96 protein-coding genes and 2 tRNA genes (2 of these 98 cut by a window edge) are annotated in these 114,504 nt (G+C 63.7%); 50 read left to right on the top strand and 48 right to left on the bottom strand.

Annotated elements, in window-relative coordinates:
- Positions 1-410, bottom strand: partial view of an enoyl-CoA hydratase gene (locus IGS61_RS21155; RefSeq protein ID WP_230541433.1) — the 5' portion only. Its footprint begins 367 nt before the window's first position; the window shows 410 of its 777 coding nt (coding positions 1-410); its start codon is at positions 408-410; its stop codon lies beyond the left edge, outside the window.
- 76 nt (positions 411-486) lie between these two features.
- Here IGS61_RS21155 and IGS61_RS21150 point away from each other — a divergent pair, with 76 nt between their 5' ends.
- Complete coding sequence (locus IGS61_RS21150; RefSeq protein ID WP_230541432.1) at positions 487-1,788, top strand: MFS transporter; 1,302 nt, start codon at positions 487-489, stop codon at positions 1,786-1,788.
- A gap of 137 nt (positions 1,789-1,925) precedes the next feature.
- Positions 1,926-2,363, top strand: coding sequence for a universal stress protein (locus IGS61_RS21145; RefSeq protein ID WP_230541431.1), 438 nt, complete (start codon positions 1,926-1,928; stop codon positions 2,361-2,363).
- A gap of 37 nt (positions 2,364-2,400) precedes the next feature.
- On the opposite strand, the gene mltA is transcribed toward IGS61_RS21145, so the two are convergent.
- Complete coding sequence (mltA, locus tag IGS61_RS21140; RefSeq protein WP_230541430.1) at positions 2,401-3,627, bottom strand: murein transglycosylase A; 1,227 nt, start codon at positions 3,625-3,627, stop codon at positions 2,401-2,403.
- A 49-nt stretch (positions 3,628-3,676) separates the two neighbouring features.
- On the opposite strand from mltA, the gene IGS61_RS21135 reads away from it, so the two are divergent.
- Positions 3,677-3,823 carry a hypothetical protein gene (locus IGS61_RS21135; protein WP_230541429.1) on the top strand — a complete coding sequence of 49 codons (147 nt, stop codon included), beginning with the start codon at positions 3,677-3,679 and terminating at the stop codon, positions 3,821-3,823.
- 25 nt (positions 3,824-3,848) lie between these two features.
- On the opposite strand, the gene apaG is transcribed toward IGS61_RS21135, so the two are convergent.
- Positions 3,849-4,223, bottom strand: a complete 375-nt coding sequence (gene apaG / locus IGS61_RS21130) for a Co2+/Mg2+ efflux protein ApaG (RefSeq protein WP_230541428.1) — start codon at positions 4,221-4,223, stop codon at positions 3,849-3,851.
- A 145-nt stretch (positions 4,224-4,368) separates the two neighbouring features.
- Here apaG and rpe point away from each other — a divergent pair, with 145 nt between their 5' ends.
- The 7 genes from rpe to IGS61_RS21095 all read left to right on the top strand — a co-directional run bounded on the left by rpe (position 4,369) and on the right by IGS61_RS21095 (position 10,507).
- Entirely contained in the window at positions 4,369-5,043 is a 675-nt protein-coding gene (gene rpe / locus IGS61_RS21125) for a ribulose-phosphate 3-epimerase (protein WP_034753544.1), read from the top strand.
- The gene (locus tag IGS61_RS21120) at positions 5,043-5,747 is read left to right on the top strand and encodes a phosphoglycolate phosphatase (RefSeq protein ID WP_230541427.1); all 705 of its coding nucleotides are present in this window, start codon (positions 5,043-5,045) and stop codon (positions 5,745-5,747) included. The genes rpe and IGS61_RS21120 overlap by 1 nt, the downstream gene beginning before the upstream one ends.
- A gap of 269 nt (positions 5,748-6,016) precedes the next feature.
- Positions 6,017-7,513, top strand: coding sequence for an anthranilate synthase component I (gene trpE / locus IGS61_RS21115; protein WP_230541426.1), 1,497 nt, complete (start codon positions 6,017-6,019; stop codon positions 7,511-7,513).
- 1 nt (position 7,514) lies between these two features.
- On the top strand, positions 7,515-8,078 hold the full coding sequence (locus IGS61_RS21110; RefSeq protein WP_086145601.1) for an aminodeoxychorismate/anthranilate synthase component II: 564 nt from the start codon (positions 7,515-7,517) through the stop codon (positions 8,076-8,078).
- Positions 8,079-8,143: 65 nt separating this feature from the next.
- On the top strand, positions 8,144-9,187 hold the full coding sequence (trpD, locus tag IGS61_RS21105) for an anthranilate phosphoribosyltransferase (RefSeq protein WP_230541425.1): 1,044 nt from the start codon (positions 8,144-8,146) through the stop codon (positions 9,185-9,187).
- Positions 9,188-9,221: 34 nt separating this feature from the next.
- Positions 9,222-10,022: an indole-3-glycerol phosphate synthase TrpC gene (gene trpC / locus IGS61_RS21100; protein WP_230541424.1), complete on the top strand. Its 801-nt coding sequence runs from the start codon at positions 9,222-9,224 to the stop codon at positions 10,020-10,022.
- Positions 10,023-10,042: 20 nt separating this feature from the next.
- A complete protein-coding gene (locus IGS61_RS21095) occupies positions 10,043-10,507 on the top strand; it encodes a hypothetical protein (protein ID WP_230541423.1) in 465 nt (154 codons plus the stop codon).
- Here IGS61_RS21095 and IGS61_RS21090 read toward each other — a convergent pair.
- The 10 genes from IGS61_RS21090 to dkgB form a co-directional block, all read right to left on the bottom strand.
- Positions 10,458-11,627: a GGDEF domain-containing protein gene (locus IGS61_RS21090; protein ID WP_230541422.1), complete on the bottom strand. Its 1,170-nt coding sequence runs from the start codon at positions 11,625-11,627 to the stop codon at positions 10,458-10,460. The genes IGS61_RS21095 and IGS61_RS21090 overlap by 50 nt on opposite strands.
- A gap of 220 nt (positions 11,628-11,847) precedes the next feature.
- Positions 11,848-13,677, bottom strand: coding sequence for a M61 family metallopeptidase (locus IGS61_RS21085; RefSeq protein ID WP_230541421.1), 1,830 nt, complete (start codon positions 13,675-13,677; stop codon positions 11,848-11,850).
- A 48-nt stretch (positions 13,678-13,725) separates the two neighbouring features.
- Positions 13,726-14,304, bottom strand: coding sequence for a nucleotidyltransferase family protein (locus IGS61_RS21080; protein WP_230541420.1), 579 nt, complete (start codon positions 14,302-14,304; stop codon positions 13,726-13,728).
- 13 nt (positions 14,305-14,317) lie between these two features.
- Entirely contained in the window at positions 14,318-16,591 is a 2,274-nt protein-coding gene (locus tag IGS61_RS21075) for a xanthine dehydrogenase family protein molybdopterin-binding subunit (RefSeq protein ID WP_230541419.1), read from the bottom strand.
- A 10-nt stretch (positions 16,592-16,601) separates the two neighbouring features.
- Positions 16,602-17,060 (bottom strand): (2Fe-2S)-binding protein, encoded by a 459-nt coding sequence (locus tag IGS61_RS21070; protein WP_230541418.1) that lies wholly within the window; start codon positions 17,058-17,060, stop codon positions 16,602-16,604.
- 132 nt (positions 17,061-17,192) lie between these two features.
- Positions 17,193-17,909 (bottom strand): DsbC family protein, encoded by a 717-nt coding sequence (locus IGS61_RS21065; protein WP_230541417.1) that lies wholly within the window; start codon positions 17,907-17,909, stop codon positions 17,193-17,195.
- Positions 17,910-18,070: 161 nt separating this feature from the next.
- Positions 18,071-19,303: an FAD-dependent monooxygenase gene (locus IGS61_RS21060; RefSeq protein ID WP_230541416.1), complete on the bottom strand. Its 1,233-nt coding sequence runs from the start codon at positions 19,301-19,303 to the stop codon at positions 18,071-18,073.
- A 78-nt stretch (positions 19,304-19,381) separates the two neighbouring features.
- Positions 19,382-21,586: a S41 family peptidase gene (locus IGS61_RS21055; RefSeq protein WP_230541444.1), complete on the bottom strand. Its 2,205-nt coding sequence runs from the start codon at positions 21,584-21,586 to the stop codon at positions 19,382-19,384.
- A gap of 116 nt (positions 21,587-21,702) precedes the next feature.
- Complete coding sequence (locus IGS61_RS21050; RefSeq protein WP_230541415.1) at positions 21,703-22,647, bottom strand: LLM class oxidoreductase; 945 nt, start codon at positions 22,645-22,647, stop codon at positions 21,703-21,705.
- A gap of 1 nt (position 22,648) precedes the next feature.
- Positions 22,649-23,473: a 2,5-didehydrogluconate reductase DkgB gene (gene dkgB / locus IGS61_RS21045; RefSeq protein WP_230541414.1), complete on the bottom strand. Its 825-nt coding sequence runs from the start codon at positions 23,471-23,473 to the stop codon at positions 22,649-22,651.
- 186 nt (positions 23,474-23,659) lie between these two features.
- Here dkgB and IGS61_RS21040 point away from each other — a divergent pair.
- A tRNA-Phe gene (locus IGS61_RS21040) sits at positions 23,660-23,735 on the top strand.
- A 129-nt stretch (positions 23,736-23,864) separates the two neighbouring features.
- On the opposite strand, the gene IGS61_RS21035 is transcribed toward IGS61_RS21040, so the two are convergent.
- Positions 23,865-24,404: a DUF2058 domain-containing protein gene (locus IGS61_RS21035; RefSeq protein ID WP_070223805.1), complete on the bottom strand. Its 540-nt coding sequence runs from the start codon at positions 24,402-24,404 to the stop codon at positions 23,865-23,867.
- Positions 24,405-24,671: 267 nt separating this feature from the next.
- Between IGS61_RS21035 and IGS61_RS21030 the strand changes: the two genes are divergently transcribed.
- The 3 genes from IGS61_RS21030 (at position 24,672) to IGS61_RS21020 (ending at position 29,915) form a co-directional block, all read left to right on the top strand.
- Positions 24,672-24,977 (top strand): PsiF family protein, encoded by a 306-nt coding sequence (locus IGS61_RS21030; protein ID WP_071079602.1) that lies wholly within the window; start codon positions 24,672-24,674, stop codon positions 24,975-24,977.
- A gap of 193 nt (positions 24,978-25,170) precedes the next feature.
- Complete coding sequence (locus tag IGS61_RS21025) at positions 25,171-27,435, top strand: putative bifunctional diguanylate cyclase/phosphodiesterase (RefSeq protein WP_230541413.1); 2,265 nt, start codon at positions 25,171-25,173, stop codon at positions 27,433-27,435.
- Between the two features lie 92 nt (positions 27,436-27,527).
- Complete coding sequence (locus IGS61_RS21020) at positions 27,528-29,915, top strand: S9 family peptidase (protein WP_230541412.1); 2,388 nt, start codon at positions 27,528-27,530, stop codon at positions 29,913-29,915.
- Between the two features lie 42 nt (positions 29,916-29,957).
- Here IGS61_RS21020 and IGS61_RS21015 read toward each other — a convergent pair whose 3' ends face one another.
- A complete protein-coding gene (locus IGS61_RS21015; protein ID WP_230541411.1) occupies positions 29,958-30,953 on the bottom strand; it encodes a cytochrome-c peroxidase in 996 nt (331 codons plus the stop codon).
- Between the two features lie 207 nt (positions 30,954-31,160).
- On the opposite strand from IGS61_RS21015, the gene IGS61_RS21010 reads away from it, so the two are divergent.
- Entirely contained in the window at positions 31,161-31,598 is a 438-nt protein-coding gene (locus tag IGS61_RS21010; protein WP_230541410.1) for a hypothetical protein, read from the top strand.
- Between the two features lie 42 nt (positions 31,599-31,640).
- Here the strand turns inward: IGS61_RS21010 and IGS61_RS21005 are convergent, their stop codons facing one another.
- Positions 31,641-32,411, bottom strand: a complete 771-nt coding sequence (locus IGS61_RS21005) for a hypothetical protein (RefSeq protein WP_230541409.1) — start codon at positions 32,409-32,411, stop codon at positions 31,641-31,643.
- 119 nt (positions 32,412-32,530) lie between these two features.
- On the opposite strand from IGS61_RS21005, the gene IGS61_RS21000 reads away from it, so the two are divergent.
- Positions 32,531-32,606, top strand: a tRNA-Phe gene (locus IGS61_RS21000).
- A gap of 188 nt (positions 32,607-32,794) precedes the next feature.
- On the opposite strand, the gene IGS61_RS20995 is transcribed toward IGS61_RS21000, so the two are convergent.
- Positions 32,795-34,312, bottom strand: coding sequence for an SEL1-like repeat protein (locus tag IGS61_RS20995; protein WP_230541408.1), 1,518 nt, complete (start codon positions 34,310-34,312; stop codon positions 32,795-32,797).
- 211 nt (positions 34,313-34,523) lie between these two features.
- On the opposite strand from IGS61_RS20995, the gene IGS61_RS27905 reads away from it, so the two are divergent.
- The 6 genes from IGS61_RS27905 to gdhA all read left to right on the top strand — a co-directional run bounded on the left by IGS61_RS27905 (position 34,524) and on the right by gdhA (position 42,313).
- A complete protein-coding gene (locus tag IGS61_RS27905; protein WP_099411717.1) occupies positions 34,524-34,856 on the top strand; it encodes a hypothetical protein in 333 nt (110 codons plus the stop codon).
- A 124-nt stretch (positions 34,857-34,980) separates the two neighbouring features.
- The gene (locus tag IGS61_RS20985) at positions 34,981-37,335 is read left to right on the top strand and encodes an acyl-CoA dehydrogenase (RefSeq protein WP_230541407.1); all 2,355 of its coding nucleotides are present in this window, start codon (positions 34,981-34,983) and stop codon (positions 37,333-37,335) included.
- A gap of 66 nt (positions 37,336-37,401) precedes the next feature.
- Positions 37,402-37,653: a DUF1059 domain-containing protein gene (locus tag IGS61_RS20980; RefSeq protein WP_230541406.1), complete on the top strand. Its 252-nt coding sequence runs from the start codon at positions 37,402-37,404 to the stop codon at positions 37,651-37,653.
- Between the two features lie 310 nt (positions 37,654-37,963).
- The gene (gene trhP, locus IGS61_RS20975) at positions 37,964-39,325 is read left to right on the top strand and encodes a prephenate-dependent tRNA uridine(34) hydroxylase TrhP (RefSeq protein ID WP_230541405.1); all 1,362 of its coding nucleotides are present in this window, start codon (positions 37,964-37,966) and stop codon (positions 39,323-39,325) included.
- Between the two features lie 183 nt (positions 39,326-39,508).
- Positions 39,509-40,756 carry a DUF819 family protein gene (locus IGS61_RS20970; RefSeq protein ID WP_230541404.1) on the top strand — a complete coding sequence of 416 codons (1,248 nt, stop codon included), beginning with the start codon at positions 39,509-39,511 and terminating at the stop codon, positions 40,754-40,756.
- A 213-nt stretch (positions 40,757-40,969) separates the two neighbouring features.
- Positions 40,970-42,313 (top strand): NADP-specific glutamate dehydrogenase, encoded by a 1,344-nt coding sequence (gene gdhA / locus IGS61_RS20965; RefSeq protein ID WP_230541403.1) that lies wholly within the window; start codon positions 40,970-40,972, stop codon positions 42,311-42,313.
- Between the two features lie 126 nt (positions 42,314-42,439).
- Here the strand turns inward: gdhA and IGS61_RS20960 are convergent, their stop codons facing one another.
- Positions 42,440-42,997: a flavin reductase family protein gene (locus IGS61_RS20960; RefSeq protein WP_230541402.1), complete on the bottom strand. Its 558-nt coding sequence runs from the start codon at positions 42,995-42,997 to the stop codon at positions 42,440-42,442.
- Between the two features lie 175 nt (positions 42,998-43,172).
- Between IGS61_RS20960 and IGS61_RS20955 the strand changes: the two genes are divergently transcribed.
- Both IGS61_RS20955 and IGS61_RS20950 read left to right on the top strand, forming a co-directional pair.
- A complete protein-coding gene (locus IGS61_RS20955) occupies positions 43,173-43,802 on the top strand; it encodes a head GIN domain-containing protein (RefSeq protein WP_100875445.1) in 630 nt (209 codons plus the stop codon).
- Between the two features lie 41 nt (positions 43,803-43,843).
- A complete protein-coding gene (locus IGS61_RS20950; protein ID WP_230541401.1) occupies positions 43,844-44,644 on the top strand; it encodes an enoyl-CoA hydratase in 801 nt (266 codons plus the stop codon).
- A 1-nt stretch (position 44,645) separates the two neighbouring features.
- Here the strand turns inward: IGS61_RS20950 and IGS61_RS20945 are convergent, their stop codons facing one another.
- The 5 genes from IGS61_RS20945 to IGS61_RS20915 form a co-directional block, all read right to left on the bottom strand.
- On the bottom strand, positions 44,646-45,383 hold the full coding sequence (locus IGS61_RS20945; RefSeq protein ID WP_230541400.1) for an AIM24 family protein: 738 nt from the start codon (positions 45,381-45,383) through the stop codon (positions 44,646-44,648).
- 3 nt (positions 45,384-45,386) lie between these two features.
- The gene (locus IGS61_RS20940) at positions 45,387-46,028 is read right to left on the bottom strand and encodes an AIM24 family protein (protein ID WP_230541399.1); all 642 of its coding nucleotides are present in this window, start codon (positions 46,026-46,028) and stop codon (positions 45,387-45,389) included.
- 17 nt (positions 46,029-46,045) lie between these two features.
- On the bottom strand, positions 46,046-46,663 hold the full coding sequence (locus tag IGS61_RS20935) for an AIM24 family protein (RefSeq protein WP_230541398.1): 618 nt from the start codon (positions 46,661-46,663) through the stop codon (positions 46,046-46,048).
- Positions 46,664-46,822: 159 nt separating this feature from the next.
- The gene (locus IGS61_RS27990) at positions 46,823-49,987 is read right to left on the bottom strand and encodes a S8 family serine peptidase (RefSeq protein WP_329958079.1); all 3,165 of its coding nucleotides are present in this window, start codon (positions 49,985-49,987) and stop codon (positions 46,823-46,825) included.
- Position 49,988: 1 nt separating this feature from the next.
- Positions 49,989-50,804 (bottom strand): NF038120 family PEP-CTERM protein, encoded by an 816-nt coding sequence (locus IGS61_RS20915; protein ID WP_230541397.1) that lies wholly within the window; start codon positions 50,802-50,804, stop codon positions 49,989-49,991.
- A gap of 440 nt (positions 50,805-51,244) precedes the next feature.
- Between IGS61_RS20915 and IGS61_RS20910 the strand changes: the two genes are divergently transcribed.
- Both IGS61_RS20910 and IGS61_RS20905 read left to right on the top strand, forming a co-directional pair.
- Positions 51,245-52,165, top strand: coding sequence for a histidine kinase (locus IGS61_RS20910; RefSeq protein ID WP_230541396.1), 921 nt, complete (start codon positions 51,245-51,247; stop codon positions 52,163-52,165).
- Entirely contained in the window at positions 52,162-52,821 is a 660-nt protein-coding gene (locus IGS61_RS20905; RefSeq protein WP_230541395.1) for a response regulator, read from the top strand. The genes IGS61_RS20910 and IGS61_RS20905 overlap by 4 nt, the downstream gene beginning before the upstream one ends.
- Here IGS61_RS20905 and IGS61_RS20900 read toward each other — a convergent pair.
- The gene (locus IGS61_RS20900; protein ID WP_230541394.1) at positions 52,818-55,295 is read right to left on the bottom strand and encodes a TonB-dependent receptor; all 2,478 of its coding nucleotides are present in this window, start codon (positions 55,293-55,295) and stop codon (positions 52,818-52,820) included. The genes IGS61_RS20905 and IGS61_RS20900 overlap by 4 nt on opposite strands.
- 92 nt (positions 55,296-55,387) lie before the next feature.
- Positions 55,388-55,849: an Lrp/AsnC family transcriptional regulator gene (locus tag IGS61_RS20895; protein WP_070217690.1), complete on the bottom strand. Its 462-nt coding sequence runs from the start codon at positions 55,847-55,849 to the stop codon at positions 55,388-55,390.
- 99 nt (positions 55,850-55,948) lie between these two features.
- Between IGS61_RS20895 and ilvB the strand changes: the two genes are divergently transcribed.
- Entirely contained in the window at positions 55,949-57,703 is a 1,755-nt protein-coding gene (gene ilvB / locus IGS61_RS20890; protein ID WP_230541393.1) for a biosynthetic-type acetolactate synthase large subunit, read from the top strand.
- A 141-nt stretch (positions 57,704-57,844) separates the two neighbouring features.
- Here ilvB and IGS61_RS20885 read toward each other — a convergent pair whose 3' ends face one another.
- Positions 57,845-58,702, bottom strand: a complete 858-nt coding sequence (locus IGS61_RS20885) for a helix-turn-helix domain-containing protein (RefSeq protein ID WP_230541392.1) — start codon at positions 58,700-58,702, stop codon at positions 57,845-57,847.
- A gap of 113 nt (positions 58,703-58,815) precedes the next feature.
- Between IGS61_RS20885 and IGS61_RS20880 the strand changes: the two genes are divergently transcribed.
- Genes IGS61_RS20880 through bamE form a run of 5 tightly spaced genes read left to right on the top strand, consistent with a single transcriptional unit; the run spans position 58,816 to position 62,249 of the window.
- Positions 58,816-60,252: a cytochrome P450 gene (locus IGS61_RS20880; protein ID WP_230541391.1), complete on the top strand. Its 1,437-nt coding sequence runs from the start codon at positions 58,816-58,818 to the stop codon at positions 60,250-60,252.
- Between the two features lie 36 nt (positions 60,253-60,288).
- Complete coding sequence (locus IGS61_RS20875) at positions 60,289-60,750, top strand: GNAT family N-acetyltransferase (protein ID WP_230541390.1); 462 nt, start codon at positions 60,289-60,291, stop codon at positions 60,748-60,750.
- A complete protein-coding gene (locus tag IGS61_RS20870; RefSeq protein WP_230541389.1) occupies positions 60,747-61,106 on the top strand; it encodes a nucleotide pyrophosphohydrolase in 360 nt (119 codons plus the stop codon). The genes IGS61_RS20875 and IGS61_RS20870 overlap by 4 nt, the downstream gene beginning before the upstream one ends.
- A 49-nt stretch (positions 61,107-61,155) precedes the next feature.
- Complete coding sequence (locus IGS61_RS20865; RefSeq protein WP_230541388.1) at positions 61,156-61,944, top strand: hypothetical protein; 789 nt, start codon at positions 61,156-61,158, stop codon at positions 61,942-61,944.
- Positions 61,941-62,249 carry an outer membrane protein assembly factor BamE domain-containing protein gene (bamE, locus tag IGS61_RS20860; RefSeq protein ID WP_230541387.1) on the top strand — a complete coding sequence of 103 codons (309 nt, stop codon included), beginning with the start codon at positions 61,941-61,943 and terminating at the stop codon, positions 62,247-62,249. Before IGS61_RS20865 ends, bamE begins: the two co-directional genes overlap by 4 nt.
- A gap of 34 nt (positions 62,250-62,283) precedes the next feature.
- Here bamE and IGS61_RS20855 read toward each other — a convergent pair whose 3' ends face one another.
- The 3 genes from IGS61_RS20855 to IGS61_RS20845 all read right to left on the bottom strand — a co-directional run bounded on the left by IGS61_RS20855 (position 62,284) and on the right by IGS61_RS20845 (position 67,600).
- Positions 62,284-63,939 carry a methyl-accepting chemotaxis protein gene (locus tag IGS61_RS20855; RefSeq protein WP_230541386.1) on the bottom strand — a complete coding sequence of 552 codons (1,656 nt, stop codon included), beginning with the start codon at positions 63,937-63,939 and terminating at the stop codon, positions 62,284-62,286.
- A gap of 443 nt (positions 63,940-64,382) precedes the next feature.
- Entirely contained in the window at positions 64,383-66,518 is a 2,136-nt protein-coding gene (locus IGS61_RS20850) for a DEAD/DEAH box helicase (protein WP_230541385.1), read from the bottom strand.
- A gap of 200 nt (positions 66,519-66,718) precedes the next feature.
- The gene (locus IGS61_RS20845; protein ID WP_230541384.1) at positions 66,719-67,600 is read right to left on the bottom strand and encodes an alpha/beta fold hydrolase; all 882 of its coding nucleotides are present in this window, start codon (positions 67,598-67,600) and stop codon (positions 66,719-66,721) included.
- Between the two features lie 134 nt (positions 67,601-67,734).
- Between IGS61_RS20845 and IGS61_RS20840 the strand changes: the two genes are divergently transcribed.
- A complete protein-coding gene (locus tag IGS61_RS20840) occupies positions 67,735-69,351 on the top strand; it encodes a M28 family peptidase (protein WP_230541383.1) in 1,617 nt (538 codons plus the stop codon).
- A gap of 90 nt (positions 69,352-69,441) precedes the next feature.
- Here IGS61_RS20840 and IGS61_RS20835 read toward each other — a convergent pair whose 3' ends face one another.
- From IGS61_RS20835 to IGS61_RS20825, 3 genes are all read right to left on the bottom strand, one after another.
- The gene (locus tag IGS61_RS20835; protein WP_230541382.1) at positions 69,442-69,858 is read right to left on the bottom strand and encodes an SRPBCC family protein; all 417 of its coding nucleotides are present in this window, start codon (positions 69,856-69,858) and stop codon (positions 69,442-69,444) included.
- Positions 69,859-69,998: 140 nt separating this feature from the next.
- Positions 69,999-70,697 carry a dienelactone hydrolase family protein gene (locus IGS61_RS20830; protein ID WP_230541381.1) on the bottom strand — a complete coding sequence of 233 codons (699 nt, stop codon included), beginning with the start codon at positions 70,695-70,697 and terminating at the stop codon, positions 69,999-70,001.
- An 88-nt stretch (positions 70,698-70,785) separates the two neighbouring features.
- Entirely contained in the window at positions 70,786-73,695 is a 2,910-nt protein-coding gene (locus tag IGS61_RS20825) for a polymer-forming cytoskeletal protein (protein WP_230541380.1), read from the bottom strand.
- A gap of 151 nt (positions 73,696-73,846) precedes the next feature.
- On the opposite strand from IGS61_RS20825, the gene IGS61_RS20820 reads away from it, so the two are divergent.
- Positions 73,847-74,851 carry a GlxA family transcriptional regulator gene (locus tag IGS61_RS20820; RefSeq protein ID WP_230541379.1) on the top strand — a complete coding sequence of 335 codons (1,005 nt, stop codon included), beginning with the start codon at positions 73,847-73,849 and terminating at the stop codon, positions 74,849-74,851.
- 12 nt (positions 74,852-74,863) lie between these two features.
- On the opposite strand, the gene IGS61_RS20815 is transcribed toward IGS61_RS20820, so the two are convergent.
- Positions 74,864-75,097 (bottom strand): hypothetical protein, encoded by a 234-nt coding sequence (locus IGS61_RS20815; protein WP_230541378.1) that lies wholly within the window; start codon positions 75,095-75,097, stop codon positions 74,864-74,866.
- A gap of 116 nt (positions 75,098-75,213) precedes the next feature.
- Positions 75,214-76,320: an S-(hydroxymethyl)glutathione dehydrogenase/class III alcohol dehydrogenase gene (locus IGS61_RS20810; RefSeq protein ID WP_230541377.1), complete on the bottom strand. Its 1,107-nt coding sequence runs from the start codon at positions 76,318-76,320 to the stop codon at positions 75,214-75,216.
- Between the two features lie 216 nt (positions 76,321-76,536).
- Between IGS61_RS20810 and IGS61_RS20805 the strand changes: the two genes are divergently transcribed.
- The 3 genes from IGS61_RS20805 (at position 76,537) to IGS61_RS20795 (ending at position 79,400) form a co-directional block, all read left to right on the top strand.
- Positions 76,537-77,985: a PQQ-dependent sugar dehydrogenase gene (locus IGS61_RS20805; RefSeq protein ID WP_230541376.1), complete on the top strand. Its 1,449-nt coding sequence runs from the start codon at positions 76,537-76,539 to the stop codon at positions 77,983-77,985.
- A 115-nt stretch (positions 77,986-78,100) separates the two neighbouring features.
- Positions 78,101-78,544: a thioesterase family protein gene (locus tag IGS61_RS20800; RefSeq protein WP_034784316.1), complete on the top strand. Its 444-nt coding sequence runs from the start codon at positions 78,101-78,103 to the stop codon at positions 78,542-78,544.
- A gap of 70 nt (positions 78,545-78,614) precedes the next feature.
- A complete protein-coding gene (locus IGS61_RS20795) occupies positions 78,615-79,400 on the top strand; it encodes a substrate-binding periplasmic protein (RefSeq protein WP_230541375.1) in 786 nt (261 codons plus the stop codon).
- Positions 79,401-79,504: 104 nt separating this feature from the next.
- On the opposite strand, the gene IGS61_RS20790 is transcribed toward IGS61_RS20795, so the two are convergent.
- Positions 79,505-80,008: a DUF3016 domain-containing protein gene (locus IGS61_RS20790; protein ID WP_230541374.1), complete on the bottom strand. Its 504-nt coding sequence runs from the start codon at positions 80,006-80,008 to the stop codon at positions 79,505-79,507.
- Positions 80,009-80,445: 437 nt separating this feature from the next.
- On the opposite strand from IGS61_RS20790, the gene IGS61_RS20785 reads away from it, so the two are divergent.
- The gene (locus tag IGS61_RS20785; RefSeq protein WP_230541373.1) at positions 80,446-81,957 is read left to right on the top strand and encodes a DUF3369 domain-containing protein; all 1,512 of its coding nucleotides are present in this window, start codon (positions 80,446-80,448) and stop codon (positions 81,955-81,957) included.
- Positions 81,958-82,212: 255 nt separating this feature from the next.
- Here IGS61_RS20785 and IGS61_RS20780 read toward each other — a convergent pair whose 3' ends face one another.
- Positions 82,213-84,156, bottom strand: coding sequence for a GAF domain-containing sensor histidine kinase (locus tag IGS61_RS20780; RefSeq protein ID WP_230541372.1), 1,944 nt, complete (start codon positions 84,154-84,156; stop codon positions 82,213-82,215).
- Between the two features lie 185 nt (positions 84,157-84,341).
- Between IGS61_RS20780 and IGS61_RS20775 the strand changes: the two genes are divergently transcribed.
- The 5 genes from IGS61_RS20775 to IGS61_RS20755 all read left to right on the top strand — a co-directional run bounded on the left by IGS61_RS20775 (position 84,342) and on the right by IGS61_RS20755 (position 92,031).
- The gene (locus IGS61_RS20775; protein WP_230541371.1) at positions 84,342-85,889 is read left to right on the top strand and encodes a C13 family peptidase; all 1,548 of its coding nucleotides are present in this window, start codon (positions 84,342-84,344) and stop codon (positions 85,887-85,889) included.
- Positions 85,890-85,918: 29 nt separating this feature from the next.
- A complete protein-coding gene (gene czcI / locus IGS61_RS20770; RefSeq protein WP_230541370.1) occupies positions 85,919-86,281 on the top strand; it encodes a cation efflux protein, CzcI family in 363 nt (120 codons plus the stop codon).
- A gap of 105 nt (positions 86,282-86,386) precedes the next feature.
- On the top strand, positions 86,387-87,619 hold the full coding sequence (locus IGS61_RS20765; RefSeq protein WP_230541369.1) for a TolC family protein: 1,233 nt from the start codon (positions 86,387-86,389) through the stop codon (positions 87,617-87,619).
- 10 nt (positions 87,620-87,629) lie between these two features.
- The gene (locus tag IGS61_RS20760) at positions 87,630-88,835 is read left to right on the top strand and encodes an efflux RND transporter periplasmic adaptor subunit (protein ID WP_230541442.1); all 1,206 of its coding nucleotides are present in this window, start codon (positions 87,630-87,632) and stop codon (positions 88,833-88,835) included.
- Between the two features lie 25 nt (positions 88,836-88,860).
- Positions 88,861-92,031: an efflux RND transporter permease subunit gene (locus tag IGS61_RS20755; RefSeq protein ID WP_230541368.1), complete on the top strand. Its 3,171-nt coding sequence runs from the start codon at positions 88,861-88,863 to the stop codon at positions 92,029-92,031.
- Positions 92,032-92,164: 133 nt separating this feature from the next.
- On the opposite strand, the gene IGS61_RS20750 is transcribed toward IGS61_RS20755, so the two are convergent.
- The gene (locus tag IGS61_RS20750; RefSeq protein WP_230541367.1) at positions 92,165-92,677 is read right to left on the bottom strand and encodes a hypothetical protein; all 513 of its coding nucleotides are present in this window, start codon (positions 92,675-92,677) and stop codon (positions 92,165-92,167) included.
- Positions 92,678-93,042: 365 nt separating this feature from the next.
- On the opposite strand from IGS61_RS20750, the gene IGS61_RS20745 reads away from it, so the two are divergent.
- Positions 93,043-93,678, top strand: a complete 636-nt coding sequence (locus IGS61_RS20745) for an Npun_F0296 family exosortase-dependent surface protein (RefSeq protein ID WP_230541366.1) — start codon at positions 93,043-93,045, stop codon at positions 93,676-93,678.
- 90 nt (positions 93,679-93,768) lie between these two features.
- On the opposite strand, the gene IGS61_RS20740 is transcribed toward IGS61_RS20745, so the two are convergent.
- Entirely contained in the window at positions 93,769-94,005 is a 237-nt protein-coding gene (locus tag IGS61_RS20740) for a hypothetical protein (protein WP_230541365.1), read from the bottom strand.
- 211 nt (positions 94,006-94,216) lie between these two features.
- On the opposite strand from IGS61_RS20740, the gene IGS61_RS20735 reads away from it, so the two are divergent.
- Positions 94,217-94,591 (top strand): hypothetical protein, encoded by a 375-nt coding sequence (locus tag IGS61_RS20735; protein ID WP_230541364.1) that lies wholly within the window; start codon positions 94,217-94,219, stop codon positions 94,589-94,591.
- Here the strand turns inward: IGS61_RS20735 and IGS61_RS20730 are convergent, their stop codons facing one another.
- Positions 94,592-97,636, bottom strand: coding sequence for a sensor domain-containing diguanylate cyclase (locus tag IGS61_RS20730; RefSeq protein WP_230541363.1), 3,045 nt, complete (start codon positions 97,634-97,636; stop codon positions 94,592-94,594).
- A 172-nt stretch (positions 97,637-97,808) separates the two neighbouring features.
- On the opposite strand from IGS61_RS20730, the gene IGS61_RS20725 reads away from it, so the two are divergent.
- Positions 97,809-98,543, top strand: coding sequence for a helix-turn-helix domain-containing protein (locus IGS61_RS20725; protein ID WP_230541362.1), 735 nt, complete (start codon positions 97,809-97,811; stop codon positions 98,541-98,543).
- Positions 98,544-98,547: 4 nt separating this feature from the next.
- On the opposite strand, the gene IGS61_RS20720 is transcribed toward IGS61_RS20725, so the two are convergent.
- Both IGS61_RS20720 and queC read right to left on the bottom strand, forming a co-directional pair.
- Positions 98,548-99,444: a sterol desaturase family protein gene (locus IGS61_RS20720; protein ID WP_230541361.1), complete on the bottom strand. Its 897-nt coding sequence runs from the start codon at positions 99,442-99,444 to the stop codon at positions 98,548-98,550.
- A 79-nt stretch (positions 99,445-99,523) separates the two neighbouring features.
- Positions 99,524-100,237, bottom strand: coding sequence for a 7-cyano-7-deazaguanine synthase QueC (queC, locus tag IGS61_RS20715; RefSeq protein WP_230541360.1), 714 nt, complete (start codon positions 100,235-100,237; stop codon positions 99,524-99,526).
- Between the two features lie 223 nt (positions 100,238-100,460).
- On the opposite strand from queC, the gene IGS61_RS20710 reads away from it, so the two are divergent.
- From IGS61_RS20710 to IGS61_RS20700, 3 genes are all read left to right on the top strand, one after another.
- The gene (locus IGS61_RS20710) at positions 100,461-102,377 is read left to right on the top strand and encodes an autotransporter assembly complex protein TamA (RefSeq protein WP_230541359.1); all 1,917 of its coding nucleotides are present in this window, start codon (positions 100,461-100,463) and stop codon (positions 102,375-102,377) included.
- Complete coding sequence (locus tag IGS61_RS20705; protein WP_230541358.1) at positions 102,377-106,804, top strand: translocation/assembly module TamB domain-containing protein; 4,428 nt, start codon at positions 102,377-102,379, stop codon at positions 106,802-106,804. The genes IGS61_RS20710 and IGS61_RS20705 overlap by 1 nt, the downstream gene beginning before the upstream one ends.
- Before the next feature lie 241 nt (positions 106,805-107,045).
- A complete protein-coding gene (locus IGS61_RS20700) occupies positions 107,046-107,312 on the top strand; it encodes a DUF6289 family protein (protein WP_230541357.1) in 267 nt (88 codons plus the stop codon).
- A gap of 269 nt (positions 107,313-107,581) precedes the next feature.
- Here the strand turns inward: IGS61_RS20700 and IGS61_RS20695 are convergent, their stop codons facing one another.
- The gene (locus IGS61_RS20695; RefSeq protein ID WP_034753464.1) at positions 107,582-107,821 is read right to left on the bottom strand and encodes a hypothetical protein; all 240 of its coding nucleotides are present in this window, start codon (positions 107,819-107,821) and stop codon (positions 107,582-107,584) included.
- A gap of 24 nt (positions 107,822-107,845) precedes the next feature.
- The gene (locus IGS61_RS20690; protein WP_168208500.1) at positions 107,846-107,998 is read right to left on the bottom strand and encodes a hypothetical protein; all 153 of its coding nucleotides are present in this window, start codon (positions 107,996-107,998) and stop codon (positions 107,846-107,848) included.
- A 222-nt stretch (positions 107,999-108,220) separates the two neighbouring features.
- Here IGS61_RS20690 and IGS61_RS20685 point away from each other — a divergent pair, with 222 nt between their 5' ends.
- Entirely contained in the window at positions 108,221-108,739 is a 519-nt protein-coding gene (locus tag IGS61_RS20685) for a hypothetical protein (RefSeq protein ID WP_230541356.1), read from the top strand.
- A 1-nt stretch (position 108,740) separates the two neighbouring features.
- Here IGS61_RS20685 and IGS61_RS20680 read toward each other — a convergent pair whose 3' ends face one another.
- The 5 genes from IGS61_RS20680 to IGS61_RS20660 form a co-directional block, all read right to left on the bottom strand.
- A complete protein-coding gene (locus IGS61_RS20680) occupies positions 108,741-109,550 on the bottom strand; it encodes a hypothetical protein (protein ID WP_230541355.1) in 810 nt (269 codons plus the stop codon).
- Positions 109,551-109,622: 72 nt separating this feature from the next.
- Complete coding sequence (locus tag IGS61_RS20675) at positions 109,623-110,216, bottom strand: nucleotidyltransferase family protein (protein ID WP_230541354.1); 594 nt, start codon at positions 110,214-110,216, stop codon at positions 109,623-109,625.
- Between the two features lie 2 nt (positions 110,217-110,218).
- Positions 110,219-111,226, bottom strand: a complete 1,008-nt coding sequence (locus IGS61_RS20670; protein ID WP_230541353.1) for a DUF4424 family protein — start codon at positions 111,224-111,226, stop codon at positions 110,219-110,221.
- Complete coding sequence (locus tag IGS61_RS20665) at positions 111,223-114,054, bottom strand: ATP-binding protein (RefSeq protein WP_230541352.1); 2,832 nt, start codon at positions 114,052-114,054, stop codon at positions 111,223-111,225. Before IGS61_RS20665 ends, IGS61_RS20670 begins: the two co-directional genes overlap by 4 nt.
- An 8-nt stretch (positions 114,055-114,062) precedes the next feature.
- Positions 114,063-114,504: the 3' portion of a hypothetical protein gene (locus IGS61_RS20660; RefSeq protein WP_230541351.1), read on the bottom strand. 293 nt of this gene lie beyond the right edge of the window; 442 of the gene's 735 nt are visible here — the last part of the coding sequence; its start codon lies off the right edge, out of view; its stop codon occupies positions 114,063-114,065.

Here is a 114,504-nt window from a genome sequence, read left to right as displayed (position 1 = left end):
ACGCCGACCTTGATTTCCGGCTGGCCAAATTTGGCGCTGTCGGCGGCGATCAGGAAATCGCACATCATGGCCAATTCGCAGCCGCCACCGAGCGCATAACCGGCCACGGCGCCCACCACGGGTTTGCGCACGCGCAAGATATGCTCCCAGTTGCGGCTGATGTAGCCCTGGGTAAAGGTATCGGGATACGTGTAGTCGGCCATGGCCGCGATATCGGCGCCGGCGGCAAACGCTTTTTCGCTGCCCGTGAGCACGATACAGCCGATATTCTCGTCCGCATCGAATTTGAGCAAGGCGTCGCCCAGCTCATTCATCATATTGTCGTTCAAGGCGTTCAAGGCCTTGGGGCGGTTCAGGCGTATCAGTGCTACTTTGTCCTGGATGTCGATGATCAGGTCTTCATATTGCATAGTGTCTCCTCTCAATGAACGGTGTGACGATTGTAGCGGCTAACGGCAGCGGCGCGGCAGGTGCGCTGCTATTATTGTGAGCCCGGCCACCTTTATCGAGCAGCGTATTTTCTCCTCCCTCTTCCAGTACTGCGCAAACCACCTGCGCGGCGACGGCAGCGCAGCCAGCGTCAATTTCCGCCGCCTGTGGTTCAGCAACGGCCTCAATTGCTTCGGCGCCCAGATCACCTCGCTGGCCCTGCCCCTGTGCGCGGTATTGTTATTGCATGCGACGCCGGAACAGATGGGCGTGCTGGTCGCCCTGCAGGCGCTGCCGTTTGCCCTCTTCGGCTTGCCCGTCGGCGTGCTGCTGGACCGGCGCAGCAAGCACCCGATCATGCTGTTCAGCGAAAGCATGTCCGGCCTGGCCCTGGCCAGCGTGGCCGTCGCTTACTGGTGCGGCGTACTGTCGATGCCATGGTTATATATAGTGGGATTCGTCATCGGCACGGGCTTCGTCGTCGGCGGCGGCGCCGAACAGGTCTTTTTGACCTTTTTGGTGGGGCGTGACGGCTTGATCGATGCGCAATCAAAATTTGCCGCCACCGAATCGGCTTCGCGCCTGATCGGTCCCGGCCTGGCCGGCGTGCTGGTGCAAGTGCTGTCCGCACCCGTCGCCATCCTGTGTACGGCTTGCGGCTATCTGATTTCCGTCTTCAATCTGCGCGCCATGAGCGTGCGCGACCCACGCCCGGCGCCGTCAAGCAAGCACGCCTTGCGCGACATCGCCGACGGCTTGCTGTTTGTCTGGCGCGAACCGCTGCTGCGCGCGCTGGCCTGGGGCGCCGGTATCTGGCACTTCCTGTTTTACGCCAGCATGGCCTTGACGGTGCTGTTCGCCACGCGCGACCTGGGCATGAGCCCTGGCGTACTGGGCATGACGCAGATGCTGGGCGGTGCCGGCGTCTTGCTCAGCGCCTTCATCGTCAAGCCATTGACGAAGCGCTACGGCGCCGGCCGCACCATCCTGATCGGCCTGGCATCCACCTCCGTGTGCTTTGCCCTGACGCCAACGATTCCCGCCGCACTGTTCGGCAGCGCGGCCGCCAGCGCCGTCGCTTATGCCATATTGATGTTCTTTTTCGATTGCGGCGTGATGCTGTTCTTTATTCCCTACCTGGGCTTGCGCCAGAAGGTCACGCCCGATCCCATGCTGGGCAGGATGACGTCGACCATGCGCTTCCTGACGGTGGCGACGGCGCCGCTGGGTGCGCTGGCCGCCGGCTGGGTGGCGGAACACTTTGGCGTGCGCAATGGTCTGGCCTGCATCGCGGCAGGCAGTATCCTGTTGACGGTCGCCATGGTGTGGGGCACGCCGCTGCGTAGCGTGCGCACCTGAAGCGATGAATGGGCATACACTGACAAAAGATTGCTTTGGCGACACTATTTCTGCCAAAGCCTGCGAGGTTTGATTTACATCAAGGTTTTAATTGATGTAAATCCATAAGCTGTCTGACATCACTTGAGGAGTACGCCATGTTTAACGCCATCTTATTTCCCACCGACGGCTCGCCGCTGTCCGACAAAGCCGCCGAGACCGCCCTCGCCTTCGCCCAATTGAACAAGGCCAAGCTGGTCGCCATCAGCGTGGTGCAGCCTTTCCCGTTCTCGCCGATGGCCGACGGCGGCATCGTGCTCGACGCCAGCCTGTATGAACAACAAATGCAGGAAGCCTCGCAACGCGCCATCGACAAGATCGGCGAAGCGGCACGCGCCGTCGGCGTGCCCTTCGAAGGCGTGGTAGCAGTCTCGCCGAGCCCCCACGAAGAAATCGTCAACGCGGCGCAAACCTATCATTGCGACATCATCCTGATGGCCTCGCATGGCCGCAAGGGCTTGAACAAGCTATTCGTGGGCAGCGAAACGCAAAAAGTGCTGGCGCATACACACTTGCCCGTCATGGTTCTGCGTTAAGCCAGACCATAGCTACCCCGGCGTCGCGCGTAGCAACTCAGCGCGCCGGCGCCTGCTTCGGCAACAACACCCACACGGCGCCGCTCTGCTTCATGCGGCCCGCATTCTCGGCCGCTTCCGCGCCAAAACCAAAGAAGTAATCGACACGGATAGGCCCGTGAATGGCGCCGCCCGTATCTTGCGCCATCACCAGGCGCTGCATGGGAATCTCGCTATTGGCTTGCGTGGTGGACAGGAACACGGGCGCGCCCAACGGCAGGAAGCGCGAATCGATGGCCACCGAACGCTGCGGTGTCAACGGCACGCCCAGCGCGCCCTTCGGACCTACTTTCGGGTCGGGCAGGCGCTCCTCCTTGAAGAAGACATAACTGGGATTGGCATTGAACAATTCATCCTTGCGCGTCGGGTGGCCGGCGATCCACGCCTTGATGCCCTGCGCGGACGCCTGGCTCAGGGTCAGTTCGCCCTTGTCGACCAGGTAGCGGCCGATCGATTTATACGGATGGCCGTTTTGATCCGCATACGCCACGCGCACGGTTTCCTGCGTATCGGTCAGCTGCACGCGGCCGGAACCCTGCACTTGCAGGAAGAACGCCTCGACTTCGTCATCCACCCACAGCAATTCCTTGCCCGTCACGGACGTGGCGCGCTCGATGTCGGCGCGCGTGGCGTACGGTATCACCTTCTTGCCGACCAGCTTGCCCCGCAAGCGCATGTTTTTCAGTTCCGGATACACGCCGGACAAGTCCACCGAGACCAAGTCGTCAGGCACCTTGTACAGCGGTGTCTGGTATGGGCCACCGCGCTTGCGCGCGCCGTGCAGCAGCGGCTCATAGTAGCCGGTCACCAATCCAGTATTGGCGCCATCAGCCGTGACGACTTGATTTGGCACAAAGAAGGTCTCGAAAAACAGGCGGATGGCCTTGTCGCTGTCGGCATTCACCTGACGCGCAATCGTGCACGATTCCTTCCAGTCCGGACGTTTCACCAGCACGCCGCACGAAGCCATGAAGGCGGGCCAGGCGGCGCGCATGTCGTCGCGCGCCCAGCCGGGCAAGGCGGCAAACTTGGCGGGCACGAAGGTGGGCGCCGCCACATCCGTGGCATCCTTGGCATCGGCGGGCTTGGCCGGCACCGGCTTGACGACGGTCGGCGCGATGGGCGGCGCCTTGCCGCTGGCAGCGGGCGGCGCAGGCGGCGTGGTACAGGCGGAAAGTGCAAGCGCGACGGCGCCGATTGAAACGGGTAGACTACCGCGTGTCAACAGACGGCGGGTAAATACTAAGCTGCGGGTAAATAACATAGGGGTGCGTATGTGGATCTTGATGATAGAGGCGCTGGTGGCGTTCTTCTTGCTGGCATTTATAGTCTGGTGGACCATGTATTCGGGCAAAAAGCCCGCACCGCCGGCGCACGAGCAGCTCAGTGAAGAACAGGACAGCACCGAAAAACTGAAATAAGGGGCGCATGCCCCCTGGCGACGCGTCAATGCAGGGTGCGCGGCACCGACAGCACGAACTCGGGAATCGGCGCGTCGAACTGATGGCCATCTTCGGCCACGCAAAAGTACTCGCCGTGCATCGAGCCTTGCGGCGTGGCCAGCATGGTTCCGCTCGTGTATTCGAACTGTTCCCCCGGCTGCAGCAGCGGCTGGTGGCCAACGGCGCCCAGGCCGCGTACCTCTTCCACCTTGTTGTCCGCATCGGTGATGACCCAGTGGCGCGAAATCAGTTGCGCGCCAACAGTGCCACTGTTGACCACGCGAATCGTGTAGCTGAACACGTACCGCCCCTGGTCGGGTGCCGATTGCTCGGGCAGGTACTGCGTCTTGACCGTTACCGTAAATTCATAAGTCGACATCGTCATCCCTTCAGTAGTCATGAATGTCGCGCGTGGCTCAGCGGCCACTGCGCGGCGCATATTCTGTATTTCAATAAAGCATGGTAACGGCGTCAAGCGTAAAATAGCGCATCTTCGCATTTTCTACTCTGAGCCTTTAGCCACCATGACAACATTCCGTATCGCTCCCAGCATCCTGTCAGCCGACTTTGCCCGCCTGGGCGAGGAAGTGCGCAACGTCGTTACCGCCGGCGCCGACATCATTCACTTCGACGTGATGGATAACCATTATGTGCCGAACCTGACCATCGGACCGCTGGTGTGCGAAGCGATCCGCCCGCACGTGCAAGTACCCATCGATGTGCATCTGATGGTCAAGCCTGTCGATCGCATTATCCCGGATTTCGCCAAGGCTGGCGCGAACATCATCACCTTCCACCCGGAAGCGTCGGATCACGTCGACCGTTCCTTGCAGCTGATCCGCGACAACGGCTGCAAATCGGGCCTGGTATTCAACCCGGGCACGCCGCTGCACTACCTGGAACACGTGATGGACAAGATCGACATCATCCTGATCATGTCGGTCAACCCGGGCTTCGGCGGCCAGTCCTTCATTCCGCAAGCGCTGAAGAAAATCGCCGAAGCGCGCCGCATGATCGACGAATCGGGCCGTGACATCATGCTGGAAGTCGATGGCGGCATCAAGATCGACAACATCGCCGCCGCCGCCGCTGCCGGCGCCGACACCTTTGTCGCCGGCTCGGCCATCTTCGGCAAGCCAGACTACAAGGCCGTCATCGACGCCATGCGCGCCGAGCTGGCAGCGGTAAAGGGCGCCTGATGCAAGCGGGCACGGTGAAAGACCACGTACTGGCCGGCGTGCGCGCCGCCATCATCGACCTCGATGGCACGATGCTCGACACCGTGCCCGATTTCCATGTCGCCATCAATGGCATGCGCGCCGAACTGGACTTGCCCCCCATCAGCGCCGACGCCATCAAGCTGATGGTGGGCAAAGGCTCGGAAAACCTGATCCGCACCGTGCTGGCGCTCGACTTCGATGCGGCCGGCGTGGAACAGCGTTTCGAACAGGCGATGGAGGGCTATCAGCGCCACTACCTGGCCATCAATGGCCAGTACAGCACCCTGTACCCGGACGTGGAAGCGGGGCTGGCGGCCATGAAGGCGGCGGGCTTGCGCCTGGCCTGCGTCACCAACAAGCCGATCGCCTTCGCCCTGCCCCTGCTGCAGCAGAAAAAACTCGATGGCTATTTCGAGATCGTCTACGGCGGCGATTCGCTGCCGCAGAAAAAACCACACCCCATGCCGCTGCTGCAAGTGTGTGCGGACTTCGGCCTGCCCCCCGCCAAAGTGGTGGCCATCGGCGACTCGTCGAATGACGCGCAAGCGGCCAGGGCTGCGGCTTGCCCCGTACTGACGGTACCGTATGGCTACAATCACGGACACTCTATACACGATACCGATTCCGATGGTATAGTAAAGACACTGCTCGAAGCAGCCCGTTTTATTGGCATGCAAAACTAAGCGGCATACTGACCAAACCCAACACCATATCGTGAACACGTTTCTCATCAAAAAACACAATGTCACCCAAACCGGCTCGATTGAGGCCTGGCTTTGGCGACGCTGGCAATCCTGGCAGGCCTAAGGGCCGAGCCGTTACGATTGCTGCCGGTAGCACACGCGTCCTTTGCGCATCTTGCGCATGTTCCATGTACCGGCAAGTTTTTTGATAACCCACCGCAGGGTTTGTGCACTATGCACACTCATACCCTGACGGCATGGAGAGAAACATGACCGAACTCGAATTCAAATCGCTGGCCCAGCAAGGCTACAACCGCATCCCCCTGATCGCGGAAGCGTTCGCCGACCTGGAAACCCCGCTCACCCTGTACCTGAAACTGGCGCAGGCCCAACAAGGTGGCAAGAACACCTTCCTGCTCGAATCCGTCGTCGGCGGCGAACGCTTCGGCCGCTATTCCTTCATTGGCTTGCCCGCCACGACCGTGTTGCGCAGCTATGGCAAACGCACTGAAATCGTCAAGAACGGCAGCGTGATCGAAGAACACGAAGGCAATCCGCTCGACTTCATCGAACAGTTCCAGTCGCGCTTCAAGGTCGCCCTGCGCCCCGGCATGCCGCGCTTCTGCGGCGGCCTGGCCGGCTACTTCGGCTACGACACCGTGCGCCACATCGAGAAAAAGCTGGCCGGCGGCGCGCCGAAGGATGACTTGAACCTGCCCGACATCCAGCTGATGGTGACGGAAGAACTGGCCGTCATCGACAACCTGTCCGGCAAGCTCTACCTGATCGTCTACGCCGACACCACGCAGCCCGAATCGTTTTCGAAAGCACAGCAGCGGCTGAAGGACTTGCGCATGATGCTGCGCCGCGGCGTCGATGCCCCCGTCACCAGCGCTTCCGTGCGCACGGAAACCATCCGCGACTTTTCCAAGGAAGACTACCTGAAGGCGGTCGCCAAGGCGCATGAATACGTGATGGCGGGCGACCTGATGCAGGTGCAGATCGGCCAGCGCATCCGCAAGCCGTATGTCGATTCACCGCTGACCCTGTACCGCGCCTTGCGTTCGCTCAATCCGTCGCCGTATATGTACTTCTATAATTTCGGTGACATGCAGATCATCGGCGCCTCGCCAGAAATCCTGGTGCGCAACGAGAAGACGGCGGACGGCGGCAAGAAAGTCACCTTGCGTCCGATTGCCGGCACGCGTCCGCGCGGCGCCACGCCCGAGCGCGACGCCGAACTGTCGGCCGAGCTGCTGGCCGATCCGAAAGAGATCGCCGAGCACGTGATGCTGATCGACCTGGCGCGCAACGACATCGGACGCATTGCGGAAACGGGCAGCGTGCAAGTCACCGACCGCATGGTCATCGAAAAGTATTCGCATGTGCAGCACATCGTCTCGAACGTGGAAGGCACCCTCAAGGAGGGCCTGTCGAACCTGGACGTGCTGCGCGCGACCTTCCCCGCCGGCACCCTGACGGGCGCGCCGAAAGTGCGCGCCATGGAAGTGATCGACGAACTGGAAATCACCAAGCGCGGCATCTATGGCGGCGCCTGCGGCTACCTGTCGTTTGGCGGCGAAATGGATGTGGCGATCGCCATCCGCACGGGCGTGGTCAAGGACGGCATGCTGTACGTCCAGGCCGCGGCCGGCATCGTGGCCGACTCCATCCCCGAAATGGAATGGCAGGAAACGGAAAACAAGGCGCGCGCCGTGCTGCGCGCCGCCGAACAAGTGCAAGATGGCCTGGATGGAGGGTTTTAAGATGCTGCTGATGATCGACAACTACGACTCCTTCACCTACAACATCGTGCAGTATTTCGGTGAACTGGGCGAAGACGTGCGGGTCTACCGCAACGATGAAATCACGATCGAACAGATCGAGGCGCTGAACCCGGACCGCATCTGCATCTCGCCTGGCCCGAAAGCACCGGCACAGGCGGGCATTTCGGTGGAAGTACTGAAACACTTCGCCGGCAAGAAGCCTATCCTCGGCGTATGCCTGGGCCACCAGGCCATCGGCGATGCGTTTGGCGGCAAGGTCATCCGCGCCAAGCAGGTCATGCATGGCAAAACTTCCCTCATCGCGCATACGGGCGTGGGCGTCTTCAAGGACATCCCCAGCCCCTTCACAGTGATCCGCTACCACTCTTTGGCGATCGAACGCGCCTCGCTGCCTTCCTGCCTGGAAGTGACGGCGTGGACGGACGACGGCGAAATCATGGGCGTGCGCCACCGGGAATACGATATCGAGGGGGTGCAGTTCCACCCCGAATCGATCCTCTCGGAACACGGCCACGCCCTGCTGAAGAATTTCCTCGAGCGCTGATCCCATGCGCACGCCCCGGCGTGCCATCAGTGTCCTCCTGCGCCATCATTGAAGAAGGAAGCATCATGCCGATCACCCCACAAGAAGCCCTGCTGCGCTGCATCGAACACCGCGAGATCTTTCACGACGAAATGCTGTACCTGTTCCGCCAGATCATGTCCGGCGAAATGTCCCCCACCATGATCGCGGCCCTCACCATGGGCTTGCGCGTGAAGAAGGAAACCATCGGCGAAATCGCCGCCGCCGCGCAAGTGATGCGCGAGTTTTCCACCAAGGTGCCCATGGCCGACACCACCAACCTGCTCGACATCGTCGGCACGGGCGGCGACGGCGCGCACACTTTCAATATTTCCACCGCCTCGATGTTCGTGGCGGCGGCAGCGGGCGCGCGCGTGGCCAAGCACGGCGGGCGCAGCGTCTCGTCCTCGTCCGGCAGCGCCGACGTGCTGGACTCCCTGGGCGTCAACATCAACCTGCAGCCCGAGCAGATCGCCCAGTCGATCGCGCAAACGGGCATCGGCTTCATGTACGCGCCCAACCACCATGCGGCCATGAAGCATGCGGCGCCCGTGCGCAAGGAGCTGGGCGTGCGCACGATCTTCAATATCCTCGGTCCGCTGACCAATCCCGCCGGCGCGCCGAACATTCTGATGGGCGTATTCCACGCCGACCTGGTCGGCATTCAGGTGCGCGTGCTGCAGCGCCTGGGCGCGCAGCATGCCATCGTCGTGTATGGCCGCGACAACATGGATGAAGTATCGCTGGGCGCGGCCACCATGGTCGGTGAATTGATCAACGGCGAGATCCGCGAATATGAAATCCATCCCGAAGATTTCGGCATGTCGATGATCGCCAGCCGCAACCTGAAGGTGGCCGATTCCGTCGAATCGAAGGCCAAGATGATGGAAGCGCTGCGCGGCGAACCCGGTGCGGCCGCCGACATCGTGGCCCTGAACGCGGGCACGGCGCTGTACGCGGCCGGCGTGGCCAGCTCGATCGAAGATGGCCTGGCGCGCGCGCGCACCGCCGTCAGCTCGGGCGCCGCGCTGGCGAAACTCGCTCAATTCGTGCAGGTCACGCAGCAGCTGGGCACCCCGGCGCAAGCGTAAACGCCCTGCCCTCCTTTATAGAATAGCGACCATCATGTCCGACATACTCGATAAAATCCTGGCCGTGAAAGCCGATGAAGTGGCCAAGGCCAAAGCCCGCCGCAGCCTGGCCAGCCTGCGCGGCGACGTGGAAAGCGACAGCGCCCTGCGCGCCGGCCTGCGCGGCTTTGAAGCGAGCCTGCGCCAGCACATCGCCGCCTGCAAGCCCGGCATCATCGCCGAAGTGAAAAAGGCCTCGCCGTCGAAAGGCGTGATCCGCGCCGACTTCCGCCCGGCTGATATCGCCGCCAGCTATGCGGCGCATGGCGCGGCCTGCCTGTCCGTGCTGACGGATGAGCAGTTCTTCCGGGGATCCGTGGAGTACCTGCAGCAGGCGCGCGCCGCCTGCGCCATCCCCGTGCTGCGCAAGGATTTCATGGTCGACATGTACCAGATCTACGAAGCGCGCGCCATGGGCGCCGACTGCATCCTGCTGATCGTCGCGGCGCTCGACCATGGCCTGATGGCGGAGATGGAAGCGTGCGCCCACGAACTGGGCATGGGCGTGCTGATCGAAAGCCACGACGGCGACGAACTGACGGCGGCCCTGAAACTCAAGAGCGCGTTGATCGGCATCAACAACCGCAACCTGCGCACCTTCGAAACGTCGCTCGACACGACCATCAAGCTGTTACCGCGCATCCCGCAAGACAAACTGATCATCACGGAATCGGGCATCCACGGCACGGCCGACGTGCAACGCATGCGCGATGCGCACATCCACAGCTTCCTCGTGGGCGAAGCGTTCATGCGCGCACCCGACCCAGGCGTGGAGCTGGAGCGCCTGTTCAGTTAAACCATGGTAGGCTGGCAGCCATGAGACACGCGATCACCGTTCTTGCCGCCGCCGTCCTGCTGTCGGCTTGCCAGACTGCGTCCCCGCCGGCGGCGCCCACGAGCACGCCCGCGGCCCCTCGCACGCCGGCCTCGCTACAGCTCGCGGCCAACATCGACGCCTACAAGGCGCTGGTGGCGCAGCAGATCATGGCGGCCAATGGCACATATACGTTCAGCGGGCGCCTGCCGCCCATGCTGCCGGCCATCGTCGTGCTCGACCTGAGCGTGGGCCCGGACGGCGAGCTGAAAAGCGTGCATGTCCACCGTTCGCGCGACAGCGATGCATCGGCCGCGGCGCTGGCCGCCGTGCGGCGCGTGCAAGTGCTCTTTCCGCCGGCGGGACACCTGATGCGCCGCCACGCCAAAACTTTCGATTTCTCCGAAACCTTCCTCTTCAACGAGCAGTACCGGTTCCAGCTGCGGACCTTGTCCGGTCCGCAGTAATCGCGGCAGCATCGAGCTCAATGCGGTCGCGTCCCCGCTCCTTGGCCAGGTACAGGGCCGCATCGGCGCGCGACAGCAATTCTTCCAGCCCCTCCACCACCGATGCCTGGCAAGCGACGCCGATGCTGACCGTACACGCTGGCAGTCCCGCATGACTGGACTCGCGCAGCAAGGCGCGGATGCGTTCGGCCACGCCCAAGGCATTATGCACAGGCATATCCGGCATCAGCACGACGAACTCCTCGCCGCCGAAACGCGCCACGCAATCCGATTCACGCAAGGCGCCTTTGATAACAGTGGCCACATGCGCCAGCACCTGGTCTCCCACCGCGTGACCGTAGCGGTCATTGATCGATTTGAAGTAATCGAGGTCGATGCTGAGCAGTGTCAGCGGCCGGCGGCGGCGCCGCAGATTGCCGATTTCGCGCGCATAGGCATCGCCAAAGCCGCGCCGGTTCAGCACCTGCGTCAGCGGATCATGGGTCGAGCGGCGCTCCAGTATCTGCTGCAGGCGGCGCGTCGCCACCGTCATGAAGCCCACCGTCAGCAGCAGCGCCATGAAATTGGCGACCGCCAGATAGATGCCGGCCGGGGTGGCGGCCACCGCCAGGTTCACGCTGGCGCCACCATGCAGCAACGCCGACACGCCGCGCGCCAGCACCACGCCAGCTTGCAGCAGCATCAGCGCGCCAAAGAAGAAACTCGAGAAATGGCGCTCGCCATGGCGCCACACCAGTTGCACCTGGCGCGCATAAAACAGGAAGACCAGCAGGGAGAAGAGCGCCACGCGCGCGGAGAAATCGGGGCGCACCAGCAGACACCAGCTATTGCCGGCGATGGCCAGGACAAGTATCAACAGATAGGCGCGGCGACTGGGCGCCAGGCCAAAGAATTTCTCCGTGCCCAGCATCGACAGGCCGATGCCGGCCACCAGGGCCGCATTGGCCGCAATCATGGACAATGCCGACGGCAGCACCTCGCGGGTGCCGAAAAGCAGAGACGCGCACACCAGCAGCAGCAAGCCGGCAGCCCAATGCCCCAGGCCATGCACCTCGCGCCGGAAACTGCGATACACCGAGAACATGACGATGCTCATCGCCCCGCACATCAGGGTCGTCATCAGCATAATCGTTCGAGGATCGAGGGTTTGCACGTTGGGCACGATCTAAAAGAAGCAATTCGGCAATTTTAGTTTAGTTAAAGAAAAATTAGTTCATTTGCAGTAAATATGACGCTAATGCACCAATATCAGCGGTTTAGTTGCATTTGAGAAACTGCACCTTGAAATGAAAAACCGGCCAGTGAGGCCGGTTTTCTGTCTTACTGCATGACAAACAGCATCATGCCGCGCTAGGACGCTTCGGCCCCGTGGCCTTCTTTGGCGCCGGCAGCAGGGTCAAGCTGACACCGGGCACACGGTCGCCCTGCAGCACGGCCGCAAACGTCATCAGCTCGTCGCGGCGGAAGGCGTGGATGTCTACCGTGGCGCCGACCGCGTAGCGGCCCAGCAAGGTGTCCAGATTGGTGCCCGTTACGCGCAAGCCATCGATGGCCACCAGCACGTCGCCCGCCGACAAGCCAGCTACGTGGGCGGCGCCGCCCTGGTGCACCTGCGCCAATTTGGCGTCGTTGCCGTCGCGGCCCAGGTTGACGTCCAGGCTGGATTTTTCCGCCTTGCGCGCATCGCTGTATTTCACGCCGAACGGCGCCAGCAGGCGCGCCAGCGGCACGTCGTCCGTGCCGCGGATGTAGCGCTCGAAGAACGGTTTCATGCGCGTGCCGGAGACCTCGTCGAACAGGGCTTCGACTTCGGCCGGCGTCACGCCGCGCGCCTTACCCTTGTAGAAGTCGCGGCCATAGCGCTGCCACAGCGCCTGCATCACGTCGTCCAGCGATTTCTCTCCATTCGTCTTGCTGCGCAGCGTCAGGTCGAAAGCCAGCGCGATCAGCGAACCCTTGGTGTAGTAGCTGACGATGGCGTTCGGCGCGTTTTCATCCTGGCGGTAGTACTTGCCCCAGGCGTCGAAGCTGGAATCGGCCACGCTTTGCCTGGTGCGGCCGCTGCCGCGCAAGACGCTGTTGACGGTTTTCCCGAGCAGCTTGAAATAGGCCGCCTCGTCGATCAGGCCGGCGCGCACCAGCATCAGATCGTCGTAATAGCTGGTGAAGCCCTCGAACAGCCACAGCAGCGGCGAATAGCTTTCCGCCTGCAGGTTGTACGGCGCAAAGGCGGCAGGCTTGATGCGCTTGACGTTCCAGGTATGGAAGTACTCGTGGCTGCACAGGCCGAGGAATTTCAGGTAGCCGTCGCCGATCTCGGTGCTGGTCGACGCCGTCGTCGGCAGGTCGGCGCGGGCGCAGATCAGCGCCGTCGAGGCGCGGTGTTCGAGGCCGCCGTAACCGTCGCCGACGGCCATGGCCATGAACACATAGCGGTCCATCGGCGCTTTCTTTGTCTTCGGCTCGAAGAAGGCGATCTGCGTTTCGCAGATGGCTTTCAGGTCGCGGCACAAACGCGGCAAGTCCAGGTTCGGCACCTTGCCCGTGACGACGATATCGTGCGGCACGCCGTGCGCCTTGAAGGTGGCCAGCGCGAAGTCGCCCATTTCCACCGGGTGGTCGATCAGTTCATCGTAGTTGGCCGCCTGGTAGCTGCCGAAGCCGTAGCGCTTGGCTTTCAGTTCAGGCAGGGTGGTGGCCACTTTCCAGCTCTTGCAGGCCGCATCCTTCGGCTGCACGATGTGCACTTCATGGGCATCGGATTCCTGGCCCAGCACGCGCAGGAACACGCTGGTGCCGTTGAAGAAGCCATGGTTCTGGTCGAGGTGGGCGGCGCGCACGGACAGGTCCCAGGCGTAGACGTCGTATTCGACGGTCAACGGGCCCTTGCACGGGGCGGCTTGCCACGAGTGCTTGTCCAATTTGGTCAGTGCCACGGCCTTGCCCTCGGACTCGGCGCGGATGCTGACGATATTGCGCGAAAATTCGCGGATCATGTAGCTGCCCGGAATCCAGGCCGGCAGGGCAAACACCTGGCCGATGGCGGCAGGCGACTTGACCGTCAACGTCACCTTGAACATGTGGCCGGCCAGATCAAAGGCGGCGATGCTGTAGATGATGCCGGCGGCGGGCGCCTTGGCGATGCTTTTTTTAATTGGAGCTTTTTTCATGTTTTCCTCGTGTCTGGCTTATCTTCCCGGGAGCGCCACTGCCCCGCCTTACAAATCGTCAGGTGTATCAATATCGCGCAAGATGCCGCCGTCGTCCACTGTCACTTCGCACACGGCATGGCTGTTGACGATGCTGCGCGCGCCCTGGTCGCCATCGAGCGCCAGCAGCAGCGGCAAGTGATAGGCACTGAACGCGACAGGATTGCCGCGCCGGCCCTGGAACACGGGCACGGCGATGCGCGCGCCATCGCCGATGGCTTGCGACAAGGCGGCGATTGTAGCCGCTTCCACGTAAGGCATGTCGCCCAAAGCGATCAGCCAGCCCGGCGCACCGCGCACATGGTCGATGGCGCAGGTGAGCGAGGCGGCCATGCCCGTGTCGGCATCATGGCAGACGCGCACCTCGCAGCCCAGCGCACCGAGTGCGCGCGCCACCTGCGTGTCGTCGGCGCGCACCACGGCCAGCACGCGCGGCAAGGCGGCCAGCATGTTCCTGGCCGCTGCCACTACCACGGGCAAGCCCGCATGCGGGCCTTCGGCCAGCGGTTGCAATAATTTGTTCTGTACGCCGGAAGGGTCGAACCTGCGTCCCCTTCCGGCTGCCAGCAAAATGCCGACCGTACTCAAAAAGCCGCTGCCGTCATGCGGCCGCCAGGTCGAACGGCAGCTTGCGCAGGCGCTTGCCCGTCAGGGCGAACAGCGCATTGGCGAATGCGGGCGCCAGCGGCGGCACGCCCGGCTCGCCCATGCCCGTCGGCGCGTCGCCCGACGGCACCAGGTGCACCTCGATCACCGGCATGTCGGGCATGCGCGGCACCGGGTAGTCGCCGAAGTTCTGCTGCTCCACCACGCCATCCTTGAGCGTGATGGCCGCGCCGGGTATCGTCATGCCCAGCGCCATCAGCGCGGCGCCCTGCACTTGCGCTTCGATCGTCAGGGGATTGACGGCCAGGTTGCAATGCACGCCCGCCCACACCTGGTGCAGCTTCGGTGCGCCTTCGACCACCGATGCCGTCACCACGTAGGCGACCACGGAATTGAACGACTCGTGCATGGCCACGCCCCAGGCTTGCCCTTTCGGCAGCTTCTTCCTGCCGTAGCCGGACTTCGCCACGGCCAGGTCCAGCGCGGCGAGGTGGCGCGTGTGCTTCGCGTCGATCATCTGCTTGCGGTAGGCGACGGGGTCCATCTTCGCCACGTGCGCCGCTTCGTCGATCAGGGTTTCCATGACAAAGGCCGTATGCGTCGAGCCGACGGAGCGCCACCACAGCACGGGCACGTTCGCCTTGGCCGTGTGCACGGACAGCTTCATCGGCAGGGTGTACGGCTCGCCCATGCCTTCGACCATGGTGCCGTCGACGCCATTTTTCACCATGAAGGCTTCGAACGGCGTGCCGGCCATGATGGACTGGCCCACGATGGTGTGGTCCCAGGCGAGGATCTTGCCCTTGGCGTCGAGGCCGATCTGCGCGCGGTGCACATGCGATGGCCGGTAGTAGCCGCCCTTGATGTCATCCTCGCGGCTCCACATCAGCTTTAACGGACCGCTCTTGCCCGCCGCCCGGTACGCCTTGGCGACGTTGACGGCTTCGACCACGTAGTCGGACGAGGGCACGGCGCGCCGGCCAAAGCCGCCGCCCGCCATCATCGTGTGCAGGGTCACCTGCTCCGGTTTCAGGCCGGAAGTAGCCGCGATGGCCGCCTGGTCGCCCGTCTGGAATTGCGAGCCGACCCACATCGTGCATTTGTCGGCCTGCAGGTCGACCACGCAATTGAGCGGCTCCATCGGCGCGTGCGCCAGGTAGGGGAATTCGTAGACGGCTTCGATTTTTTTCGGCGCCTTGGCCAGCTTGCCCATGTCGGCTGGCTTGGCAACGGTGCCCGGCGTCCTGGCAAGCGCCTTGAAGGCCGCTAGCTGCTTGTCGCTGCTGACCTTTTCCACGGCGCTGCTGTCCCACTCGATCACCAGCGCGTCGCGCCCCTGTTTGGCCGGCCAGTAACCGTCGGCGATGACGGCCACGCCGCTGCCGCCACGGTCGGTTTTGACTTCCAGTACCTCCAGCACGCCCTTGATGGCTTTCGCCTTGCTGGCGTCGAATTTCGCTACCTTCGCGCCAAACACGGGCGGGCGCGCCACCATGGCCACTTTCGCGCCAGGCGGCTTGAAGTCGATGCCGAACTGCTGTTTTCCCGTGGACTTGGCGGCCGCGTCCAGGCGTTTCACGGGCTTGCCGATGATGGCAAAGTCGCGCGGGTCCTTCAGCTTGACGGTGGCGGGCACGCTCTGGCGCATGGCCGCATCGGCAAACTCGCCATACGTCGCCTTTTGCCCGCCGGGGCCATACAGCACGCCTTTCGCGGCGCGCACCTGGTCGGGATTGACTTTCCACTGCGCGGCGGCGGCGGCCACCAGCATGGCGCGCGCCTTGGCGCCGATTTCGCGGTATTGCGTGAACGAATGGGCGATGCTGCCCGAGCCGCCCGTCATCTGCATGCCGTAGGCGGCATCCTTGTACTGCTCGCCGGCTGGCGCCAGCGCGCCGTGCACCAGGCTCCAGTCGGCGTCGAGTTCCTCGGCAATCAGCATGGGCAAGCTCGTTTGCACGCCCTGGCCGAATTCCAGCCGGTTCACCTGCACCGTCACCGTGTTATCGGGCGCGATATGCAGGAAGGCGTTCGGCGCATACACGGGCTTGGCGGGAGCGGCATCGGCCGCCTGCGCCAGCTTGCCTGCACCCGGCAGGAAAAAGCCCAGCATCAGGCCCCCGCCGGCCACCGCGCCGGCCTTCATGAAACCGCGCCGCGAGACGCCATCGGCCGCGCCAACCACAGCCACCGGCGCCGATGCCAGCGCCGCGCCCAGAGTCAAGCCACCGTGCTGCAATGCTTCCTGATTCAACCATTCGATACGCATGTCGCTCTCCTCAGGCCAGGGTCTTGGCCGCGTCCTTGATGGCCGCGCGGATCCGTTGATAGGTGCCGCAGCGGCAGATATTGCCGCTCATGGCGCCGTCGATGTCGGCATCGCTGGGCGACTTGTTGGTGCGCAGCAGCGCCGTCGCGCTCATCACCTGGCCGCTTTGACAGTAGCCGCATTGCGGCACATCGTGGCGCACCCATGCCGCCTGCACGGCCTTGCCCACCTGGTCGTTTTCCATCGCTTCGATGGTGGTGATCTTTTGCGCGCCGACAGAGGAAATCGGCGTGATGCACGAGCGGATGGGCTGGCCATCGAGGTGCACCGTGCAGGCGCCGCACAGGGCCATGCCGCAGCCGAACTTGGTGCCCGTCATGTTCAGGTTATCGCGCAGCGCCCACAGGATGGGCGTGGATGGATCGGCGTCGACCTGCGTGTCGCGTCCGTTGATATTCAAGGTAATCATCTGCTGCTTCCCCTTTTTTGGATTGTTATGGCGTCTACAAACAACACTTGATGATACGACAGCGGAAAAAAGTGCAAAAAAAAGCGCGCCTTGCGAGGGCGCGCCGTCCAGCCTTCCTGGCGACAGCCCGGATTACTTAATGGTCGAGAATTTCTGTTCCAGCGTTTTCGCATCGACTGCGCCCGGAATGCGGCTGCCGTCGGCAAAGAAGATGGCCGGCGTGCCCGAGACGCGCAATTGCTGGCCCAACGCCAGGATTTTTTCATGCGGGTTGGCGCAAGTGGCGGCCACCGTGGCTGGCGCCTTGCCGTTCAACATCCAGTCATCCCAGGCCTTGTTGCGATCCGGCGCGCACCACACATTGCGCGACTTGACGATGGAATCGGGCGACAGGATGTTGTACATGAAGGTGTAGACAGTGACGTTGTCGATTTCCTTCAGCGCGTTCTGGCGGAAGCGCTTGCAATAGCCGCAGTTCGGATCTTCGAACACGGCGATCACGCGCTTGCCATTGCCCTTGACGGTTTTCATAGCCGAATCGAGCGGCAGGTCGGAGAACTTGATGCGGTTGACTTCGTCCAGGCGCACCTTGGTCAGATCCTGCGACGTCTTGGCGTCGAACACGTGGCCGACGAACAGGTATTGCGCGGCCTTGTCCGTGTACAGGATGTCGCCGCCCGTGCGCACTTCGTACAGGCCGCCGTACGGGGTTTCCTTGACCGAATCGACCTTGGCGCCTTCGCCCAGGCGCGGCTCGATCAGTTTTTTGATGTTCGCTTCCGTCGGCGTTTCCGCGCCGGCGCACGACATCATCAGGCCCGAGGCCATCAGCAAGGCGATTTTGCTCATGCTTCTGTTCATTGTTATCACTATCACTTCTCCACTTGAAACGCCTGGCGGGACTGGCCTCTGGCCCGGCATCGTTATCTCTTTGACAAAACGATCGCCGCAGACCAGCTGCGGCGACCTTGAATTTTCACTGCTGCCATTATCCGGCGCTATCTTAAGATTTACTGATGTCCCAATGCGTGCGCAATCATTTTTCGCTTCAGGGCAGGTAATTTATCCAGCAAGTTTAATCCCAAATTGCGAACCACGCGCAACGGCTCCAGATCGGCGCCAAATAACCGCGCCAGGCCATCGGTGGCCAGCTGCATCAGCAGCACGTCTTCCTTGCGCGCGCGCGCATAGCGGGCCAGCACGCGCTCGTCGCCGATGCCGCGGTGCGCTTCGCGCTCGCCGATCGTCTTGACCAGCTGCGCCACGTCGGCAAAACCCAGGTTCATGCCGTGGCCCGCCATCGGGTGCACCACGTGGGCGGCGTCGCCAACCAAAGCCACGCGCGGCGCCACCATGGCGTGCGGACGCATCAGGGTCAGCGGGAACGCGCGCACCAGTTCCGGCTGCAACGGCGTCAGTTTGCCCAGTTTATCGTGGCAGTACGCGGCCAGGCGCGCGGCCAGGGCATCGGCCGATTCGGCCATCAAGGTATCGGCCAGCGCATCGGGCGCCGACCAGACCAGCGAAACGCGGTCGCCCGGCAGCGGCAGCAGCGCGACGATGCCTTCGCTGCCCGTAAACCACTGGTGTGCCGCGCCATGGTGCGGCTTTTCGCAGGCGAAGTTGCTGACCACACCGCGCTGTCCATACGAACGGTAATCGAGGCCGATATCGCACTGGCCCCGCACCCACGACTGGGCGCCGTCCGCGCCCACGACGAGGGCGCAGGTGATGGTATCGCCGCCATCGAGGTGCACGATGGCAGAATCATTCGTCCATTCCAGGCGGCTGGCGCGGCCCTGCACCACATTGACGTTCGGCGCGAATTTCAGGGCGGCGTCCAGCGCCTGCCCCAGGTTGCGGTCTTCGATGATCCACGCCAGCGTGCCCACATGGGCGCCGTAGGCGTCAAAACCGAGTCCGCCCGCCTGCGCGCCGTCGCCGTTGACCAGCATGGCGTCGACGGGTGCCACCCTGTCGGCGTCGAGCGCGCCCCATACCTTCAGCGACGACAGCAACTGGTGCGCCGTGTGATTGAGCGCATACACGCGCACATCCCAGCTGGCTTCGACCGGCTTGACGGAAGATGCCGGAGGGCTCACCGGGGATAACAGGGTGACGCTTTGTCCTGCCTGGGCAAACGCCAGCGCTGTGGTTTTCGCGATGGCGCCGTTGCCGACGATGCAAACGTCGCTGTGGCTATGCATGAAGCGCCGCATGGTGGGGGAAGTGGGACTGTTCATGCGGTCATTATAGCGTTTGCCGCCCCCGTTTCAGCATGCTTGCGCGCCAGAGAAAACGGGGGAAGCCAAAGATTTTGACTATTCTTGATCCTGGCGTAGAAATGCCTGCGCCCGTTCCAGCACTTCATCGCGCCCGGCACGCAAGCCGGCCACCGAGGGCGCGGCCAGGATATGCGGCTGCACGCCCACTCTTTGCAGCTGGCGCCCATCCGCATGGCGCACTTCCAGGCCCGAATACCAGACATGGACATTTCCAGGAAGCACTACTTCCCGCAAGTCGCCATTCGACCCCGCGCTGGGCGCACCGATGAAGGTGACGGGCGTGGCCGCCTCCAGCATCAACGCCAGGTGTTCGGCCGCGCTTTGCGTTTGCTCGTTGATCAGCATGACGACCTTGCCCCGGTACAGTGGCCCTCGCGCGGGAAAGAGAGGGTCCACATACGCCAGTTGCGCACCATGGCCCGCTTCCAGCGGCATTGCCAGCTGCTGGTACGAGGTGGAAAAGAAGGCGGCATGATTGACATTCAGGCGCCTGGCAATGGCGCGTCCTGTCGCGTGCGGATAGCCGCGCATGTCGAGAATCAGCGCGCGGCTGTCCTCGATGGTGTCAAACATGGCGTCGACTTCTTCGGGCAGCAGTCGATCCAGGTCGACATAGGCGATGCCCTGCTCCAGCCGCACGGCAGGCAAGGCATGGCGCAAGGGCAGCGCATCGCCCAGCGGCGTTGGCTCCAGTGTCACTATGCGCCGCGCCCCATCGCCGCCAGAGAGCAGCAGTTGCACCTTGCTTCCGGCCGGGACGATCAGCATCTCATACATGGCCTTGCGCCAGTGCCCCGCATCCGTCGAGGCGGCCGTCATGGTGCGCAAGCGCGCGAGGCGCACGGCCACGTCTTCGCCATCGATACTGATGATCTCATCTCCCGCATGCAGCAGGCCAGTGCGCTCCAGCGCGGGGTCGGTCACGCCGGCCACCACGATCTGTGCGTCGATGCGCGCAAGCTGCACCCCCAGACCATGCGTACGCTCGTTCCAGCCCAGCGCCCGGCTAGCCGTGCCTACATGACTGTCATCAAGATGCACCGCCATCGCCTGCAGCGCCAAGCCATATTCTCGGGCATCCTGCACTCCCTCCATGCGGCGCAGGCAGACGCGCAGGGCCTCTTCCCAGGAAGTGTCCATCAGACGGCGGGCGGGAAAGTACTTATCCATGGTTGCCCACAGCTTGATCGCCGCCAGCATGCGCCATTCGCGCTGCGGAAAACGCATGTCGCGATACGCGGCATCATCCTGCCGCACGGAGTAGATGGCCGCTTGCGCCACAGGCGCCACTCTGCGGGCCGGGCGCGCCAGCAGCGCCAGCGCCGCCTTCACGGGCGCGCTGCCCTGGCCCGTTGCCCGGTCCTCGGGCAAGGTCCGGTCGGCATGCCAGAGCGCCACGCTGCCGTCTGGCCAGACCTGCTGGCCAGCGGAAAACTCCACCGGCAGGCCTACGCCCAGCCACTGTATTTGCAGCGGGCCGGCGCGGCTGCGCCACGCCCCCTCCTCGGCCACGATGCGCGCGCGCCCCGCACGCTGCAACGCCAGCAAGGCGCCTGGCACGGGCTGCGTATCGTTCACGATCGCCACCATGGGCAGGGCACGCGCACCGACCGACGGGTACAGGCGCTGCGTTTCCATCTGTATGAAACCGGGCGCGATGCCTTCCCAGTCCTGCGGATCTTGCGGCCGTGGCCCCGTGGAAAAGCGGTAGCGTCCCGCCGGCAGCAACAGCGGCTGGCCGATCAACTGGGCCAGCACCGCGTGCAGCATGACTGGCGACGGCATGGACGGTACTTCAGCGATCGGGCGCAGGTCCAGAATCACCCGCCTGGCACGTGCCGGCAGTACAAACGGCGCGGTATCAAGCCGCATGCCCGGGTGCAGATGCAGCAGCGCGGTATCGCCGGGCAGCCATTCCAGCACGGCACCGTCGGCCGGCCAATGCACGAACTCCTGGCCAGGCACGCCAATACGCAACGCAGCGTCATGTAACGGCGCCATCAGCGTGCGGGCGGCGCCGAGCAAGCTGGCTTCGCTATCCTTGCCCTGCAGTTGCGGCAAGGCAGCGACCAGCGCACGGTCCCAGTCGATGGCGCCATCGGCCAGGGCCGGATGCGTGGCGCGCGCCTCGCTCCACAGCCGCGCCAGCGCGAGCACGTCGCCCTCGCCCGCCTGCGCGGCAGCCATGTGCAGGACGAGCACGGACAGGACCGCCAGCCGCCATTTCACCGTCTGTATCACTTTCAATCACCACTCCCCGCCGGTTCCGCCATGAAAAAGCGCCGCGCATGAACTTCGGGTTCACAAGCGGCGTTGAGTGCTTAATTATCCGGCAACATCATGCGCTACACAAGCGCTCAGACGGATGGACTCTCTCCTTCTGCGTGAAAATGCGGCAGCACGTATTCTGCGATCTCCTGCATCGTCTCGGCCAGCGGGCGGCGGTTCTGCCGCAACTGCAGGCCGATATGCGTCACGCCGGCCGCACGCATGGCGTGCAGCTCGGCGATCAGTCCATCGCGCCCCGCACGCCCGCCAAAGCGGAAGCGCTGCAGCGGCAAGGTCGGATCGTCATACAGGTCGAGGTGGATGAAGCTGACGTAGGGCTTGTCGCCGCCGGCGACGGCGCGCCATTGCGCCGCACGCAGCGCGTGGTCTTCCGGCGTGCCCGGATAGGCGAGCCAGCCATCCATCTGCGCCCCGATCCACGCGGGCGTTTGCTGCGCCAGTCCCGCCACCAGCAGCGGCAACGGTGCGGCAGGCTTGGGCAGCAGGCGGATGCCGGGCGGCAGGCGCGTTTCGCCCCAGTCGCGCAGCATGGCCACCTGCTCGCGGAAGGCGGCGCCGCGCTGGTCGAAATCGCGGCCGAAGACGGGATACTCGACGGGCCGGTCGCCGCTGGCCACGCCCAGCAGCAGGCGTCCGCCGCTCAACTGGTCGACGCTGGCCGCCGCCTTCAGGGTCAATACGGGTTCGCGCAGCGGCAGCACCACGGCGGCCGTGCCCAGCAAGATGTTCTCGGTGATGCCGGCCAGGTAGCCCAGATAGGTAAATACCTCGAAAACCTGGGCCGCGTCGCCGAACGAGGGATCGTACAGGGGCACGTCGCGCAGCCACAGGGCCCGGAAACCCAGGCGGTCGGCCAGCTTTGCCAGCGCCGCATGCTGTTGCAGGTCGGGCTCGCCCGGCACGCGGCCGGAGGCCGCATTCGCCTGGCGCCCCGTGGATGACCAGTCATTGTCGAGCGGCAATTCCAGGCCGATACTGAAACCGCCCTGCCCCAGCTTCGTCATGGCGCCCATATCAATCCCACTGCGGCGCCAGGCCGTCCGGGTTGGCCAGGCGCTCGCCCCGTTCCAGGGTGGCCATCTGCGCCATCTCGTCCGGCGACAAGGTGACGCGCTGGAAATGCAGGTTCGCTTCCAGGTTGGCGCGCTTCGTCGACGACGGAATCACGGCAAAGCCCTGCTGCAGCGACCAGCTCAGGGCCACCTGCGCCGGCGTCACGCCGTGTCTGGCTGCAATCGCCATGATGACCGGATCGACGACCACCTTGCCATACGCGAGCGGCATGTAGGCCGTGACGTGGATGCCCTGGCTGCGCGCAAACTCGATGACGGTGCGGTTTTGCAGAAACGGGTGGATTTCGACCTGCTGCGTGGCGATTTCCCCAGCGCCCACCGTATCGATGGCTTGCCGCAGCTGCGCGTTGGTGAAATTCGATACGCCGATGGCCCTGGTCAGCCCCTGCGCCTTGGCTTCCGCCAGCGCCGCCATGTACTCGGCCACGGAAATCGCATCTTGCGGCGACGGCCAGTGGATCAGGGTCAGGTCCAGTTGCTCCAGCCGCAGCTTGTGCAGGCTGTCTTTTAAACTGGGAATCAGCTTGTCGCGCTGCAGGTTGTCGATCCAGATCTTGGTGGTGACGAACAACTCGTCGCGCGGGACGGCGCTGGCCGCGATCGCCTGCCCCACGTCGGCTTCATTGCCGTAGATTTGCGCCGTGTCGATATGGCGGTAGCCGACGTCGAGGCCCGTGGTGACGGAATCGATGACAACCTGGCCCTGCAGGCGGAAGGTGCCCAGACCGATGGCGGGGATGGCGGTGTGATTGGTAGCGGCGTGCATGCGGTAATCCTCTCAAAGCAATGTCGATGGCCACACTATGCGCCCATCTTTTGTTGAGAAAAATACCGTTTATCTCAAATCATATTTGATCTGTGAGCAACTAAAGCGATACCTATGCAGTAAATCAAGGAAAAGTCGCAGCCGGCTCTTGCATTCCCGTTTTGGTCTGCTATAATTCGCCACCTTGGCCTGGTAGCTCAGTCGGTAGAGCAGAGGATTGAAAATCCTTGTGTCGGTGGTTCGATTCCGCCCCGGGCCACCAAGAATTCGTTTTACATTCAAAAACGCCACCTTCGGGTGGCGTTTTTGTTTGTACTCCGCATAAAAACGGGCCGTTTCCGGCCCGTTCGCTACTACCATCCGGCGCACCGGGCGCCGGGCAATCCCCCTCTTACCACATCAAATCATCCGGAATCTGGAACGCCGCATACGGATCATCCTCGTCCACCTGCGTGCTGGCCTGCTTGACGCGCACGACGATGGCGGGGTCGCGTTCGGCGATCTTGTCGGCGATGATGCGCGGCACCAGTTCCACGGCGCCGCCCAGGCAGACGATCACCAGGCGGCCCGCCACCAGATGGGCTTGCACGGCGGCCGTCACGTAGATGCGCTCGATCTTGTTGTTAAAAGTGAAATTGTAAGGCACGTCGCCGTTGTTGCCCTTGCTCTGGCGATTCTTTTGCACCATTTGCGCGATTTGCGCCACGATGGCTTTCTGGTTGGCGGCCGCGTCGCGCTGGGCGTTCAGTTCGCGCGCGCGTTCCGCGTTCTTGCGCTGCGTCTCGAGCGCGGCCAGGCGCACTTCGTCGACGCTTTGCGTGCCGCTCTTGCGCTCGTCCTTTTTTTGCTTGCTCTTGTCCTGGTTGGCCAGTTTGACCTTCTTCTTGTCGACCAGGCCGGCCTTTAAAAACTGCTCTTGCAACGAGACCATAACTACTCCGTATTGAGGGTGCGCCCGGCCAAGGCAGCGGCATCGGCCGGTGGAAAGACGCTAGCATAGCAAAAAAAGGGGCCGCTGCTGCCGCAACATGGCTGCCTTGGCCAGCGGGCAGGCACTTGACAACGGCCAGTAACAAAAAGAAACACTCGAGTGGAAATTTTGTTGATAAATGTCATATAGTTAGTTACGTTTTGCATATCGGCAGTTGTCTGCCGGTTGCACGTCCCCTTCCACTGACTGCGTCTACAAGGATTTGCCATGAAACAATTAATCGCCCTCTGCATCGCCGCCGCGTTTGCCAGCACCGCCTTTGCCGCCGCACCGGAAGCGGCGCCTGCCGCCAAGACGGCGCAACAGTCGAAAATGACCACCTGCAATGCCGATGCCGCCGGCAAGAAAGGCGATGAGCGCAAAACCTTCATGAAGGAATGTCTGAGCGCCAAGCCGGCGCCGGCCATGACGCAGCAAAACAAGATGAAAACGTGCAATGCCGACGCCAAGGACATGAAGGGCGACGCCCGCAAGGCGTTCATGAAAGAATGCCTGAGCGCGCCCAAGAAATAAGCGCCGCTTCGAAGCGCCAGTGCGCGCTGCACAGCGCCAGCCGACAGGCTGGCTTTTTTTTGCGCCAGCAACACGCCGCCCGGCAGGCAACCATGCTTAATGATCAAGATGACATGGAGAAAGATAACGCGTAGTATTTAATCAACCTACTGCTCAGTACGGTTACACGGCATTCTGGAGAAAGGACGGCAGCGTGGCGGCGTCGAACGATCTCGCGCACTGGCGCGGCCAGGTCTTTGACCGCCTGCTGCAGGTGGTGCTGCTGCTTGGTTTCATCACGGCCATTCCCAGCGCGCTGCTGGCCGCAAGCGAAGCCATCTGGTCCATCGTCGCCCTCGACTTGCTGGCCATCGGCTGGATCGGCGTCATCTGGCATTGGCGCGCCATGCCCTACCGCTGGCGCGTGTGGCAATTCCTCATCGTCGCCTACCTGGTGGGCGTGGGCCTGCTGCTGAAAATCGGCCCCGTCAGCCAGATCTACATGATGCTCATGCCCGTGCTGGCGGCCCTGCTGCTGGGCATGCGGCCAGCCCTGTCGACCCTGGTCCTGACCTCGCTGACCATCTTTTTTCTCGGCCTGCATCCCGACGTCGCCCTGCACCTGCCGGGCACGCCCGATTCTCCCATCCTGCGCGCGCTGATCGTGGCCCTGAACTTCCTGTTCATCGCCGCCGTGCTGACCCTGTCCTGCGCCTTCCTGCTGCGCCACCTGGAAGACAGCAGCCAGGCCTTGTCGCAGCTCAACGCCGAACTGGGCTTGACGGCCACGGCGCTGGCCCGCCTGAACGACATGGTGATGATCGCCGACGTGCTCGATGCCCCGCCCGGCCCCGGCACGGTATCGGCCACGCGCATCATCTTCGTCAACGACGCCTTCGAGCGCAGCAGCGGCTATGCGCGCGCCGAGGTGCTGGGCCGCAGCCTGCTGTTCCAGCAAGGCCCCGCCACCGATACGGGCGAACTGGCGCGCATCGCCGCCGCCATGGCCCTCGCCCAGCCGGCCAGGGCGGAATTGCTAAACTACAACAAGGCCGGCAAGGCGTACTGGGTCGAGGCGGAACTGGTGCCGTTTACGGATGCGGACGGCAAGCAGACGCACTGGGTGGCTGTCGAGCGGGAAATCGACGAGCGCAAGAAATCGGAAGCGGACATCCACCGCCTGGCCTTCTACGACGTGCTGACGGGCTTGCCCAACCGGCGCCTGCTGATGGACCGCATCGGCCACCTGCTGGCCGCCGCGCCGCGCGCCCCTGCCATCAGCGCGCTGATGTTCATCGACCTCGACCACTTCAAGCACATCAACGACGCGCGCGGCCACGCCACGGGCGACGCGCTGTTGCGCCTGGCGGGCGAACGGCTGGCGCAGCTGATGCGCAAGGCCGACACGGTGGCGCGCATCGGCGGCGACGAATTCGTCGTCCTGCTGGCGCACCTGGCCGGTGACCTGGAAAGCGCCGCCCGCGCGGCGGCCCAGGTGGCCGAGAAGATCCGCGCCGCCATCGCCCGCGACTTCGATATCGACGGGCAGTCCTATCATTGCAGCGCCAGCATCGGCGTGACCCTGCTGCCGAAAGCGGGCCAGCAGGCGCACGACCTGCTGCGCGAAGCGGACATCGCCATGTACCGCGCCAAGGCGGAAGGGCGCAACGGCATCGCCTTCTTTGAAGCGGCCATGCAGGCAGGCGTGGAGCGGCGCCTGACCCTGGAACGGGCGCTGGCGCGCGCCCTCGATGCCAGTGAATTATGCATGCACGTGCAGCCGCAGGTCGACCGCCATGGCCGGGTGACGGGCGCCGAATTGCTGATGCGCTGGCCGCAGGCGGACGGCAGCTTTATCGCGCCCGGCATCTTCATCCCGATCGCCGAGGAATCGGGACTGATCGTCAGGCTCGGGCACTGGGCCCTGCGCGAAGCGTGCCGCGCCGCCAGGGTGCTGGCGCAGGCTGGCCGGCCCGTCCCCCTGTCCGTCAACGTCAGTCCGGCCCAGTTCCGCCAGCCCGATTTCGCCGCCCGCGTGCAGGCGGCGCTGGCCGAACACGGCACGCCGGCCGGCGCCCTGATCCTGGAACTGACGGAAGGCTTGCTGATCGACCAGCGCGAAGCGTCGCTGGCGCGCATGCGCGAACTGGCCGCCCTGGGCATCCGCTTTTCCATCGACGATTTCGGCACCGGCTACTCCAGCCTCGCCTACCTGACCTCAATGCCGCTGTACGAACTGAAAATCGACAAGCGCTTCATCGACGACACGCCGCGCGATGCGCGCGGCACGGCCATCGTGCAGGCGATCCTGGCCATGGCGCGCCACCTGGGCTTGCGCGCCGTGGCCGAAGGCGTGGAAACGCAGGAGCAGGCCGACTTCCTGATCGCCCACGATTGCGACGGCTTGCAGGGCTACCTGTATGCGCGGCCGATGCCGCTCGACGACTTTCTCGCCTGGCTGGCCCTGCCCCGGACTTAGCTTTCCGATATTTCCTGCATGAAACTCCTCCGCTAGAATACCGGCCTCATAGCCTGTACCTTCACCATCCCCTTTTATTAAAGCGATCCCCGATGCGTCTGGTTCTTCCCCTGCTGCCGCTCCTGCTGCTATCTCTGCCGCCCGCCGCCCATGCGGCCCCCTCCGCCAACGCGCCCACGCCGATCACGCTGGACCAGGCCATGGCCGATCCCGACTGGATCGGCACACCCGTCGAAGCGGCATGGTGGGGCTGGAATGGCCAGCTCTACTACAAGCAAAAGCGCCTCGGCTCGCCCTTGCGCGACACTTTTCAAGTATCCGGCGCGCATGCCAAATTAAACAGCGGCAAGAAGGTTGACGATGCGCAACTGGCCAACCTCGATGGCCAGCAGATGGTCGTCAACCGGGCCGGCACGCGCGCCATCCTGCTGCGCAACGGCGACTTGTTCGAGCGCGACCTGAAAAACGGCGCCTTGACGCAAATCACAAGGGGCGTCTCCGCCATCAGCGACCCGCAGTATTCCGCCGACGGCGGCGCCGTGCAATACCGCAGCGGCAGCGACTGGTTCAGCTGGAGCCGCGCTGACCGCCTGAGCGCGCCCGTCGCCCTGCTGCGCGCGGCCAAGGACCCGGACGCCAAGCCGGAAGCGGACGCCCTGCGCGAATTGCAGCTGCGCCTGATCGTCAACCTGGCGCGCCAGAAGGAAGACCGCGACGCGAGCCGCGAACGCCGCCACGAAGAGCGCAGCCTGGACGCCACGCGCGCGCCGGAACCGATCTACCTGGGCGACAAAGTCACCATTTCCGGCAGCGCCCTTTCGCCGGACGGCCGCTGGCTGCTGTTCGTCACGCAAGACAAGGCCGCCGAAAAGGGCAAGCTGGGCAAACTGGCCCGCTACGTCACGGAAACGGGCTACCCGGAAGCGGACGACGAGCGCACGCGCGTGGGCCGCAACATGCCGATCGCGCAAAGCCTGAAACTGGCCGACCTGCGCACGGGCCAGGTGCGCGAGATCGGTTTCGACAGCCTGCCCGGCATCGCGGTCGACCCGCTGGCCTCGCTACGCGCCGAGCAAAAACTGCCGCCGCTGAAAGGCAACCGCCCCGTGCGCATCGACGCCCAGCGCGACGGCATCGCCTGGAGCGATGACGGTTCCAAGGTGGCCGTGCGCGTGCGCGCCATCGACAACAAGGACGGCTGGCTCGCCACCGTCGATCTGGCCAACGCCTCCCTGGTGCCGGCGCACCGCATCAGCGACACGGCCTGGGTCAACCGCCGCGCCGAGGAATTCGGCTGGCTACCGGACAACGCCACCCTGTGGTATCTGTCCGAGGAAAGCGGCTACGCCCACCTTTACGCGAAAACGGGCGCCGCGCCCGCGCGCGCATTGACGCAAGGCAAATGGGAAGTAAGCGCCGTCGAATGGAGCCGCGACGGCAAGAATGCCTATTTTATGTGCAACCGGCAGGCACCGGGCACGTATGAAGTGTGCGCCAGCACGGCCAGCGATGGCGGCGCGCGCGAAGTGACGAATCTGAAAGGCGTGGAAAACTTCGGCCTGTCGCCCGATAACGGCAAGCTGCTGCTGCGCTACTCGGCCAGCTATCTGCCGGCCCAGCTGGCGACCATTCCCGTTGCAGGCGGCAAGGCGAATATCCTGACGGATACGCGCAGCGAGGCCTTCAAGGCGCGCAACTGGGTCATGCCGGAACTGGTGCAAGTGCCGTCCACGCATGGCGCGGCGCCGATCTGGGCCAAGCTGTACCGCCCGGCACAGCTGGAAGCAGGCAAACAGTATCCGATCGTCATGTTCGCGCATGGCGCCGGCTACCTGCAAAACGTCACCGAGCGTTACCCCGTGTATTTCCGCGAGCAGATGTTCCACAACCTTCTGATGCAGCAAGGCTATATCGTGCTCGACGTCGACTACCGCGCCTCGCTCGGCTACGGCAGCGCCTGGCGCACGGCCATCTACCGCCAGATGGGCCACCCGGAACTGGAAGATTTCATCGACGGCGCCAACTGGCTGGCAGCGCGGCACCAGGGCGACATCAAGAACGTGGGCATCTATGGCGGCAGTTATGGCGGCTTCATGAGCCTGATGGCCCTCATGCGCGCGCCGGACATCTTCAAGTCCGGCGCCGCCCTGCGCCCCGTGACGGACTGGACCACCTACAACCACGAGTACACGGCAAATATCCTGAACACGCCGGAAGTCGACCCGCAGGCGTATAAAATCTCGTCGCCGATCGAATACGCCGATAAACTGACGGGCAACCTCCTGATCGCCCACGGCATGATCGACGACAACGTGTTTTACCAGGATTCCGTGCGCCTGTCGCAGCGCTTGATCGAGCTCAAAAAGGATAACTGGGAAATGGCCAGCTACCCGATGGAGCGCCACGGCTTCGTGCAGCCGGAGGCGTGGTATGACGAGTACCGCCGCATCTATCAGTTGTTCCAGAGAACATTGAAATAAACCCCGATGCCCGCTTGATGCGGGCATTTTTCATAGACTCATTCAGTCAAACGGCACGGGCCGCGGCGTCGTGTCGCTCGATGGCGGCAGGATCGGCAGCACGAGGTGCGGCTGCTTGCCCGTCAGGGTTTTCAGGAAGGCCACCAGTTTCGCGTTTTCATCGGGCGTAAACGTGCGGCCCAGCTGCAAGCGGCCCATCACGTCGACGGCTTGCGTCAGGGTCGCCGCTTCGCCATCGTGAAAGTACGGGTACGTCAATTCCACGTTGCGCAGGGTCGGCACCTTGAAGTTGAAGCGGTCCGCATCCTTGCCCGTCACGGCCGAGCGCCCTTCGGCCGTCATCGCCGTTTTATACGGTTCCACCACGCCCATCTTCTGGAAAGTATTGCCGCCCACGGCGGGGCCGTTATGGCAGGCGATGCAGCCGCTGGATTTAAATAACTGGTAGCCGGCCAGCTCGTCTTTCGTCAGCGCGCTTTTCTTGCCCATCAGCCATTGGTCGAAGCGCGAACCGGGCGTCACCAGCACTTCCTCGAAGACGGCGATGGCGCGCGTGACTTGTTCGATGGTCAATTTATCCTGGCCAAACACCTGCTTGAATTCCTTGCGGTAGGCGGGAATCGAGGCCAGCACGTCGATGGCCAGCTCGTGCGTAAAAGCCATTTCGCCGGGATTGGCGATGGGGCCGTCCGCCTGCTCCTGCAAATCCTTGGCGCGGCCATCCCACATCTGCGCCACGTTCATGCTGGCATTGAGCACCGTGGGTGAGTTGATCGGCCCGCGCTGCCAGTTGTGGCCGATCGAAGTCTTGATATTGTCCGTGCCACCCATGCTCAGGTTATGGCAGCTGTTGCAGGAAATAAAGCCGGAGCGCGACAGGCGCGGGTCAAAAAACAGTTTCTTGCCCAGCTCGACCATGGCCGGATTGGCCACCTTGGCGGCCTTGATCGGCTGGATCGGCTCCTTTTCCGCGGCATGCAGGACGCCGCCGAAGGCCAGGCTGGTGATGAAGAGGAAGGGTGAGAGGGTGCGGCGCATAGTCTAACTCCTGGAAACATTCCCGAATCGGCGGCACGCGCCGGCGCGGGAATGCAGCGCACCGGCCCGGTTGCCACCCGTACATCGCAGATTGGATGTTGATTTATATTAACTTTGACTGCTTGACAATGAAAATGACGGGGATCAAGGTTCTGGCCAATGCGAATCGCGCTTGCCATTTGGGCAAGCGTGGCACATGATGAGGGCATGCAAACGCCAACCTACTCCGCCCTGTTGCCCCTGCTGCGCGCCGCATGCGCCAGCTTCCTGCTGCTGGGCGCCAGTGCCTGCGGCAGCGCCCCCGCACAAGATGCCCCGCCCGCACCCGGCAATGCCGGCTTGCTGGCGCAAATCCAGGCGGAAGCGGGCGCCGCCGCCTGCGACTCCACCCAGCAATGCCAGACCATCGCCATCGGCGCCAAGGCTTGCGGCGGCCCCGAGCGCTACCTGGCCTGGTCCAGCAAAAGCAATGACGGCAAGAAACTCAAGGCGCTGGCCCAGGCGCACGCCGAGGCCAGCCGCAAGCAGCAGCAGGCGGACGGCATGATGTCGACCTGCTCCATCGTCACGGACCCGGGCGCCACCTGCGAAGCGGGACGCTGCGTGCTGCAAAAGAGCGGCCTGGGCGGCAGTTCGGCGATGTAAAAAAAGCCGCTGGATCAGCGGCTTGTGAGGTTTTGCAACATTTCAGGATTGCAGCTGCAAGGTCTTGATGATTTTGCTTTCCACTTTCTCGCCCGCACCCGAGGTGGCATTCCTGCTTTCCTTACGCAGCAACAATAAGCGGTCGCCGCTGACGCCATACAGGCGCGTCTCGTCCGTCTTTTGCGTAAAGCTGACGACGACGAAAGCGCGCCCGCTGACGTCAAAGTGAAAATGGCTGGCCAGCGGCGTGCCGTCGGCGGCGATCCACACCTCGATGCCGCCGTCGAACTTCTTCACATACTTGCGGTCTTTCTCAGGTACCTTGTCGAGCGATAAGGTAAAACTGAGCAGGCGTGCCGGCTTGCCCTTGTAGCTATCCATCTTTTCGCCGCTGAACACGGCTTCCTCGATCTCGCGCGACAGGGAATCGGCCGCCGACACCATGGAACGCAACTCCGCCGCCTTCATTTCCCCCAGCGCAAAGCCGATCGGCGTCTTGACCTTCGGATCTTTCACCCTGGCGCGCTGCTCGGCTTCCACTTTCGCCAGCAAGTCCTTGCCGTAGAGCACTTGCAAGCCCGCCGGTCCGCCTTCGACAGCCACCGTGGCCTGGCCGCTATCCTCTTCCGCCGCCTTGCCCTCGCCCTCGCGGCGCCAGGTTTTCGACTCCACCTGCGCCTTGATGGGCAACTGCCCCTGCAAGCGCGCCAGCGCCGCATTCAGATCGGCCAGGCCATCGGCCCGCGCCGTACCGCAAAACAAACTGAACAAGCCCGCAGCCGCCAGGCCCTGCACTCCAATACGTCGCCGCATCGCCACATCCCTTCAGCTCATACAAGGATGCCAAAACACCATGTTTTGGCCATCTGTTGCATTTGAACACAGCTAGCTCTGGTCAGGTGGAAAGTCTTTCTGCTATAATTCGCCGCCTTGGCCTGGTAGCTCAGTCGGTAGAGCAGAGGATTGAAAATCCTTGTGTCGGTGGTTCGATTCCGCCCCGGGCCACCAAGAATTCAGCAGCACATAGCACAAAGCCAACCTTCGGGTTGGCTTTTTGTTTACTGGCTCAAAAAATCTGTGTCCCGGCCCATCTATGATGCCTGGTCGGCCGCCGTACTTCGGGCGGCTCCGCTTGTTGCTCAGCGTCAATATACTCCACCATGCCGAGCACGACCGCCTGAGATCAGGGCGTAGGCCTATTCAGTTCTTGGCACCCATGCCTTAACCTTTGCAAACATTTTTTCATGCGCCGCGTCTGTCTCATTGCTGTCAAAGGAAGCAAGTAGCCTGGATAGGGTTGCGGCTTTATGGCCTCTGAAGCTAGATAACAGGCACCAGAAATAAGCTTGCTGAATATCCTGCGGGACGCCTCTGCCGTAAAGGTACATCAAGCTCAAATTGTACTGCGCACCAGCATCGCCTTGATCCGCCGCTCGGCGATACCATTTAACCGCTTGCTTCTCATCCTTGATAGGCCCGCGACTGCTGGCATACAGCACACCCAGATTGTATTGTGCGTCGACGTAGCCTTGCTCCGCAGCCTTCCGATACCAGGTCGAAGCTTCCTCTTCGTCACGCGGGACGCCTGTACCGTTGACATAAGCCAATGCCAAACTGAACTGTCCACGCGAACTCCCCTGCGCCGCCGCTTTTCGATACCAGTTCACCGCTTGCTGCTCGTCTTTCGGGACACCATCCCCACTGGCGAACGCCAAGCCCAATTCAAGCTGTGCGTTGGCATGCCCTTGTTCAGCAGCCTTGCGATACCAGGTCACCGCCTGCTGTCCGTCCTCAGGCATGCCCCACCCGTCTGCCGCTGCCGTTCCCATACGATATTGCGCACGAGCAAACCCATCATCGGCGGCTCTGCGATACCAACTGATAGCTTGCACTGGATCCTTGGAAACCCCATGTCCGAATTCGTACATCCCTCCCATGAAAAACTGTGCGAGAGCGTAGCCCTGCTCTGCCGCCTTGTGATGCCAAGCCAGAGCCTGTTGCCAATCCTGGGGGACTCCCTTTCCTTTGCCGTACATTACCGCCAGGTTCTGCTGCGCATCGGCCAAGCCCTGCTCCGCAGCTTTTCGATACCATGAAACCGCCCGTTGCTCATCTTTTGAAGTACCCACGCCGTTGGCGTACATCTCGCCCAACTTGTTCTGCGCCACTGCATTACCATCCGCAGCGAGTTTCGCGTAGCCCGTTAAAGACGCAGGGTAATCTTTCGCCTCATATGCCGTGTTGACTTCGTCTAATGTCGGGGACGACATAGCCGCTTCGGCAGCAAGTGCGAGTGTCAACAGACATGTCACAAAATAGAATTTCATGGTTGAATGACCTTTATCAGAAAAAATTTCTTCCAAACCATTTAGACGGAAAGTCGCTACATTGGAATGCGGGCCGAAGCGTTCGGCCGACGTTCGTTTCGAACAGGCACTCGGACTGGTCAGCGGATAGTGTCTACCTTTTATGCGGCAGCCAATGACCAAAATGAGAGATCGTTGCCCTTGATCAACTATGGTTTGATGTGCGCGCACCGTACTCCGGGATGCCAGATTGATCGCACTATGTTGATTTCCAGGAATTATCTCGAATATAAATAAAAATGTAATTTGTTTAATATCGCCCAGCATCGAAATTGAAAATCCTTGCATCGGTGGTTCGATACCCGCCGGACACCAAGAATTCAGCAGCACATAGCAAAAACTTTTCATCGCGCCGCTATGTACGCAAACGAACGGACTGCAGCCGTCCAAGAGCCCATGCTGCAGGCAGACCATCACTTCCCCTCCCGCCGCCAGCGCCCCGCGCGACACGGCAGATGGGTCGCCTGGTCAGTTTTCCCCGCCACACCGCCATGCGAAACTCGCGCCCGACGCCGTCGAGCCGTTCCGTACATTACGGCTCACTGCCAAAGGATGCATCATGAAACCTACCCTGATATTGCTCGCGCTCGCCTCTACCCTCGCCCTGACTGCTTGCCAGCGCGAAGCGCCACCTGCGCCGACTGTCGTCCAAGTCGTTCCTGGCCCTGCCGGCGCGCCTGGTCCTGCCGGCGCCACGGGCGCCACGGGCGCTGAAGCGCCTGCCGGCGCAACCGGTGCCACCGGCGCCACGGGCCAGACCGGCGATAGCGGTGCCGCCGGATACGATGGCGCCAAGGGCGCTACCGGTGCACAAGGCAACGATGGCGCCAAGGGCGACGACGGTGCCAAGGGCAAGACGGGCGACACAGTGATTGTCGTTCCGCAACGCTAATACGCCTCACGCCAGACACCACAACGCCAACCCCTGCGGTTGGCGTTGCTGCGTATGCGCAGTACCGCACAGTAACATCGGCCGCATCGGCCTACCCTGTTGTCATTACACAGGGAGATATCGCATGCTGACGCTCATATTGCTGGTGGCCCTGCTGGGCCTGGTTCTACTGTTCGCGCCCGGCCCCGTGCGCCGCGCCCTGATTACCCCACACTTGCTGGCCTTGTTCAAGCGCATCCTGCCGAGCATGTCCGACACGGAACGCGACGCGCTCGAGGCGGGCACCACGTGGTGGGATGCGGACCTGTTTTCCGGCCGGCCCGACTGGCCCAAACTGCTGGCGTATGGCCGCGCCACGCTCACGGCCGAAGAACGCGATTTTCTTGAGCATGACGTCGAGCATCTGTGCGAACTGGTCAACGACTGGGAAACGCAACAGCAACTCGACTTGCCACCGCAAGCCTGGGACTACATGAAAAGCCAGGGTTTCCTCGGCATGATCATTCCCAAGCAATATGGCGGCAAACAGTTCTCCGCCTACATGCACTCGCAAGTGGTGATGAAACTGTCGAGCCGCTGCTCGGCGCTGGCCGTGACCGTGATGGTGCCCAATTCGCTGGGACCGGCCGAGTTGCTGCTGCACTACGGCACCGAAGAACAGAAAGATTACTACCTGCCGCGCCTGGCCGCCGGCACCGAGATCCCGTGTTTCGCGCTGACCAGCCCGTATGCGGGCTCCGACGCGGCCGCCATCCCCGACCTGGGCGTCGTGTGCATGGGCATGCATGAAGGTCGCCCCACCCTGGGTTTCCGCCTCACCTGGAACAAGCGCTACATCACCCTGGCGCCCGTGGCGACCTTGCTGGGGCTGGCTTTCCAGACCAGCGATCCCGACCACTTGCTCTCAGACAACGATGCACCGGGCATCACCTGCGCCCTGATCCCCGCCAGCCACGACGGCGTGGTGATCGGCCGCCGCCACCATCCCTTGAACGCCGCGTTCCAGAACGGCCCCACGTCCGGCAACGATGTCTTCATTCCCATCGACTGGGTCATCGGCGGCCAGGCGCAAGTGGGCAAAGGCTGGCGCATGCTGATGGAATGCCTGGCGGCGGGACGCGCCATCTCGCTGCCCTCGTCCAGCGTGGGCATGGGCAAGATGGCCGTGCGCGGCACCGGCGCGTATGCGGCCGTGCGGCGCCAGTTCAACATGCCGATCGGCAAGTTCGAAGGGGTGCAGGAAGCGCTGGCCCGCATGGGCGCCAACCTGTACCTGATGGACGCGGCGCGCACCCTGGCCGCGCACGCCGTCGACCTGGACGAAAAGCCGGCCGTCATTTCCGCCATCGTCAAATACCACGTCACGGAGCGGGGACGCGCGCTCGTCAACGACGGCATGGACATTCTTGGCGGCAAGGGCATCTGCGTGGGCCCGAACAATTTCCTCGCCAGCGCCTACCAGCAAATCCCCATCGCGATCACGGTCGAAGGCGCCAATATCCTCACGCGCAGCCTGATCATCTTCGGCCAGGGCGCCATCCGCGCGCATCCGTATGTACTCAGGGAAATGGCCGCCGTCAACGAAAGCGATGGCCGCAAGGCCTTGCGCGATTTCGATGCGGCCTTCTTCGGCCATGTGGGCTTTGTGCTGGGCAACCTGGCACGGGGCCTGTGGTACGGACTGGGCGGCGCCCGCCTGGCGGCCGTGCCCGACGCCGGCGCCCCGGCACTGGCGCCCTACTACCGCGCCCTGACGCGGCTGTCGACGGCGTTTGCCGTCATGACGGATATGTCGATGTTCGTGCTCGGTGGCGAACTCAAGCGCCGCGAACGGCTGTCCGCCCGGCTGGGCGACGTGCTGGCGCAGCTGTATCTGGCTTCGTCCGTGCTGAAGCGCTACGAGGACGATGGCCGGCCCGAGGCAGACCTGCCCTATGTGCACTGGTCGCTGCAAGACGCGCTGGTCAAGGCGCAGCAGGGCTTGACGGGCGTGCTCGACAATTTCCCCGCGCGCGTGCTGGCCATCCTGCTGCGCACCTTGCTGTTTCCGTTCGGCCTGCCCCACCGTCCGCCGTCCGACGAGCTGGGCAGCGAAGTGGCGCTGGCCCTGCAAACGCCGGGCGCCGACCGCGAACGCCTGCTGGCCGACGGCCATGTCGCCAGCGACGCGGCAGACCCCGTGGCTTGCGCCGAGCGGGCGCTGGCACTGCTGCCGGAGGTGCTGTCCATCGAAAAACGCCTGAAAGACACGCCCGCAGGCGCGGCCCTGCGGCACCTGCCGCAAAGCCTGTCCGCCATGCAGCCGTGGCTGGCTGCGGCCAAGGCGGCAAACACCATCAGCTGCCAGGAGCACAATACCTTGCTGGAATATGCGCGCCTGGTCGACGGCTTGATACAGGTCAACGATTTTCCCACCGATGCGGCACAGCCAAAACACTTGCCTGTGCACAGGGCCGATACCAGCAGCCGTGCAGCCTAAGCCAGATTGCGACCTATACTGAATGGAGCGGGCACGGTGCCCGCTCTTGGCAGAAAGGAGTTGATCATGACGCGCAAATTCATCGATTGCCGGGAGTTCCCAAGTGACACGCATTGCTCGGTTGCGATCTCGGCCGACAGCGAAGAAGAGCTATTGGGCATTGCTGTGGAACACGCAGTCTCGGTACACCATCACCACGACACGCCGGAACTGCGCCAGCAGTTGCGTCAATTGTTCAAGGACGGCATGCCGCCCGAACACTTGCCCATGACAGGACAAGCCGGCAGCAGCGCCAGCGGCGCCGCGCACACGCATTAAGCCCGTGCCGGTCACACGGGATTGACAGTTCAGGACGCCAGCTTGCGGGCAGGCGCCCTGATGCCCAGGCCCGACACGAGCGGCACCAGCGCCGCATACACGACGATCACCGGCAGTCAGACGGCGCCGGGCCAGTCTTGCAGGGCCGGCGCGCCGCGCCGCACGGGACGCGATGCATACGAGTCCCTGGGCCACCTGGCGGCCAGCCTGCTGCTGGGCACCGGCGCTGGCACCACATGTCAATCCCTTGACTCAAGGCAAAGCAATCCGGCGCCAGCCGGCCTACAATCGCCGGCTTTGCCCCTCGCCCATGCGCCACGCTCCCGAACTCCTCCTGCCTGCCGGCTCCCTGGCCAAGATGCATGCCGCCTTCGACTATGGCGCCGACGCCGTCTACGCGGGCCAGCCGCGCTACAGTTTGCGCGTGCGCAATAACGATTTTTCGACCTTGCAAGCCTTGCAGGAAGGCATTGACGGTGCGCATGCGCGCGGCAAGCTGTTCTTTGTCGCCAGCAACATCTTTGCCCACAACGCCAAGCTGAAAACGTATTTGCGCGACATGGAACCGGTGATCGCCATGCGCCCCGATGCCCTGATCATGGCCGACCCGGGCCTGATCATGATGGTGCGCGACAAGTGGCCGGAGATTCCCGTGCACTTATCGGTGCAGGCGAATGCCGTCAACTGGGCCGACGTCAAGTTCTGGCACCGCATGGGCCTGACGCGCGTGATCCTGTCGCGCGAACTGTCGCTCGACGAGATCGAAGAAATCCGCCAGCGCTGCCCGGAAATGGAACTCGAGGTGTTCGTGCACGGCGCCCTGTGCATCGCCTATTCGGGCCGCTGTTTGCTGTCCGGCTATTTCAACCATCGCGACCCGAACCAGGGCACCTGCACGAATTCCTGCCGCTGGGATTACAAGGTGAAAAATGCCGCCGAAGACGCCAGCGGCGACCTGGGCGGCATGCAAGTGGTGCCGCTGGAATTTCACCAGGCGCTGGCCGAAGCCGACAATAACGCGTTTTCCGCCCTGCACCAGCAGCCGCGCCACCCGCTGGCCGACCAGCCATACTTCATTGAAGAAGCCCAGCGCCCGGGCCAGCTGATGCCGATCCTCGAAGACGAGCACGGCACCTACATCATGAATTCGAAGGACTTGCGCGCCGTCGAGCATATCGAGCGCCTGGTCAAGATCGGCGTCGATTCGCTAAAGGTCGAGGGCCGCACCAAGTCGCTGTACTACGCGGCGCGCACGGCGCAAGTCTACCGCCAGGCCATCGATGACGCCGTGGCGGGCCGCCCCTTCGATATTGGTCTCTTGGGCCAGCTGCAAGGCCTGGCCAACCGCGGCTACACGGATGGTTTCTATCAACGCCACCACACGCAAACGCACCAGAACTACATGCGCGGCGCATCCGAGGCGGACCGCAGCCAGTACGTGGGCGACGTGCTGAGCGTGGCGGACGGCTGGGCCAGGGTGGAAGTAAAAAACCGCTTCGCCGTGGGCGACCGTATCGAAGCCCTGCATCCGGGCGGCAACCGCGACTTCACGATTGCGCGCATGCTGGCCGACGATGGCAGCGAGATCCAGGTGGCGCCCGGCAGCGGCCACTTCGTGCGCATCGAACTCGACGGGGCGCTGAATAAAGCCTTGCTGGCCCGTTATTTGTAACCGCCAGTCTGCTGCATCGGGTGGCGAGCAGTTTCCAAGTGTTTGATTTGACAAGAGAAATTCCAGCTGACACCACCTAAATAATTTGTTTAGGCTTCAACATTGCTATACGATACGGCCACCCTGCGCCCGGGGGCCTGATCGGCATCCGGTGCGTCCCTGACACGTTCACCGGAATCCCCGATGCCACCTGCCACCTCTGCCCTCATCACCAATGACGCCGTCGTCCTCGGCCTGCTCGCCATGACCCTGGGGGGCGTCTTCTGGACCGCCTCCCGCGCCAACGGCTTCTGGAAAAAGTTCTATACGTATATCCCGTCGCTGCTGATGTGCTACCTGATCCCGGCGCTGCTCAACACCTTCGGCATCATCGACGGCAACGCTTCCGGCCTGTACGCCGTGGCGCGCGATTACCTGCTGCCCAGCGCGCTGGTGCTGCTGTGCGTGGCCATCGATTTCGGCGGCATCATCCGCCTCGGCCCGAAAGCCATCATCATGTTTCTCACAGGAACACTCGGCGTGATGCTGGGTGCCCTCGTCTCGTTCGAAGCCTTGCGTTTGATCCACCCGGAAACGGTGGCGGGCGACACCTGGCGCGGCATGACGACTGTCGCCGGCTCGTGGATAGGCGGCGGCGCCAACCAGGCGGCCATGAAGGAAGTGTTTGAAGTGGACGCCACCCTGTTCGGCCAGTTCGTCGCCGTCGACGTGCTGGTGGCCAACGTCTGGACGGCCGTGCTGCTGTTCCTGGCCGGCCGCGCGGGCGCCTTCGACCGCTGGACTGGCGCCGATTTGACCGCCATCAATGCGCTCAAGGACAGCATCGAAAGTTACCGTGCCCAGCACGCGCGCGTGGCCAGCCTGACCGACATCATGATCATCCTCGGCGTGGGCCTGGGCGTGACGGGCCTGTCGCACTTCCTGGCCGGCCCCATCATCAACTGGATCAACACCCTGCCGGCAGAATGGCGCCTGCAGGATTACAGCCTGACGTCGAACTTCTTCTGGATCGTCGTGCTGGCCACCACCTTCGGCCTGCTGCTGAGCTTTACCCGGGCGCGCAGCCTGGAAGGCGCGGGCGCCTCGACCATCGGCTCGGCCATGCTGTACGTGCTGGTGGCCACCATCGGCATGCACATGGACTTGAAAGCCCTGCTCGACAAGCCGTTTTTGTTCCTGCTGGGCATGATCTGGATCGCCGTGCACGGCGGCCTGATGTTGCTCGTCGCCAAGCTGATCCGCGCACCGCTGTTCTTCATGGCCGTCGGCTCGCAGGCGAACATCGGCGGCGCCGCTTCCGCCCCCGTCATCGCCAGCGCCTTCCACCCGGCCCTGGCCCCCGTCGGCGTCCTGCTGGCCGTGCTCGGCTACGCGCTGGGCACCTATGGCGCCTACATCACGGGCTTGATCTTGCGCAACATGGCGGGGTGATGCTCATCCTGGCTTGACCAGCCAAGCCCGTAACAGTAACGACAACGCCAGCCTTCGGGCTGGCGTTGTCGTTTACCCATCGCATCGTCCGCAGTCTCCTGAAAACTCCCCACAATGTAGCAGAAACCCCTCAAAACCAAATTTCCGCACCATTTTTGTGCGAAATCTGCGATGATAGTTGCCCAAATAACCGATTACCTCCATGGAATTCTGATGAAATACGCATCTGCTCACGAGTATGTCCAGCATGTCGCCGCACGCAATCCAGGTCAGCCCGAGTTTCTGCAAGCCGTCACCGAAGTCATGGAGAGCTTGTGGCCGTTCCTGGAACAGCACCCGAAATACGCGGAACAAGGCTTGCTGGAACGCTTGATCGAGCCGGAGCGCGTGGTGATGTTCCGCGTGTCGTGGGTCGATGACCATGGGCAAGTGCAAGTCAATCGCGGCTACCGCATCCAGCACAGCATGGCCATCGGGCCGTACAAGGGCGGCATCCGCTTTCACCCGTCCGTCACGCTGTCCGTGCTGAAATTCCTCGCCTTCGAACAAACGTTCAAGAATGCGCTGACCACGTTACCGATGGGCGGCGGCAAGGGCGGCGCCGATTTCGATCCAAAGGGCAAGAGCCCGGGCGAAGTGATGCGCTTCTGCCAGGCGTTCGTGAGTGAACTGTTCCGCCACGTGGGCTCGGACACGGACGTGCCGGCCGGCGACATCGGCGTGGGCGGGCGCGAAGTGGGCTATATGGCCGGCATGATGAAAAAGCTCAGCAACCGCGCCGACTGCGTGTTCACGGGCAAGGGTGCCAGCTTCGGCGGCTCGCTGATGCGTCCGGAGGCGACGGGCTACGGCACCGTGTATTTCGCCGAAGAAATGTTGAAAACGCGGGGCCGCTCGTTCGAAGGCATGCGCGTCTCCGTGTCCGGCTCGGGCAACGTGGCGCAATACGCGGTGGAAAAAGCCATGGCCATGGGCGCGAAAGTCATCACCGTCTCCGATTCCAGCGGCACCGTCATCGACGAAGACGGCTTTACGCCGGAAAAGCTGGCCATTTTGATGGAGGTCAAGAACCATTTGTATGGCAGGGTCAGCGATTACGCCGCGCGCACGGGTGTGCGCTTCGAAGCGGGCGTATCGCCATGGCATGTGCCGGTCGACATCGCCCTGCCCTGCGCCACGCAAAATGAACTGAACATCGACGATGCGCGCACGCTCATCGCCAATGGCGTGCAATGCGTGGCCGAGGGCGCCAACATGCCCACCACCATCGAAGCGGCGAAAGCGTTCGAAGCGGCCGGCGTGCTGTATGCGCCGGGCAAGGCCAGCAATGCGGGCGGCGTGGCGACTTCCGGCCTGGAAATGAGCCAGAACGCGGCCCGCATATCGTGGCCGCGCGAGGAAGTCGACGCGCGTTTGCTGCAGATCATGCAAGGCATCCACGCGGCGTGCAAGCAGTATGGCACGCGCGCCGATGGTTCCGTCAGCTATGTGGATGGCGCCAATATCGCCGGCTTCGTCAAAGTCGCCGATGCCATGCTGGCGCAGGGAGTGATTTAGAACATCTGACATAAGCTACTGCGCGTCGCGATTTTCAGCCTGCGGTGCTCGCTGTGCTCTAGCACAGCTGCGCGCCTCGGCCGAAACTCACTGCCGCTCGCTACGCTTCTGTCAGACGTTCAGCGTCTAGCTAATCTGGGGCTTCATCAGGCTCTTGCGGCTGATCGTGCGGCCCGACACCATGAACTCGCCATTGCCCCGGTAGTGCAGGGTTTCGGGCAGCTTGGGCGAGGTGGCCACGTGGGCTTTCACGCACTCGAAGATGAAGAAGCCGCCCTTCGGGTTGCCCGCCACCTGGGCCAGCTTGCATTCGAAGTTGGCGTAGCACTCGGCGATCAGCGGTGCGCCCACCTGCTCGGCCGGCTGCGGCGTCAGGCCGAAGGCCGTAAACTTGTCCGTGTCTTCGCCACTGCAATTGCCGATGGCGACCACCTGGTCGACCATGTCGGCCGTAGGCAGGTTGATCACGCATTCCATGCTGCGCTTGATCATTTCATAGCTGTGGTTTGCGTCGGAAATGAAGCAGCCCAGCAACGATGGCGTGAATTCCATCAGCATGTGCCAGGCCATGGTCATGACGTCGCTTTCGCCCTTCCACGTTGAACTGACGAGCACCACCGGCCCCGGTTCGAGAAAGCGCCGGATATCGGCGACGGGATAGTCTTCTTTGTGGTAATTTTTCATCTGGTCTCCAGGACGCGGTACCCCATAGCATAGCCCAACGGCGCCGCGCCGGGCGCGCGGCTGGCCGATGGCGGCGTGTCATCCGCGCCGCGATTTGTGCAGTTCATCGCAAATTTCTCCCCGTTGAAGATGTTGCAACATAGAATACACAGATCAACTACTCAAGGAAACCGCCATGCGCCCTCTGTTCCTGTTGTCCGTCCTGTCCCTCGCCTGCCTGTCCACCCTCGCGCATGCCGACGAGCAAACCCGCACGGTAGCCGCCTTCAACGCCATCGACATCCGCGGCCCCATCAGCATCGAAGTGGAATCGGGCAAGGAGCAAAGCCTGCTGCTGCGCGGCGACCAGAAATTTCTCAGCGGCGTGATCACGGAAGTAGTCGATGGCGAGCTGAAAATTTCCATGAAGGATAAAGATATCAAGAAAACCGAGGGCGATCCGCGCGTCATCATCACCATGCCCACCTTGCGCAAGCTGATCGCGGAAGGCGCGGGCGAGAAGATATTGACCAAGCTCAATGGCCCAAGAGTCGACATCAGCTACAAGGGCGCGGGCCGCCTGGCCGCCGATGGCCAGGTCGACTGGCTGCGCCTGAAAGCGCAAGGCGTGGGCGAAGTCGATACGAAAGCCTTGCTGGCGAAAAACGTCGACGTGAATTTCGACGGCATCGGCTCCGTCAAGGTGTATTCCTCGGGCGAACTGAACGCCGTCGTGCGCGGCATGGGCGAACTGATTTATTACGGCAAGCCGAAGATCGTGCACAAGTCGATCGCCGGCATCGGCAGCGTGAATGCCGCCAAGTAAGCTTTTCCATAAAAACAGGCCATCAGGCCACTGGAGACCGCATGACCGCTTCACAAGATAACGATGCGCCGCTGCTGCTGCGCGAGGACGAGGGTGGCCTCGTCACCCTGCGCCTGAACCGTCCCCTGCAATTCAATGCCCTGTCGGAAGCCATGCTGGCCGCGCTGCAGGAAGCGTTCGATGCCATCGCGCAGCAGCCGCACGTGCGCTGCGTGGTGCTGGCCGCCGAAGGCAAGGCGTTTTGCGCGGGCCACGATTTGCGCCAGATGCAGGCCACGCGCCAGCTTGATTATTATCAAACCCTGTTCGCACAATGCTCGCGCGTGATGCAAGCCATTCAAACCTTGCCCGTGCCCGTGATCGCCCGCGTGCACGGCATCGCCACGGCGGCCGGCTGCCAGCTGGTCGCCAGCTGCGACCTGGCCGTGGCGGGCGCGTCGGCCCGCTTTGCCGTGTCCGGCATCAACGTGGGCCTGTTCTGCGCCACGCCGTCCGTCGCCCTGTCGCGCAATGTATCGCCCAAGCGGGCCTTCGACATGCTGGTGACGGGCCGCTTCATCGATGCCGACACGGCCGCCGACTGGGGCCTGATCAATGAAACGGTGGCCGACGCGGCGCTCGACGAGGCCGTGGCCCGCCTGGCGCAGCAGATCATGGCGAAAAGCCCGACGGCCATCCGCTACGGCAAACACATGTTTTACAAACAGCGCCAGCTGCCGCTGGACGAAGCATATGCGTATGCAGGCGACGTGATGGCGCGCAATATGATGGAAGAGGATGCGGACGAGGGCGTCACCGCCTTTTTAGAGAAGCGGCCGCCCAATTGGGCGGCCGTCAGGTAGCTTAACGCTGTTCCTTCATCTGCTGCTGCACGGAAAGACTCAAGGTACCGAGGTCTTCCTTGCCCAGCAGCGGCAATTGCGCCAGCAACTGCATCAGGGCGGAACTGCCCGTCACGTCCAGCTCGGACGACTGCACCAGCACCGTGCCGGCGCCCGTGAAGTCGATCTGCTTTTCCTCGCCCGACAGGGTAAAACCCGTGAGCGCGCCGGCGGCCGAGGCCCAGCCCTGCACGTGGGCGTAATCGTAGTGGTACGAGGGGCTGGGGCAATCGGCCCAGCCCAGCACGGCCTGTTCGTCCACGCGGCACGGCAGCTCCAGGAAATGCACGGGGCCGTTCGACGAGGCGATCACTTTACCGGTGCCTATCATGGTCAAAAAGCCGGGCAAGGTCGATTCCTGGCAAATCACGTCCTTCGTAAACCCCAGCAGGTTTTTCGCGCGGATGGTCATGTTGGCGTTGTCCAGGTCGTAGCACGCCAGGTCGTTGCCGTTATCGCCCAAAATCAATTGACCCTGCCCTTGCGCCACGACAAAGTGGTGTACGTATTTCGGTGCATTGAAGGCATTGCGCACGATCAAGTCGAGCACGCTGCTGCCCATGGCTTCGAAGCGCAGCTCGCCATAGAAGGCGATCATCTTGCCCTTGCGAATGAATATCTGTTCCTTGACGTCGATGACATACGAAAAACGGTTCAGGTTATCGTTCTTCGGCAAGGTATCGGGGTTGTAAATCGTCATGGCTTACCTTTCGCTCGCTTGGATGTAGACCGTGCCCTGGCCCGTGAACTTCACCTGGTAGGATTCGCCGGATGCCTGGCCGACGAAGGTTTTCCAGTTCAGATCCGTGACGATGGCCGAGCTCAGTTGCCCCGTATGGCCGATATACGCTTGCGGGTCGACAAACACGGGCACGTCCGGCGTGACGGGCAAGCCGATGGCATTGCCGTCGGACAAAATCGCCACTTCGCCCGTGCCTTGCAGGGTGGTGGTAAACAAGCCCTGGCCCGAGGCCATGCCCCGTACCACGCCCTGCACGCCGCCCTGGTTGCCCAGGAACATGGTGCCGGCCGTCAGGCGCGCATCGAAGGCCAGCAGGGAGTCGCTTTCCACATAAAACGTTTCGCCGCGCACTGGGACGATGGTGACGAACAGGCCGCCCTGGGCGTAAAACACGCTGCCCGTGCCGCGCGCCGACATCAGGGCATAGCCCTCGTTCGTGACGGCGCGCATGGCCAGGCTTTGCACGCCCTGGCCGGCCAGGAAGGAGCGGCTGAACGCCACGTCGCCCTGGTACGACACCATGGCGCCCTTGCGGGCGAACACTTCTTCATTGCCGAGTTTAACCTCGAGCATCTTTTCATTGATTTGCTGATAGACAGGCATCGCGGGTCCTCGCTGACTTAACGTTCGGCGGGCTGGATGAACACCACGCCCTGGCCTGTGAATTTGTGCTGGTACGATTCGCCCGAGCTCTGGCCGATCATGGTGCGCCAGTTGACGTCAAAAACAAATTCCTGGCGGATATCGCCCTTGAAGCCGACGAAGGCGTCCGGGTCCACGCGCAGCGGGTGGGAAGGCGTCACTTCCAGCATGATCAAGTTGCCGCGCGAAATGACGGCCAGGTTGCCGTGGCCTTCGACGGTGGTGGAAAACAGGCCCTGGCCCGAACTGGCGCCGCGCAGGCCAGCAAAGCTGGTGCCCGTCTTAAGGCCCGTGTCGTAGGCCAGCAGGCTGCTGCTTTCGATGGTCAGCTTTTCGCCGGCCAGCGCCATGACGGTGATTTCGGCCGCATTCTGCGCGAAAAACACCGTGCCCGTGCCGCCGGCCTGCATCAGCTGCATGCCTTCGTTGGTCACCTTGCGCTTGAGCGCGCCGAAGATGCCCTCGCCACCGAGCAGGGATTTTTCAAATTTGATGCTGCCCGTATAGGCGACCATGGCGCCGGCAATCGCCAGCACTTTTTCATCCTGCAGGCGCACTTCCAGCAGGCGGTCGGTATTGGTGCGGAAACTGGTCACGCGCGACTCCCCAAGAATGCCAGGGCACAAAGCCATGGCTATCCGACAAGATACCGGGGGCGTTACCGTCATGCAAGTGCTATTCCTCCCGAACGGGGGGGCGTGCATAAAAAAAAAGGCGTGCCCGGGGGCACGCCTTGCGTTCACGCAAAGAACGGTTTACTCGGCCAGCACCGGCCTGGCGCCGCGCGCGTTCTGGAACAGCGGCACGGGATCATTGGTATTGACCTCGACCACCGTGACGCCCTGCACCACGCCAGCCACCTGGTAGCCGACGGCGCCCAGGTGGCGCTTGCCTTCGGCCAGGTTGGACCAGCTCAGCGAGACCGTCGCGGTGCCGCCCGTGTAGGCCGTGCCCGGCATCAGCGCCTTGAAGTTGCCGTTGTTCAAGCCGGGCGCCAGCACCCACGACGACAGGGTGTAGTCGGCCTGGCCGTTTTGCGGCGCAAAACCGATCACGCACACCTTGTACGTGCCGGCGGCGGGCAGGCGCAGTTCCACTTGCTCATTGGAACTTTCGTTGCCGCTGCTGCCGACCAGCACATTGGCGGCGTTGTAGACCTCCATGTCCATGTCGGTATTCGCCCCGCCCGTCGTTTCCGCATCGTAGGTGGCGAAGCGCGCCGCCAGGGTGCCGGCCGGGATCACCACGTTGTGCACGTTCACGCCCGTGGCGCCGCCCGCCTTGCAGGCAGCCGATGCGGCAGCGCCCGTCGCCGCCTGGCCGATCGTGCGCGACTCGCGCACGGCTTCGACCAGGCCCGACTTGACGCCCACCAGCGCGCCCGTGAAGCCCGTGCCCAGGGTCAGCACCTTGCTGCCCGTGGCCGCTTCGCTGCTGACCAGCGGAATGGCGGCCAGCGCCGTGCCGCGCGCCGTCAGCGGGCTGCGCACCGTGTGCGTGCCATCCGTCCAGCTCAGGGCGCCATAGGTCCAGGTATTGGCCGGCGCCGTGGTGCGCGTCAGCTTGACCTGGTACTGCGCCCTGGCGCCGGGCGCCAGGCTCAGGCTCGTTGGCGTCACCGCCACCGTGTAGCCGGGCAGGCTGGCCGAGACGTTGTAGACGGCGCTGCTGGCGCCCACGTTGGTCACCGTGCGCGTCAGTGTCTGCGTGCCCAGCACGTTGGCCGCCGTCAGCGACGCCAGGTTCAGGTTGTAGGCGGCGATGCCGCCGATGGCCTGGCACGTGGCGGCGCTGTAGACCTTCAGGTTCAGGCCGCACAAGAAGCGCGCATAGTCGATTTCCGACATGTCGTACACGAGGCCGGGATCGGCCGCGCTGTTCGGCGCGATGTGGCCGGCGCCCTGGCCCCACGGCAGCTGGCCCGAAGTCTTCGCCGTGGCATCCCACGACACGGAACCGTTCAAGCCATCGGAATACGTGCTGAAGGCCGTCGTCATCAGCGCCGACTTGATGGCCGCGGGCGACCAGTCCGGATGCTGCTGCTTGAGCAATGCCGCCACGCCCGCCACGTGCGGGCTGGCCATCGAGGTGCCGGAATAGAAATCCCACTCGGCCACGGGCGCCGCGCCGCCGGCCGCCACGGCATCGCGCTGCGCCTGCGTCAGGTCGGCCGTCACGCCGGCCAGCACGTTGGTGCCGGGCGCCGACAGGTCCGGTTTCAGGATGTTCGCATTGGCCACGTTCGGCCCGCGCGAGGAACGGTCGCTGACGATGGGCGCCTGCACCGTGGTGTCGGGGATCGTATGGACTTCGCCCAGCGCCGCCGTGCCGTCGGGCGTCGCCGCCATGAAGGCCTTCAGCGCGTCGCCCTGCGCCTGCGCCAGGTGCACGGTCGACAGCACGTGCGCCTGGTTGATGATGGTGTTGGCGCCGCCGGCCACGTTGGCGATGACCACGCCCGCCGCGCCCGCCGTCTTCGCGTTCGCGCTCTTGTTAACCAGCACGTTGCCGCCGCGGTCGCACACGAGTATCTTGCCCGCCACTTTCGCCGGGTCCAGATAGGCGGACACGGCATCGGCCGCGCCGAAGCAGCGCAGCAAATTGAGGTCCGTCGGCGGCACGCCGGCCAGGCCCGCGTCGCGCGACTGGATCAGCGGCAGCGCCGGCGTGTTCGCATTGCTCGACGCGCCCTCCAGCTTCGTGCCATTGCTGAGGATGACGTTGGCCGCGTACAAGCGGTTGTGGGTGGAATTGGCCACCGTCGCCAACCACGGGCTGATGTGCGAGACGGGCGCCGGCACGTCGGGCGCGGGCGTGGCCGGGCCGGAATTGCCGCCCGACGTGGCGACGAACACGCCGGCCGCCGCCGCGCCGAGGAAGGCCACTTCCGTCGGTTCGTCGAAAGCGCCGCCGCCCGCGTTCGGGCCGATGGAGAAGTTGATGACGTTGACGCCATCCTTCACGGCCTGGTCGATGGCGGCCACGCTGTCGGCCGTGGCGCAACCGTTGCGGCCCGTCGAGGCGGCCGTCCAGCAGACTTTATAGGCGGCGATGCGGGCGCGCGGCGCCATGCCCGAAGCCTTGCCCAGCGATACGCCGTTCGAGGTGGCCAGGGCGCCATTGTTGCCGCCGGCCGTGGAGGCCGTGTGCGTGCCATGGCCGCCGTGCCCCGTCAGGCCGGCGACGGAATCGCGCGGCGACAAAAATTCCGTCCAGTGCAGCGCCGAGGTGGCGGCGCGGTAGTAGCGCGCGCCGATCAGCTTGTTGTTGCAATTCTCGGCGGAGAAACCTTCGCCCGTCTGGCAAGTGCCCTGCCAGCTGGCCGGCGGCGCGCCGTACACGACATTGCTGCCGCTGTGGCTGGGCACGCCATTCTCGTCGAGGCGGTCGGCAAAGGCCGTGTTCTCGGGCCAGATGCCGCTGTCGACGATGCCGATGATGATGTCTTCGCCCGCGTGCGCCTTGCCGCCCAGCTGCTCCCAGATGCCGCCCGGCTTGTCCAGGCCCAGGAAACTGGGCGTGTAGCTGGTGTCGAGCTGCAGGATGGAGTCGGCGCTGATGCTGGCCACGCCGCTGTTTTTCTTCAGGGCCCGCACTTCATCATCCGTCAGCAAGGCGGAAAAGCCGTTGAAGACGACGCTGTACCGGTGCGTGACTTCCGCCGCGCTGACGGTGCCGGCCACGGCGGCCTGCCTGGTGTCGAGGTAATTCAGATAGGCCTGCACGTCGGCCGCGCCCACGTTGATGCGCGCGCCCGGCGCCGGCCTGGTGGCGGCCAGGCCATCGACCTGGCCCGTGTAGGTGGCGGCCGGCTTGTCGACCAGCTGCACGATGTAGGAGCGGCGTTCCTGCGCCTGCGCCGCTTGCGCCAGGCTGGCGGCCAGCAGGAGGATGGCGAGTGAAACTGGACGTAATTTCATCTCACGCTCCTTGCACGGTGGACGCGGCGAACTTGCCGCTGCGGCGGCGCGACAGCATGCCGATGGCGCCCAGGCCGGCCAGCATCAGCATGTAGGTCGACGGCTCCGGCACGGCGCTGATATTGATGTTATCGAGCGCAAACTGGCCCTGGTTAAAGGCGGGGAAATCGATGGAATTGCTGCACGCGCCCGTATCATTGAAAATGCAGGCGTTGAAGGTCAGGCCCGTGAAGGCGTAGTTGCTGAAGCCACCCAACAGGGAAGCGCTATGGAAATAGTAGTTGCCATCGCTGCCCTGGCCGGGAAATGCCAGCGAGGTGCTGACCACCTGGCCATTGCCGAGGGTGCCGCTCAGCTGCAATTCGCCCCACTGCATGTTCGGCAAGCCGGACACGGGCGCGATAAAGGAATAGTCGAAACCGGCCAGGGTGAATGCCTGGTGGTCGGCGCGCGCAAAGTTCACGCCGCCATCGTTGAGGATGGCCAGGTAATTGCCGCTGGCACCCTGCGGGCAGGCGGCGATATCGCACGACGAGCCCACGCGGCCGTCGAGGATAGCGCCCACGCCGCTGACGCCGCCGCCGGCCGCCGTCGTCGGGTCGGCCAGGAACAGCAGGTTGTAGCTCGACGTATTGAGCGTCTGGCCGCTTTCATACACGTCGGGACGCAAATTATCGAAGGTCAGGACATCGGCCATGGCCGGCGCCGAAGCCAGCACGGACAAGGTGGCCAGCGCGGCAAGGACGGTGGCGCGACCGCGGGTAGCGGGCGGATAGACGGTGGCGGGCGATACCCGCGCAGGTGATAAACGATTCATTCTATTCCCTTGATTGTTGTGGATAGATAGGTCGGCAGGTCTGTCGCCCGCTTTCAGCTTTTTCACAAAAGTGCCAACAAATATAGCAAATCGCATAAAACAAATATCATATTTTTAATATCATTTATTTATTTTTTATCTAAGCCTGCGAAACTTTGTTTTGTTTTATCTATGAGAGTTTGAGTAACCTCAACGTTACATTTGAACAACAATTCATCGCACGGCTGGCGTGTGCGCCAGCGTGCGGGCAGAACTTCGGATAAGCTCGAAAACCGCGCCTCCCGTCACGGCCAACCCGACCGTCACATCGCGGTACAACTGTTCCATCCTGGAACAGTCATCCATCCCCCTGCCCCGCATGACGCGCCCACCGCGGCTCTTGCAGCGATGGCATGAAGCTTGCACAACAAGGGGATCGACCGTGCTCAGGGAACCGCATCATGGAACACCATCAACTTGGCGCCCAGGCAGGCGCGCGCTCCCGGCCACGCCGGACCGTCCTGCTGTGCGGCGCGCTGGCGCTGGCTTTTTTCCTGCTGGCCACCAGGCTGGACCTGGCCGAACGGCTGACGCGCGCACTCTGGCGCCAGGAGCACTGGCAGCTCGATGAACTGGCCCTGAGCCTGCTGTTGCTGGTACTGGCGCTGGCCGGCTTTGCCGTGCGGCGCGGACGCCAGGTGGCGCTGCTGCTGGCGCAAAACCGCGCCCTCACGCAGCGCCTGCTGCGCGCGCAGGAAGAGGAGCGCTGCGCGCTGGCGCGCGAGCTGCACGATGAAGTGGGCCAGGACTGCACGGCCATCCGCGCCGCCGCCAGCTACATCCTGCGCGCGCGCGAAGGCGACCAGGCGAACGTGCAGGCTTGCGCCGCCAGCATCGCCCGCTCGTCGGAAGCGCTGCACGCGATGGTGCGCAGCATGCTGCGGCGGCTGCGCCCGCCAGTGCTCGACAGCCTGGGCCTGGCGCCGGCCCTGCAGGCGCTGTGCGACAGCTGGGCCCAGCAACACGGCATCGCCTGCCATTTCGCGCATTTCGCGCCGCACGCCATCCCCGCCAGCCTCGATGACGGCACGGCCACCGCCATCTACCGCCTGGTGCAGGAAGGCTTGACGAACGTGGCGCGCCACGCGGGCGCCGGCCATGCCACGGTGGAATTGCGCGCCGATGCGCACGGCGTGCTGCACCTGGCCATCGAAGACAATGGCCGGGGTTTGCGCCAGGACAAAACGGAAGAAGGCGGTTTCGGCATGCTGGGCATGCGCGAGCGCGTGGCCGGCTTGCGCGGCCATATCCGCTGGATCAGCGGGCTGGGCAACGGCTTGCGCATCGAAGTGGCGATGCCGCTGACGGCCGGTGCGGCATGAACGCGGCGCTGACCCCGGTCCGCGTGATGCTGGTGGACGACCATCCGGTGGTGCGCTCCGGTTACCGCCGGCTGCTGGAACAGGGCGGCGACATCGCCGTCGTGGCCGAGGCGGGCAATGGCGAAACGGCGTATGCCTTGTACCAGGAGCACGCGCCCGACGTCTGCGTGACGGATTTGTCCATGCCCGGCATCGGCGGCCTGGAATTGCTGCGCAAGCTGCTGGCCCGCGATGCCGGCGCGCGCGTGCTGGTATTTACCATGCACGACACGCCGCAGCTGATCGCGCGCGCGCTCGATGGCGGCGCCTGCGGCTTCGTCAGCAAGCAAGCCGACCCGGAACACCTGGTCGACGCCGTGCGCGCGGCCCACGCGGGCCGGCGCTACCTCGATCCGCACAGCGCGCCCGGCATGCTGCAAGGCACGGCCAGTGCGGAAGCCCAGCGCTTGAGCAGCCTGAGCCAGCGCGAATTCGAAATCTTCCGCCTGCTGGCCGAAGGCCGCAGCGCCGCCGACTGCGCCCGCCTGCTGCACCTGAGCAGCAAGACGGTGGCCAACCACCAGACCTGCATCCGGGAAAAGCTCGACGTGCCCGGCCCCGCCGCCCTCGTGCACCTGGCGCTGCGCAATGGCATTATTGAAAGTACCCACCCTTAAAATACATAGCGCAAGCCCGCATTCACGCTGCGCGGCGCGCCGGCCGCATAAAAGGTCGCGTTGACCATCGGATACTCGCCTCCCACGGCGGGCAATGGCCGGGCGGCAAAATTGCCGTTGGCGTCGAAGCCCGTGGCGCCCAGCTGGGCCGCCGTCGCATATTTGCGGTCGAACAGATTATTTACCTGGGCGAACACGCTGAGCCGTGGCGTCAACTGGTACTTGCCGTTCAGCTCCACCACGGCGTAGCCGCCGCTCTTGCCCGATCCCAGGTACGACGCCCCGCCCGCCTGGTGCCGGTTGTTTTCATTGCCGCGCGCATAGGAACTCGACACGGCCGTCATGGCCAGCCCCACCGTCCAGTCGCGTCCGCCTTGATAGTCCATGTGCGCCTTGAAAATGTGGCTCGGTGTCAGCGGTATCCGGTTGCCGGGCGTGATGACGATATTGCCTTCCAGGCCAGGCGCATCCGCATCGCTGCTGCTGTTGGCGCTGCCGTTGACCACTTCCCCGCTTTGGTACGTTGCCTGCAGCCACGTGTAGTTGACGCCGAAGTCCAGCGCGCCGGCCTTGCCGTCCAGCGCCAGCTCGACGCCCTGGTGGCGCGTCTTGCCGAAATTCTTGAAGTAGCCGAAACCGGCCTGGTTATCGGCCACGAACAGGATATCGTCGTGGTTTTCCGCGCGGAACACGCCCGCGCTCCAGCGGGCCACGTCGGCGAGCTTGCCGCGCAGGCCCGCTTCCCACGTCTTGGTGACCACCTGTTTCAAGGGCGGGTCACCGGCCATGGCGTTGGGCAGGCGGCAGGGGTTTTCCGGGTCGGCGCAGCCGAGCTCGATGGCCGTCGGCGTGCGGCTGCCTTCGTTGTAGCCGAGGTAGGCGCTCACGCCCGCGGCCGGCGCGTAGGCCAGGCCGATGGCGGGATTGAAGCGGCTGAAATGGTGGTCGCCATCGAGCGAGCCGCTGCCGCCGCCCGGCGTGATGGCGTCGCGGTTGTGCACGGTGCTGCGGTTGTAGCGGCCGGAGACAGTCAAGGTCAATGCTTGATTGAACGCAATGCTGTCGCTCGCATACACGCTCCACGTACGCATGCGCCCGCTCAAGTCGACCCGGTTGTCGACGGGCGTGCCGTCGTCGTCGATCTGCGTGCCGTCGGCAAAGAAGTCGACGGGCGTGATGCTGCGGTCCGGGTTCAGATAGCCGAACTGGCTGCTCTGGCGAAACGTGGCGTGGCTGGCATCGAAGGCGGCGCCGGCCGTGACGGCATGGCGCACGCCGGCCAGGTCGGCCAGCGCCGTGAACTGGCCCGACAAACCATAGTTTTCCTGCTCGGTATGGCTGCGGTTGAGCATGCCGTTGCATTTTTCGGCCGGTTCATCGTTCAGCAGCACGTTGGCTATGCAGCGCCACTTCGGAAATGGCGTATTCGACGCATTCGCCCCGCTGGCGGGATAGCCCGTGTAGCCGGCCGCCGCCAGCGCCGCCCGTTCTGCCGCGCCGGGCTGGTAGACGGACTGGTCGAGCGACTCGTCGTTCAGGTCGCCGTTGAAGGTGTGCGTGTCGATCTTGCGGTAGTACACATTGCCGGACAAGAGCAAGCCAGCGCCGGCCTGGTGCTTGCCCGTCAGGTTCAACAGAGTCGACTTGTTCTGCGTCAAGTCAGGCTTGGTGTAGACGCTGCGGTAGTCGCGCGCCAGCATGCGCTGTTCCTGCAAGCCGTTGCCCGTCAGCGCATTGTCGGCGTGGGCCACGGTGGCGGCAATGTCCGTGCGCGCGTCGCTCCAGCCCAGCTTGCCAAACAGCTGGCGCATGTCGGACGGGGAATCGTCGCGCCAGCCGTCTTCCTTGTAGCGGTTGCCCGTCACATACCAGTGCCAGCCCTGCGCATTGCTGCCGCCATGCTCGAATTCGACGCCGCGCCGTTTGTCGGACCCCAGGCGCGCTTCGACGGCCGTGCCGGGATTGCTCTTGCCATCCTTGGTTTGCAGGGCCAGCGCGCCGCCCAGGGTGTTCAGGCCGAACAGCGGGTTCGAGCCGGGCATCAAGGTCAGCGAGGCGATCGCCATGCGCGGAATCAAGTCCCAGCTGACGACGTCGCCGAACGGCTGGTTCAGGCGCATGCCGTCCAGGTAGACGGACAGGCCTTGCGGCGTGCCCAGCAGGGGCGAGGCCGTGTAGCCGCGGTAGCTGACGTCGGGCTGGAACGGGTTGTTCTGCACGTCATTGACATACACACTGCCCAGGTTGCGGCGCAGGAAGGCGGAAATGTCGAGCGCGCCACTATCGGCGATCTGCTGCGCGCTGGCCGTCTGCACGGGCGCGGCCAAGGCATCGCGCGGCTGCTCGACGGTGGGCAGCGGCATGCTGCCCGTGATGATGACGGTGGGCAAGTCGCCCGAGGTGGCCATCGCCGGTTCGGCGGCCTGCGCCTGGCACAGCGCCATGGCAGCGGCGGCCAATAAAGTCAGTTTCATGCGTCTCCCCGTTTTTATAGTGGTTTTATTACTGTCCAGTATCGGACAGCCACCGGGGATGGGCTAGGGAAAAACTCCCGCCGTGTACAGGTTCACCGTTGCAGGGGCAGGTAGCTCTGCTTGAGCTGGCGCAACACAAAGCTCGATTTGCTGTGGCGGATGCCGGGAATTTTATACAGGCGCTCGCGCAACAGGCGTTCGTAGTCGCGCGTGTCGCTCACCGCAATGCGCAGGTAGTAATCGTAGTCGCCGGACACAAGAAACGCTTCCAGTACTTCCGGGATCATGGCCAGCGCGTGGCCGAATTCGAACAGGGCCTGGTCGGAATGGTCGTCCAGCGTGACTTGCACGATGACGGTGTCGGCCAGCCCCACCTTGGCCGCGTTGACGTTCACCGTGTAGCCTTCGATGACGCCATCGTCTTCCATGCGCTTGATGCGCGCCCAGCATGGCGACGAGGTCAGGCCCACCTTGGCGCTCAGATCGTGCAGGCTGATGCGGGCGTCCTGCTGCAGGGCCGTCAGGATGGCGAGGTCGAATTTATCGAGCTTCATTCTGTTCTTTCACTATTTTGCAGCAAATTTTGCTGAATAATGCATTCTATACGAGAAAACCAGCAGCCTTTTCTGCCGCATCAGGCAGAAAATAAGGCCATGAAACCCGATCCCGCTCCCCTCCTCGCGCGCGCAGCCCACAACGGCGCCAGCACCCTGATCGATACCCTGCTGGCGCTGGGCGTCGACACCGTCTTCGGCTACCCGGGCGGCGCCGTGCTGCCCCTGTACGATGCGCTGCACGCCCAGCCCCGATTGCGCCACGTGCTGGTGCGCCACGAACAGGCGGCCGTGCACGCGGCCGAAGGCTATGCGCGCAGCACGGGCCGGCCCGGCGTCGTCTTCGTCACGTCCGGCCCCGGCATGAGCAACACCACCACGGGCTTGCTCGACGCCCTGTGCGATTCGATCCCCGTGATCTGCATCAGCGGCCAGGTGGCCACCACCAGCATCGGCACGGACGCCTTCCAGGAATGCGACGCGCTGGGCATTTCGCGCCCCGTCACCAAGTGGAACCGGCAAATCCGCACGGCCGACGAGACGGCGGCCGTCGTGCAGGAAGCGTATGCGCAAGCCACGCAGGGCCGGCCCGGCCCCGTGCTGGTCGATTTTCCCAAGGATCTGCAGCTGGCGCCGGTGCAGGCAACGACGGTACTTGCCCCTCCCACGCCGGCCCCGGTGGCGCCACCGGCCGCCTCCGATCTCGCACTGGCCGCCAGCCTGATCGCCTCCGCGCGCCAGCCCGTGTTCTATGGCGGCGGAGGGCTCATCAATTCCGGCCCGGACGCCTGCGCCGCATTTGGCCAGCTGGTGAAACTGGCGGCCGCGCCGTGTACATTAACCCTGCTGGGCCTGGGCGCCTTTCCCGCCTCGCACCCGGCCTTCCTGGGCATGCTGGGCATGCACGGCACCCTGGAAGCGAACCTGGCCATGCACCATGCGGACCTGGTGATTTGCGTCGGCGCCCGCTTCGACGACCGCGTCACGGGCAGGCTGGACGCCTTTTGTCCTGGCGCAAAGGTCATCCACGTCGACATCGATCCGGCCTCGATTGGCAAGGTGGTGCGCGCCGACGTGGCCCTGCGCGGCGACTGCGCGCCCGTGCTGGCGGCCCTGCTGGCGCAGCTGCGCGGGCGATTGCTGGCGGACCGCCAGCCGTGGTGGCAGCGCATCGACGGCTGGCGCGCGCAGGATTCGCTGGCGTTCGTCGACACGCCCGAGGTGATCGCGCCGCAGGCGCTGATGCGGCGGCTGCAGGCGGCGCTCGACAGCATGGACAGCGGCGACGCCATCGTCTCGACCGACGTGGGCCAGCACCAGATGTGGGCGGCGCAGCATTTGCGCTTCGAGCAGCCCCGGCGCTGGCTGACCTCGGGCGGCGCCGGCACCATGGGTTATGGCTTGCCGGCCGCCATCGGCGCGCAGATCGCCCACCCGGATGCCTGCGTCGTGTGCGTCAGCGGCGACGCGTCGATCCTGATGAATATCCAGGAACTGGCCACGGCCGTGCAGCACCGCCTGCCCGTGAAGGTGGTGTTGTCGAACAATGGCTACATGGGCATGGTGCGCCAGTGGCAGGAACTGATACACGGCGGGCGCTACAGCCACAGCTACACGGAAGCGCTGCCCGATTTCGTCGCCCTGGCGCGCGCCTTCGGCTGGCAGGCGCACACGGTGAGCCGGCGCGAGGAACTCGACGGGGCATTGACGACCTGCCTGGCGTCCGAGGGCCCGTATTTCCTCGACGTGCGCGTGCATGGCGCGGAAAACTGCTTCCCCATGCTGGCGCCCGGCGCGGGCCACCATGAAGTCACTTTGGCAAAAGGCGTGGTATTCCAGGAACCCGCTACGTAAAACCTATCCCCCCGCAGCGTCCCGATGCCTGACAAAACCGTAGCGAGCGGAAGGGAGAGGTGGCTAAGAAGCGCAACCGTACTCTAGTACGGTGAGCATCGCAGGCCGCCTATACCGACGCGCAGTAGGTTTGGTCAGGCATCAAGCCCATATGCGATAGACCCAGTAACTCTCGTCGTCGCGGCTGGCGCGCGCCAGTTCGGTGGGACTCAAGCCCGTGATGGCGCGCACTTCGCGGCACAGGTGGGCCTGGTCGGCGTAACCGCCATCGGCGGCGATATCGCTCCATGCGGCATTGCCTTGCAGCATGGCCTCGCGCGCGTCGAGAAACGACTGTTCCGCGCGGTGCATGCGGCGCAGGGTGCGCATGGGCTGGCCGGCCCAGGCCTTGATGCGGCGCTCGATATTGCGCACGCCGCTGGCCAGGCCCGTCGATGCTGCCTGCACGCCCAGGCGGCGCACCCAGTCTTGCACGGCGCCGGCCGGATGGTCGCCGTTCTTGCGCGCCACCGCCCAGCGCGGCGCGAGAAAATCCTCCACCAGCCTGACGCGCGCGGCATCGTCGGGCGCGGCCAGCACGGCATCGGACAGCGCCAGCCAGTCGGCGTCGAACAGGGGTTCGAGCGGGCGCACCTGGTCGAACAGGACGGCCATGTCGATGCCCGTCAGCGCATGCAGGGCGGCCGGATACAGCATCACCATGAACGAGTGCACGGGGCCGGGGTTGTAGCTGACCAGCGGATAGCCGCGCGGGCCGCTGAACAGGGCGGGCGGCATGCGCACCTGCAGCAAATCGGGGCCGGGCGCCGCCGCCTCGACCTCGCCCGCGACGGTCCACAGCAGGCAGCACATGGGCGTGGCGGGAAAGCGGTTCAGGCGCTGCGCGGGCGGCAATGGCGCGCTGCGCGTGGTGTCGCGCACGAGGAAGGCGCGCACGCAGGAAGCGAGCGCGGTGCGCGGCGCGATCAGACGGGTCAGGGGCATAGGGGCGGCAGGCATGGCGACGATTGTACCGGCAAAGCCGGGCGCCGCGCGATGTCGTATTCGTTCAAGACGCTCGCCGGCAAGCGCGCTACAGTGATGTCATTGTCGCCATCCACCAGGAGTACGCCATGCCACCGCTCGACCACGCCGCCGCCCCCGCCACCGCCCTGCGCCAGATCCGCCAGTTGCCGGGGCCGTTCGCGCTGCCCATCATCGGCAACGCGCTGCAAGTAAGACTGCCGCGTATCCACCGCGACGTGGAAGGCTGGGTACGGCGCTACGGCCCCCTCATGCGCGCCTGGTTCGGCCGCACGCTGGTGCTGGTGGTGGCCGACAGCGAGGCGGTGTCGGCCGTGCTGCGCGACCGCCCGGACGGCTTCCGGCGTCCGCTGTCGAGCTACACGATTTCCGTGGAAATGGGCGGCATCCCCGGCCTGTTCCTGGCCGAGGGCGGCGAGTGGCGCAACCAGCGCCGCATGGTGATGGCCGGCATGGCGCCGGGCGCCATCAAGGCGTATTTCCCCGCGCTGGTGACGGTGGCGCAGCGCCTGCAGCGGCGCTGGCATCTTGCCGCCACGCAAGGCAAGGCGATCGACCTGGACGGCGACCTGAAACGCTACACGGTCGACATCATCGCCGGCCTGGCCTTCGGCACTGCAGTCAACACGCTGGAATCGGGCGAAGACGTGATCCAGCGCCACCTCGACGCGATCCTGCCCGCCGTGGCGCGGCGCAGCCTGTCGATGGTGCCGTACTGGCGCTACTTCAAGCTGCCCGTCGACCGCCGGCTGGACCGCGACGTGGCGGCGCTGGACGTGGCCGTGGCCGACCTGGTGCGGCAGGCCCGCACCCGCCTGGAACGCGATCCCGCCCGGCGCGTGCGGCCGCCCAACCTGCTCGAAGCCATGATCGCCGCCGCCGACGAAGCCGGCAGCGGCGTGGACGACCGCGCCGTGGCCGGCAATGTGCTGACCATGCTGCTGGCGGGCGAAGACACGACGGCCAACACGATCTCCTGGATGATTTATTTGCTGCAAAGCAATCCGCATACCCTGGCGAAGGCGCGCGAGGAAGTGCGGCGCCTGGCACCCGACGCGGCGCACTTCACCCTGGCGCAGATGGACAGCCTCGACTACCTGGGCGCCTGCGCCAGCGAAGCCATGCGTCTGAAACCGGTGGCGCCCTACATCCCGCTCGAGGCGCTGCGCGACACGGTGGTGGGCGACGTGGCCGTGCCCGCCGGCAGCATGCTGTGGTGCGTGATGCGCCACGACAGCGTGTCCGATGCGCACTTTCCCGACGCGCAAGCGTTCAAGCCCGAGCGCTGGCTGGCCGGCAATGCGGAAGCCAGCGACAAGCGCGCCGCCATGCCGTTCGGCGCCGGCTTGCGCACGTGCCCGGGCCGCTACCTGGCCTTGTTGGAAATCAAGATCGCCATGGCCATGCTGCTGGGCAGCTTCGACATCGCCGGCGTCGATACGCCCGATGGCGGCGAGGCGCAGGAACTGATGGGCTTTGTGATGTCGCCCATCGGCCTGACCATGCGCCTGGCGCCGCCGCAGTGATACCATGAGGGAATCTCAGTCAACGTGCTTTCCCCCATGCAAATTCACCTGGAATCGCCGCAGCAAGCCGATGTGCAGACCCTGATCGCCGAGCTTGATGCATATCAACAAACGCTGTATCCGGCCGAGTGCGTCTATTCACTGGATCTGGCCTCCGTGCCGCCGGACACCCTGCTGTTTGCCGTCGCCCGCGATGCGGCGGGCGCGGCGCGCGCCTGCGGCGCCATCGTCGTCACGCCCGCATTCGGCGAGCTCAAGCGCATGTATGTGCACCCGGACAGCCGCGGCCTGGGCCTGGCCAAGCGCCTGCTGGCCCTGCTGGAAGAGCAGGCGCTGGCGCGCGGCTGCCGCCTGCTGACCCTGGAAACGGGCATCCACCAGCCGGAAGCCATCGCCCTGTACGCGCGCCACGGCTACCAGCGGCGCGGACCGTACGGCGACTATCCCGACGATCCATTCAGTGTCTTCATGGAAAAACCGCTGCAGGCGGCGGCATGAGCGCGCCCAGCGACAGCCTGCTCGATATCCGCGCGCGCCTGCGCGCCTTTGCCGACGAGCGCGACTGGGACCAGTTCCACACGCCGAAAAACCTTGCCATGGCCCTGTCCGTGGAAGTGGCGGAACTGGCCGAACACTACCAGTGGCTGCCGACGGGCGTGGATAGCGAACTGGACGAAGCCAGGCGCGCGGGCATCCGCCACGAGCTGGCCGACGTGCTGATGTATTTGGTACGGCTGGCCGACAAGAGCGGCGTCAACCTGCACGCGGCCGTGCTGGAAAAGATGGAACTCAACGCGCAGAAGTATCCGGCGCAGCAGGTGCGCGGCGACGCGCGCAAATATAGCGAATACTGATAGACCCACGCGTGCGTGGCAGCTGCGCAAAAAAGCGTAGCATCAGGCCATGCGCATTCATCCCTCCCTGCTGCTGGTTCTGCTGCTCCATGGCGCTGTTGCGCTGGCGCAAACCGCGCCCGTGCCGCAAGTGAAAGTGGACGCCACGCGCGACCCCGTCGATAAATCGTATCGCAAGATGCTGCAGGGCGTGGACCGCTTCGAGCGCGACCATGCGCTGGCGCCGCAGGCCGTGCTGCGCTTTCGTTTGCTGCCGCGCCAGCCCGGCGTGGACATGACGGGCGTGCAGCTGCGCATCGCCGGCGACACCGTCAGCATCCCGTTACCATTGGCAGAGGACAACAGCTTTGCCCCCGTGCGCCATGCGCAAGCGGCACGCGAGGATGCCGTGCTGATCGCCAACCGCAAGGCGTCCACCATGAGCTGGCGCGCGCAGGTGATCACGCCCGGCTTGCCTCCCGGCACGCGGCGCCTGGGCGACCTGCGCCTGGAATGCCGCGCCGGCATGGATTCGGGGCTGATCTCGAACGATCCGCAAATCATCGCCTGGCTGTCCAGCATGCTCTACAGCACTGATAAAGTGTGTTCCGAGCCGGACGGCAATTATCTGTTCTTCACGGACCGCCCCCTGTTCGGCGTGACCCTCGTGCATGGGGAGCGGCGCCTGGCCCTGCCGTTCACCATGCTGTACGCGGGCGGCGAGCAGACGCCCGCCTCGCTGCCCTATTGCGATTGCCAGGTCTTGCTCGACCGCACGTATTACGCGCCCCTGTGGGATGCCAGCTGGCCCGACGACACCCTGCTGGAATTTGACTATATGGACGAGGTGGCGCCATGAAATGGCTGATCTTTCCCCTGCTGGCGCTGCTGGCCGCCTGTTCCGGCACGCGCGCCTTGCAGGCAAGCAAGAATGTACCTTACGCTACGCTGCAACAGACGGTGCAGCCGGGCAGCAGCACGCGCGAACAGGTGCGCGCCGCGCTGGGCGACAGCACCTCGATCCGCTTCGACAGCGGCTATGAAGTGTGGATGTACAGCTACCCGGCCGCCTCGGGCGCGCAGGGCGAATATGTGATCTTGTTTGGCGGGGATGGGGTGGTGAAGAAGGTGCGCAGCGGCGAGGTGTACCGGGTACGGAAGTAGCTCCCGCCAGCGTTGCACTGGCGGGATGATGGTCTTAGCGTGCCTTCAGCAAGGCGCGCGCCGCCACGCCAGCACCCACGCTGCGGCCCACGCCGGCAGCCTTGCGCTTGGGCGAGGCCTTCAGTTTGAAGATGCCGATCGACTGGGCCACGCTCTCGGTGCGCTGCGCCAGGTTGGTGGCGGCCGCGGCGGCCTGCTCCACCAGCGCCGCGTTCTGCTGCGTGATGCCATCCATGTGAATGACGGCCTGGTTGACTTGCCCGATGCCCTGGTTCTGCTCGCGCGTGGTCGAGGAAATCTCGTCCATCATTTCCGTCACGCGGGCCACCGAAGCGATCACTTCCGCCATGGTGGCGCCCGCATTGCTGGTCAGCACGCTGCCCGCGTTCACGGTGGCGATCGAATGGTCGATCAGGTTTTTCACCTCTTTCGCCGCGGTGGCCGAGCGCTGCGCCAGGCTGCGCACTTCGCCGGCCACGACGGCAAAGCCGCGGCCGTGCTCGCCCGCGCGGGCCGCTTCCACGGCCGCGTTCAAGGCCAGGATATTCGTCTGGAAGGCGATGCCGTCGATCAGGCCGATGATGTCGAGAATCTTGCGCGACGAGCTGCTGATCTCGTCCATCGTGGTGACTACTTCGCTGACGATGGTGCCGCCCTTGGCAGCGATGGTGGACGCCTGCACCGCCAGGTCGTTGGCCGTGGACACGTGGTCGGCGCTGTTTTGCACGGTGGACGTCAGTTCTTCCATGCTGGCCGCCGTCTGCTCCAGGCTGGACGCCTGCGATTCCGTGCGGCTGGACAGATCCATATTGCCCGTGGCGATTTCCGCCGTGGTGATGCGGATATCCTCGAAGTTGGCGCGCACGTCGCCGATGATGCTGTGCAAGTTGATATTGGTCTGGCGCAAGGCCGCCATCAATTGACCCATATCATCATCGCGCACCTTGTCGATGACGCCCGTCAAGTCGCCGCCGGCCATCTTGCGCGCCACCGTGATGGCGTCGCCCAGCGGCGCGACGAGGGAATTGTGCAGATGGGCCCAGAAATACAGCATCAGCGCGACAGCGGCGGCGGCAGCGCCGCTGAGCCAGCTGCGCGTGGCCGTGCTCGTGTCGCCGTCGATATTCCACACGGCGCAGCCGAGGATGGCCAGCACCACGCCAAAGACGATGCAATGCAGGGCCAGGTCTTGCGACAGGGTCAGCTTGCGCCACTCGGCCAGCCTGGCGGCCCAGCCCTGGCGCACGACGCGGCCGTTGCGGATCGCCAGATTGGCGCTATTGCCGTCTTTAAAACTTTTATACAGGGCCGACGCCTCGTTGATCTGCTCGCGCGTGGGCTTGGTGCGCACGGACATATAGCCGATCGGGCGGCCGTTTTCGATGACGGGCGTGATATTGGCGAAGACCCAATAAAAGTCGCCATTCTTGCAGCGGTTCTTGACCATGCCCGTCCAGGGCATGCCCGTCTTGATGGTGTCCCACAGGTCGGCGAACGCTTCGGCCGGCATATCGGGATGACGCAGAATATTCTGTGGCGCACCCAGCAGTTCCATTTCTGAAAAGCCGCTGACTTCAATGAAATACTGATTGGCGTAATTGATGTTTCCCTGTAAATCCGTCGTGGAAACAATCGTCATGCCTTCATTTAATACGTATTCATTTTGCGTGATAGGCGTATTGACCCGCATCGTCGCTCCTCTATTTTTTTTCAACTAGCATAACAAAAACATAAAAACAATATACCACATCAAGCACCCATGATATATCGCTCCGGCGACAGTGACGCCAGTCAAACAATTTAATAAAAGATAATTCATTTATGTTTTAGAATTTACTTTGACTCAACTTGGTTGATTTTATTGAAATGCAAAATTCGAATTGGGTGCATATACAATAATTAATAAAAAATTATGTATCGATGCGGCAAGCAATAAACACGGTACTTGTGCCGATAAAAAGACAGCGAGCGGTTGTAATAACGGCCGGCGCATGGCTACGCCTGCCGCCAACCATAACGCGGCAACAATGTTCATTTCTTGAGGGAAAATAAAAACTGGCGCGAACGCGCCAGTGGGGGATGTGTCTCCAATCCGCGACACAGGCGCCGGAGAGGCGCCTGCGTCGGGATGGCTTACTTGAATGATTTACGCGGCGGCGATTTCGGACGCGGTGGCGCGGGTTTGCGCTCCGTCGTGCCGTCGTCGAGGCTGATGCGCAGCTTCTGGCCCGAGACCACGACCGATTTCAGGTGGTCGAGGATTTCCGGCGGCATGCCTTCCGGCAAGTCCAGCACGCTATAGTTGTCAAAGATATCGATGCGGCCGATATGCTTGGCTTCCAGGTTCGCTTCGTTGGCGATGGCGCCCACGATGTTGCTTGGCGTTACGGCATGCTCACGGCCCACTTCGATGCGGTACGCCGTCACGCCCGGGCGTGGACGTTCCTTCTTCGGCGCGCGCGGCGCAGGTGCCGCCTCGCCCGCATCCGCTGGCGCGGACTTGGCGGCGAACGGCTTGCGCGGCGCGGCTGGCGGCGCCAGGTCCGGCGCGTCGCCGTCGCGGCTGATGCGCAACTGCTGGCCCGCTACCCACACGGTTTTCAGCTGGTCCAGCAATTCTTTCGGCATGCTGTCTGGCAAGTCCAGGACGCTGTAGTCGTCATAGATTTCGATGCGGCCGATGTTTTTCGAATCGATGCCCGCTTCGTTGGCGATGGCGCCCACGATATTGCCCGGTTTTACGCCATGCTGATGACCTACCTCAATACGGAAGGTCTGCATGCCGGCGTCGGCCGGGCGCTGGATGCGCTCTTTTTTCGGGAAGGCCGGGCGTTCGCTGCGCTCGTTACGGTCGAAGCGGTCGCCCCGTTCCGGACGGTCATTGCGTTCGAAGCGGTCTTGGCGCACAGGACGGTCGTCTTGCCACGTGGCTTGCTCGCGCGCCTTGTTCTTGTCCAGCAGCAGCGGCACATTGCCACGCGCCATCTTCGCCAGGGCAGCGGCGATTTCGATGGCGGGAATGTTCTGTTCGCGCTCGAAATCTTCGATCAGCGACTGGAACTGCTCCAGCTCGCCCAGGGCCAGGGTTTCGCTGATCTGTTCCTTGAACTTGGCGATGCGCACGTCGTTGACGGCCTGGATGGTCGGCAGTTCCAGCATGCCGATCGGCTGGCGGGTCGAGCGTTCGATGGCTTTGAGCAAGTTCTTTTCACGCGGGGTGATGAACAGGATCGCTTCGCCGCTGCGGCCGGCGCGGCCCGTGCGGCCGATGCGGTGGGTATAGCTTTCCGGATCGTGCGGCACGTCGTAGTTGACGACGTGGCTGATGCGCTCGACGTCCAGGCCGCGGGCGGCCACGTCGGTTGCCACGAGGATGTCGATCTTGCCGTCTTTCAACTGCTGGATCGTGCGCTCGCGCTGCGCTTGCTGGATGTCGCCATTGATGGCGGCCGCCGAGAAACCGCGTGCCTGCAGCTTGCCGGCCAGCTCTTCCGTGCCCAGCTTGGTGCGGGCGAAGATGATCATGCCGTCAAACGCTTCCGCTTCCAGGATGCGCGTCAAGGCGTCGAGCTTGTGCATGCCCGACACCAGCCAGTAGCGCTGGCGGATGTTGTCGGCCGTGCCCGTCTTGGCGGCAACCGTCACTTCGGCCGGGTTCACCAGGTAGGTGGTGGCGATGCGCTTGATGACGGAAGGCATGGTGGCCGAGAACAGCGCCGTTTGATGGCCTTCCGGGGTTTCTTTCAAGATACGTTCAACGTCGTCGATAAAGCCCATGCGCAGCATTTCATCGGCTTCGTCCAGCACCAGGGTTTTCAGCTTGGACAGGTCGAGCGAACCCTTGTCCAGGTGATCGATGACGCGGCCCGGGGTGCCGACGATGACGTGCACGCCGCGGCGCAGGGCCGACAGCTGCGGGCCGTAGCTTTGGCCGCCGTAGATCGGCAGCACGTGGAAGCCGGGAATGTGGGCGGCGTACACCTGGAACGCTTCGGCGACCTGGATGGCCAGTTCGCGCGTCGGTGCCAGGACCAGGGCTTGGGGTGAGCTTTGTTTCAGATCAATGCGCGACAGGATAGGCAAGGCGAAGGCGGCGGTCTTACCCGTGCCCGTTTGCGCCTGGCCCAGCACGTCGCGGTTAGCGAGCAATAATGGAATCGTGGCCGCCTGGATAGGCGACGGTGTTTCGTAACCGACATCCTTGAGCGCGCGAATCAGCGGCTCGCTCAGGTTAAGGTCGGAAAATAAGGAAATTGGTGTATCAGACATGAAATCACTCACAAGTTCGCTCGAATCGCCCAATGCGAAAGAGTGTATCTGCTAGTTTACTCTTTACTGGACCGTACCGGGTGGAACGAGGCGGCAGAACGCCATTTTTTGCATCCTAAAACGCAGAAAAATCGGCGATCCGCACGCAATTGGTGCAAAAACCAAGCAATATTATGTGTTTTGCAATAGATATGCCCGTTTTACAGGTGCGCCTCGATATTGCTTGCCGCATCGACCGAGTGGCGCAAGAACTCCAGCAAGTCCTCGTTCAGCCTGTCCTTGTGCGTCGTCGCCAGGCCATGCGGCGCGCCCGCATACACGAGCAATTTGCTGCCGATGATGAGCTCGGCAGTGCGCCGCGCCGAGGCGGCAATCGGCACGATCTGGTCGTCGTCGCCATGGATCACCAGGGTCGGCACGTCGAATTTGGCCAGGTCGCCGGTGAAATCCGTCTCGGAAAATTGCTTGATGCACAAATAGGATGCCGGCATGCCCGCCTGCATGCCTTGCAGCCAGAAGTGCTCGCGCACGCCCTGCGACGGCGTGGCGCCGGGCCGGTTGTAGCCATAGAAAGCCTCGCTCAAGTCGCGGAAGAAGGCGCTGCGGTCGGCCTGCACGCCGGCGCGGATGGCGTCGAACGCGGACAGCGGCAAGCCCAGCGGGTTCTCGGCCGTTTGCAGCATCAGCGGCGGCACGGCGCCCACCAGCACGGCGCCGGCCAGGCGCTGCGTGCCATGGCGGCCGATGTAGCGCGCCACTTCGCCGCCGCCCGTCGAGTGGCCCACCAGGGTGGCGCCCGCCAGGTCCAGCGCCTCGATCAGGGTAGCCAGGTCGTCGGCATAGGTATCCATGTCATTGCCCTCGAAGGGCTGGCTGGAACGGCCATGACCGCGCCGGTCGTGCGCGATGACGCGGTAGCCGCGCGCGGCAAGATAAAACATCTGGTCTTCCCACGCGTCCGACGACAGGGGCCAGCCGTGGCTGAAGACGACGGGCGGGCCGCTGCCCCAGTCCTTGTAGTAGATCAAGGTGCCGTCGGGGGTACGCAGGGTATTGTTCGATTGCAAGTCAGGGCTAGTCATGGAACGCTCCTTGTCGGTGGACCAGCGGCCATTGTGGCCGCAACGGCGCGCGCGCGCCGCGCGCTACGCTGGAGCATTGCGGTAGAGTAAGATTGCCGCTGCTTTGCTTTCCCGTATTCACTTTTGGAGTTGTCATGCGTTTTCCCCTCGTCCTCGCCGCCAGCCTGTTCGGCACGGCTGCCCTCGCCCAACCGCTCGTCGCCGAAGCGCCCTTGCGCGCCCATCTGTCCTTCCTGGCCGACGACTTGCTGGAAGGACGCGGCACGGGCCAGCGCGGCGGCGACCTTGCCGTGCGCTACCTGGAAACGCAGGCGGCCGTGGCCGGCCTGCAACCGTTGCCGGACGGCAGCTACCGCCAGGCGCTGACCATCGTCGGCAGCAAGGCCTTGCCATCGAGCACGGTAACGTTCAGCGCGGGCGGCAAGACCTTGTCCCCCGCCTTCGGCAAGGACATCGTCTTTGGCGCGGCGAATGGCCAGCAGACAGTGGCGTTCGACGCCCCCGTGGTGTTTGCCGGTTACGGCATCCGCGCGCCCGAAGAGCAGTGGGACGATTTCAAGGGCGTTGATTTAAAAGGGAAACTGGTCATCATGATGGTCAACGACCCGCAGCCGACCGCCGCCGAGCCGCAGCGCTTTGCCGGCAAGTCGCTCACGTATTACGGCCGCTGGGTCTACAAGTACGAGGAAGCGCTGCGCCAGGGCGCGGCCGGCGTCTTACTGATCCACACGACCGAGTCCGCCTCGTACCCGTGGTCGGTACCGGCCAACGGTTTCGGCCACGAGCGCTTCAGCCTGGCCGGCGCGGGCAATGCGATGGAAGGCTGGCTGCAGGAAGACATGGCGCGCGCCCTGTTCCAGCAAGCCGGACAAGACCTGGACGCCTTGCGCGCGCAGGCCGAAACGCGCGACTTCCGCCCCGTGGCCCTGAACGCCACGGTCAAGGTGGCATTGAACAGCCAGATCCGCAGCATCGAGCAATTCAACGTGGCCGGCATCGTGCCCGGCACGGACCCGAAGCTCAAGGACGAAGCCGTCATTTACTCGGCCCACTGGGACCACCTGGGCAAGGATGACGAAGGCAGCGCCCGCGCAGGGCAAAGCGACCATATCTACAACGGCGCCATCGACAACGCCTCGGGCGCGGCGGCCCTGCTGGCCATGGCGCAGGTGGCCGTAAAACAACCGGCGCGCCGCACACAGATCTTCCTGTGGCCGGCCGGCGAGGAAACGGGCATGCTGGGCAGCACGGCCTACACGCGCAAGCCCCTGTGGCCGCTGGCGAAAACGGCCGCCGACCTGAACCTCGACAGCATGAATTTCGTCGGCAAGACGCACGACATCGGCGTGGCCGGCGCCGAGCGCAGCAGCCTGTACGCGAGCGCCGCCAAGGTGGCCAAGCGCATGGGCCTGCGCCTGGCGCCCACCATTCCCGACCTGTCCGGCGCGTTTTACCGGGCCGACCATTTTGCATTTGCCAAGGCCGGCGTGCCCGCCTTCAACGTGGGCTCGGCCGTGTTTTCCGGCGACGGCTCGTTTGACTTCGTCAAGGAGCCGAAAGCGTCGGGCGAGCGCCTGGTGGCCTTCAAGAAGGATTACCACCAGGTCACCGATGAATACCACCCGTCGTGGGACTTGTCGGGCATGCTGCAGCAGGCGCAGTTCACCCTGAACCTCGGTTACGAAGTGGCGAACGACAAGAATTTGCCGGTGTGGAACAAGGGCGAGGCGTTTGGCAAGGTAAAGCGCTAAGAGGGTAACAACGTTTTAACCCGCAAAGCAGAAAGGCTGGGGTCGGACCCTCAGGGTCCGACCCCGGCATTTGCTATGGGGTTTGGTGATTCAAATGGCCATGATGCGTTTCAGGTCGACGAATGCCGTCTCATACAGGTGCTGGAACGCACCGATCATGACCTCTTCCACGCCTTCGGCCGCGTCGAACTCGCTCGACCATTCCGCCACGCAGGAAGCGGCGCCCGGTTCGCCCGTGACGCGCAATGTGGAACGGTAGTTCTTGACGGGGATCGGGCCCGAGACGATGGTGTAGCTGTAGCTCTTGTCCGCTTCGCTGTAGCTTTGCAGGCGTTCGGCGATGATGGCGCCGTCCGTGGTTTTCAGGCGGCGCACGCGGCCGCCGTGCTCGGACAAACTGGTCTTGATCGAGCTCGACCATTCATTCAGCGACTGGAAGCCGCCGATAAAATCCCACACGCGTTCGGCGCTTGCCGCCAATGTTACAGAAACAATTACTTGGGCCATCTTTAATTCGGTTCCTCATCCAGGTTTGCCGGGCGCCGCGCCCGGCCGGCCGGAGTTGCCCGGCACAGCCGCTATTTTAGCGCCCATGCGGCTTTGCTGCTGAGCAAACCATGGCAACCGGCCAGCCTGGGGTGGCTGCCTTACAGATTTTCCGCTAGGAAAATCAAGGAATTGCCATGCGCGTGCGCGGCGGCGCGCTGCTGGTAGCTGTCGCGGTGGGTGCAGTTGAAACCGTGCTCGGCGCCCGGGTAGATATGGATTTCCACGTCTTGCCGGTCTTCGAAGCGCTCGGCGATCTGTTGCACGGCTTGCGGCGGAATATGGCTGTCCTGGCCGCCGAAATGCATGAGCAGCGGCACCTGGATCTTGTCGGCCAGGTCCAGCTTGTTCTGGATGCCGCCGCCGTAATAGGCGATGGCGGCGTCGGCCAGGCCGGCCGCGGCCGTCTGGAACGACAAGCGGCCGCCGAAACAGTAGCCGACCGAGGCCAGCTTGCCCGTCACTTCCGGACGCGCGCGCAGGACGGCGATGGTGGCGGCGATATCGGCGTCGGCGTGCGGATTGTCGGTGGCCTGCATCAGTTCGACGGCGCGCTTCCAGCCGTCCGCGTCATAGCCCAGCTCGATGTGCGCACCGGCGCGCCAGAACAGGTCCGGCACCAGCACCACGTAGCCATCGGCCGCGTACTGGTCGGCCACGGCACGGATGTGCTCGTTGACGCCGAAAATTTCCTGCAACAGGATGATGGCGGGGCCCTTGCCCACATGCGGCACGGCCAGGTAAGCCTGAAAACTGCCGTCCGGGCCGGCGATATCGATCCACTGCGAAGTTGTGCTCATAGAAACTCCAGTCTGAGGTTGGGGGGAATGCCACAGCCAGGCATGTTACTGGTTTTTCCCCCTTTCTGCGCCCACCCTTTGTTCTGGCTCAATACATCTCGCGCAGGTAAATCACGGGACCCGACTTGAAGACGCCGAAGACGACGGTGCCCACGGTGCTGGGCAAGTACGCAATGCCGGGCACGGAAACATCGACGCTGCCCGTCTTGCCGGCGCCGGGTGCCGCCAGGGTCAGGCGTTTATTCAGCGGCAAGACGCCCTTGTCGACCGTATAAGTAATAGTAGTGCCAGCGGGGAATGCAAAGTCCTTGCACACCAGGGTTTTCTTGCAATTGGCAAACACCACCAGCGTGTTGTCGAACGCACTGATGCTGTCGAGCAGGCTGGTAACCCAGGTCTTGCCGTCCCAGTACTGCGTCTGCACGGCCAGCCGCACGGGATAGCGCTCGGAACCGTAGTCATGCGGCACCATCAGGCGGCCCGTGAGCACGGTCAATTGCGCTTCCTGGCCATCGGCCGGCGCCGAGCTCACATTCCCGGCAGCCGGATAGGCATACGTCGCGCGCAACAGCAGACCCGTCGGCGAGGCCAGTGCTTTCGTCTCCTTGGGCACGGCGTAGGCGGCGGGGAAGCTGTAGGCGATGGGGCGCGTGGCGACGCCATTGCTGAAACTGGTGACGGGGACGCCAGTCACGGCCGCAGGTGCTTTTGCCCCATCCGTCAGCGTGCTTCCCGATGGCGCCGTGGGCGGATAACTGTTCTTTCCCGTAGCCGCGTCATACGGTAGCAGCGTCACTTGCGTTTTGTTGATGTCGTCATTCCTGGCGTCGAAATTCTTGGTATCCACGCCGCCCGAGTTCTGGGCGCGGATGGTCAGATCGAAGGGCTGGCGCGAATACACGGCGCGGTTGCCGGAGCAGGCGAGCGGCGCGCTGCACGGGAAAGGAAACTCCGTCTTCGCCCCCCCCGGGAGATCCACTTGCTTGATGACCAGTTCCGTCACGAAATGATGCGGGTAAAAGAGCACGGGGTCGCTGGCGCCCGGCGACGTCAGGCTGCTGCCCAGATAACCGTTTTGCAGCGCAGCCGTGAAGTTGATCTTGCCCACTTCGGGCCAGACCAGCGGCGGCGCCGTGATGACGCCCCCTTTTTTCACAAAATCGAGATCGCCGCCAACTTCTGGATTGGCTACGCCTGTATAGAGCGGCGCCAGCAGGATACGATTGAGCACGACTTTTTGCACGGCGACACCGCTTTCGTTGCCAAAGTTCTTAGTCACGGCACCGAGCGCGTTGACGGCCGATAACGTGATGGTCGCACCGGGCGTCAAGGTTGCGGCGGGCAGGCCCGCGCGTTGCGTCGGCGCCAGCCGCGTGAACAGAAATTTCGCTGGCGCCACGATGACCGTGCCGCTGCCGCTCATGTCCAGGCCGCTATCGCTGCCGCTTTTCGGATTGTAGGCAGCCGTCAGGATCAGCGCTCCCGCATCGGCATACAGCATGTTCGGCTTGGCCACGCCATTGGCGCCGAAGGTTACCGTCACCTTGGTGCTCGACCCGGCGCAGCTGCTCTGGTCGTTGGCCGCCAGGGCGACATAGCTATTTGTGGCGCTGTCAAAGATGCGCGCTGGCAATGTCCCCTTATCCGGATTGCTGTACGCGCAACTGAGGGTCAAGTCCTTCTTCTGGCCGCCGAACATGGGCACGCAAACGTCCCGATTGCCGGACGAGGTCTGCAAGGCGCTGATTTCCAGTTCGCCCGCTTCTTCCGCGTAGCGCGGAATGCCGCTCACCTGGAAGCCGCTGGAGAGAAAGCTGATCTGGCAATTGCTCGTATTGCCGCCGCTCTTGCACACCAGCGCCCCCGTCGTGGCGGGCGTGCTGACCAGGCTCAGCGTGGCGATGCCCACCGTGGTCTGGCGCACCGCGACATTGGCGTTGACGCCGCTGGTATCAATCTGCGTCGGCACGCCGCCCGGGCTGACGGTGACGCTGGGGCTGGGACTACCCTTGTAGACCGCGCTGCAGCTGGCATCGGCGCAGGCCGTCACTTTCACCGTGGGTACCTGGCAAGTAAGCGCCGTCAGCGGGTGGTCTATCTGGAAATGGTGCAGTCCGCTCGGCGTACTGGGTCCGCACTTCGGCCCCATCGGCTCATTGAAAGCCCAGCCGCTGTTGTTCGTCACGCAGCTGCACGGGTTCGACGGCGTATACGCCTTGCAAGTGATGGTTTGCTGCACCCGGCCCTGCCAGCCCAGGGTGATGTGGTCAACCTTGGCGTTGCCCGTGATGTAGGCGTTGGACGAGTCGAGCGTGACTTCGCCGGCATCGACATTGCCCTTGATGCCATTGCCGGAAGCGATCGACAAAGAATTGCTGGCCTCCACGTCGCCCGTAACGAGCAGGCCCGATGCCTTCAAGTCGATCGTCGGCGATTTCAGGTTGCCCGTCACCTGGCTGCCGGAACCGATGGTCAGCGAGGTGGTCGCCGTGATATCGCCCTGGATGCGGGTACTGGCGGGCAGGATAGTGACGACGGTGCCGCTGATGGGACCGTTGATGACGGAACCCGAGGCGATTTCCACCGGGCCCTTGGCGCTGATCTTGCCCGTCACCGTGACGTTGTTCGAGCCCATCTTGATGGTCGTGGCGGAAATATTCGCCGTAATCGTCTGTTCCTGCGCGCCCATGAGGAAAGTGCCGCCCTCGGCCGTCAAGTTCCCGCCCGTCACATTCAGGTTCGATGGCTTGATGTCCTTGATGTCGAGATTGCCCTTGATCGTCAGCGCGGCATTGCCGCTCATCGTCAAGCCCTGGTTGTAGCTCATCGCCAGGGAACTGTTGACCGTCACGGCATACGCGCTGCCGATGACGATGACGTCGGTAGAGCCCAGCGCCAGCGAGGCGCACGTGTATTGCGCGCCATTGATGGTACAGCCGGCAACATTGCCGCCATTAAAATTGAGCGTGGCCGCATGGGCAAGGGATGTGCCCAGCAAGCATGTCAGGGCAACAAGAAAATGGAATAGGCGCACGATGTCCTGGGGTCTGATGTGTGGGAAGCCAGCCGGCGCGTGGATATTTCCATGCTAATCTACGTCCCCGCTGTTGTTGCATTATGGCAGTATTTATCCCCCTCGCGCATATCGCATGATCAAGCAAAGTCCCAAAGAATTCCCCCTGCGCACCGTCGACATCATCGTCTATCCCGGCTTCAAGGCGCTCGAAGCCATCGGCGCCATGAAAGTGTTTGACTACGCCAACACCCATTTGCGCCTGCGCAATCTGCCCGGCGGCTACGACGTGCGCATCGTATCGACGGCCATCGGCCCGGTCGAGTCGGACACGCTGATGTCGCTGCACGCCAGCAAGGCGCTCGATGCGCACCGCCTGCCCGACCTGGCCGTCATCGTCGGCTGCCACCACGTCGAGCAAGTCTTGCAGGACATTCCCGCCCTCGCCGCCTGGGTGGCCGAGGCGGCGCCGCGCATCGATACGCTGGCGGCCCTGTGCACGGGCTGCTTCTTCCTGGCCGAGGCCGGTGTGCTCGACGGCAAGAGCGCGGCCACGCACTGGAGCGCCGTGGACAGCCTGCGCCAGCGCTATCCTTTGATACAGGTCAATGCCGATGCGATTTTCGTGCGGGAAGGCAAATTCTGGACGTCGGCCGGCGTGACGGCCGGCATCGACCTGGCGCTGGCCCTGGTGGAAGACGATTTCAGCCGCGATATCGCGCTGGAAGTGGCGCGCGACCTGGTCGTGTATCTGAAGCGGCCGGGCGGCCAGTCGCAGTTCTCCGTGCACCTGTCGAGCCAGATGACGACGCATCCCACCATCCGCCAGTTGCAGGGCTGGATCATGGAGCACCTGGCCGACGAGCTTACGGTGCCGCTGCTGGCGGCCAGACTGGCCATGAGCGAGCGCAATTTTACGCGCGTGTTCCAGCGCGAAACGGGCGCCAGCCCCACGGAATTCATCGAAACGGCCCGCTTCGAAGTGGCGCGCCGTTTGCTGGAAGACAATGTATCTTCCTTAAAACAGGTGGCCGTGCAGGCGGGCTTGCATAGCGAGGAAAGGCTGCGCCGCCTGTTTCAAAAGAAGCTCGCCATCACGCCGCGCGACTACCGCGAGCGCTTTTCCAGCACGGCGCGCTAGGCGCAGCGGGAATCAGCGCAACTTGCCGTGACGCACGTGGCGCGTGGCCAGTTGGCGGCTCTGCCGGGCCAGCGGCGTAAACATCAGCGCACACAGCAGGTAGGTGGCCAGCAGCGCCAGCCAGATGGCGGGCGTGGCGAGGCTGGCGGCATTGCTCCACCACAAGGCCAGCAGGGAAGACAGGGCCGCGCCGAGGAAGACGGGCAACATGCGGCGCAGGGTCGCGAGGTAGGCAGTGGCAAACATGAACGGCTCCCAAAGCAAGGCGGTATGTCTTCACACTAGCAGGGGCAGGCAGCGAAGTACAGCCTGCCGCCCTGCCCCGTCCGTCAAGTGTTGCGCAATGAGTACATCCGATAAAATTAGTACAACACGACGGAACGGATCGATTCGCCGCTCTTCATCAGGTCGAAACCTTCGTTGATGCGTTCGAGCGGCAGGCGGTGCGTGATCAGATCGTCAATGTTGAGCTTGCCTTCCATATACCAGTCGACGATCTTCGGCACATCCGTGCGCCCGCGCGCGCCGCCGAAGGCCGAACCGCGCCATTCGCGTCCCGTCACCAGCTGGAATGGACGGGTGGAAATTTCCTGGCCCGCCGCCGCCACGCCGATGATGAACGATTTGCCCCAGCCCTTGTGCGTGCATTCGAGCGCCTGGCGCATCAAGTTGGTGTTGCCGACGCATTCGAAACTGTAGTCGGCGCCGCCGTCCGTCAGCTGCACGATGGCGTCGACGACGTTTTCCACCTCGTTCGGGTTAATAAAATGCGTCATGCCGAACTTGCGCGCGATGGCCTGGCGCGCCGGGTTGATGTCGATGCCGATGATTTTATCGGCGCCGACCATCTTGGCCGCCTGGATCACGTTCAGGCCGATGCCGCCCAGGCCGAACACGGCCACGTTGGCGCCCGCCTCGACCTTGGCCGAGAACAGCACGGCGCCCACGCCCGTCGTCACGCCGCAGCCGATATAGCAAACCTTGTCGAACGGTGCGTCTTCACGGATCTTGGCCAGGGCGATTTCCGGCACGACGATGTAATTGGAAAAGGTGGACGTGCCCATGTAGTGGAACAGCGGCTGGCCGTTCAGCGAAAAGCGGCTGGTGGCGTCCGGCATCAGGCCGCGGCCCTGCGTGGAGCGGATGGCCTGGCACAGATTCGTCTTTTGCGACAGGCAGAACTTGCACTGGCGGCATTCCGGCGTGTACAGGGGAATGACGTGGTCATCCTTTTTCAGGGTCGTCACGCCCGGGCCCACGTCGACGACGACGCCGGCGCCTTCATGGCCGAGGATGGCGGGGAAGAGGCCTTCCGGATCGGCGCCGGACAAGGTGTAGTAATCGGTATGGCAAATCCCGGTGGCTTTCAGTTCGACCAGCACTTCGCCGGCGCGCGGGCCGGCCAGGTCGACTTCTTCGATAGTCAGCGGGGCGCCCGCCTTCCAGGCAATCGCGGCTTTGGTTTTCATGGGGTGTCTTCCTGCTCGGTTTCAGATGCGCCATTATCTGACAGCAACGGACGTGGCGGCGCGGCTGGCGCGGCGCTTGTCTGAAAACGCGGCGCATTTGTCCGATGCCGCCGCACGTTTGCGCCAGCTCAATCTTCCCCCCTTCAAGAGGCGCATTCTTGGCACGCACCACAGCACTATTGAGCAGCGATTGCCGCGTTTCCGCAGGAGACTGACATGCGCCATTACCTTTCCCGCTTTCCGCTGCCCTGGCTGGCCCTGCTGCTGGCCTGCTGCCTGGCCCTGCTGTCCTCCTGTGGCGGCGGCCATCACCACCCGGCACCCGGCGCCACCACGGGCAGCCTGACAGTCACCATCGGCGGCTTGCCGGCCGGCGTGGCGGGCGCCGTCACCGTCACGGGGCCCGCGTCGTACAGCAAGACGCTGACGGCCACCACCACGCTCACCGGCCTGACGCCCGGCGCCTACGCCATCAATGCCGCCAGCGTGGCGCAGGGCACGGGAACCCTGGCGCCCACGCCCGTCACGCAGCAGGTGCAGGTGAATGCGGGGGCGACGGCCAGCGCCAGCGTCAGCTATGCAGCCACGGCACCGCTGGCCCTGGCCCTGCAAGAGGTGGCCAGCGGCTTGAGCACGCCCATCTTCCTCACGGCGCCGCCCGGCGACAGCCGCCTTTTCATTGTCGAGCGCCCCGGGCGCATCCGCGTGGTGCAGAACGGCAGCCTGCTGGCCACGCCCTTCCTCGACATCAGTGCGCTCACCACCACCAGCGGCGAACGGGGCTTGCTATCGCTGGCCTTCCATCCGCAATACGCGAGCAATGGCTATTTCTTCATTTATTACACCAACCTGGCCGGCGATATCGTCATCGAGCGCCGGCAAGTGTCGGCCGGCAACGCCAACGTGGCCGATCCCCTGTCCGCCCTGACCATCCTCACGATTGCCCACCCCACGTTCAGCAACCACTATGGCGGCTTGCTCAGCTTTGGCCCGGACGGCTACCTGTATGCAGGCACGGGCGACGGCGGCAGCGCGGGCGATCCGCCCGGCAATGCGCAAAACACGCAGGTGCTGCTGGGCAAGCTGCTGCGCCTGGACGTCAACGCCAGCACGGTAGCCCAGCCGTACGCCATTCCACCCGGCAATCCATTTGCCACGGCAGGGGGGCGCCCTGAAATCTGGGCCTACGGCTTGCGCAACCCGTGGCGCTACGCCTTCGACGTGCCGGCCCAGCTGCTGTATATCGCCGACGTGGGCCAGGCCAATTGGGAAGAGGTCGACGTGCGTCCCGTAGGCCAGGCGGGCAACAATTATGGCTGGAACATCATGGAAGGATTGCATTGCTACAACAGCGCCAGCTGCAACCAGGCGGGGCTGGTTTTGCCCGTCATCGAATATGGCCACGATGCGGCTGGCGGCTGCTCGATCACGGGCGGCTATGTGTACCGCGGCACGGCCCTGCCGGAACTGGCGGGACAGTACCTGTATTCCGACTACTGCAGCGGCTGGCTGAAAAGTTTCAGCTACAGCAATGGCACGGCCTCGGCCGTGACGGACTGGGGCATCAGCAACGTGGGCAATATCCTGTCGTTCGGCCAGGATGCGCAAAACGAGCTGTACATGCTGAGCGGCACGGGCAAGGTGTACCGGATTGCACGCAAATAAGCGTGCGCAAGCAGGCATGACGGCGCACGGCTGGGAGCGTTTTTCGACGGGTCGCGGGGAACCGGCTAGAATTGAATTTTCGCCGCGCCCCTGCGCCCCAGCCCAAGAGAACACCATGGCCCGTTTGAAACTTGAATTTCCTGAAGACCAGTACTGCTATTCCTCGCAACTGACGGTACGCACGACGGACATCAACGCCGGCAACCATCTCGGCAACGATTCCATGATTTCCATGATTTCCGAGGCGCGCGCCCGCTTCCTGTTCGAATATGGCGTGCGCGACATCGAAGCGGACGGTACCGGCATCATCGTCACCGACCTGGCCACCACCTACCGCGCCGAAGCCCATGCGCGCGACCAGTTGCTGTTCGAAGTGGGCGTCATGGATTTCAACAAGTATGGCGGCGACATCACCTTCCGCATCACGCGCCCCCGCGACAACACCCTGATCGCCATGGCCAAGTCCGGTTTTGTGTTTTTCAACTATAAGCTCAGCCAGGTCGTGCCCATGGCGGAAGATTTCGGCAGCAAGTTCCCCCAGGTGAACTGGATCGATTAAAGGGAAAATTAAGCGGGTCGCTTGCCGCCATGCTGTATGCTTGCCAGGAAGACATTAAACCTGGAGCGGCATGCAATCAGCGATAACGGCAAGACTGTGCCTGGCCCTGGCGTTGCTGGGCGTGTGGCAGGCCGTCCTGGCCGCGCCGCAAACCGTCATCCTGTACGGCGACGACGACTATGCGCCGTACAGCTATGTGGAAAACGGCGTCTTCAAGGGCATGTACATCGATATCCTGCGCCTGGCGGCCAGTTCGATGCCCGGTTACCGGCTGGAATTGCAGCCGCGCCCCTGGAAACGGGGGCTCGATGCGCTGGAAAAGGGCCAGGTTTTCGGCCTGTTTCCACCCGGACGCAAAACGGAACGGCCGTACGTGCAACCGTACTCGGCCATGCTGCACCGCGAATCGGTGGTGCTGTTTTGCCATGACGCCGTCATGCGCACGCCGCGCACGCGCTTTCCCGCCGACTTTGTCGGCCTGACCATCGGCGTCAACACGGGGTTCTTGCTCTCGGAAAAATTGATGGCGCCGGCCCGCGAAGGACTGCTGCGCCTGGAAGCGGTCAAGGGCAATGAAGCCAATCTGAAAAAACTGGCCTTGCGGCGCATCGATTGCTACGCCAGCGACCGCGGCGCGGCACGCCACACGGCGCGCCAGCTGCAAGGCGAACTGGACAGCTACGGCTTTGAATTGCACGAAGTGCTGGAACTGTCGTCCGAAGCCACCTATATCGCCTACAGCGCGCGCAATACGCCCGCCTACAAGGCCGATTTCATTGAGAAGATGAATGCCGCCATTCTGGCGCTGCGCCAGAACGGCCAGCTGGCGCGCATCGAACAGGCTTATTTGCGCTGATTACCTGCTTTGCTTACCTGCACTTCGCGCGGCGGCAAGGTCATGGCGGACTTGCCGCGCCCGGAATGGGCCGGGATCGCCGGCCGCCCTCCCGGCTGGCATGCTTATTTGCGTGCCGGACGCTTCACTTGCGTGGCGAACGTGCCCGAGAACCAGTCATCGATCATCTGTTTCTCGTAGCGCAGCTTGTCGCCGCTGGAATAACGGTTGATGCGCGTCAGATAGGACATATCGGACAGGGCAGCGTCGGCGCTGCCGATGACCTTGCCATCCTGCTCCAGCACATAATGCAGGCGCATGCGCGGCCAATCGGCCTGGCCGGTCATCACGCGGAAATCCTGCAGGGAGCGCATGGCGGGATTTTCACGGCCAGCCATGTCCAGGTCCGTCACGTCGATCTTCAGGTTCAGTCCAGGCTTGAGCGACTCGCCCAATTTCTCGAAATGCGCAGCCAGGTCCTTGAGCACCTTGTCACGCTCCGTCTGATCGAAAGACAAGTCCGTGAATTGTTCCGGCTTGGTGAAATGGACTTCCGTGCCCGCCCAGGCGGCACTGCTCGCCAGCAAGGCCAGACCAGCAATGAAGGTACGCGTCGTTTTCGTTTTCATGATGAGTCCTTTCAAGAATGTTGATGGCGCTCGGGCCACTTTTTACGTTCTAATATAGCGCGATGCGTTTCATTCTAAAGGGAAACTAATACATTGTTACTTTTCTTGCACCGCGTAACGAACAGGGGGTTCGCCCACAGACTTTTTTTACAGATTCATTGGCAATATTAATTAAAACAAAGTATTGTCTTGAAAATATAGTTGCCTAAGCGATAAAGTATGGATGATGTTGCCAACATAAATTTAAAATATCTTTTTGACATTTATGTTGCATGATTTTAGTCAATTGTTCTTGCTTATTGTTAATACTTAGCTGTCGGTCTACAATCGACAAAATGCGCCCGAAAAACGCGCAACGCCGGTAGTGGCGCACAGGAATTCCTGGCGCGGGCGTTTCAGCATTGCGTCAGTTATGCCTTTTAGCGGAACTCGCCCCTATGTCATTTTTGTCTTCAGCATCGCCCAAGTTACCTCCCTGGAAAGTCCTGCTCGTCGATGATGAACCCGACATCCACGACATCACCAAACTGACGCTGAGCCGTTTCCGCCTCGAAGGCCGCGCCCTGAGCTTCGTGCACGCGTATAGCGGCGCCGAGGCCAAGCAGGTGCTGGCGCGCGAAGATGGCATCGCGCTGGTGTTTCTCGACGTGGTGATGGAACGCGAAGACAGCGGCCTGGAAGTGGCGCGCTGGATGCGCGAAGACCTGGGCAACCAGTTTACGCGCATCGTGCTGCGCACGGGCCAGCCGGGCCAGGCGCCGGAAGAGCGCGTGATCGTCAACTACGACATCAACGACTACAAGGAAAAGACGGAACTGGACCGCACCAAGCTGTTCACCACCACCTTTGCCGCCCTGCGCGCCTACCGCGACATCATGAAGGTGGAAGAGGCGCGCCAGGCCCAGCTCCACTACCGCGAAGGCCTGGAGCGCGTCATCGCCGCCTCGGCGCACATTTTCAAGCAGCGCAACCTGCGCGACTTCGCCAGCGGCCTGCTGCAGCAAGTCGTCGCCCTGCTGCGCCTGGAAACAAGCATGCTGCTGCGCCTGCGCGGCGCCAGCGCCATCACGGGCGAGCAGGACTATGAAATCCTCGCGCAGATCGGCGACCTGGACGCCGACGGCGGCATGCTCAGCCCTTCCCTGCTGTCGCAGCTCGATCACGCCAAGAGCAACAAGATTTCTCGCCTGCATGGCGACACCTATGTCGGCTATTTCCCGAACAGCAGCGGCAAGGCATCCTTGCTGGTATTGAAGGGCGTGGAAGAGATTTCCGACCTCGACGCGCAGCTGCTGGAAGTGTTCTGCTCGGGCGTGGCCATCGCCTTCGACAACATCCTGCTGACGCAGGAAATCACCGATACCCAGGCCGAGCTGATCCTGCGCCTGGGCGACGTGGTCGAATCGCGCTCGCACGAGGGCGGCAACCACGTGCGCCGCATGGCCGAAGTGTGCCAGCTGCTGGCGCAGGCGTCCGGCATGTCGGAAGAAGAAACCATGGTGCTGCGCCACGCGGCCCCCATGCATGACATCGGCAAGATTTCCACGCCCGACGCCGTGCTGCTGAAACCCGGCAAGCTCGACGCGGCCGAATGGGAAATCATGAAGCAGCATCCGACGGTGGGCATGTCCATCCTCGACGGCTCGCAGCGCCCGCTCTTGAAGGCGGCCGCCGTGATCGCCCACCAGCACCATGAAAAATACGACGGCAGCGGCTATCCGCAAGGCCTGGTCGGCGAAAACATCCACAAATACGCGCGCATCGCCGCCGTGGCCGACGTCTTCGACGCCCTCATGCACAAACGCTGCTACAAGGACGCCTGGCCCCTGGAGCGCGTGGTGAGTTATTTGCGCGAAGTGAGCGGCAGCCACCTCGATCCGCAATATGTGGAGTTGCTGATTGCGAACCTCGATGCAGCGCTTGCGTTAAATCAACGTTTCCCGGATTAGGCTCCAGATTTAACCCAAGAACAAATACCGGGGTCAGACCCTGAGGGTCTGCCCCCCTAAGCGATACGCACACCGGCAAACCACGCTGCGGCCCAAGACCCCAACTTGGGCATTCCGGGCCAAGCGGGCCTGAAAAATGTCGAGGGCAAGGCGCGGCGACGCAGACAGTACGCATGTACGGCAAGGAGCCGCAACGCCGCCATCGGCATTTTCTCAGGCCCGCGTCTCCGGCCCGCCGTTTTCAAGTTTCAAATTTCAAGCACTCTTCGGCTCCAGCGGGAAACGGATCTTGTAATGCAACCCCATCCCCGGCGCACTGACCACCTTCACCGTCCCACCCAGCGGCCCCGTCACCAGGTTGTACAGGATATGCGCCCCCAGGCCGCTGCCGCCGGAACCGCGCTTGGTCGTGAAGAAGGGGTCGAACAGCTGGCCCAGGGTGGCGCTATCCATGCCCATGCCGTCGTCGCTGTAGTCAAGTTCCAGCATGTCGCCTGCCGTCCGCACGCTGATCTTGATCTTGCCCGGCTCGCCTTCGACAAAACCATGCACGAGTGAATTGACCACCATGTTCGTGACGATCTGCGAAACGGCGCCCGGATAGCTGCGCAGCTGCACCTCGGGCGCGCAATCGATCTCGACCTTGACGGGCTTGCCCTTGAGCTTTGGTTGCAATGAAAGCAATATTTCATCGAGGTATTTGCGCAAGTTAAAACTGCGCAATTCGTCCGAAGACTGGTCGACGGCCACCTGCTTGAAGCTGCGCACCAGCGCCGCGGCGCGCTGCGTGTTCGTCGTCATGATGCGCAAGGTCTGGTCGATGATGTCGAAAAATTGCCGCAAGCCATCTTCATCGAGCTGGCCGCCTTCCAGGTCTTCGCGCGTGAGCTTCAATTCCTGCACCAGGTGGCTGGTGGCCGTCACGCATATGCCCAGCGGCGTATTGATTTCATGCGCCACGCCCGCCACCAGCCGGCCCAGGGACGCCAGCTTTTCCTGGCGCACCAATTCCGACTGCGCTTCCTGCAAGGCGTTCAGGGCGCTGTTCAGGGCCGCGTTCTGCTCTTCCAGCGCTTCCTTGGCGCGGCGCATGGCGCTGTCGGCCTGGATGCGGGCCATCGCCACGGCCACGTGGCTGGCCATGAAGGCCAGCACGTCCAGTTCCGCCTGGCCATACACGACGGATTCGTCGTAGCTTTGCACGATGATCACGCCATACTTCCGGTCGCCCAGCAGCATGGGCGCGCCCATCCAGCTGGCGATGCTGGTATTGCCCAGCGGCTCTTCCATTTCGCCGCTGGCCACCAGCGCCGCATAGCTGCCGGCATCGAGCAGACACGCTTGCCGCCGCGCCAGCACATAGGAACTCATGCCGATGCCGTAATGAAAGCGTTTTACGGGCGCCTGCGCATCCTTTTCATCGACGAAATACGGAATCGTGATGTCCTTGTTGTCCGGGTGGTACAGGGCGATCAGGAAATTCTTCGCCGTCACCAGCTCGCTGATGATGGCGTGCAGGCGCGCATACAGAGTGGTGGCGTCGGCCGCCTGCGCCGACAGGTTGGCGATTTCATACAGCGCATGCTGCAGGTTTTCCGCCCGGCGGCGCTCGGCCACCTCGTGCGCCAGCAGGGCCGTGCGCTCCTGCACTGCCTTTTCCAGCCGGTCCATGCTTTGCATGCCCTGCAGGGCGCTCGACACGTGCGTGGCGATCAGCGCGAACAGGGCCTGGTCTTCCAGGCTGAAGCGGTGCTGCGCGTCGTAGCTCTGGATGACGATGGCGCCCAGCACCTGATGCTGCTGGTCCAGCAGCGGACAGCCGATCCAGTGCTCGGCCGCCGTGCCGCCGCCCCAGGCGCCGCCGCCGATGGCGCGCATGGCGTCGTCGTCGGCCGTCATCACCAGTTGCTTGCGGTTGACGATGACCCAGGCCGTGGGCGACTGCGCGGCGCTGGCCAGGCGCACGCCCTCGTCCGGGTCGGGCGCGGCGTCGAATTCGTCGACAAAATACGGAAAGCGCACGAGGCCGTCGTCGCGGTCGCTGAGCGCCACGTAAAAGTTGGCCGCATACATGATGCGCCCCAGCGCCGCATGCACCGCCTGCAGGAATTCGCTGATATCGCTGCAGGTGCTCGAGCGCTGCCCGATTTCCAGCAACACGGTCTGGACGGCTTCCAGGCGGCTGAGACGGCTTTCCATGGGTGACTATGTACCTTGTGCAAGTATATGTTCTGAAAATCAATATTATCAGTTCAGTCCCGCCTTGGCACGGCATAAAACGCAGAATCTTGCCTTGAGGTGGAGCAACACACGCCACGCGCGCATTTGCCACCTTGGCGATACGGTGGCAGACTAGGCCCCTTCCTACTGACCAGACCGTCCTCATGACCGCCACGCTACGCGCCTCGCTTCGCCCCTACACCCTCGCCGGCCTGCTGGCCTTTGCCGCGCTGGGCATGCCGCCGCTGTGCGCCGCGCCAGCCAAGGCGCCGGCGGCGGAAACGGCCGATGGCGGACGCTATTTCGGTCCCCTCGTCGCGGGCAAGATGCATGGACATGGCCGGCTCGAATACGCGAGCGGCGCGTTTTACGAAGGGGGCTTCGCGCGCGGCGTGTTTTCCGGCCAGGGCAAGCTGCGCCAGGCGTCCGGCGTCGAATACACGGGCGCCTTCCGCCAGGGCGCCTTCGACGGCATCGGCCGCTACACCTCGCCCAAGGGCGAGATTTACACAGGCAGCTTCGTCAACGGCAGCTTCGAGGGGCAAGGCCGTTTCCAGGGCGCCGACGGCGCCACCTTCGAAGGCCATTTCCAGCACTGGCGCCCGCACGGCGCCGGCAAGCTGACCGACACGGACGGCACCGTCTTCGAAGGCGAATTCGTCCAGGGCCAGGTGCAGGGCAAGGCGAAAGTCACCACCAGCGACGGCATCCACTACGAAGGCGAACTGAAAGACTGGAAATTCGAAGGCGAAGGCGTGCTGCGCACGGCCGACGGCGACGAATACCGGGGCGGCTTCAAGAATGGCCAGTTCGACGGCAAGGGCGTGCTGCGCTACGCCGTGGCGCAGGCGGACGGCCGGCGCGAAGACAGCGGCAACTGGACGGAAGGCCAGCTGGACGACCCGGCCGCAGACAAGCTCACGCGCGACAATATCGAACTGGCCCTGTACAACCAGCGCACCCTGCTCGACGGCGCCCTGGCCCGCATCGCGCCGCGCGATGCAACGAAAAAGATCAATCTCTACCTGCTGGGCGTGGCAGGCGATGGCGCACAGGAAGTATTTCACCGCGAAACGGCCTTCGTGCAGCGCCAGTTCGACCGCGATTACGGCACCGTGGGCCGCTCCTTGATGCTGGTCAATAGCCGCAACACGGTGGCGCAGCAGCCGATGGCGACCTTGACCAGCCTGCGCGCCAGCCTCGACAGCCTCGGTACAAAGATGGACAAGCAGAACGACATCCTGTTTTTATTTCTCACCAGCCACGGCTCGCCCGAGCACGAACTGGCGCTGGCGCAAAACGGCATGGACTTGCACAGCCTGCCCGCGCAAGAGCTGGCCACCATGCTCAAGCACAGCGGCATCCGCTGGAAGGTCATCGTGATCTCGGCCTGCTATGCGGGCGGCTTCATTGCGCCTTTAAAAGATGACAATACCCTCATCATCACGGCCGCGCGCAGCGACCGCACCTCGTTCGGCTGCGACGACCAGAACGATTTTACGTATTTCAGCGAAGCGTATTTCAAGGAAGCCTTGCCCAAGAGTACCGGCTTTGCCGAGGCCTTCGACAAGGCCAAGGTGCTGGTGCAGGCGCGCGAGGAGGCCGATTTCCTCGAAGGCGGCATGGAGGCGGAAGAGCATTCCGAACCGCAGCTATTCCAGGGCAAGGCGATTGCAGCGCAGTTGAAGGCGTGGCGCGCCCAGCCACGCTAAGCGCTACTTTCTGTACAATAGCCATCACCATGCGTAAATTCTTCCTCATTTTGCTGCTGTTCGTGCTTCCGCTCCAGATGTCCTGGGCCGCGGCGAGCGCGTATTGCCTGCACGAGGAAGGCAAGGCGGCCCAGCACCTGGGCCATCACAGCCACCAGCACAAGGCCGATGCGGACAAAAAACCCGCCGGCGATAAAGCTGAGCAGCAGAAAAAAGGCCAGCCGCACAGCGACTGCAACGTCTGCCACGGCATCGGCCACGCATGGCTGCCGGCCGGCTCCAGCCTGCCCGTCGGCGACATGACTTCCGTCAATGCGGACACGTCCCCCTTCTTTTACGCGTCCCACATCCCGGACGCTCCCAAGCGCCCTGACTGGTCGTCGGCCACCTAGGCCGACGGGACGTTACTTTCACTGATCGCAATATGCGGGCCTGACTAAAGCAGGCGCCAGCCTGCGCGTCCCGTCGAATTCTTTTTCCATTCCCTGGAGAATTCGATGTACCGAATCATCTTGTTATTTTCCGCTGGCCTGCTGGCCGGCAACTTTGCGCACGCGCAAACACCTGAAGAACCCGCCGCGCCCCTGACCCTGCCTGCCGCCCTGCTGCTGGCCGAAGGCGGCAACGCCACCTTGTCGGCCGCCCGCCATGAACTGGCGGCTCAGGGCGGCGCCCTGCAGCAGGCGCGCGCCCTGCCCAATCCGGAACTGCAAACCGTGCTGGAAGACACGCGGCGCGCCACGCGCAGCACCACCGTGCAGCTGAACCAGTTGATCGAACTGGGCGGCAAGCGGGGCGCGCGCACCGCCGTCGCCCAGCGCGGCGAAGACGTGGCGCAAGCGGGCCTTGCACTGCAGCAAGCCGACACGCGCGCGCAAGTCACGTCCGCCTTTGTCGACGTGCTGGCGGCGCAGGAAGGCTTGCGCCTGGCTGACAGCGCGCAAGCGCTGGCCGCGCGCGCCAGCGACATCACGGCGCGCCGGGTGACGGCCGGCAAGGCCTCCCCTGTCGAGGAAACGCGCGCCCGCGTGGCCGAAGCGAGCGTGCGGCTGGAGCTGAACCTGGCCCGCAGCACCCTGGCCAGCGCCCGCAAGCGCCTGGCCGCCCTGTGGGGCAATGCCGCGCCCCGCTTTAGCGTGGCAGAGGGACGCCTGGAAACTTTGCCCGAGCTGCCCCCGGCCAGCGAACTGGCGGCACGGCTGGAGCAAGCCCCGGCCGTGCGCCAGGCCCGCAGCGCGCTGGCCCAGCGGCAAGCCATGCTGGACGTGGAACAGCGGCGCGCCACGCCCGACGTCACGCTCAGCATCGGCATGAAGCGCTCGGAAGAGCTGGGCCGCAACCAGGCCATCATCGGCCTGGCCCTGCCGCTGCCCCTGTTCGACCGCAATGCGGGCAACAAGCTCGACGCCCTGCGCCGCAGCGACAAGGCCAGCGACGAGCTGGCCGCCGCCCGCATCGCCGTGCAGACGGCTGTCGCCGCCGCCAGCGAACGGCTGGCCACGGCCCGACTCGACGTGGAAAGCTTGCGCCAGGACATATTGCCCGGCGCCCAAAGCGCCTACGACGCGGCCAGCAAGGGCTTTGAGTTCGGCAAGTTCGCCTTCCTCGACGTGCTCGATGCCCAGCGCACCTTGCTGCAAGCCAAAAACCAATACCTGCGCGCGCTGACGGAAGCGCAGCACGCCGCCGCCGAGATCGAGCGCCTGCTGGGCGCCCCTGCTCCCCTGTAAGGAATCCATGATGAATATCAAACTCGACAAGAAACAGGCGATCGCCATCGGCGCCATCGCGGCCGCCGGCATCGTGCTGGCCATCCTCATCCTCGGCACGGGCAATTCCAAGACCGCGCCGCCCGCCGCCGCCAAGGTGGAAGCCCATGCTGAAAAGAAAGACGAACACGGCCACGAGGAAGTGGAAGGCCGGCTGGAATTGACGGCTGCGCAAGGCAAGGCAGCCGGCGTCGTCATCGCCACGGCCGCGCCCGGGCGCATCAAGACCACCGTCGCCCTGCCCGGCGAAATCCGTTTCAACGAAGACCGCACGGCCCACGTCGTGCCCCGCCTGGCCGGCGTGGTGGAAGCCGTGCAGGCCGACCTGGGCCAGCTGGTGAAAAAGGGGCAAGTGCTGGCCGTCATTGCCAGCACGGAACTGTCGGAACAGCGCAGCGCACTGCTGTCGGCGCAGCGGCGGCTATCGCTGGCCCGCTCCACGTATGAGCGCGAAGAAAAACTGTGGCGCGAGAAAATTTCGGCGGAGCAAGATTATCTGCAGGCCCAGCAAGCGTGGCGCGAGGCGGAAATCGCCGTGCAGAACGCGCAGCAAAAGCTCAGCGCGCTGGGTGCCAGCGGCGCTGCCAAGGGGCCGCTGAACCGCTACGAGATCCGCGCGCCGTTCGACGGCATGGTGCTGGAAAAACACATCACCCTGGGCGAAGCCGTCAAGGAAGACGCGAACATCTTCGTCATTTCCGACCTGTCGACCGTGTGGGCGGAAATCGCCGTGCCGGCGAAAGACCTGGCCACCGTGCGCATGGGAGGCAAGGCGGAGGTGAAAGCCAGCGCGTTTGACGCCAGCGCGCAAGGCACGATCACCTATGTGGGCGCGCTGCTGGGCGAGCAGACACGCACGGCGAAAGCTCGCATCAGCTTGCAGAATCCCGACATGGCCTGGCGCCCGGGCCTGTTCGTCAGCGTGGAAGTGGTGTCCGGCGAAGCGGACGCGCCCGTCACCGTGCACAGCACGGCCATCCAGACGGTGGAAGACAAGCCCGTCGTCTTCGTGCAAATCAAAGATGGCTACCAGGCCACGCCCGTGGTGCTGGGGCGCAGCGATGGCACATTGACGCACATCAAGCAGGGCCTGGCCGCCGGCACGCCGTACGCGGCGCAAGGCAGTTTTGTCCTGAAGTCCGAGCTGGGCAAAGACTCCGCCGGCCACGAACATTGATCACGTCAAAGCTAAGGAAACCATCATGTTTGAACGCTTGATCCGCTTCGCCATCGACCAGCGCTGGCTGGTGATGCTGGCCGTGGCCGCGATGGCCGGCCTGGGCATCTACAGCTATCAAAAGCTGCCCATCGACGCCGTGCCCGACATTACCAACGTGCAGGTGCAAATCAATACCCAGTCCGCCGGCTATTCGCCGCTGGAAACCGAGCAAAGGGTCACTTTCCCCATCGAAACGGCCATGGCCGGCTTGCCGAACCTGGAACAGACGCGCTCGCTGTCGCGCTATGGCCTGTCGCAAGTGACCGTGATCTTCAAGGATGGCACGGACATCTATTTTGCCCGCCAGATGATCAACGAGCGCCTGCAGGAAGCGAAGGAAAGCTTACCGGCCGGCATCACGCCGAAGATGGGGCCCGTCTCCACGGGACTCGGTGAAATCTATCTGTGGACGGTGGAAACGCAGGACGGCGCGAAAAAGCCGGACGGCACGCCGTACACGCCGACGGACTTGCGCGAAATCCAGGACTGGATCATCAAGCCGCAGTTGCGCAACGTCACGGGCGTCACGGAAATCAATGCCATCGGCGGCTACGCCAAGCAATACCAGGTGGCGCCGTACCCGGAAAAACTGGCCGCCTACGGCATCAGCCTGCAAGACGTGGTGACGGCGCTCGAGCGCAACAACAGCAACGTGGGCGCCGGCTACATCGAACGGCAGGGCGAGCAACTGCTGATACGCGCGCCGGGCCAGGTGGCGTCCAAGGATGACATCGGCAACATCGTCGTCGCCAATGTGCAGGGCGTGGCCATCCGCATCCGCGACGTGGCCGACGTGGTGCTGGGGCGCGAGCTGCGCACGGGCGCGGCCACGGAAAACGGCCGCGAAGTGGTGCTGGGCACCGTCTTCATGCTGATCGGACAAAACAGCCGCGCCGTGTCGCAAGCCGTCGATAAAAAGATGATCGAAATCAACCGCAGCCTGCCGAAAGGCGTGCACGCCGTCACCGTATATGACCGCACGGTGCTGGTCGACAAGGCGATTAATACAGTGAAGAAAAACCTGCTCGAAGGCGCGGTACTGGTGATCGCCATTTTGTTTTTGTTCCTCGGCAATATCCGCGCGGCCGTCATCACGGCCATGGTGATACCGCTGGCCATGCTGTTCACGTTTACGGGCATGGTGCAATACCATGTGAGCGCCAACCTGATGAGTCTGGGGGCGCTCGACTTCGGCATCATCATCGATGGCGCCGTGGTGATCGTGGAAAACTGCGTGCGCCGCCTGGCCCATGCGCAGCAAAAACTCGGGCGCCCCTTGACCTTGCAAGAGCGTTTTCACGAAGTGTTTGCGGCATCGCAAGAAGCGCGCCGGCCCTTGCTGTATGGTCAGCTGATCATCATGGTCGTGTACCTGCCCATCTTCGCGCTGACGGGCGTGGAAGGCCGCATGTTTACGCCGATGGCCCTGACGGTAGTGATTGCCTTGCTCGGTGCCATGCTGCTGTCGATCACCTTCATCCCGGCCGCCGTGGCGCTGTTTATCGGCGACAAGGTAGCGGAGAAGGAAAACGCCATCATGCGCGCGGCCAAGCGCTGGTACGCGCCGCTGCTGGACAAGGTGATGCGCAACACGCCCGTCGTGCTGACGGGCGCGGCGGTGGCCGTCGTGCTGTCGGGCTTGCTGGCCACGCGCATGGGCAGCGAATTCGTGCCCAGCCTGAACGAGGGCGACATCGCCATCCAGGCCTTGCGCATCCCCGGCACCAGCTTGACGCAATCGCTGGCCATGCAGCAGCAGCTGGAAAGCAAGCTGATGGCAAACCACAAGGAAATCGCGCGCGTCTTCGCCCGCACGGGAACGGCCGAGATCGCCTCTGACCCCATGCCGCCGAATATTTCCGATGGTTACATCATGCTGAAACCCCGCAGCGAGTGGCCAGAACCGAAGAAGTCGCGCGAGCAATTGCTGGCGGAAATCGAAGCGACGGCCACCAGTTTGCCGGGCAACAATTACGAGTTTTCGCAACCGATCCAGCTGCGCTTCAATGAACTGATTTCCGGCGTGCGCAGCGACGTGGCCGTGAAACTGTTCGGCGATGACATGGCCGTCCTCGACAGCACGGCGGCGAAGATCGCCGGCGTACTGGGCAAGATACCGGGCGCGACAGAGGTAAAAGTCGAGCAGACGACGGGGCTGCCGATGCTGACGGTGCAGATCGACCGCGAGCAGACGGCCCGCTATGGCCTCAACATTGCCGACGTGCAAGCGGCGATTGCCACGGCCATCGGCGGGCAAGAGGCGGGCACCCTGTTCCAGGGCGATCGCCGCTTCGACATCGTCGTGCGCCTGCCCGACAGCCTGCGCAGCGACCTGGAGCAGTTGAAACGCCTGCCCATCGCCCTGCCCCTGGGCGCGGCGGCGGAAGGCCGCGCGCGCTTCATCCCGCTCGGCGAAGTGGCCAGCCTGCAAGTGGCGCCGGGGCCGAACCAGATCAGCCGCGAAGACGGCAAGCGCCGCATCGTCATCAGCGCCAACGTGCGCGGGCGCGATATCGGCTCGTTCGTGGCCGACGCCACGCAGCAGTTGCAATCGCAGGTGGCCATTCCGGCCGGCTACTGGACCAGCTGGGGCGGCCAGTTCGAGCAGCTGCAGTCGGCCACGAAACGCCTGGAACTGGTGGTGCCCGTGGCGCTGGCCCTCGTGTTTGTGTTGCTGTTCGCCATGTTCGGCAACGTCAAGGATGGCTTATTGGTCTTCAGCGGCATCCCGTTCGCCTTGACGGGCGGCATCGTCGCCCTGTGGCTGCGCGACATTCCCATGTCGATCTCGGCGGCCGTGGGCTTCATCGCCCTGTCCGGCGTGGCCGTGCTGAACGGTCTGGTGATGATCGCCTACATCCGCCAGTTGCGGGAACAGGGCATGCCCTTGCAGGAGGCGATACGCGAGGGAGCGATCACGCGTCTGCGGCCCGTCCTGATGACGGCGCTGGTGGCGTCGCTCGGTTTCGTGCCGATGGCCATTGCCACGGGCACGGGCGCCGAAGTGCAGCGTCCGCTGGCCACCGTGGTGATCGGCGGCATTTTATCGTCGACGGCCCTGACCCTGCTGGTACTGCCGCTGCTGTACCGGCTGGCTTACCGTAAGGAAGACGAGGTGGAAATGCAGGCCGCGCCCGAAGGCGCGGCGGTGTAATCCTGGAACCAGGCGTAGCAAAATCGTAGCGAGCGGCTTCGAGGCTCGGCGCCCCCTTGTGGCTGAGAAGCGCAGCTGTACTTAAGTACAGCGAGCATCGGAGGCCGCAAAGCGTGCCGCGCAGTAGATTTTGCTAGCCTGGCCGGCGGTAGCCGCCTTCGATCCAGTTCGCGGCGGACGTCGCGTTGAACTTGAAGGCGGCCGAGGTGCGCACCTTGGCGATCTGTTCGCCGTCGGCGTCGTAGGCGCTCAATTCCGCGTACGGGTGGTCTTCGTCGGGCACGATGTCGAACATCACCTTGATCTGCCCCTCCTCGGTGGCGACGAACACATTCTTGTGCAGTTGCGCATGCAGCTGCTGCTCGTGGCGGCGCAGCACCTCGGACGCCGTCTTGACCAGGGTATTGAAGGCGTTGACGTCGAGCGGCTTCGGGTTTTTCTTGTCGCGGCCCATGGTCCACGGGCCCACGAGGGCCGGCTCCGGCTCGCCATCCTTGATCATGGCCACGGCCCAGCCCTCATCTTCCTCATTCTTGATCACGCGCGCCGTCCAGCCATTGCCTACCCACAGGCGCGGCTCCTGGATCGGGGCGTCATTGTCCGGCTCGGCGGATTCATCGGAAAAATCGGGAAAATCGGTACTCATGGCGGTGCTCGTGATGGAAGGTCGGGGCTAGCATGATAGTCGAAAATGCCCACCCGTGCCGCCTTGCCGCAAGGTAAGACGCGGCCCGCCGTAGTCGATCCCGGCAAGAAGACAAGCTATCAATTTAGTAGCTTTATTCTAGCAATTGGGCTTTGATATTTCTCAAGCAATACTATTATTATTTTGCAATCTGAATTGTGTTTTTTGTATTTAAATATTGCACGTAGTAATGCTTGGCCTCAAGTAACTCCTTGACCATGCGACGTCCCTCGCCCCTGCACGCCGCACTGCTTCGTCACGCCGGGCACTTTCGTCTTTCCTGATAAAAATAGCTGTGCACACCATATACATTCGAGGGAACCACCATGAAAATCTTGTCCACTCTGGCCTTGGCGACGCTCGCTGCGGCCGCCGGCAGCGCCAGCGCCCTACCCACCTTCACGGCCGGCGGCACGGCACTGGCCGGTGAAGGCCTGGTGACGTCGGTTGCAGGCGCCACCACGATCGATTTCAACAGCGGGATCTTGCCAGCCAACTACATCGACGGCGCCCTGTTCACGGGCACGGACGGCAACCATGCCGCCCCTCCCGGCGACACGAGCATGTATTTGTCCGTGGGCATTTCGTCCGACCAGCACCCGCTCGTGACGGCCAGTTTCGCCAGCGGCCTCAGCTATTTCGGCTTCTACATGGGTTCGCCAGACGGCTACAACAGCGTGACGTACACCTTTGCCGACCAGAGCAGCACCACCCTGACGGGCACGGAACTGGCCAGCCTGGCCGGCAACTTGCCCGATGGCAATCAATCGGTGGGCATGTACGTAAACGCCTTCGCCGGCGAGGGGGAAAAAATCACCTCGGTGGCCTTCCACTCCAGCTCGAATGCCTTCGAGACGGACAACCACGCCTTCATCGCCGCCGTGCCGGAACCGGAAACCTATGCCATGCTGCTGGCGGGCCTGGGCTTGCTGGGTTTCATGCTGCGCCGCAAAGCGTCGTAGCAAGCGTCGTCCAAGACATGCCGTGATCAAGCCAAAGCCCGCAACGCGGGCTTTTTTTACGGCAACCATCGCACAGCGACGGCGCGGGCTTCAGCACATGGACATGGCAGGCCGGTTGGGCCAGGTCAGCGGCGGGCCGGGCGGTACCCAGCGCGGATCGATGGCCGGCAGCGGCGCATGGTAATTGAATGGGTTGATGATGATCGGCGGTATCGCCGATGGCGCGCCGACGGGCTCGGCACAGGACTGCGGGGCGCTACGCTGGCGCGTGCTTCGATGGTGGGAAAGGGATAGCGATTGATCCCCGGTATCTGCAAACCAAAGCATGTTGCCCTCCTTGCGAGACTGAGGTGTTCAGTATAGGACGGCTTGCGCGTATTACAAGAAAAGAAATCTTGTTGCAGATCAGTGTTTCCTGCCCGTGCAGACCTTCCATACCGTGAAAATGACCGCCTGTCGCACGCCGCTGGCGGCCAGCGGGGCACGCCCCTACAGTGTGAGCATGCAACACCCCATCACCCATCCACAGAGGCCCATCATGAAAAAATTGCTCACCTTCGTCCTCATCGTCATGCTCGCCTGCCTGTTCCTCGACAAGATAGCCGGCAGCGACATGCACATGCAGTTCCACGGCGACGATATCGACGGTCCGCTGGAATGGCTGTTCGGTCTGGTGTTTGCCGGCGGCGGCCTGCTGATCGCCGCCATCGCGCTGGTGTGCGCCGCCGTCGTCACGGGCGTCGTGCTGGCCGGCGTGGGCGTGGTGCTGGTGGCCGTGGTGGCCTTGTGCGTGGTGCTGGCGCTGGCCTTGAGCACGCCCGTGCTGCTGCCGCTGCTGATACCCGTCGCCATCGTCTGGCTGATCGTCAGCCGCAACCGCAAGCAGGCGCAAGCGCGTCAGCACAGCCTGTAATCACTGCGCCATGAACTTGCTGAGCACGCCGTCGCCGCCGCCGTCATTCTGCTCGATGCGGTTGCGCCCGCCACGCTTGGCCCGGTACAGCGCTTCGTCGGCACGCGCCAGCACGGCATCGCAATCGGCATCCGTGCCGGCCATGGCGGCCATGCCGATGCTCACCGTGATGGTGATCAGGATGCCGCCATCGGTGGTCAAGGAACTTTCCGCCACGCGCCGGCGCAGCCGTTCGGCAAACACGGCCGCCGCCGGCAGATCCGTGCCCGGCAGCAAGATGGCGAATTCCTCGCCGCCCACGCGACCCGGCACGTCGACCTTGCGCAGCGCCTGGCACATCAGCGCACCCAGGTGGCGCAGCACGGCATCACCCACGGCGTGGCCGTACTCGTCGTTGACGCGCTTGAAGTGATCGATGTCGAGCATCAGCACGCTGGCGCAGCTGGCCAGTTCGCGCTGCAGCCGGGCATGCTCGTTTTCCAGCGCCGCCATGAAGTGACGGCGGTTCGGCAAGCCGGTGAGGAAATCGGTGGTGGCCAGTTGCAGCAGTTCCGCATTCATGCGCTTGCGCTCGGTGATATCGAGCGAGGAAACCATGATGAAGTCCAGGCTGTCCGCATGGCCGGGCATCACCAGCAAGCTCAACTCATTTTGCCGCGCCGCGCCATCGAGGCGCACGAAGCTGCTTTCGCACTCGTACAGGTGGGCGCCGCCAGCCAGCGCCAGCAGGGCATCGCCGAAACGGGGCAAGGCGCTGTCGTCGAAATTCTGCGCCAGGCCCAGCGCGCCGCGGCGCTGGTCTTCCTCGTTGGCGCGCACCTGCGCCAGCGCGGCGCCGTTCGCATCGATGATGCGCACCAGTCCCGCCAGTTGCTGCAGCGCAGCAGGATTGGCCTGGAAGTACGCCCCCAGGTCGCGCACGCCCCCTTGCTCAAGCGTATCGAGCGCGGCGCGCACGGCCGACCAGTCCTGTTCCCACAAGGCCACGGGCGCATGGTCATACAGACTGCGGAAGCGGGCTTCGCCGGCGCGCAGGGCCAGCGCCACCTGCGCCTGTTCGATGGCCATGCCGGCCAGGTGCGCCGCCTCGCTGAGCCGCGCCAGATGCGCCGCGCCCGGCAAGGTGGGCTGGCGGTGATACGCCATCAGCACGCCCAGCAGCTTGCCCGAGCCGCCACGCACGGGCTCGGCCCAGCATGATTGCAGCTGTGCCCGCCACGCCAGTTCCATCGCCTCCTGCGTAGCGGCGGCGGCATGCAGGTCGCCGACGATCACGCGCTGGCCGTCGCGCACGGCTTGCGCGGCGATGCCATGCACGCCCTGCAAGGTGTCGAGGTCATGCCCATGGCTGGCCACGTTGAAAAACGCGGGCAAGCCCGGCGCGGCGCCCAGCACCAGGCGGTGGCGGCTCTCATCGAGCAGCAAGATGCTGCACAGCATGGCGGGATGGTCGGCCTGCACGCTGAGCACCACGCTTTCCAGCACGCGTTCCAGCGGCGCGCCCGTGGCCAGCATTTCCAGCACTTGCCGCCGCGTATGCTCGCGCCGTTCCATCTGGCTGCGCTCGCTGATATCGCGGAAGGTCCACAAGCGTGCCTGCTCATTGCCCAGCTGCATGCTGCGCACATATTGCTCGACCACCCGTCCATCGCGCAGGTGCAGCACGTCGCGCCGCTCGCGGTGGCCGTGCGGCGCATAGGCGCGGGCGCCCAGAAAAGGCGCCGCCTGCTCCAGCTGGCTTTCCACATGGCGCACCAGGGCCGTGCCATCGGCTTGCCAGTCGAGCGCGTCGGGCACTTGCCACAGGTCGCGGAAGCGCCGGTTCGAGGTGAAGATGCGGCCATCGATGTTGTCGACCAGAATGCCGTCGATGGTCGAATCGAGGATGCTGCGCAACATGGCCTGGCTGCGCTGCGCCGCCTCGGCCATCGCCAGCACGCTCGCCTGGCCCTGCTCCAGCTGGCCCGTCAGCTCGCTCGAGCGCGCCAGTGCCGCCTGCGCGCGCGCACGGCCCGCCGCCAGCAGCCAGGCGGCCAGCGCCAGCACGATGCTGGCCAGCAAGCCGGTCAAGGCCACCAGGCGGGGCCGCGCCAGCAGCTCGCCATCGAAGCCCGGCAGGGCGCGCACGCGCAAGGTCCAGGCATGGCCGGCGATGCTGATCTCCTGCTGCGACACCAGACTGTCCGAGGCGGCAAACGATAGCGGGCCCGGCAAGCTGTCATACATCAGGGCCGTCTCGGCCAGTTGCGCGCCATCATAGATTTCCAGGTCCAGCTGGCGCGCCCCCTCGCCGCCCACGCCCGCCATCAGGTCGCCCATGCGGAACGGCGCAAAGACCCAGGCGCGCAAGGCGGCGCGCCGCTGCGCCACGCTGGCATGCAGCAAGCCATTGTCATACACGGGCAGCACGACGAGGAAGCCATGCGCCTGGGCGCTGCCGCCATCCTGCACCAGTTGGATCTTGCCCGTCATGGCGGCCTGGCCCGTGTCGCGCGCCTGCTCGAGCGCGGCGCGGCGCACGGGTTCGGACCAGATGTCATAGCCGAACGCCAGCAGGTTGCTCTCGCTCAAAGGTTCCAGATAGGTGATGGGTGCGTGCCAGGCCCGCTGCCCCTGCGGACGCACGGCATAGCCGGGATAGCCTTCCGCGCGCACGCTGGCCTCGTGCCGCGCCAGGGCGGCGCCGGGCAACAGCGGCAGGTAGCCGATGCCGTGGATGCCGGGAAAGTGGCGGTCCACCTGCTGCACCGCCAGGTAGGCGTGGAATTCGCGGCGCGTGACTTCCTGCGAACTGGCATACAGCCCTTGCACCCCGTGCAGCACCTGGATGTAGGTCTGCATGCGGCCGACGATGTTATTCACCAGTTCGCGCACGCGGAAATCGAAATCGGCCTGCACCTGCTGTTCGCTGGCGTCGCGGGCATTGCGCCAGGCGCCATACGTCAATCCCAGGCACAGCGCCAGCACCAGCGTGGCCAATACGCGCGGTCCCACCCAGTGCGACACTGGCCGGGCAAACCACGACGAAGACGCGCGTGTAGGCATGGCAGGCTGACAAGCAGAACGGGTATCCAACCGCTACACGGTCAGCAACATGGCTGGCAGCGGGCTGCACGATTACCATCGGTAGTCGATGAGAATGATAGTACGTTACAGCGGGCAGCCTTGCAATGCTGAATATTGTATGAAAAAAATCACAAATTTCGTAAATGCAATAATGTGTACTTCGGGAAAATTCGATGCCGTAGAAACCATCACGCAGGAGTCGCGTTTGCAGCAAGATAGCTGGCAGGGAACACTATGGCTGGCGCCTGACTTTGCCATCCTGCATGGCGCAGCGGGCGCCACGGCCAGCCACGCCCATTATGCGCACCAGCTGATGCTGAGCACGGGAGCGCCCTTCACGGCCGAGCTCGACGGCATCGTCCACACGGCGCGGCACTTGCTGGTCGACAGCCTGCGCCCGCACGCCATCCTGGCCGCGCCGGCGCCCATGCTGACCATCTATGCGGAACCGCAACGGCTGGGCGCAGCCCTGCTGGCAGCCGCCGGCGGCGCAGGCGCACCCACCCTGGACGGCATTGCCGCCGCGCTGCAGGCACAGCCGCGCCAGATCCTGGCCGACGCGCGCCTGCAGCGGGCGCTGGACCAGGTCGATGCGCTGCTGTCGGGCAAGGTCAGTGCGGCCGCCGTGGCCGAAGCGGCACACTTGTCGCTGAGCCAGCTGGAGCGGCTGTTCAGCGCCCAGCTGGGCTTGCCCGTGCGGCGGCTGGTGCTGTGGCGCCGCTTGCGCCTGGCCATCCGTTTCATCTTGCTCGGCAGTACCTTGACGGAGGCGGCCCACGGTGCCGGCTTTGCCGATGCCGCGCATTTTTCGCGCACCATGCGCAGCCTGTTCGGCGTGCGCGCCGACCGCAGCTTGCGCCAGCTCAAGGTCACGCTGCTCGATTAAGTGTTCACTTCAGCGCCTGCTTCAAGCCGTCCGGCAGCTCGGGCGCGCGCACGCCCTCTTCCGCGCGGAACGGTTCGAGCAATTGCAGCAGGTAGGCCACAGGATAATCGGGACGGCTGCCGATGCCCAGGTCCTCGCCCCGCATGCGGTAATCCGGTGCGTCGAAACGGGTGCCCAGCAGGCGGTCCCAGCAGGTAAAAAACAGGCCGAAATTCACGTCGCCCGCCGTGCCGTATTTCATGTGGTGGAAACGGTGCAGCGGCGCCCAGGCAAACACGTGGCGCAGCGGCCCCATGCGCATGTCCACATTCGCGTGCTGCAGCAGCAGCTGGATCGCCACGGCAAACGCCAGCACGGCCATGACACGCTCCGGGATGCCCAGCAGCAGCAAGGGCAGCATGCCGCCCGCCGCTTCCAGCAGCAGGTGCAAGGGGTGTTTCATCCAGCCATTGAAACCATACAGGCGCTGCACGCTGTGGTGCACGGCATGCAGTTTCCACAGAAAGTAATAACGGTGACTCAGGTAATGCACGAGCGTGATGCCGCAGTCGGCAATGACAATCGCCAGCAGCAACTGCAGCCAGAACGGCCAGGCGCCGGGCCAGAACGGCCCCAGCGCCAGGTGCCCCGCCAGCAGGGGGAAGGCCGCCAGGCCCGGCAGGTACAGCGCCTCGTTGACGAGCGCATGCACGGCGTCGCGCCAGCCGTCGCCTTGGGCGTGGTTCCACGCGCCATCGTATGGCAGATACCGTTCGGCAAGAAACGAGGTGAGCAGGGCCAGCAGCAGCAAGGGCGGCAAGACCCAGAGGGAATGTTGGCTAACCGCAATCAGATAACTGGCGGCGCCGATGAAGCCGCCCCAGAACACGGGGCCGTACAGCGCGGCAAAGAGGGATGTCATAACAAGATGCTCCTGTGGCAAAAACCACAGCATGGCTTGTCCCCCTGCCGCGCCGCTTGAAGAAACGGCGCAACACCACTTACTTGACGGCCTTGCGCGCAGCGTATTGCTGGTAGCCGTTCGCGCGCAGGGCGCAGGCCGGGCACGTGCCGCAGCCATAGCCCCAGTCGTGCAATTGCCCCCGCTCACCCAGGTAGCACGTGTGGGTGCCGCTGCGGATCAGGTCAACCAGCGGCTGGCCGCCCAGGTCTTCCGCCAGGTCCCAGCTTTGCGCCTTGTCCAGCCACATCAGCGGCGTTTCCAGCTTCAATCGCGTGTTCATGCCCAGGTTCAGGGCCACTTGCAGCGCCTTCATCGTGTCGTCACGGCAATCCGGGTAGCCGGAGAAATCCGTCTCGCACATGCCGCCCACCAGCACTGTCAAGCCGCGGCGGTAGGCCACGGTGGCGGCCACCGTCATGAACAGCAAGTTGCGTCCAGGCACGAAGGTATTCGGCAAGCCGTTTTCCTGCATGACGATCTCGACGTTCTGCGTCATGGCCGTATCGGAAATGGCGGAAATCAGCGACAGGTCGATCATGTGGTCCTGGCCCAGGCGGCTGTCCCACTCGGGCGACTGCCGGCGCATCTGCTCGAGCACGCCGGGACGCACGGTCAGCTCGATCGCATGGCGCTGTCCATAGTCAAAACCGATGGTTTCCACTCGGCTATAGTGCTTGAGGGCCCAGGCCAGGCAGGTGGTGGAATCTTGCCCACCGCTAAAGAGCACCAGTGCGGAGTCAGTTGCTAGCATAATTTCTTTCTTTTCAGTTTTACTCTGTTGCAATCGTGCGCGGGGAAACGGGATTCCCTGCGCAAAAAATACTTATTCGTCCGCCATCAGTTTACCTATTCCGGTAACATGCAGTCAGCATTTACTCATCTGGAGCACCATGTTTTCTGCACGACCCATACGGCATACAGCTGCCGGCAAGGCGATACGACCACGAATTTTGGCACAAGTAGTGACAAAAGCAATGGGTCAACTGACACTGGCGGCCGCCGGCAGTGTCATCTCGCTGTTTCCCATCGCCCATGCCGGCGCGCAGGAGGGTACGCAGGAACGCACGCAAGACGCCGTTGCGGACAGCCCCGCCACGGAAGCGGCGCCCGCCCCGCTGCAGTACGAGGTCAAGGTGAACGCGCCCGGCGACCTCGATGAGTTGCTGGAAAAAAACCTGGATCTGGAACGCTTCCGCGGCAACCCGCGCATGGACCGCGAGCAGTTGCAGCGCCTCGTGCGCGATACGCCCGAGCAAGCCAGGAACCTCATCGCCACGGCCGGCTACTACACGCCCGTCGTCACGGTGCGTGTCGATACGACGGGCGCCAAACCCGTCGTCATCGTCGACGTCGACCCGGGCCAGCCCGTGACCGTCGACAAGGTCGAGCTGGAATTGCGCGGTTTCGACCCCACGCCGCCGCTGGCCGCTTCCGAGCCCTTCGATACGGAAGCCCTGAAGCGCAGCTGGTCGCTGAAATCGGGCAGCGTGTTCCGCCAGGCGGAATGGGAGTCCGCCAAGCGTGCGCTGCTGCGCGAAGTGGTGCAGACGCGCTACCCGCGCGCCCAGCTGGTCGATACGCAAGCCGTGGTCGACCCGGAAACGCACAAGGTGTCCTTGCTGGTGGTGCTCGACAGCGGCCCCGAGCTGCGCTTCGGCGAGCTGCGCATCGAAGGCTTGAAACGCTACGATGCCAGCATCATCCGCAACCTCGACAAGATACGCCCGGGCGACTATTACAGCGAATCGGCGCTGCAATCGTTCCAGGCGCGCCTGCAGGACACGGGCTACTTTGCCAGCGTGGAAGTGAGCGCCGACATGAGCAGCATCCTGGGCGAACAGATCGAGGCGGGCCAGGAAAGCCAGCAAGCCGAGGCCGAAGGTGCCAGCGCCGGGGCCGCCGCCGAAACCAAGCCCGCCAACCGCGGCCCCGCGCCGCTGCTGCCGCTGGTCGTGCGCGTGACGGAAAACAAGCAGCAGAACGTCAGCGCCGGTCTCGGTTTCAGTACGAATACGGGTAATCGTGCCCAGCTCAACTACGACAACCTGAACGTGTGGGGCACGCGCTTCAAGAGCGCGCTCACGATGGAAACGAAGAAACAGGCGGCGCACGCCAATTTTTACTTTCCGACGACCGAGCGCGGCTACAACGACAGCGCGGGCGCCTCGTTCGAGCGCAGCGACATTTCCAACGAAATCACGGCCGTCACCACCATCTCGGCCAAGCGCAACTGGGGCGGCACCAACCTCGAACGCAGCCTGACGTTCGAGTTCCTCAGCGAAGACAAGACCGTCGTGGGCCTGGAACAGACGCGCAGCAAGAGCTTGCCGCTGACCTATGCCATCACCAAGCGCAGCCTCGACAGCCTGCTGTTCCCCACCAAGGGCTATGTCATCAATGCCCAGGTGGGCGGCGCCCTGCTGCCCGTGCTGACGGACGAGCGCTTCGTGCGCGTGGCCGGCAAGGCCGTGTATTACCGTCCGCTCGGCGAAAAGGGCGAGCTGATCGTGCGCGGCGAAATGGGCGCGCTGGGCTCGAAGGAAAAACGCGGCGTGCCGGCCGTCTACCTGTTCCGCGCGGGCGGCGACCAGTCGGTGCGCGGCTATGCCTACCAGGAATTGGGCGTCAAGGAAGGCGACGCCACCGTCGGCGGGCGCTACATGGCCACCGCCAGCGCCGAATACCAGTACTGGTTCAAGCCGAAATGGGCGATTGCCGCCTTCTATGACGCCGGCAACGCGGCCGATACCGTCAAGGCGCTGACGCCGAAATCGGGCTATGGCCTGGGCGGGCGCTACAAGAGTCCCGTCGGTCCCATCAATGTCGACGTGGCATATGGCCACGCCGTCCACGCCTACCGTTTGCACTTTTCTCTGGGATTCACTTTCTGATGTCCGATATTTCTACCGAGTCCCCCAACGGCGCCGCGCCGCCACCGCCGGCGAAAAAACCGCGCCGCTGGCCCCGCTACGTGCTGATCGCCGTCGCCAGCCTGGCCGTGCTGCTGGGCGCCGGCTTCTGGTTCCTGGGCCGCGAATCGACCCTGCAGATGCTGGTGCAAAAAGTGGCCAGCGCCAGCGGCGGCGACATTGAAGTGTCGGGCGTGTCCGGCTCGCTGTACAACCGCATGCACCTGGGCCACGTCAGCTACCGCAGCAAGACGCAGCACATCACGGCCGACAACATCGACATCAACTGGTCGCCGTTCCAGTTCTTTTCGGAAGGCATCGCCATCAGCGAACTGCACGTGGCCAGCCTGGCTGTGGAAAGCACGGCGCCGTCCGAGGAACCGTCGACCATGCCCGCCAGCCTGGCCGCGCCTTTTAAAATCGGCATTGCCGACGCGCGCCTGGACAAGGTGACCCTCGTCAGCGCGGGCGGCAACACGGTATTTGAAAAGATCCATTTCACCTTGTCGGGCGACAAGTCGCAATGGCAGCTGGAAGACGCCTCGGCCCTGACGCCGTTCGGCCAGGCCACGGCCAGCGCGACGATTGCCGCCACGCAACCGTTCAAACTGTCAGGCAAGGCGGGCTTGACGCAGGTCAACCCTGCCGCCGGCGAAAAACCGGCCGCCCTGGCGCTGCAGCTGGGCGGCGACCTGAACCTGCTGAACGTGACGGCCAAGGGCAGCGCGGGCGCGGCCACGGCCGACGCCCGGCTGGCGCTGGCGCCGTTCGACCCCGTCATCATCCTGCGCTCGGCCAGCATTCAGGGCCGCAACATCAATCCGGGCAAGTTCGACGCCACCTTGCCGCAGGCGGACCTGAGCCTGGAACTCGATGCCGCCATCGACACCCGGCCGGCCAGGCAAACCGTGTCGGGCAAGCTGGCTATCCTCAACCACGCCACGCCGGGCCCCATCGACCAGCAAAAGCTGCCGCTGCGCCAGTTCGAGGCGCGCCTGGGCGGCACCCTGACGGCCACGACGCTGGAATCGGCCATCATCGATTTCGGCAACGCGGGCAAGTTCACGGGCAGCGGCAAGCTCAACCGCGACGCCGTCGATGGCCCCATCGGCAATGCGCAATTGACCTTGCACACGGACAAGATCGACTTGCAGCACATCTACAGCAGCATCAACAGCACGAAGATCGTCGGCGATATCGTGCTCGACAGCGACGGCAAGACGCAAACCCTGCGCGCCAAACTGGGCGAAGCCAAGCTGCGCCTGGACGTGGAAGCGACGCTGGCCGACTCTCTGGTGCAACTGCGCAAGGCCACCTTGCAGGCAGGCAAGAGCAGCGTCAACGCGACGGGCCAGATCAGCCTCAAGGACGAGCAGCCCTTCAAGGCCGTGGCCAGCACCAGCCGCCTCAATCCCGCCGACTTCGGCGCCTTCCCCGTGGCCGACCTGAACCTCGACGTGCGCGCCAACGGCCACGTGACCCCCAAGTGGCTGGCGAATGCGGACTTCACCGTACGCCCCAGCAAGCTGCTCGACCAGCCTTTGTCCGGCAAGGGCAAGCTGACGGCGGATGCGGCCCATTTCAGCGGCATCGACGTGCAATTGGCGCTGGGCAAGAATAACGTCACGGCCAAGGGCAACTTTGGCGGCGCCGGCGAAAAACTCAACTGGAACGTCGATGCGCGCCAGCTTTCCGCCCTGAAAAGCGACTTGCTGGGCGCCGTGCAGGCCAGCGGCGTGGTGCAAGGCACCGTGCAGCAGCCGCGCACGAGCTTTGTGGCCGATGCGAAAGGACTGGGTTTAACGAGCGGCAAGCGCCCGGCAGCGGACAGCGCCATCCACGCCAGCGGCGAAGTGGGCTTGACGGGGCCGAAGCAGCAGGCGGAATTGAAAATGACGGGTTCCTTGCAAAAGATCAACCCGGCCGCATTTGGCGCATCCCTGCCCAACGGCAACGTCAATGCGGATTTCAACGGCAGCGGCCGCCTGACCAGCGACTGGCAAGTGGCCCTGAATATGGCCCTGCGCGAATCGACCCTGCAAAACGCCCCGCTGGCCGGCTACGCCAAGCTGTCGGCGAACGCGAAACGCATCGACAGCGTGGATACGGAATTGCGCCTGGGGCCAAACAGCTTGCTGGCCAAGGGTGCGCTGGGCGGCGCCACCGACAAGCTGACGTGGAAACTCGATGCGCCGCAACTGTCGACCCTGGGTCCCCGCTTTGCCGGCGTGCTGCATGCGGCCGGTTCCGTCTCGGGCAAGATGGACGCGCCCGCCGCGCAACTGACGCTCGATGGCAAGGACCTGACCTTCTTTGGCGACCAGCAATTGAAAGCCGTCAAAGGCAGCGCCAGCGTGGGCGCCGGCCAGGGCGCGCTCGACCCCATGGTCAGCAGCCTGGAGATCACGGGCTACGCCACACCCACCTTCAAGCTGGCCAGCGCCCGCCTGGGAACGACGGGCACGCGTGGCAGCCATACGCTCAGTTTGACGGCGCGCAATGACGATTTCGATGCCACCGTGCAAGTCAAGGGCAGCCAGAGCGGCGCCGCCTGGACGGGCAGCATCGACAGCCTGCAAAACAAGGGCCGCTACGCGCTCGTGCTGCAGGCGCCCGTGCCCGTGAAAGTGGCGGGACCAGCCGGCAGCGGCGTGGCGGGCCTGGGCCAGCCGGAACAGATCAGCGTGGGCAACACCGTCATCAAATTGCCGGCAGGCAGCATCACCATGCAAAACCTGGTCAAGAACGGCCCCCGCTGGACCAGTTCCGGCCAGGCGGCTGGCGTGGCCCTGACCTATCTGGCGCAGGTCATTCCCTCGCTGCAAGCCAATGCGCGCAGCGACCTGACCCTGGGCGCGCAATGGTCGCTCGACATGCAGGTGCCGACGGCGAAGCAGAAAGACCCGTCCCTGGCGGGCATGCTGCACATCTACCGCGAAAAAGGCGACGTGACGGTGGGCGTGGAACAGCCGCTGGCGCTGGGCTTGCGCACCTTCGATGCCCGCGTGGATGTCGCCAACCAGCAGCTGCGCCTGGCCGTGAAACTCGATGGCGCGCGCGCGGGCCAGAGCGATATCAATGCCACTGTGCAAATGCTGAACGGACGCATCAGCAACGACAGCGCCCTCTCCCTGACGGGTACCACCAGTATCGATTCACTGGCCTGGCTGGCGCCGCTGACGGGCCAGCCGGGCCTGGAGCTGGGCGGCGCCCTGAAAGTGGCGCTGGCCGGCAGCGGCACCATCGGCGCGCCGCAACTGAATGGCGACATCAACGGCAGCAAGCTGCTGGTGAACTGGGCCGACCAGGGCTTGAAATTGCGCAATGGCGTGCTGCAAGCCAAGCTGGCCGGCGATCAATTGCAATTGCAGCGTTTGAGCTTTGACGGCGGCGATGGCAAGGTGCAGGCAGATGGCTGGGTACGCTTTGCAAATGGCGAGGCGAGCCTGGAACTGAAGCTGATGGCCGACCGCCTGCAGGCGCTGTCGCGCCCTGACCGCACTTTGGTGCTGTCCGGCAACAGCACCCTGGTGCGCAACGACAAGCGCTTCAGCTTCGAGGGCAAGTTCAAGGCCAACCGCGCGCTGATCGAACTGGCGCCGCAGGATACCCCGACGCAAAGCAATGACGTGGTGGTGCTGGGCAAGGAAGCCAAGGGTGGCAAGGAAGCGCCTTCGCTGCCCCTGAATATCGACCTGGAATTTGACCTGGGCAACGCCTTCCACCTGCGCGGCATGGGGCTCGATGCGGACCTGGCCGGCAATGTGCGCGCCAGGGTCATCAACCGCGCCGCGCCGCGCGTGACGGGCAGCATCAAGGTTGTCACAGGTCAATACGCGGCCTACGGCCAGAAACTGTCGATCGAGCGGGGCCTGATCGCCTTCACGGGCGCCTACGACAACCCGTCGCTGAACATCCTGGCCGTGCGCAAGCGTCCCGAAGGCGAAGCCCTGTCGGAAACGAATGTGGAAGCGGGCGTGGAAGTGCGCGGCACGGCCCAGGCGCCGACGGCCAAGCTGGTGTCCACGCCGAGCGTGTCGGACAGCGACAAGCTGGCCTGGCTGATCCTCGGCCACGGCGCGGAAACGGCGGCCGGCGATGAAATGGCCTTGCTGACGACGGCCGCAGGCGCCCTCTTCGGCGGCTCCGGCGGCGGCTTGCAGGGCAAGCTGGCCAATTCGCTGGGCCTGGACGAAGTGGGCCTGTCGCAGGCGCAAGGGCTGGAAAGCACGGTCGTCACCGTCGGCAAGCGGCTTTCGTCGCGCGCCTACCTGACGTTCGAGCAAGGCACGAGCACGGCGACGAGCCTGGTGAAACTGCGCTATAAGCTGAACCGCCGCATCACTTTACAGTTCCAGACGGGCACGAACAATGCGCTCGACGTGTTGTACACGTGGGCGTTCGATTGACCGTCCGACCGCTCGACAATACGGACAGCCGGTAATCAATGCCGCTCAGTGCAGACTGAGCGGCATTTTTTTATCGATGGCTGATCACGAAACGCATAGGCGTAAAAACAAAGAATGGCGAAATTGGCGCAACCAAGAATTCCCGAGAATCATGCCAAAAAAATAAATTATTAAGATACAATCAATTCGCAGCAAATTTATGGGGATATATTTTTTTGAATTTTATAATCAAGGAAAATAGATGAAAACCAAAAAGAAAATTGCTTTTGCCGCTACGCTTGCAACATTGCTGGTTGCCGCCGCGGCTTACGCCCGGCCGATGTATTCCATTAGCTACACTTACTATTCCGATGCATCGTACTCGGACTACGTAGGCGGCGCAGAGTTCACCTGCTCGGGCAGGATGATTTATTGGGGCGAACAAACACCGTACCGCACGGAAGACATGCAAATGCCATGCTCCTCCACCGGACCGGAATTGCCCGGAACTGGCCACGGCTACCCATAAAATATTTACGCAGAAATAATAGAATATCGTGAAGCACGGGACAGCATGCATTTGGCATGCATGAATATTGCACTTTTAAAAACATGAGCACCGAACCCGGAAAATGACATGTTGTTCCGTAAAAAAAGCCCGCTACGCGGGCTTTATCTTTTCAGGACTTTTAAAAATGCATTCCAGGGCCGCAATGACGGCCGGATTTTCGCACCCATATCGGAAGGAATGATGGGGCAGGAACCCGCCGCACTCTTGCGGCAAAGGACGCCAACGGCTTACTCGGCCACGTCGAGTCCCCGCTCGATCATGCCTTCGACATACGCGCGCAGGTATTGTTCCAGCGCGGGGCCGGACAGCACGTTGGCCGTCAGCGCGCCGTGCGGCGAGCCTTTCAGCACGCCGTCGTGGTACACGCGCGCAATCCAGGCCACGTCCGCGCCCTGGGTGTAATCGAGTTCATAGTCGAACGATTCTCCGCTGACTTTGCGTGTGTAGACTTCCTTGACAATTGCCATCTAAAACAGCCTTTCTTGACGAGATTAACTGGGATGCGGGTGCGGCACGGGATCGTCCTGCGGCACCGGGTGCACGGGCCCCGGATGGTGCCCGGGCGCTTCTTGCGGCTCCGGCGCCGGCATGGGTTCATCGACGGGCGCCGGGTCGGGCGCGCGGTGGGCATGGATGACTGACATGGCTGGCCTCCTTGCAGACAAAAGAAGACCATACCACGAGATGCCCGCCACCTGTCCATATTTGCCTGCCGGCCTGGCGTCCGCGAACGGCGGCATGGCGCGACAGGGCATAGTGCTTGCATGCCATGTAAATGTCAACAAGCAACTTTTACCGTTTGACAAGCATCGCCGCCCGCCCCCATCTGGCTTACAATCGCTGTTTTACCGTACCCGAATGCCTACATGGAAACCACTACCCTTGCCCTGCTGTTACTGGTCCCGCTGCTGGTCTGGCGCATTTATTCGCGCCTGAAGAAACTGGTGGCGCGCCAGAAGTCGCAGCTGTGGCGGCACTGGACGGTGGCGGTCGCGTTTCCCGCGCTGCTGCTGTTCCTCGCGACGACGACGAAATTCGACGTCCTGCCCCTGTCCAGCCTGGGCGCGGCCGCGCTGGCCGGCGGCTGGCTGGGCGTGCTGGGCCTGAAGCTGACGCGCTTCGAGCCGGTCGGCAAGGATTTCTTCTTTACCCAGCACCGCTACCTGGGCCTGGCCATCACGATGCTGTTCATCGCCCGATTGCTGTACCGCGGCATGGAAATCTACCTGAACTCGCGCCTCGACGTGCCCGTGCCGCCGCCGCCATTCGGCCAGAGCCCGCTGACGATGGCCGCCTATGGCCTCGTCATCGGCTACTACGCCGTCTACGCGTGGGGCCTGGTGCGCTGGCGCCAGCGCAACCAGCCCTTGCAGGCTGCCGAGTAACTCAGTAGTACTGGCACAGGCCGGTACACGTCGTCACCGACAGCGCCTGGCGTATCGTCGCCAGCGCCGGCGCCAGGGCCGGATCGATATCCTGGTCCGCCTGCGCAAGACTGCCCAGCAAACGCTCGCGCAACGGCGGCGCCATCAGCGCCACATTGGCCGACGCGTGCTGCGCCGCCGCTTCCAGCATCCGTTTCTTTTGCGCCACGCTCCAGAACGGCACTTGTACGAACTGCACCACGCCAACATACATGGTGGTCGAACCCTTGCTGAAGGCGCGCGCGCGCATGCGCTCGGGTCCGCTCACCGCATCCGCTGGCTGGGCACTGAATTCCTGCTCCATCAAGCCAATCAAGTGCGCATGACAATGCATGCCAAAGGCAAAAAAGGTGCTCATTTCATCGCCATAATTGGCCAGGTTCTGCGTTACCTGGTCCGTGCGCGCCTGCTGCAATTCGGCCCCGGACAGCGGCAGCGGCCGCTCGCTGCCGAACGTGTAATACGCCTTGCCGATGTTGGTTGCCCGCTCGCACAGTGCCACGCTCTGGTTCAGGTCCTGCAGCGCGGCGACGGGCGCCTGGAACAGGCGCGGCGCATCGGTAATCCGCTCAAACAACGCTGCCACGCCAGGATCGCCCAGGCGCGGTAAGCCGCTCTGCATCGTTGCCTTGGCCATCAGCGCTTCCAGCTGGCCGCTGGCTTGCTGGAAATCGGTATAGCTGTCGGCCCAGGCGGCGGGCGCCACGAGGACGGAGGAAAGGCAGAACAGGCGGCCGAGGCGGCGCAGCGGCATGGAAATCAGGAAGGACATGGGATCAGGAAAACACTATTGGAAAATTGGCAATTATAGGCAATTTGTATCCACAGTGCATTTAATTGCGTTTTACACCACACTTACCTGGGCGATGATGGTGACGCGCGGCCAGCGCGCCGCATAGTCCTTGCCGGCCAGGCGCTGCGCATAACCGTCCAGGCTGATGCGCGCCGGGTTGCGCCGGATCACCATATTGAACAAGTCATCGAGGCCATGCGGCGCGACGATGCCGATCTCGCCGTCGGGCTGCAGCCAGATGCCAACCGAGGTGGCAAATTCGGGCCAGGTAGCGATGGCGTCGTCGAGCGACAGCAGGGGCGGCACGGCGTAGCCAAACTCAGCTTCGAACCACAGGTGCACCCGGGCCTGGTTGCACACTTCCCATGGCAGGCCTGGCAGCACAGCTTCCAGGCGCTGGCGCAGCTGCACCTCGCTCTCCGCAAGCACATCGTGCGCATCGAAATACGCCACGTCGATATCGCTCAATGCCGACGGTTGCGCGTAGCCGTGCAAGGCATCCCACACGAGATTGCGCACGGCGCCGGCGCCGATGCAGCAGTGGGGCAAGCCCAGCTGCGCCACGGCGTGCAGGGCCTGCATGCACCACGGCGTGGCGCGGGCGATGGCGCGCAGGCGCGCGGCCAGCGCTTCCTGCGTGCGCATTCCTATGGCCGTATCTGCGGCGCCACGCCGTCGTTGCTCACCGTGCCTTCGACATTGCCGAAATACACGTCCAAATCCTGCTTCGGATGGAAGTTGCGCAGCTTGACTTGCAAGGTGGTGGGGTTGATCTTGGTGAACGTGCCGGGGAAGCACAGGCTGATCAGCTCGTCCGGTTTGCCCTTGATCAAGTTCAAGGTGAAATCCTCGATGCCATTCTTCCAGGTGTTGCCCGTCGTCAAAATGTACGAAACCCACACGGCATTGACGAAGCCGCTTTCGCCCTGCTGGGCCGCCAGGCGGTTCCACGTCTTGTAGAACGCCTTGTCGCCGCAGTATTTCTTTTCGAACTCGTTACCATCGCCCAGGTAAGAAGCGCCGGGGCCGGCCGCGACGAATGGCGCATATTGATGGCGCACGCGCACGACTTTACCGGCGGGGAATTTCTGCTGCCACAGGTAGATGACTTTCACGGTCCAGGCCGGCACCCACTCCTCGTCGTACAGCTGGGCCAGCAAGCCCTCCTTGATCATGATCTTGCTCTGCGCGGCCGTCAGCGGCGCCACCTTCTTGTCGAACGGCGTGTGCGACGGGAAATAGGCAATTTGCGCGTCGGACAGACCCAGCTGGCGCAAGCGGGCCGTCACGTCGTTGCTGTCGATCTTGGCGACAAACGTCGTCTTATAGTCCTTGCGCTTGCCATCCACGTCGACGGTAAACTGCTGCGGCTGGCCATAATACGTGGGCGAACCGTGGTAGCCGGCAGAGTATTCGGGCAGCGGGAAAAAGATCGTTTCTTCCACGTCCCTGGCCGATTCATTGAGAAATTCGTACTCGACCTTGATCAAGTCCGTGCTCACGCTGAGCACTTCCTTTTTCATGGCCACGGCGTCCGTCTTGCCGAACAGGATGCCGCCCGCGCTGACGGAACCGATGCCGTCGTTGGCCACGGCCGGCGCCGAACACGCCAGCGCCAGGGCCGCAGCCAGAACCAGCTTGCGCACGGCCATCATGCGGCCTTGCCCGGTGCGGGGTCGATCCGGCGCTGCAGCACGAAAATCGGTTGTGCCCATTGGGTATCCTTCTTTTTCTTGCTCGTGATCAAGGTCAGCTCCGAGGGATCGTAGACATCCGTGTTGTGCGTCAACGGCGTCGTCATCAGGTATTGCGCTTCCGTATTTTTCAGGAATTCGCCGACCAGCTGAATGTTGCGGATATCGAGGTGGGCAAACGGTTCGTCGATGAAGACGAAGCCGCCGGAACCGTCTTCCGACTTCAGCAGGCCGATCAGCAGCACCAGCGACTTCATCACCTGCTGGCCACCCGACGCTTCGCCATCGTTCATGCCGATGACGCCCTTGCCGTCGAATTTGAAACGCACGTGCAAGCCCGCCTGCGACAGCTGCACGTCGTCGTTTTCCAGGCGCACGGGGTCGGCATGCACTTCAATGCCGGCCAGCTCGCCCAGCTCCTTGATGTTCTTGCTGTAAGTCTTGATGGTGTAGCGCAAGCGCTCCATGTAGGCGCCGCGTGCATTGCCCGTCGCTTCGATGGCGCGGTTGTTCTGGTAGCGGCGCTCGTCCGTTTCCGACTGGCGGCCATGCAGCTGGTCCGACAGGCGGTGGTGCTGGTCGATGACGGTGGCGTCGAGTTCCCAGTCGTCGCGCGCCAGGCTGTTTTGCAGGCTGGCAACGCGCAAGTCGACCTGGTGCGCATTCTGGTGCTCGGCCACGAGGGCCGCGCGGCGCGCTGGTCGGCGCCAGCTCTTCGGCAAGTGGCGCCACGCATGGCGCAGGGCCAGCAAGGCGCGCGCATGCTCGGCGCGCTGTTCGATTTGTTTCTTGTAGCCAAGGCGCGCACCCGCTTCCGCTTCGGACAGGGCCAGGCGCGCGTTTTGCCACACGGTATCGGCACGCGTGCGCGCCACGGTGGCGTTCTTCGTCAGATTCTGCAGCTCGCCCAGGCGGCCGCCCACTTCCAGGCGCTCTTCCTTGAGCGGCTTCGAATTGCGCAGCGCTTCGGCGAATTCTTCCTGGCGCGCACTGAGTTCCTTGGCGGCATCGACGCCGGCGATGCGCGCTTTTAACGCACCCACTTCCGCCGCCAGCTTCGAGATCGCCAGGGTCAAGGTGTCTTCCTGGCCTTCCAGGCCCGGCAGCGAGCGCAGCAGCGCTTCCAGGCGGCCGCTGCGGCCAGCCTGGCCGAAGCGGTAGCGCGACGCTTCCACGAACAGCGAGCGTCCGCCGCGGCGTTCACGGTGATACGCCTCGGGCGTGATCCATTCCTCGTGGTTGCCCAATTTGAAACCGGCTTCGACGGAATCAACGCGGGCAATGCGCGACAATTGCTCGATCAGCCAGCTGGGCACGGGCGCGGAAAATTTCACCACCGCCAGCAGGCTCTCGTCTTTCGCCACCGGCGCCGTGACCAGGTCGGGCACGATGAAGTGGCGGTAGCGCTCCTTCTCGGCCAGGCGATAGGCAGCGGCCGCATCCTTGGCCTTGTCGAGCAGCACCACCGAGGCGTAACCGCCCAGTACGCCTTCGACGGCGCCCTGCCAGCGGCTGTCCGTCACTTCGACGATATCGGACAGCATGGCGTGGGCAATGCCCGCGTCGCGCAGCGCGCGGCGCATGCCGCGTACATTGTCCGGCTCCGGCATGGCCGTCTTGCCTTGCAGCGCGGCAATCGTTGCCTGCTCGCCCGCGATACGCGCCGACAAGGCGTCGCGCTGCTGGCGCTGCTGCAGCAATTGCGCTTCCTTCTGCTCCAGCTGGGCCGCCACTTCGGCGATGTCGCTGCCCGAATCGGCCGCCAGCTTGTGCAAACGGTCCTTCTGTTCCAGCAGGCTGTCCAGCGGTTTCAGTTTGGCATTGATCAAGGACAAACGGCTCTGCAAGCCGATCGACTCCTGCTCCAGCAGGGTTTCATTCATCTGCGCGTCGGACAGGGCCTTCGCCTGCGCGGCCAGCGCATTGCGTTTATCCGTCAGTTGCTGGTCGGCCTGCGCCATTGGTTTACGCGCATCGCGCAATTGCCGGCTGGCAATGGCCGCCTTTTCGCGCGCCTCGTGGTATTGCAGGCTGGGCAGCACTTCTTCCAGCAGGTTGCGGCGTTCCTTATGTAAACCTTCCCACTGGTGGTAATTGGCCACGCGCAGGCGCAAGCCTTCCAGGTTGGTTTTTGACGCTTCCAGTTCCGTTTCGAAGCGTTTCAGCTCCACTTCCGTATCGCGCTGGTGGCGTTTGGCTTCATCGTAGGCGTCCAGCACTTCCTTGTCGCCGAACACCTGGAACACCAGGTCGAGCAGCTGGCGCGGCGCGTATTCGCACAATTTATCCGTCTCGCCCTGCTCCAGCGCCAGCACTTTCGACATGGCGGGCGACAGGCCCGCATTGGCCAGGCGCTTGCGGTAGTTTTCCACGCCGAGCCAGTCGTTGGCGTCCGTGATGTCCTCGATCTGCACATTGCCCGGGCGCATCAAATACTGGCGCTTCCAGTCGCCGCCGTTCTTCTGGATCTGGCAAAACAGGGTCACTTCATCGTCGCTGAAGAAGCCGGAGCTGCGGAACGGGCGGTTCGACAGCTGCTTGCCCACGTTCTTGTTGTCAACCACGGCGCGCAGCCAGGCCGTCTGCTGGCCCGAATGGCGCGCATAGTGTTTATACGTGCGGCCCATCGAGCAATCGAGGCCGAACAGGGTACGCAAGGCGTCGAGCAAGGTCGTCTTGCCGGAGCCGTTCTGCCCCGCGATGGTGATGATCTTCGCGTCGAGCGGAATATTCTTGATGCGCTGCCAGTAATCCCAGTGCACCAGTTCAAGTGATTTGATATGAAACATGGGCGCTTTCAGTGAGGGAGGTCGGACGCAGGCTCGTCGCCCGCGTCTGGCAAGTCGCCGATATCGGCGGACAGGTCGTCTGTCAGGTCGGCATCCGGGTCGACGGCCACCAGGCGCGCGGGCGCCCGCTTGAACACGTCGGCCAGGGCGCCGTTGATGATGCGCTCTTTCAAGACGTCGGTATCCATCATCAGGTCCAGCAGCGGGCCTTCCAGGATGAAGTCGCCGCGCCGCTCGATGAAGCCGAGCTTGGCCAGGGTGCCCAGATTCATGTCCATGCGCGTCTTCTTGCCCAGCTTGTCGCCGAAGTCGGACAGCAGCGCCTTGTAGGAAATGCCGATCGACGCGTCTTCCGCGCGCGGCAGGGGCTTTTCCGTGCCAAACATGTCATTTTGATCATCATCGGCGTGCTGGTGCGTTTCCTGGCGTTCGCGCTTGGGCAGGATGATC

The organism is Janthinobacterium sp. FW305-129 (assembly GCF_020858115.1).
In the GTDB taxonomy this organism is placed as follows: domain Bacteria; phylum Pseudomonadota; class Gammaproteobacteria; order Burkholderiales; family Burkholderiaceae_D; genus Janthinobacterium.
The sequence above is the reverse complement of the archived record's forward strand: the minus strand, read 5'-3'. Positions and strand labels throughout refer to the sequence as shown.

Excerpts from the sequence above, each read along its gene's own strand:
- IGS61_RS21145 (WP_230541431.1), top strand. The coding sequence starts at position 1,926 with ATGTTTAACGCCATCTTATTTCCCACCGACGGCTCGCCGCTGTCCGAC.
- IGS61_RS21135 (WP_230541429.1), top strand. The coding sequence starts at position 3,677 with ATGTGGATCTTGATGATAGAGGCGCTGGTGGCGTTCTTCTTGCTGGCA.
- apaG (WP_230541428.1), bottom strand. The coding sequence starts at position 4,223 with ATGTCGACTTATGAATTTACGGTAACGGTCAAGACGCAGTACCTGCCC.
- rpe (WP_034753544.1), top strand. The coding sequence starts at position 4,369 with ATGACAACATTCCGTATCGCTCCCAGCATCCTGTCAGCCGACTTTGCC.
- IGS61_RS21120 (WP_230541427.1), top strand. The coding sequence starts at position 5,043 with ATGCAAGCGGGCACGGTGAAAGACCACGTACTGGCCGGCGTGCGCGCC.
- trpE (WP_230541426.1), top strand. The coding sequence starts at position 6,017 with ATGACCGAACTCGAATTCAAATCGCTGGCCCAGCAAGGCTACAACCGC.
- IGS61_RS21110 (WP_086145601.1), top strand. The coding sequence starts at position 7,515 with ATGCTGCTGATGATCGACAACTACGACTCCTTCACCTACAACATCGTG.
- trpD (WP_230541425.1), top strand. The coding sequence starts at position 8,144 with ATGCCGATCACCCCACAAGAAGCCCTGCTGCGCTGCATCGAACACCGC.
- trpC (WP_230541424.1), top strand. The coding sequence starts at position 9,222 with ATGTCCGACATACTCGATAAAATCCTGGCCGTGAAAGCCGATGAAGTG.
- IGS61_RS21095 (WP_230541423.1), top strand. The coding sequence starts at position 10,043 with ATGAGACACGCGATCACCGTTCTTGCCGCCGCCGTCCTGCTGTCGGCT.
- IGS61_RS21090 (WP_230541422.1), bottom strand. The coding sequence starts at position 11,627 with ATGACGACCCTGATGTGCGGGGCGATGAGCATCGTCATGTTCTCGGTG.
- IGS61_RS21085 (WP_230541421.1), bottom strand. The coding sequence starts at position 13,677 with ATGAAAAAAGCTCCAATTAAAAAAAGCATCGCCAAGGCGCCCGCCGCC.
- IGS61_RS21075 (WP_230541419.1), bottom strand. The coding sequence starts at position 16,591 with ATGCGTATCGAATGGTTGAATCAGGAAGCATTGCAGCACGGTGGCTTG.
- IGS61_RS21070 (WP_230541418.1), bottom strand. The coding sequence starts at position 17,060 with ATGATTACCTTGAATATCAACGGACGCGACACGCAGGTCGACGCCGAT.
- IGS61_RS21065 (WP_230541417.1), bottom strand. The coding sequence starts at position 17,909 with ATGAGCAAAATCGCCTTGCTGATGGCCTCGGGCCTGATGATGTCGTGC.
- IGS61_RS21060 (WP_230541416.1), bottom strand. The coding sequence starts at position 19,303 with ATGAACAGTCCCACTTCCCCCACCATGCGGCGCTTCATGCATAGCCAC.
- IGS61_RS21050 (WP_230541415.1), bottom strand. The coding sequence starts at position 22,647 with ATGGGCGCCATGACGAAGCTGGGGCAGGGCGGTTTCAGTATCGGCCTG.
- dkgB (WP_230541414.1), bottom strand. The coding sequence starts at position 23,473 with ATGCACGCCGCTACCAATCACACCGCCATCCCCGCCATCGGTCTGGGC.
- IGS61_RS21035 (WP_070223805.1), bottom strand. The coding sequence starts at position 24,404 with ATGGTCTCGTTGCAAGAGCAGTTTTTAAAGGCCGGCCTGGTCGACAAG.
- IGS61_RS21030 (WP_071079602.1), top strand. The coding sequence starts at position 24,672 with ATGAAACAATTAATCGCCCTCTGCATCGCCGCCGCGTTTGCCAGCACC.
- IGS61_RS21020 (WP_230541412.1), top strand. The coding sequence starts at position 27,528 with ATGCGTCTGGTTCTTCCCCTGCTGCCGCTCCTGCTGCTATCTCTGCCG.
- IGS61_RS21015 (WP_230541411.1), bottom strand. The coding sequence starts at position 30,953 with ATGCGCCGCACCCTCTCACCCTTCCTCTTCATCACCAGCCTGGCCTTC.
- IGS61_RS21010 (WP_230541410.1), top strand. The coding sequence starts at position 31,161 with ATGCAAACGCCAACCTACTCCGCCCTGTTGCCCCTGCTGCGCGCCGCA.
- IGS61_RS21005 (WP_230541409.1), bottom strand. The coding sequence starts at position 32,411 with ATGCGGCGACGTATTGGAGTGCAGGGCCTGGCGGCTGCGGGCTTGTTC.
- IGS61_RS20995 (WP_230541408.1), bottom strand. The coding sequence starts at position 34,312 with ATGAAAAGTTTTTGCTATGTGCTGCTGAATTCTTGGTGTCCGGCGGGT.
- IGS61_RS27905 (WP_099411717.1), top strand. The coding sequence starts at position 34,524 with ATGAAACCTACCCTGATATTGCTCGCGCTCGCCTCTACCCTCGCCCTG.
- IGS61_RS20985 (WP_230541407.1), top strand. The coding sequence starts at position 34,981 with ATGCTGACGCTCATATTGCTGGTGGCCCTGCTGGGCCTGGTTCTACTG.
- IGS61_RS20980 (WP_230541406.1), top strand. The coding sequence starts at position 37,402 with ATGACGCGCAAATTCATCGATTGCCGGGAGTTCCCAAGTGACACGCAT.
- trhP (WP_230541405.1), top strand. The coding sequence starts at position 37,964 with ATGCGCCACGCTCCCGAACTCCTCCTGCCTGCCGGCTCCCTGGCCAAG.
- IGS61_RS20970 (WP_230541404.1), top strand. The coding sequence starts at position 39,509 with ATGCCACCTGCCACCTCTGCCCTCATCACCAATGACGCCGTCGTCCTC.
- gdhA (WP_230541403.1), top strand. The coding sequence starts at position 40,970 with ATGAAATACGCATCTGCTCACGAGTATGTCCAGCATGTCGCCGCACGC.
- IGS61_RS20960 (WP_230541402.1), bottom strand. The coding sequence starts at position 42,997 with ATGAAAAATTACCACAAAGAAGACTATCCCGTCGCCGATATCCGGCGC.
- IGS61_RS20955 (WP_100875445.1), top strand. The coding sequence starts at position 43,173 with ATGCGCCCTCTGTTCCTGTTGTCCGTCCTGTCCCTCGCCTGCCTGTCC.
- IGS61_RS20950 (WP_230541401.1), top strand. The coding sequence starts at position 43,844 with ATGACCGCTTCACAAGATAACGATGCGCCGCTGCTGCTGCGCGAGGAC.
- IGS61_RS20945 (WP_230541400.1), bottom strand. The coding sequence starts at position 45,383 with ATGACGATTTACAACCCCGATACCTTGCCGAAGAACGATAACCTGAAC.
- IGS61_RS20940 (WP_230541399.1), bottom strand. The coding sequence starts at position 46,028 with ATGCCTGTCTATCAGCAAATCAATGAAAAGATGCTCGAGGTTAAACTC.
- IGS61_RS27990 (WP_329958079.1), bottom strand. The coding sequence starts at position 49,987 with ATGAAATTACGTCCAGTTTCACTCGCCATCCTCCTGCTGGCCGCCAGC.
- IGS61_RS20915 (WP_230541397.1), bottom strand. The coding sequence starts at position 50,804 with ATGAATCGTTTATCACCTGCGCGGGTATCGCCCGCCACCGTCTATCCG.
- IGS61_RS20910 (WP_230541396.1), top strand. The coding sequence starts at position 51,245 with ATGGAACACCATCAACTTGGCGCCCAGGCAGGCGCGCGCTCCCGGCCA.
- IGS61_RS20905 (WP_230541395.1), top strand. The coding sequence starts at position 52,162 with ATGAACGCGGCGCTGACCCCGGTCCGCGTGATGCTGGTGGACGACCAT.
- IGS61_RS20900 (WP_230541394.1), bottom strand. The coding sequence starts at position 55,295 with ATGAAACTGACTTTATTGGCCGCCGCTGCCATGGCGCTGTGCCAGGCG.
- IGS61_RS20895 (WP_070217690.1), bottom strand. The coding sequence starts at position 55,849 with ATGAAGCTCGATAAATTCGACCTCGCCATCCTGACGGCCCTGCAGCAG.
- ilvB (WP_230541393.1), top strand. The coding sequence starts at position 55,949 with ATGAAACCCGATCCCGCTCCCCTCCTCGCGCGCGCAGCCCACAACGGC.
- IGS61_RS20885 (WP_230541392.1), bottom strand. The coding sequence starts at position 58,702 with ATGCCTGCCGCCCCTATGCCCCTGACCCGTCTGATCGCGCCGCGCACC.
- IGS61_RS20880 (WP_230541391.1), top strand. The coding sequence starts at position 58,816 with ATGCCACCGCTCGACCACGCCGCCGCCCCCGCCACCGCCCTGCGCCAG.
- IGS61_RS20875 (WP_230541390.1), top strand. The coding sequence starts at position 60,289 with ATGCAAATTCACCTGGAATCGCCGCAGCAAGCCGATGTGCAGACCCTG.
- IGS61_RS20870 (WP_230541389.1), top strand. The coding sequence starts at position 60,747 with ATGAGCGCGCCCAGCGACAGCCTGCTCGATATCCGCGCGCGCCTGCGC.
- IGS61_RS20865 (WP_230541388.1), top strand. The coding sequence starts at position 61,156 with ATGCGCATTCATCCCTCCCTGCTGCTGGTTCTGCTGCTCCATGGCGCT.
- bamE (WP_230541387.1), top strand. The coding sequence starts at position 61,941 with ATGAAATGGCTGATCTTTCCCCTGCTGGCGCTGCTGGCCGCCTGTTCC.
- IGS61_RS20855 (WP_230541386.1), bottom strand. The coding sequence starts at position 63,939 with ATGCGGGTCAATACGCCTATCACGCAAAATGAATACGTATTAAATGAA.
- IGS61_RS20850 (WP_230541385.1), bottom strand. The coding sequence starts at position 66,518 with ATGTCTGATACACCAATTTCCTTATTTTCCGACCTTAACCTGAGCGAG.
- IGS61_RS20845 (WP_230541384.1), bottom strand. The coding sequence starts at position 67,600 with ATGACTAGCCCTGACTTGCAATCGAACAATACCCTGCGTACCCCCGAC.
- IGS61_RS20840 (WP_230541383.1), top strand. The coding sequence starts at position 67,735 with ATGCGTTTTCCCCTCGTCCTCGCCGCCAGCCTGTTCGGCACGGCTGCC.
- IGS61_RS20835 (WP_230541382.1), bottom strand. The coding sequence starts at position 69,858 with ATGGCCCAAGTAATTGTTTCTGTAACATTGGCGGCAAGCGCCGAACGC.
- IGS61_RS20830 (WP_230541381.1), bottom strand. The coding sequence starts at position 70,697 with ATGAGCACAACTTCGCAGTGGATCGATATCGCCGGCCCGGACGGCAGT.
- IGS61_RS20820 (WP_230541379.1), top strand. The coding sequence starts at position 73,847 with ATGATCAAGCAAAGTCCCAAAGAATTCCCCCTGCGCACCGTCGACATC.
- IGS61_RS20815 (WP_230541378.1), bottom strand. The coding sequence starts at position 75,097 with ATGTTTGCCACTGCCTACCTCGCGACCCTGCGCCGCATGTTGCCCGTC.
- IGS61_RS20810 (WP_230541377.1), bottom strand. The coding sequence starts at position 76,320 with ATGAAAACCAAAGCCGCGATTGCCTGGAAGGCGGGCGCCCCGCTGACT.
- IGS61_RS20805 (WP_230541376.1), top strand. The coding sequence starts at position 76,537 with ATGCGCCATTACCTTTCCCGCTTTCCGCTGCCCTGGCTGGCCCTGCTG.
- IGS61_RS20800 (WP_034784316.1), top strand. The coding sequence starts at position 78,101 with ATGGCCCGTTTGAAACTTGAATTTCCTGAAGACCAGTACTGCTATTCC.
- IGS61_RS20795 (WP_230541375.1), top strand. The coding sequence starts at position 78,615 with ATGCAATCAGCGATAACGGCAAGACTGTGCCTGGCCCTGGCGTTGCTG.
- IGS61_RS20790 (WP_230541374.1), bottom strand. The coding sequence starts at position 80,008 with ATGAAAACGAAAACGACGCGTACCTTCATTGCTGGTCTGGCCTTGCTG.
- IGS61_RS20785 (WP_230541373.1), top strand. The coding sequence starts at position 80,446 with ATGTCATTTTTGTCTTCAGCATCGCCCAAGTTACCTCCCTGGAAAGTC.
- IGS61_RS20780 (WP_230541372.1), bottom strand. The coding sequence starts at position 84,156 with ATGGAAAGCCGTCTCAGCCGCCTGGAAGCCGTCCAGACCGTGTTGCTG.
- IGS61_RS20775 (WP_230541371.1), top strand. The coding sequence starts at position 84,342 with ATGACCGCCACGCTACGCGCCTCGCTTCGCCCCTACACCCTCGCCGGC.
- czcI (WP_230541370.1), top strand. The coding sequence starts at position 85,919 with ATGCGTAAATTCTTCCTCATTTTGCTGCTGTTCGTGCTTCCGCTCCAG.
- IGS61_RS20765 (WP_230541369.1), top strand. The coding sequence starts at position 86,387 with ATGTACCGAATCATCTTGTTATTTTCCGCTGGCCTGCTGGCCGGCAAC.
- IGS61_RS20760 (WP_230541442.1), top strand. The coding sequence starts at position 87,630 with ATGAATATCAAACTCGACAAGAAACAGGCGATCGCCATCGGCGCCATC.
- IGS61_RS20755 (WP_230541368.1), top strand. The coding sequence starts at position 88,861 with ATGTTTGAACGCTTGATCCGCTTCGCCATCGACCAGCGCTGGCTGGTG.
- IGS61_RS20750 (WP_230541367.1), bottom strand. The coding sequence starts at position 92,677 with ATGAGTACCGATTTTCCCGATTTTTCCGATGAATCCGCCGAGCCGGAC.
- IGS61_RS20745 (WP_230541366.1), top strand. The coding sequence starts at position 93,043 with ATGAAAATCTTGTCCACTCTGGCCTTGGCGACGCTCGCTGCGGCCGCC.
- IGS61_RS20740 (WP_230541365.1), bottom strand. The coding sequence starts at position 94,005 with ATGCTTTGGTTTGCAGATACCGGGGATCAATCGCTATCCCTTTCCCAC.
- IGS61_RS20735 (WP_230541364.1), top strand. The coding sequence starts at position 94,217 with ATGAAAAAATTGCTCACCTTCGTCCTCATCGTCATGCTCGCCTGCCTG.
- IGS61_RS20730 (WP_230541363.1), bottom strand. The coding sequence starts at position 97,636 with ATGCCTACACGCGCGTCTTCGTCGTGGTTTGCCCGGCCAGTGTCGCAC.
- IGS61_RS20725 (WP_230541362.1), top strand. The coding sequence starts at position 97,809 with ATGTGTACTTCGGGAAAATTCGATGCCGTAGAAACCATCACGCAGGAG.
- IGS61_RS20720 (WP_230541361.1), bottom strand. The coding sequence starts at position 99,444 with ATGACATCCCTCTTTGCCGCGCTGTACGGCCCCGTGTTCTGGGGCGGC.
- queC (WP_230541360.1), bottom strand. The coding sequence starts at position 100,237 with ATGCTAGCAACTGACTCCGCACTGGTGCTCTTTAGCGGTGGGCAAGAT.
- IGS61_RS20710 (WP_230541359.1), top strand. The coding sequence starts at position 100,461 with ATGGGTCAACTGACACTGGCGGCCGCCGGCAGTGTCATCTCGCTGTTT.
- IGS61_RS20705 (WP_230541358.1), top strand. The coding sequence starts at position 102,377 with ATGTCCGATATTTCTACCGAGTCCCCCAACGGCGCCGCGCCGCCACCG.
- IGS61_RS20700 (WP_230541357.1), top strand. The coding sequence starts at position 107,046 with ATGAAAACCAAAAAGAAAATTGCTTTTGCCGCTACGCTTGCAACATTG.
- IGS61_RS20695 (WP_034753464.1), bottom strand. The coding sequence starts at position 107,821 with ATGGCAATTGTCAAGGAAGTCTACACACGCAAAGTCAGCGGAGAATCG.
- IGS61_RS20690 (WP_168208500.1), bottom strand. The coding sequence starts at position 107,998 with ATGTCAGTCATCCATGCCCACCGCGCGCCCGACCCGGCGCCCGTCGAT.
- IGS61_RS20685 (WP_230541356.1), top strand. The coding sequence starts at position 108,221 with ATGGAAACCACTACCCTTGCCCTGCTGTTACTGGTCCCGCTGCTGGTC.
- IGS61_RS20680 (WP_230541355.1), bottom strand. The coding sequence starts at position 109,550 with ATGTCCTTCCTGATTTCCATGCCGCTGCGCCGCCTCGGCCGCCTGTTC.
- IGS61_RS20675 (WP_230541354.1), bottom strand. The coding sequence starts at position 110,216 with ATGCGCACGCAGGAAGCGCTGGCCGCGCGCCTGCGCGCCATCGCCCGC.
- IGS61_RS20670 (WP_230541353.1), bottom strand. The coding sequence starts at position 111,226 with ATGATGGCCGTGCGCAAGCTGGTTCTGGCTGCGGCCCTGGCGCTGGCG.
- IGS61_RS20665 (WP_230541352.1), bottom strand. The coding sequence starts at position 114,054 with ATGTTTCATATCAAATCACTTGAACTGGTGCACTGGGATTACTGGCAG.